This is a genomic window from Brevibacillus formosus (genome assembly GCF_003013405.1).
In the GTDB taxonomy this organism is placed as follows: Bacteria; Bacillota; Bacilli; order Brevibacillales; family Brevibacillaceae; genus Brevibacillus; species Brevibacillus formosus.
The window spans coordinates 1-115,343 of the sequence record NZ_PXZL01000004.1 but is presented as its reverse complement, the minus strand read 5'-3'; the positions used below and the strand labels follow the sequence as shown (position 1 = coordinate 115,343).

Sequence of the window (115,343 nt, the reverse complement as noted above, 5' to 3'; positions counted from 1 at the left end):
GGAGAATCCCTCTACAGTAACCAGCGTCCAGCCGCTGTCACCATCACGCGTGAGCGCTTCTCCTTTTAAGTACCGCAACAGTTCAGGATCGTCCGCGCCATACGAAGCGACACGGGCTGCCTCCGCAGGGGAGAGAGCGAGCGCCAAGGCGTGTGCAGGTTCAAATCTGTTCTTCTTTACGGTTCCCAGGTGCAGACCGACGCGCGCGACCTTGAGCTTGTCCCAATCAAGCTCGGAAGCAGGGGAGTAGTAGAGCTGCTCGCCAAATAAAAGAAAAGCAGATTCATCTTCGAATGGTTTGGAGAGCGCCGGGAGCGCTTCGGCTGCGAACGTACGCCAGGCTGCCAGGGCTTCTTTTCGACCTGCCGGAGCCGATTTTGCAGCACGCTTTTCTTTACGCTTCCCGGAAGGTTCGTGAACATCAGCGGTCTCACTCTTTTGCAGCTTGGCGAGGTAATGACCTTCTCCCTGTAGACGATGCGGCCATAATCTGGCTGTCAGGGTGAGCTGCTCGTTTTGCGGCGACGCCCACTCGGGTTGACCAGCAGAAAAGCAATCCGCATGTGGCAGCGAGACGATCTCAAATTCTGGGTGACGGCCCAGGAAGTTAACCAGGGATTGCTCATTTTCCAACGGAGCAAATGTGCAGGTGGAGTAGACCAACGTCCCGCCTGGCTTCAGCATAGCAGCGGCCGCTTCGAGAATATCACCTTGCATGACATGGCACTCCGTTACTTTTGCAGGGCTCCAGTCTTCGATTGCTTCGGGTAGCTTGCGGAACATTCCTTCGCCAGAGCATGGAGCATCTACTAAAATTCGGTCAAAAAATTGAGGGAATCGCTCTTGTAAGCGTTCAGGCGTTTCGTTGGTCACGACGGCATTGGTCACGCCGCAGCGCTCCAGATTTTCTGACAAGGCTTTTGCCCGAACAGGATGGATTTCGTTTGCCACAAGCATTCCTTGTCCACGCAAAAACGCTGCAAGCTGTGTCGATTTCCCCCCTGGCGCTGCACACAGGTCGAGGATTCGCTCGCCAGGCTGTGCACCGAGTGCTTCGGCAGCGGACATCGCGCTTGGCTCCTGCAAATAGTACAAGCCGGCGGAGTGAAAAGGATGCTTGCCAGGACGAGCTGGCTCTTTGTAGCGAAAACCGTTTTCACACCAAGGGACTGCTTCAAGAGCAAACGGTGAGATTTTTAAAAAATCGTCACGTCCCACCTTTAACGGATTGACCCGCAAGCCGTGTGTCACAGGCTGATCGTACGAGGAAACGAATGCCTCATAATCGTGTCCGAGCAAGGTTTGCATGCGCTCGGTAAAAGATGTTGGTAAATTTTTTGTCATAACAGCCTCCGATGTCAGATTTTGGCCCCATGTGAAAGGAAAAGATAGAATCATGGCGAATCATAGAGAATGAGGTGAGAGCATTATGGAAGGATCCCGTGCAAAACGCTACCGCTCCCGGCGGAGGAATGACTCTGAAGTAAGCCGGTTTTGGATCATGGGGTTGCTGTTCTCACTGCTGGTGCTCGCTTTTGAATTCTTTATCGAAATACCCGCCGATGCAGATTGGCTGATTGATATGGAGATGGCTTTGTTTTCTGCCAGCTTTACATTGCTTGCTTTTTATCTGCTCGGACTCACCTTTGCCTTTTCGCGCCACCAAAAGGCAGGGAAGATCAATCACCAAATCATCATCTATGTATGGTTGGGTGCGATCTTGTTTCACTTGTTCCTGCTCATCAGCAATTTGTCCAATCAGCATGTGTACAAGGCAGGGATCATTCTGTTTTTAGGACCATTGTTTTTAACTGTCTACCATTTTATCACGTACTTGGCAGCTTTGCGCGAGGAGCGTGAGGAGCAGGAGGCAGCTACGACAGCTACGCTCGAGCGTACGGCCTACCAGATGATTCTGGAGGGTGGGCGTGTATACAGCGAGCTTAGTCGCCTGAAAACAGAATATCCAGAAGTGGAGCAAATGCTTCGTGCCAACGATTTTCACGATAAACTGGAGCGCTATGCTTTGGAAATGCAGCAGTATTTGCAGGTGAAGCATTTTGAGCGTAAAGACGTGGAGCTCTTGGAGGGTCACTATTATTTCTTGGAAAACTTGCTGAGCTTGGCGAAACAACATCCGGGAATAATCGAGTCCCGCGTATATAGCCGCCGAGGTGACAATTGATGGGTACAAAGGAGCGGGAAGCGGATGTTTTGGAAAAAAGACAAAGGCCCAGCAGAAAAAGAGACAGCAGCGACGACAGTAGCAACTCCCACTAGCACGCTGGCAGGACAGCAAGACGCTTGGAAACATGAGCTTCGCGGTCTTTACGAACAGATGGGTGCGATCCTCGCTTCGAACCAAGTGATGAACGCCGAATCCGATCAAATGGTGCGATTGGTGACGAGGATGAAGCGTGTCGTAGAGAATATCCAGGCCATTAACGAGCGGGATGATGAATCTGCGAGCCAGTTGTCGGTTCGAGGAGAGCGCCTGACAGACATCTGTAAACAATCGGTAGCGCGTGCAGATGAAGGCAAGAAGGCTATGACGGACGTTGTGGAAGTCATGAGCCTGCTCGACAAGGAATCGGTCCATACGTCTAAGTCCATGAGCCGCTTGGAAGAGCGTTCTTCGGAAATTACGAGTATCGTCAAGGTGATCAGCGACATTACGAATCAGACCAATCTTCTCGCTCTGAATGCAGCGATAGAAGCGGCGCGTGCAGGTGAACAAGGCCGGGGCTTTGCTGTCGTAGCGGATGAAGTACGGAAGCTGGCAGAGATGACAGCGAACTCGACCAAGACGATTGCTGAATTGATTGGTAAGATTCAGGAAGAAATAAAAGAAGCATTGTCCAACAGTGAAAAAAGCAGCAGTGCGATCAAAAATGGACTTTCCATCAGCAAGGATGCCGCACAGAAGACGGATCAGATCGTGAACGCTTTCCAGGTACTGAACGTCGAAGTGGCAGGTGTGTTGGAAATCATCGCGCATCAAAAGCGATTTGCTGACGATGTGTCCCAGCAGGTAAGTGATGCAAAGGGCTTGCTGGACGAGCTGAATGAAGGCATGACCAAGCACGTGAGAGACGCCAACGCGATCGAGCAAATGCTCGCGACCAGCGTAAAGGATGTCAAAAAGTTATTATGATCATGAGGAAGAATCAGGAGTCCGTATCCAAGCGATGCGGACTTTTTGATATTTATTCACTTCCTTTCACGAAATATTTACATGTTTTGGTTTGACTATTCGAAATGGAGTACTATAATCAAAGTAGGTTTCTCCATATCTTTCCTTTTTTCGACAAAATCTTATCAGCATTCGCTATGAATGGGCAAACCCATTGAAAAATGGGGACGCAAAGCCACGGGCCTAATGTACACGTTACGATGGCAGCCGGGTTGCCAACGAGCAGTGTATGTTGCTGTTTTAGTTTTACGGCTCCTTTCATACGAAAGGAGCCTATTTACTTAACAAAAGGGAGAGGTTGTAGCATGTCAATCCTGCAAACACTGGACAAGCAGTACATCAATGGGGAGTGGCGCGACGGACTTGGCGCGAAGACATTGCAAGATATCAATCCTTACAACGGGGAAGTCATCGCAGAATTCAAAATAGCAAATCTGGAGGATATCGACGCAGCTTACAAGGCGGCAGCCAACGCGAAAAAAGAGTGGGATGAAGTCAATGCGTATACCAAATCCCGAATGTTGGAGCGTGCTGTTCACTATATCGAAGAGCATGAAGAAGAAATCATTCAAATCATCATTCGTGAACTAGGTGGAACCAGACTGAAGGCGTTTTTTGAGATCGGGCTTGTGAAGGATATTATTCGCGAGGCAGCTACATTCCCAGTACGCATGGAAGGAAAAATCATTCCTTCTCCCGTAGACGGAAAGGAAAATCGCTTGTATCGGATTCCGGCAGGAGTTGTCGGCGTCATCAGTCCGTTCAACTTCCCGTTCTATCTGTCGATGAAGTCAGTAGCTCCAGCTCTTGGCGCGGGCAACGGTGTCGTCCTCAAACCGCATGAGCACACGCCAATCACAGGTGGGACTCTCATCGCGAAAATTTTTGAAGAAGTAGGTCTGCCAAAAGGCTTGATCAACGTCGTTGTGACGGATATTGCTGAAATTGGCGATGGCTTTGTCTCCCACCCGATCCCGCGTATCCTTTCGTTTACAGGCTCTAGCCAAGTAGGAAGCCATATCGCGCAAGTGGCAGCGAAGCATTTCAAAAAGGCGATTTTGGAGCTCGGCGGCAATAGTGCCCTGATCGTTTTGGAGGATGCGGATCTCCAGTATGCCGTCAATGCTGCGGTATTCAGCCGCTTTACCCACCAAGGTCAGATTTGCATGTCGGCTAACCGGGTTCTGGTTCACCAGGGTGTATACGATAAATTCCTCGAGCTGTATGTGGAAAAAGTATCTGGACTCAAGGTAGGCGACCCGAATGATCCTGACACGGTAATCGGTCCACTCATCAACCAACGACAAGTCGCCAACCTGATGGCAACAATCGATGAGGCGATACGCGAAGGAGCCGTTCCTGCACTGAAAGGGGAAGTAAAAGGAAATGTGGTCGAGCCGATCGTTTTGACAGGCGTGACCACAGACATGTCGATCGCATCTAAAGAGCTGTTTGGGCCGGCTGTTTGCATCATGTCGTTTGCTTCTGAGGAAGAAGCGATTCGCATGGCGAACGAGACCCCTTTTGGATTGTCCGGGGCGATTCATACACGCGATCTGGAGAGAGGTGCCCAGATGGCCAAACGCATTGAGACTGGCATGATTCACATCAACGATGGAACAATTAATGACGAGCCAATTGTGGCTTTTGGCGGTGAAAAGCATTCCGGGTTGGGACGTTTGAATGGTCAATGGAGCTTAGAGGAATTTACCACGCTGAAATGGATTTCGGTTCAACATAAAAAGCGCCAATTTCCGTACTAATGCCAGCAAATTATTGAGGTGAAGAAGTTATGAACGGATATGAAGAATGGAACGAAACAGAAGCTTCTGAAAAGGGGAAAAACCCAGAACTGCTCGAGGCTTTCATGAAGGTTGCACCATACTTGAATGATTTGCTCACCGATGACATTACCATTGGAGTCTACGACACGGAAAAGCTATTGCGCAATGTGCCTGCCAAAACATTTGCCCTGCAAGTCAAGCCTGGTGATCCACTCCAGGAAGGAGATGTGATCACCAACGCGATTCGAAAAAACACCAAGCAGGCGATGATGGTTCCTAAGGAATTATTCGGTTTTCCCCTCGTCGCACGTGCGATTCCCCTGCATGATCACACGGGAAAAGTCATTGGCGGTGTCGGCATTGGTTCGAGTATGGAGCGAGCCAATGAGCTGTATGAAATTGCGGCAAATCTCTCGAGTGTCGTCGAGCAGGTCAGTGCCACCACACAAGAGATGGCCATGCAGATCGGGAATTTGAACGAGCAAATGAAGGCGATCTCTGAGCAAGCCAATGATGTGAGCCAAAGTACGACTGAGATTGAGCAAATTACGCTCGCCGTGAAAAAAATCGCGGATCAAAGCAATATTTTGGGACTGAATGCGAGCATTGAAGCGGCGCGAGTAGGAGATGCAGGGCGTGGGTTCGCTGTCGTTGCGAATGAGGTTCGCAATATGGCGACAGATTCACGGGCGAATGCGGACAAAATCAAGCAAACCACGGATTCCATCCGGGATTTGATCACCCTGCTCCAAAATTCGATTGAATTAATCAATCAAACCATGGAGAGTCAGGCAGCCGCTACGGAGGAAATTTCTGCGACGATGGTCGAGGTGAGCGGCAATACGCAAAAGCTGGCAGGGCTTGCCCAAGAAGTGTTTGAAATAAAGTAAGTCCATACATGTAACGAAAATCCCCTCTCAGGAGTCTAACTTTAGAGAGGGGATTTTTTCCTTTAGTTCTATTGTGTGGTGGGTAGCGGTTGCTCCAGCATATAGCGATACACCGGGACTTCATCGCCCTTTTCAACGGGCAAGAAGTTAAACGTGACGTAGCTGTCCACTGATTCCGGTTCCAGAGCCAATGCAATGAAGTTCGCGTTTGGCTGGGCCATGCTGAACACGTAACTACCCGCAGGAAAGGTTTTCGTTGTTTCTGTTACATTTGCAGTCACTTGATTGGTGAAATGCCCATTCTCGTAAATCGTATTCACGTTGTTTTCCAAAATGGTGTAGCTCTCTACCGCTATCGTTGTTTCTTTGGATAGCTTGCTTACCGAAACACCGAGCAATTCCAGCTTGGCCGCAACGTCATGGTAGCCTGGAGGCATGAGGTAGGCAGTAGGGCGCTCGCGTTCGAGTATGGGATAGGCATCCGTGGAGCTTACCCAGTCAATGGGGGTAGACACTTTTTTTGCTGTGGCTAGATCGACCACCTCGAGAGACTGACCCGATACTCGCTTGTTCTCACTCAGGATGACGAGTTTGTCGTTGTCGTTTGCTTTTTTGCCTTTTTCCGTGATTTCTGAGCGTGCCTGGGTCACGGCGGACTTGATGGCTTTGGCGTTGGCCGCTGTTGATTGAATGACAGCAGCGTGAGTCATGGCCTGACTGTATACACGGCGCTCAAAATCGGCGCGTCCAATGCCGATGCCGCGTGTTTCCACCAAAAACGTCAACGTGTTTTTCAATCCTAAGGCATTGCGTCCGATTCTTGTCTCTGTGCTGCCTTCTGTTGCGGTCACCTTTCCGTCCTTGCCTTTTGCCAGCGTATAGTAAGCGTGATGAGAAAGCTGCTCCTTGTCGAGTGCTTTTTGAACGTCAGGCAAAAGCAGGTTGTCTGACATTTTGCGCAGGCCGGCGGGGATATTCAAGTTTTTCGCAGAGGAGATCAGAACATCGTAGGAAGAGATCGCGCCTTTTTCGCCAACATCGCGAAGCTGGCTGGAAGAGACGCCGTATTCGTGGGCGTCAAGCACCACATCAGGTTGATAGGCATTGATGGCTTGGTGAACCGCTTGCACCTCTGGATATTCTACCTTCATGTAATCGCGGTTGGCATCCAGCTCTGTCGCGATGTAGCGTTTGAACTGGTAGGAGCCATCCGGGTTGATGCGAGGAACAATCGCAACGTTTACTTTATCCAGGAGGTCGGCCCCAAGCTTTCCTTCTGCCAGCCATTTGGCGATCACAAGAGCAGATTCACCAGAGGCAGGTTCATTTCCGTGGATTTGTGCCTGTAGCCAGATGAGTGGCTTCTCTTTGTTTTGTTTGAGCTTGCCGTGGTCTTTGCTGAATAGCAGCAGGGGGATGTCCCGACCTTCCAATGACGTACCGATGGATAGCAGCTGGACGTCATTGTTGCCTACAACCAATTTGCTTATGTAAGCCATCATTTCTTCCTGGGACGTAAAAGCCTCTTTTCCTTCTTGGAAGCCGGGTGTCCCAAACTGGATAGTTGGCTTGGGAAACAAGCTCTCAATCTGTGCAGGCTGTACATAGGTTGGCCCTATTCCGTAATAAGGAATGTGGGTCTGTGGTTCAGCTTGGCTGGCATGGATGATTGAGGGGCTGGTGAACAGAGATATTACGAGTGCTGTAGAAACAACGTAGCGTACTTTCTTGTCCATAAATTCCCTCCTGCGAAATAGAAGTAGACACCTATGGTTAATTTATCAGACTATTGTAAAAATAATAATCACTACGAAATGTTCATTTTAAAGTAGGACTTTCGGTTCTCCTTTAATAGAATTGGGGGATGACATGGTCAGAAAAATCAGCAGAATGCTCCTTTTGATGACGGCCATCGCCGTATGTAGCTTCTTTCCGAGCGATATTTCTGCAAATGTATGGAAAAAACCGACAGAAACAGAGAATGTTGAGCAACTGAATGGCGCGATTCATCAAAAACAAGAATTTCGATTCCCAGATGGTGCCACGTATTGGGCCCATAAAATGACAGGTCAGCGCAATATGATGCCCTACATTTTCACCATTCCCATTCAGGGTAACAGTCAGAACATGATGTTCCGCTACCGAGCCTATGATGAGTCGAAGAAACCGTATTGGAAGGTTGTCACGCTTGATCAAGTCCAGACCCTTCCGCTTGCCTCTGGTTTTTTAGAGACGGAGGGCAGGTATATTTGGTTAGGCAAGCCCATTACCTACGTGGATAAAGGCAGAGCCACGATTGAAGAAAAGCCGGCATTGGCGTTGCCAGTCGAAGTAAAACAGACGCCTTCTGGTGTCGAACTCGTGATCAAGTTGCCGATGAAAGCAGGCTTTATCAGCGAAATGTGGGCGCTCGATTCGAGAGATCCGCTCGTTCCTTGGGGAGAAAAAATGTTTGACAGCATCTGGCTTAACTTGGACGTTACGGAAAAGGCAAAATGGCTGTACGATGGGTATTACTATCAAAGTCCTTCTACGTACGAGCCGACTTCGGAGTCCTCCTTTTGGCGGATTCCCGAGAATTATGTCCTTCGCTCTTTTTTATATACAGGTGGAAGCAAAGCTGCACGGGATATGGGCTATGTGATGCTGAAAGCGAGCTTGAAGCAGCAGGAGCCTGAGGGGTACTGGAAGACGCAGCCGCGCTCCTTGTGGCTAAGTGGCGATTACGGGATACCAGAGGGCTTTTACGATACGAGATTCAACACAGGAGCGGCTGATCTGATGCTGCGGGGCTGTGATCAGTATCAAGAAAAGGACTTTTGCCAATCAGCGAAAAAATATGCTTCTTACTTTCACAATCACGCAGCCAAGAACCGTTTTGTCATCAATGGTGTACAACAAGGATGGCTGGTTTCTGACTACGCGACAGCATCGAATCCGATGATTCAGACACATGTTTCTTTGAATCATCAGTTGGCGGAGATCAATTTTCTCTACAAAAGCTACATGCAATTTGGCGATCGGACTGACAAAGATTTAGCGGATACGATGCTCTACGGTGTCGTAAACCTCGGATCGCAGTGGATACTCGGAAATGGCGATTTGCATTACGCTTATTTTCCGGACGGGACATTCGGCAGGAAGGATTATCCGTTCTTGACCTACAATGACTTGGTCGAAACACAGCGTTTGTACCGTCAACTGCACGGGATGGATGAGATGACGCTTGCGATGTTGATTGACAGTAAATGGATGTGGATGCAGTTGAATAATGTTCAGTATCGGTAAGTAAAAGAGCTAAATGATAATGAATGTGACCCTCACTAAGATCAAGTTAAAGTGATTTTATTGAGGGTTTTTTGTTTTTGTATACTTTTTGCATTTTGTTGACAACAAAATCCCAAAAATGTGTAATGATGGTGGAGGTGTACGCAGCATGGCATATTCAATATTAATCGCTGAAGATGATCCATCCATATCCGAACTAATCAAAATGACATTAGGCGCCTCGGGCTATGTCTGTAAAGTTTCATCCGACGGTAACACGGCGTTGAACGATCTCGAAGAAAAGGAGTATCACTTGGCACTCCTTGACATCATGCTGCCTGGAGTTGACGGGTTCACACTGTTGGAATCCTTTAAGAAAAAGAATATCCCGGTCATTTTTGTAACAGCCAAGACAAGTGTTATGGACAAAGTACAAGGTTTGCGTCTTGGTGCTGAGGATTATATTACAAAACCTTTTGATTTGCTGGAGTTGTTGGCACGCGTGGAGGTCGCTCTGAGAAGAAGTCATCAGATTGTATTGGAAACATTGACCGTAGGCGATGTGACAGTGGATTACCATAGCCGCAAAGTGTACAAAAATAAGCAGCTCGTCACGTTAACCCCGAAGGAATATGAGCTGCTTGAATTTTTGTTGCATAATCCGAATATTGCTTTTTCTCGTGAAAGTTTGCTGAATCAGGTCTGGGGTTATGACTTTTATGGCAGCACCCGAACAATTGATACACACATCTTGAATCTGCGCACAAAATTAGGTTTGTCCGATCATATTCATACGGTGCACAAAATTGGTTATCGAATGGAGCTGTAAGATGCGTGAGAGGATGAAGAAAACTCCTCTGTGGATGCGAATCTATCTCATGGTGTTCGGATTGGTGACAGTGGTCATCGTCTTTGTTTCCTACCGGATCATCGAGGTTTCCATTGAGTACAATCTTCAAAGGGAAATCAGCAGTTCTCTTGAGAACCATAGCATGATCGGGAACTCACTGAAGATGTATGAAAGTACGATTGATGATTACTATCCGACGTTGCTGAAAGACATTTTGGCGAAATCTTTTCAAAATTATGGGCAGTATTTTACTGATAAGAGAAGCCATCTTGCCATAACGGGGGAATCTGGCGAGAAGCATTATAGCAGTATATCGAATGAAGAAGAGAAGGCAATGAGTCTTGTCCCACCCAAAGATGGCAGAAGAAGCTATGTGATTCGAAACATAGATGCGCGCACCGTGCTGTTTGTTTCGAGCTGGATGAAAATGGATGACCAACTGCTTCGATTGGATTACGCCCATGACATAACGAGTCTGATCGATGACCAGAAGTCACTCTCCTTACAGATCTCTTCTTGGGTATTGGGTGGGTTGACGGTCTTTGCGGTTGGCTTGTTTGTCCTGATCAGACAAGCCTTGCGTCCACTCGGCCTGTTAAGCAAACAGGCTCAAGGGATTGCAAAAGGAAGCTATCAGCATCGCATAACGGTTCAGCATGCCGATGAGATTGGCCAGCTCGCGGTTGACTTCAATTATATGGCGGAGGCGATCCAATCCAACATGGAGCTTCTGCAGAGGGGCGTAACGGAAAGAGAGGCGTTTATCGCAAGTCTCGCCCATGAATTCAAAACACCGCTTACATCCATCATGGGCTATGCCAGTTTGCTTCAGAATTATCACCTGGAAGAAAAAGACGTCGAGCAGGCCCTGCGTTTCATTCACTCGGAGAGCAAGCGGCTTGACGGTATGTCCAAAAAGCTGTTGGAGCTTTTCCGCCTTGGAAATGGGGAGCCACCGAACAAGCAGCAAGTCGATGTTTCTTCCCTCATGCAGCAGTTGAAAATCATTTCCCAGTTTACGTTAGACAGAAGGGGGCAAACGTTGGAAATAGCGTATTCTGTCTCTACCGTTACTGTCGATCCGGAGCTTTTTTTGGTGTTGTTAAGCAATTTGGTGGAAAATGCCTCCAAAGCGTCTGAAAACGATACAGTCATACGACTTGCTGTTTATGCAGAAGACTCTTTTGTTGTTTTTTGCGTGGAGGACCATGGCTATGGGGTGCCGGAAGAGCATTTGGCGAATGTGTTTCAACCATTTTTTATGCTGGATAGCTCGAGGGATCGAAAAAAGAACGGACACGGTTTAGGGCTGTCTCTGTGCAAAGCGATTGCCACGGCACACCATGGAAGTATTTATATGAAAAGCCGATTAAACGGGGGAACATCGGTTTATACAAAGGTTCCAGTACAAACTTCGACGTAACGGTGGAGGCATCTATTGCGAAATTTCAAGAAAATAAAGATAAAGTCCCATGGCTTCATGCTTAGTCTTGTTGTTATCGGCATACTAGGTGCGGCTGCCTTCTTTTCTCCGGCTGCTTTCGGCCCGGCTGTTCTGGATAGCAAAAAGGATGTCATCATGACGGAAGCTTCTCCACCAGCAAACGTGGAAAACGAAGAAACCACTCTGAAGCAAAATGATGAGAAGAATAAAAACTTCTATGATCCGTTGACAAAGGAACAGGCGGCTCCCTTTATTCGGATAGCAAGAGAAGCGTTCGTAGCGCAAGGCATGGCCCCCCCTGAAACTGGTTATTGGATCAGCAGCACTGTGACGAAAGGTAGAAATCATGTTGAAATATCCTGGTATCCCAATGGCGTTGTTTTTGGCCAAGAGACTAAGATCAAGGAAAAGGTTTACTACGCACTGTTTTACAACGCTGATGTGGACAAAGGCGTAGGGAAAATGGTTGAACTTGGGGTAGTTTGGAATTACGGTGAATCTCATTGGTATGGCGAAAACGTAGAATAAGAAGCAGAGAGTGTAAGGAGATAGAATTGTGGAAAAACTGACACAAACAAAAATAAAGATGGGATTATGGCTAAGTATTGGAGTGTTGGGCGTGTTAGCCCTCGCTTTGAGCTACTCCCCGACGACATTTGGCTTGGCTGAAATCAATAAAAACAAGGATGTTATCCAAACGGAAACAACAGCGTCAAGCGCTTTACAACCGAAAGAGGATGAAGAGCAGCAGGAAAAGAAGAAAAACGATAATCCGAGACCCACCAAAGAAAGTTCAGTGAGTTTAAGTCTTAATGACTTTAGTAAAGAACAGCGAGAGCCCTTCGTCAAGTTGGCAACTGATGCATTTATCGCCAATCATATCGACCTTCCTGATAGTAATTACGAGCTTGATATTTTCGGTGACATAAGCGAGGAAACAACGACCGCTGAGATATGGTGGCATCCAAAAGTAAAGGCAGGAGCCGAACGACCTTTCAAAGGACTTCAGGAAAGCTATTTTGTCAATTTGACCGATGTGGATTTTGAAAAAGGGACAGGCACAATTAAAAAGATCGAGATTTGTATACGCAGGGACATCGCATCGTTCAAACCAAATACGATGTTCGCCCCATATATTGACCAAGCAAAAAAAGTTTGGAAAGACAAGAATATCAAAATTCCGCAAAGTGGCTACGATCTGGCAGGATGCTTGCTCATAAAGCCCATTACGGAGAAAGAGACGATAGCGCTTGTCGATCTTTACTGGTACCCAATATATACGAGAAGCAATAATGTTTATCAAGCTGTTCATGACAAGCTTTATTACGTGCAATTTTCAGATGTTGATTTAAAAAAAGGAACAGGTACAGTTGAGAACGTAGAAACAGACGAAGAAGAAACGAGAATCGTGCAAGAAAAAGCACCAGAGCCGATTATCAGGCGTGTAAAACTGACACCATCACAGGTAGCCCCTTATATCCAGATGGCAAAAGACGCTTTTCAAGCGAAGCAGGTAAAACTTCCTGAAAGTGGCTATTGGATTAGCAGCACGATTTCGTACTACGATGATCAACCGAAACGACCACCAGAGGTGGATATACGCTGGTATCCCGACGGCGTTGCTGAAGGGACTGATCATGCTTATATAAAGGAAAGGGTTTATATTGCTTCGTTTGATGACGTTGATTTGGACAAAGGAATAGGTGAATTAATGTACCTTGAAGTTAGGAGAAAAGATCCTTCGTAACAAGCTCCTCATAGCATGTGGACGAAGAACATGGAGAGTCGCGTATAGCGGCTCTTTTGTTTTGACAAAACCTTGACAACCTCCCGATTAAACCATGACAATCAGCAGCTATTCTATGGATGACGAGTAGAAACACTCGATCCAACGCAAAAACCTTGGAGGTAGTACGATGAAAAAGTCCAAAACGAAAAAAACGGCTGCATGGTTAAATCTCTCTGTTATGAGCGTATTGACAATGACAGCCATGTTCTCCCCTGTAGCTGCCAGCGCCGCACCCAACGATACGAAGAATAACGTTGCAGCCGAGGCAACAGAGGAGGAATTTGATCTCTTGAAATTGACAGATCAACAGGCGGCTCCGTTTCTTGCAAAAGCAAAAGAAGCATTTCAAGCGAAAAACGTTTCTCTCCCAGAAAGTGGTTACAAGGCTCGGAATTATGGTAGCAAAAAAGACAATACCTTGACCGTCGTATGGCGATCTGAAACCAACATGAAGGACAAGGCGTATGTCGCCGAATTTGAGGACATTGATGCAGTGAAAGGAACAGGGACTCTCAAAACGGTAAAGGTTATTAATCGTCCTGGTTCCTTCGAAGAGGAGCTGACAGAAAAACATGCTGCTCCGTTTATTGAACAAGCAAAAGAGGCTTTGAAAGCAAAAAATATAACTCTGCCAGCGAGCGGGTACAAGATGTTAAGCAGCAGCCGTACTTATGACGATGTGCTGGAAAGCGTTCAAATTACCTGGCGTCCTGATGCGGGGCAAAAGGAAGGAAAATATTACTCTGTGCAATTTGCAGATGTCGATCTGGAGAAAGGAACGGGGATTATCGATGATGTCTATGTAGAAAATTATGATGAGCTCATTGCTTTGGAAGAGGAGGATGAAAAGGATAAACAGGAGGACAGAGAACAAGAGAAGGACCTCTTGAAATTGACAGATCAACAGGCAGCTCCGTTTCTTGCCAAAGCAAAAGAGGCTTTGCAAGCAGAGAAGATTGAACTTCCGAAAAATGGATATAAGGTGACGCATTTCGGGAGCAAGAAAGACAAGACCTTACAGGTTCTATGGAGTGCGGAAGAACAATCGAAAGGGTATGTTGTCCATTTTGTTGATGTCGATGTCGAGAAAGGCACAGCGACAGTAAAAAATGCAAAAGTGATCAATGAGCTTGGCGTCGTTATGGGAGATCTTCCACAAGAACAAGCTGCCCCTTTTATTGAAAAAGCAAAAGAGGCTATGAAAGCGAAAAATTTCACCCCATCTGAAAGTGCATACGAAATTTCCGCTACGGGTGTGACAGTTGACGATGTTTTGCAATATATTGACGTTTACTGGTATCCAAATGGAAATCCGTCGGCGAAATATAAGGTGCACTTTACCGGCGTCAATTTGGAGAAAGGAACAGGCACAGTGGAAGATGTTGTTGAATATAAGCGCTAATTGAAGAACCCAGCCGTTTCCCTGTAAGCTTCAGGGAAGCGGCTTCTTAATCAGGTTGCGCTTTTCAAAGGAGAGCAGTCTTCTCGTTTTTTTCAAATGCGTCGATGCTCCCAATACAACGTCCCATTCTTTCGTACCACAGGCAGTGCATCGATACCGTTGACGCTTTACCGGTATCTCAATGACTTCATTATTGATGAGATCTTTGTATATTTGGTGTTTATTATCAGATTTGTGAAAGTTCCCATTCCCACAATGAAAGCAAATGATAGGGGCAACAATTGTAAAATTGCATTCGTTGATAATGATTTCTCACCTTCCGAGATGTGTCGCACAAAGTTGTAGTAGAGGTAATAAAAAAGAATAAAAATAAATAAATTTTGTTAGCACGACCATTTTAACAACGAAATATTGGTTAGTAAACTGCCCAGTTATGGAATAGCAATGTCTAGACTAGCGGGACACTGTTCGATGTGATTGAGCATAAAAAATTGCCGATTTTCCCTTTCATAAGGTGTGACCGGCATACTTATCTAAAATTGAGAGCATTCTGATCTATTTCCGCAAAGCAAATAAGGTCAAAAAGCTGACAGCCTCCTGCAGCTCTACGCTTAAGCGGCCCGCGATATCTGGCGTAATTCCCTCTTTGTATACCGGCTCTTCGCCCAGCAGTGTGAAGCCATTTTCGCTCGCCAACTGCTTGGCTTCCCAGGGCATCATCGTATTCTGGATCGTCGTCTCTTCATATAGTCTGCGATAGCTATGTGCGCGTGGGCCAGCTGTAGGACCGAGGATACCCAAGACGAGAATTCCTCCGGGTGCGAGCACGCGGTGAAGCTCCAAGAGTGCCTTGAGCGGAGATGGTGTGAATTCCACTACGTTAATCGAGAGCACACCGGAGAAAGAATCATTGGCAAAAGGAAGATTGCTGATGTCTCCTGTCTGAAAATGAACAGAGCCTGGGAAGGAAATGGCCCGGTCATGAGCAAGACGAATCATTTCCCCGGCAATGTCGATGCCCTCCACTTGATAGCCGTGCTCTGCAAGCTTGCAGCTGGCATAGCCGTCCCCACAGCCTGCATCGAGAACTGGGCCAGAGCCGACAGGTACATGCTTCATAAAATAGGGGAGGATGGTGCTTCGGCTCCCTTTTTCCCACATGTGCTCACTTCTTTTTCGCCAGTCTTCTGCAAATTGATCCCATTGCTTGGCTGCTTGTTCCGTCCATTGGCTCATCATTGTTCACGCCTTTCTCTTCGATTGAACGATACCGTTATGAAGAAAAACTCCGGTCGAGGCGGCCGGAGCTTTTCGTGGAAGTTGTTTTACGTCAAAGGATCATGGTTTAGGGATATGCGGGACCAAATCAGCAATTTTTTTATTCTTTAGCGTATGCATCATTTGCTGCTCGGCGTCAGCCACAACCTGTTGAATCAGACAGGCACTATCATGATGGAAGCTGCATTCAAACAAGGAGGTTGTCCCTTCAATGGCTTGGATAACATCTAGAAACGATATATCATCCTGATTGCGTTTGAGCTTGTATCCGCCATTTGCTCCAGAGACCGAGTGGATCAACCCAGCTTTGACCAGTTTGGTCAGCATTTTGGATAGGTACGTTTGTGAAACGCCCAGCTTTTCTGCCAAAAGCTGAACACTAACGGGTTTATCAGGGGCTTCTGCTACCAGATAGAGCATCGCATGGAGGGCATAGTCTGTTGCCTGTGAATACTTCATAAGACACCTCAATCATGGACTTAATACATCCATCATAAAGTGAATGGGGAGCATGAGCAAGGGGAAGAGTGATTCGCGCTGTCATCCTGCACTTTCGATGCCCATTTTTGGATGGTGCAACTTGACACAAAAATTCTTTAAGGGATATTATAGATACGATAAGTCTACGAATGAGTTATTTGAAATGATCAAAGTACAGGGAGTTATTTTTTGTCTCTATTAAGGATATTAGAGGTCTCTAATAGTCATTTCGATTAACTGTTCAACATAAAAAGGGAGGAAAGTACAAATGAGCATTTGCCACACGACAGATACTACGTTTCAACATGATGTAAAAAGCGAGGGCTATACTCTCGTCAATTTTTGGGCACCTTGGTGCGGGCCATGCCGCTTTTTTGGGCCGATACTCGAATCGTTTGACGGGGAGCATAGCAGCGAAGTGCGAGTCCTAAAGGTCAATGTCGATGAACAAACCGAGATTGCTAATCAATATGGCATTATGAGTTTGCCAACGACCATTTTGCTCAAAAACGGGGAATTGATCGACAAAGTCGTAGGAGCTGCTCCTCTAGCGGAACTGAAGCAATTTGTTTTCAAAAATAGGTAGTGGGAAAATGCTGGTAAGCCATCGGTCAACTTGATCGGTGGCTTTTTGGTATCCAGTGGTTACTCGTATGCGTACTTTAATAAATGAAAGCGTTTGAGCGTTTTCGCGTTGTTCCGTGTTCTTGCAAGGGGAAGCGCTTCCAATGTACTCTCAAGATAACGACAAAATAATCCCAATTCACAAAATAATGTCAATAATTGAACAAGAAAGCGGAGGGGTAGTTAATGAGCAATACCGATTTTTTCCCGATTCAGGACTGGGACTACCTGGAGTTTTATACAGGGAACGCCAAGCAAGCCATGCATTATTTCACAAAAGCGTTTGGATTTGAAGCAGTAGCCTATGCGGGCTTGGAGACAGGCTCTCGGGAAAAGGTTTCCTACGTTTTGAAGCAGAAGCATATGACGTTCGTGATCAGCGGGGCGCTTACGCCTGACAGCCCGATCGCGGATTTTGTGAAAAAGCATGGGGACGGCGTCAAAGACGTTGCCCTGCGCGTAGAGGATTGTGAACAGGCTTACCGGGAGGCCGTTTCTCGCGGAGCCATTCCGATCATGGAACCAACTGAGTATACCGATGAATTCGGGACGGTCAAAAAAGCGATTATCGGTACGTACGGCGAAAACATTCATTCCTTTATCGAACGAAAAAATTACAACGGACCATTCTTCCCGGGCTATAAAGCTTATCAATCTCCAGTCAAGGGAGAGAGTACGGGTATCATCGGCATCGACCACATCGTCGGTAACGTCGAGGTCATGGATGAGTGGGTAGAATATTACCAAAAGGTCATGGGCTTTACAGCTGTACAAAATTTCAGTGAGGACGACATCTCGACGGAGTATTCTGCGCTCATGTCCAAAGTGATGCAAAGTGGAACCGGACGCATCAAGTTCCCGATTAATGAGCCGGCAGAAGGACGCCGCAAGTCGCAGATTCAGGAGTTTTTGGAGTTCTACAAAGGGCCAGGCGTACAGCATATTGCCATCCTGACCAACGATATCATCGACACTGTATCGAAGCTGCGTAATAACGGTGTAGATTTCCTCATGGTGCCAGATGCGTACTACGAAGATTTGAAAGAGCGTGTAGGGGAAATTGATGAAGACATTGAGGCGCTGAGAAAGCTGGGGGTCTTGGTCGACAGAGACGACGAAGGCTATCTCTTGCAGTTGTTCAGCAAGCCGATTGTGGACCGTCCGACGCTGTTCATCGAGATTATCCAGCGCAAAGGAGCGCGTGGCTTCGGGAATGGCAACTTCAAGGCACTGTTCGAAGCGCTGGAGCGCGAGCAGGAGCGCAGAGGTAACCTGTAATTCATTGAGGGAACGAGTATGACAAGACCATCTCAGGCTGAAAACGCTGAAGGGATGGTCTTTTTTTGTTCGCGAAGCAGAAAAAATAAAATCTCATGAACTATTTCACCGCCTCTATCATCTATACTAATAGGAACCAAATATTGGAGATAAAAGGAGGCTTATACAATGTGAGCATCAAGAGGGAAGTTCAGCAAGACATTCAGCTAGCCCAGGACGGCAGTGCAGAAGCTTTTGCCAGAGTCATTCAATTGTACGAGCGTACCTTGTATGGCTTGGCACGAACCTATGTCGGGCGGGACGAGGATTGTGCCGATGTGGTGCAGGATACGGTAATGAAAGCATTCAGAGCCATTCGAACGCTGCGAGAGCCTGCTTATTTCAAAACATGGATGATCCAAATTCTCATAAACGAATGCAGACAGTGGCAGCGAAAAAAGAAACGAAGTCCAACCGTAGAGCTGTCTCCGCTACAAATAGAGGAGAAAGCGGTACAGGCTCCCTACGAAGCCATTGAACTAGCAGAAGCAGTATGGAAGCTGGAGCATGAGCTGCGCATCGTCGTTTGGCTTCACTATTACGAGGATTTGCCGATCAAAGAGGTCGCCTTGCGGGCAGGTGTCCCGGAAGGCACAGTGAAATCCCGGCTGCACCGGGCTCGCGTGCTGCTTGCAGAAGAGCTGGAATCCTCCCAGGAAAGGAATGTGGACGATGACCCGACTTTCATGCGGAAGCTGAGTCTGGATGACTTGGTTCCGCTATCAGCCGCATAAGTACACAGATGTCCAAAAGAGAGAGAAAGGGCCGAAATTGCGATGATTCATCGATTGGAACCAAAAGATTATGCAAAAATCAGGACGTTGCTGTCACCTGATAACGTGAACAATTTGACCATCCATGCGATTATCAATGGAACAAATCGAGGAGCGATTTACGTAGATGATGTGGAGCAGCCCCGGACAGCATTGGTCGATCAAACCGGCGTGATCAGTATTTTCGTAGGGGATGCTGCCAATGAAGCGTTTACAGCGGATCTGGGTGCCTTTATCGAGGGGGAATTGCGCTCATATACGACCGAATCATGCGGGGGCACTCATTTTCTGGCAGTTGTGCCAGATGAAGCGTGGGAAGAGGTAGTGACCAAAGCTATTTCGCATCGAGAGATCGAAACGGATTGGGAGCATTACTACCAGTTCAATCCCGAGCAATTCCACGCGCGAAAGATCAGCTATCGCCCTCTGCCTGAAGGATACACGTTGAAAAGAATCGATGCAGGTGTCATCGAGAACGATCCTGACAACATCTTGATCGAGGTTGTGGAGGAATTCTATCATTCGGTGGATGATTTTTTGCAGTGGGGCGTAGGTTTTTGCGTATGTAAAGGAAATGCGGTTGTGAGTGCTTGCCTGTCATGCTGTGTCCATGAACGTGACCATGAAATTAGCGTGGAAACATATGAGGAAGCCGACATGAACAAAGGCTTTGCTACACATGCTTGCGCAGCGTACCTGGAGCATTGCATGGAACATGGACTGACACCCCATTGGACCACGCTGGAAACGAATGACGAGTCAGTACGTCTGGGGACAAAGCTAGGATTTGAGCCGAAGAAAAAATGTAAAATAATAGAATTTGAATATTAAAACGATACGGGTATCCATGGGTTGTCGAAATCACTTCGGCAACCTTTTTTACTGCGAAAGGAAGAAAAGCAAAAGGGAAATACGGTATGAAGAGTGAATATTTTGATTAGTTATAGAAGCGAGATTGAACCATCGGGCAGCGATTGAGAGGGATAAAACAATGAATTTGGCATTAATGGTTCCGTTGACGGAGCGGACAGCTGTTTTGATTGTGGCGGCCTTGTTGTTTACGCGTGTACGTGCATTCCGCAGCATATTGAACCAGCAAGCAACGTGGCGGGAAAAAGCACTGATGGTCGTCATTTTTTCTGCTATTTCCATACTGGGTACATACAATGGCATCTGGTATCAGGATGCGATTGCGAATTCACGCGTGATCGGGACTGTCGTGGCAGGCTTGCTTGCTGGTCCATGGGTAGGCTTGATGACAGGACTGATTGCGGGAATCCATCGCTATTCTTTGGGGGGCTTTACAGACTTGGCATGTGCCATCTCGACCATAAGCGAGGGCTTGTTTGCGGGATTAATCTATCAGTTCCTCCGTAACCGCAGCAAAAAAATCGGGTGGACGACAGCACTCTTCGTTGGTTTCTTGGCGGAGTGGCTGCAAATGGGAATTGTTCTGCTCATCGCACGTCCTTACGCTGACGCTTTGGCATTGGTTCAGGCCATTAGTGTACCGATGTCAGTCGTCAACTCGGTTGGAATTGCTATTTTAATCATTATTATTGATTTAGCCAAAAAGGAAGAGGATCGGATTGGGGCGCTCCAAGCCCAGCGAACGCTGCAAGTAGCGGACAAAACACTATCTTACTTGCGTCAAGGGCTGACCTATGATTCTGCCCAAAAGGTAGCGGAGGAAATATTGCGGACGACGCGTGTAGCAGCGGTAGCGATTACCGATACGCGCTCTGTACTTGCGCATGTTGGCGCAGGCTCGTCCCATCATGTAGTAGGAGAAGGCATAACGACCAAGGCGACCCGTGAAGTTTTATCGACCAAAGAAGTAAAGATTGCCCAGACCAAGGAAGAGATTGGATGCAGGGAGACGAATTGTTCCTTGCGCTATGCGATCCTTGTCCCCCTGATGCGAAGACGTGAAGTGGCGGGCGTGCTCAAGCTGTATCAGGATCGCTCTCGCAAACTGTCGGCTGTGGACCTGGAACTCGTACGCGGATTGGGGAACCTGATATCGAGTCAGCTCGAACTGGCTGAGCTCGAGAAGCAGTCCCGTCTGTTGGCAGATGCAGAAATCAAAGCCTTGCATGCCCAGATCAACCCGCATTTCTTGTTTAATGCGCTCAATACGATCGTTTCGTTTATTCGCTTCCGTCCCGAACAGGCCCGTGAGCTGCTGATTCATTTGGGGGAGTACTTCCGTCGTAATTTGCATGACTCTGGCGGATATGTCAGTCTGGCGCGTGAGCTGGAGCATATCGAAGCGTATTTGGCCATCGAACGTGCGAGGTTCGGTGACAAGCTCCATGTAGAGTACGACATCGAGGATGGTGTAGAGCGGTTTACCGTACCAGGTCTGATTTTGCAGCCGCTGGTAGAGAATGCGGTCAAGCACGGGCTGCTGCCCAAGCGCGAAGGGGGAACCGTAGTGATTCGTGCGCGCCGCAAAGAAAAGCAAATCGTCGAATTGACAGTGGCAGATAATGGAGTCGGAATGAATGTGGACCCATTCGAGCCAGCCCTAGATGAGAAGAGTGCAGGGCGGCAATTATCTGGAATCGGTCTTGCCAATGTAAAAAGCCGTCTCCAGTCGATCTACGGAGAACCGTATGGAATCGTGATCGAAAGCAAAAGCGGGAGCGGGACAACATGCACCATACAATTACCGATAGGGGTGAACGTCAGTGCTCAAAGTGTTCATCGTCGATGATGAGACGCCTGCCAGAGAAGAACTGCGGTACTTGCTGGAGCAGTTTTCGGAAGTGTCCGTAGTCGGAGAGGCAGGCAGTGGGGAAGAGGCGTTGGAAGCGGTGCTTCAGACAGAGCCGGATGCGGTCTTTTTGGACATCCATTTGCAGGACAGGGATGGCGTAGACGTGGGGCAGGAGCTTCTGGAATCCATGGTCAATCCACCTGTCATCATCTTTGCAAGTGCGTATGAATTTCATGCGGTTCGAGCATTTGAGGCCGAAGCCGTTGATTATATCGTCAAGCCGTTCAGCGAAGTGCGTCTGGAAAAGACGATGAACCGGGTACGAAAGATGAGGCGGAAAAGTGAGCCTGCATTGGAAGCGTCACCGCTACTGGAGGAAAGGCTACAATCCCTTCTGCAAAATGTGCTGGTCGATACTCAGCCGCGTCGTGTCCCGGTAGAAAAAAACGGCAAGATCATGCTGATTGATCCAAACGAAATCGTCTATGCCACCTTGGAAGGAAGGTATGCGAGCATCTACACAGCCGGTGAGCAATATGCGACCACGTTTACGTTGCAGGAGCTGGAGAGCAGGCTGTCACGCCAGCAGTTCTTTCGGACGCATCGCGCTTTTATCGTCAATTTATCTAAAACGGCTGAGCTCGTCCCTTGGTTCAAAGGCTCAATTCATCTAGTCATGCAAGATCACCGCAAAACAGAAGTGCCTGTTAGCCGCAATGTCGTGAAGGAATTGAAGAAACGATTGGGGTTTTAAAGCAAACAGACCAATCCTGTGCCCCGTTTGGGGGGAGGATTGGTCTGTTTTTTTCCGACAGCTTACATGGGATATTCATCGTTTTTCTTACGTGTCACCATGATCCCGCCCAATACGATCAGGATCAAGCCGAGGATGCCGCCTACTTGGGTAGAAGCTAGATTAGCGATCAAAAATACGATAGCAAGAACGGTGAGGATGCCAATGGGGATCAAGAGAGCGGGTTTGCGATTGCCGAATATGTACAGCTCGGTAAGCCCCACGGCAGGACCGATCAGGAAGAAGGGCCACGTCGTGCTCATATCCCCCTGAAAAAATAGCTGGCTGAAAAAGAAGAGTGGGGCATAAACGAGCAAGATCCCGCCTGGTACGAGCAATCCAGCGCGATTCGGCTTTGGGTTCATAAAAAAGAAAATATGAAACCCGATTCCTGGGATGAGAAGGAAGACTGGCCATAGCAAGTCCATTGCGAGCGGTACGTTCAGGTAGGTAGCCAGAACAAAAATCGCTCCGATTCCGATAATGATGTAACCCGCGATACTTCGCATGTGCGTATTCTCCTTTTTGATTTCCATACCAATTTATGTATAACTTTAACATATTGTGGCGGAGATTGGATCAGACTCGGGGCGGAGACTTCCTACGTCCCAAAATTGAACGCGCTTACACTCAAACGAGGATGGTGCAGCTTGTGCATGTTTTTGTACGGTTCAACCATTTTTTATGTTGGCAAGTTGTCCGATATGATACGTTTTTCTAAGGTTCATTGCCTGAATATTTGATAAATAGAAGGAGGCGACTCGGATGAAGAAATGGTTTCTGTCCCTCTTGATTTGGGGCGGGATAGCCGCATTGGGTACTGTCGGATTCGGGATGATAGCGCTCTGGCAAGGGGAATCAGTCAACTCGTTCTGGCTACTGACAGCCGCATTTTGCACTTATGCTGTAGCTTATCGTTTTTACAGCAAATTCATAGCCAAAAAACTAATGGCGCTGGATGACAATCGCGCTACTCCGGCAGAAGTGAACAACGACGGCAAAGACTTCGTGCCAACGAACAAATGGGTGTTGTTTGGGCACCATTTCGCTGCGATTGCAGGAGCAGGCCCGCTCGTAGGTCCTACGCTGGCTGCGCAAATGGGATATTTGCCGGGAACGATCTGGATTATCGTCGGGGTCGTGATCGGTGGGGCGGTACAGGACTTTATCATTCTGTTCGGATCGATGCGTCGCAATGGAAAGTCTCTCGGTCAGATTGCCAAGGAAGAGATCGGACCTGTTGGCGGAGCACTCGCTTTGATTGGGATTATTGCCATTATGATTATCCTGATTGCTGTTTTGGCCATGGTTGTAGTTAACGCTCTTGCTGAATCACCGTGGGCTACCTTCACGATATTCATGACGCTGCCTATCGCGATATTGATGGGATTGTATATGCGGTATATACGACCCGGGCAGGTATTGGAAGGCTCGATTATCGGGCTTGCTCTTCTGTTCTTCTCCCTCTGGCTCGGTCAAATCGTTGCTGCATCGCCAATATGGGGACCAGCCTTTACGTTCTCCAAGGTACAGCTTGCTTGGATGATTATTGTGTACGGCTTTATTGCCTCGGTTTTGCCTGTGTGGCTGCTATTGGCACCGCGTGATTACCTCAGCTCGTTTTTGAAAGTAGGGACGATTGCGGTATTGGCGGTGGGAATCGTGCTGACACTGCCGCCGCTGCAAATGCCAGCACTAACCAAGTTTATTGATGGAACTGGCCCTGTTTTTGCAGGAAATCTGTTCCCCTTCTTGTTTATTACCATCGCATGCGGAGCTGTATCGGGGTTCCATTCTCTCGTATCATCCGGAACGACGCCGAAGATGATCGCGAAGGAATCGCATGCGCCATTGATCGGTTATGGCGGGATGCTGATGGAGTCTGGCGTTGCGGTTATGGCCATGATTGCAGCATGCGTGTTGACTCCCGGAGTCTATTTTGCGATCAACTCACCTGCCGCAGCAATTGGCGTGGATGTAGTCCAGGTTGCGACGACGATAACGGGCTGGGGCTATACCGTAACCCCTGACCACTTAACAACGCTCGCCAACGACATTCAAGAAAAGACGATCCTTTCCCGAACGGGCGGAGCGCCGTCACTTGCAATCGGGATGGCGACAATTTTCTCCGGTGTATTGGGTGGCAAGGCATTAATGGCATTCTGGTATCACTTTGCGATCTTGTTTGAGGCCGTCTTTATTTTGACGACGATCGATGCGGGAACGCGTGTCGGACGATTTATGGTACAAGACATGCTCGGCAACGTCATTCCGAAAATGAAGGAAGTCAACTGGCTGCCAGGTAATCTGATTGGTTCTGGGATCATTACCATCGGATGGGGATACTTCCTGCTCCAAGGTGTCATGGACCCGTTAGGAGGCATTTACACACTGTGGCCGCTCTTCGGTATCGCCAACCAGATGCTCGCCGCGATTGCGTTTACGGTGGGAACGACGATTATTTTCAAAATGGGCAAAGCGGCCTACTCATGGATCACGCTTGTACCAATGGCTTGGCTGACAACAGCTACGCTGACAGCGGGGTGGCAAAAGCTGTTCCATCCTGATCCCAAAATCGGGTTCCTCTCGCATGCAGAAGCATTCCAAAAGGCACTGGATGCCGGTACGCTGCCAAACGGAGTAAAAACAGTGGAAGCTGCACAAAAAATGATCTTCAACGACCAGATCGATGCTGTGGTATGTGCAATCTTCATGGTCATTACGATTGGGATCATTCTCGACGGTGCGCGGGTATGGATCAATATTCTCCGCGGCAAGCACTATCCGTTGCAGGAGTCGCCGTACATCAAGTCTAAAGGAAATGTATTTGACGGGAAAGGACATCACGTAGCATGAGGCGCAAGCTAAGAACCATGCGAAAGGCAATGCGCAAAGTGAGCTCCGCTATTAAAACGATTTTCGGAATGCCCGACTATGATCGCTATCTCGCCCATTGGTACGAGACGCATGGGGCACCGGGTATCTTTCCGATGACAGAGCGTGAGTACTACATGTACGCATTGACCGAACGATTTGAAAAAGGCGGCGTAACGCGCTGCTGCTAAAGTGGTCATGTATAAAAGGGTGTCTCCCGGTCAGAAAATGACGAGGGAGACACCCTTTTTCGAGCTGGGTACAGCAACGACATTTCAGGCACACTCCCCATGGCTAACGTGTGGTGTAACAGCAGGTAAAGTATGGTACACTAAATCATATAGCATGGCCGTTTTTTAACACGAGCTGTCTCATCATAGTCAAATAAAGCGTCGAAGCCTCTCTTTCTAGAAGAAAAGGGCTGCTTTGCGAAAAAATAAGTCAAGTTTTAGGTGGCGATACGTGTGCAAGCATCAACACTGGCGGCTCTCAAGGAGCTCGCTTTGCAATGCGCCCGTTCAGCGGGTGAGCTGAGTCTGAAGCGAATGAAGGAGCCTTTTACCGTCGAGTATAAAACATCAGCCTCCGATCTTGTTACAGCCGTAGATAAAGAAGTGGAGAATCACGTCATTCAGATGATTCTTGCACGCTTCCCTGATCACGGCATTCTTGGAGAAGAGAGTGCACATGCGGAGGATTACAAGCAGTATGACACGCTTTGGGTCATCGACCCGATTGATGGCACGACCAATTTTGTTCATCAGCAAATCAATTTTTCCGTTTCCATTGCCGTCTACCATAAGGGAGAGGGAATGGTCGGAGCGGTTTACGATCCTTCCAGAGACGAGTTGTTTTATGCGGTAAAAGGGGAAGGGGCTTTTCTCAATGATCGTCCCTTGCAGGTGAATCGAGCAGTGAGCCTGGAACAGGCTTTGTTATGCACGAGTGTATTTTGGAACAAGCGTGCTGAGCAGATCGGCGTCGACTTGATCGTGAAAAAGCTTGCCGGGAAGGTTCGCGGAATGCGTCTCTTAGGAAGCGCCGCTTTGGAGATGGCGTATGTGGCTGCTGGAAGACTGGATGGCTACGTCAGTATGCAGCTCAATGCGTGGGATTTCGGGGCAGCTCGCATTATTGTAGAAGAAGCGGGCGGCCGGGTGACAACCATGATGGGGACACCGCTACCATACGACCAAAAAAGCAGCGTAATGGCTTGCAACCCGACATTTTATGAGGAGCTTCAGCATTACCTGAAATCCGAACAGACCGATACCGATGTACCTTCACAAAATTAAGTGTCACCAGAACCCGCTGGACGTGCGCATCCAGTGGGTTTTCTTTTGCTGTGCAGATTGGGTTTTCGTTTGGACGTCGGTTGCATATGCTATAAAAGCATAGCCGGAAGACGAGCAGCGACTGTATTTGTTGCGAAGTCGGCTTGTCCGAATAAGGGGGGATAACCATGACCCTGATTGAGGAAAGTGTAAAGTTGATCCTACAACATCAAGCGAGTACCGGGGCGTATCTCGCTTCACCGGCATTTGTCCACTATCAGTATGCGTGGCTCCGCGATGGCACATTTACGGCCTACGCGATGAACCGTACCGGCAACCATGAGAGCGCCCGCAAGTTTTACCAATGGTGCGATGATGTGATCCGAAAGCATGAGGCAAAGGCTAGAGCAGCCATTACGGCAGTAAAAACAGGATTAGACAACGATAAGGCGGGAAACGACCGCTTTTTGCATACGCGCTATACAGCGGACGGAGAAGAAGTGGCAGGCGAATGGGGCAGCTTTCAACTCGATGGCTACGGGACATGGCTGTGGGGACTGGCTGAGCATGTGCGGATGAGTGGGGAGTATGACTTGATTCATGAGCTGAAGCCATCTATTGAACTGACGATTGACTATGTAGTGGCGTGCTGGCAGCTCCCTAACTTTGATTGCTGGGAAGAGGGAGGAGACCGAATCCACCCGGTGACGCTAGGGGCCATTTATGCCGGGATTAAGGCGATGGAGCCTTATTTGCCCGACCGAGCTTTCGAACTCGCTCAAGAAGGAGAGGCCATTCGCCAATTCATACGGGAGCATGGCACAGCCAACGGACGATTGATAAAATCCGTGGGGGATCATTCTGTAGATGCAAGTCTGCTCTGGCTGGCACTCCCGTATGGGGTCGTCGACGTGGATGATCCGCTTATGATCCGAACCGTGCAGGCCATAGGAGAGGAGCTGCTAGCAGGATACGGCGTGCATCGCTACCCGGCCGATACGTATTACGGCGGGGGACAGTGGCTGCTGTTATCCGCGTGGTTGGGCTGGTATTACGTGAAAACGGGCAGGCGTGAGGAAGCCGAAAAGATAGCAGCGTGGATTGTTTCCCAGCGGCAAGCGAGCGGATTGCCTGAACAAGTACAAGAGCATTTGCTTTCTTTCGCTCATTATGAGAGGTGGGTGGAGAGGGCAGGCTATCCAGCTGTACCGCTCCTTTGGTCGCATGCGATGTTTCTCGTGTTGGCGGCAGAGCTCGGTATGCAGTACTAGCCAGGAAGAGGGTCTTCCTGGCTTTTCTTATTGCTGACATCAATTGACACCATTTGATGCTATGCTCATCTCAGGACCGAACAGAGTGGCGTTCAACCGGGATAAAAATGACACAGAGCATGAAGCTCTTTACGCAGCCAGTCGATTAGTTCAGCAGGCTCCTCTACTGTCGCTTCTCTTCCCAGACCAAGTACAAACCGGGCTACCCAGTTTATTTCGGAGAGAGCGACGGTGTCGGTAATGAAACCGGAGCCATCTGCCAGAAGCGTAATCTGATTGCCGAATTGATGGTGGCTTTCGGCTAGTTTGCAGCCTTTTCTCGTCAAACGAATTCGCAGGGGAAGCTGCTCTGGTTCTTCATACTGCGAGACATGCGGATTAGGGACGACAGAAGGGGCATCGACAATCATCATGGCTTGGATGCGGTCAACACGCAGCTTGACTGTGCATCGCCTGAGAAAGCAGAAGCATTTGCAGTACCAGTAGCCATCGAAGGCATACAAATAATCGGGCTGAATGATTCTGGTGCTTTGTCGGTTGAGAGAGTCGTACGCAATTTCCACAGCTTGTTGTGACAAAGCAGCATCCAAGAGCGGTCGCAAAAAGGGAGCTTCCACACTTCTGCTCGGGTTCGTCACCCGCAGTTTTTTGCGAAGCTGCTCTACTCTAGTCAAAGCGTCTGTTGGAAGACTCGCAAGCAGCTTGGCGATCACAGACAGGGTTTCTTTTGCAAATGGCTTGTCCGTGTAGGAGAGAAGAGCTTCATACGACAAAATCAGAGCAACGGCTTCCTCTGTCGTGAGGGCAAGGGGCGCCAGTTGATGAGATCGAATCAGTCTGTATCCACCGCCAGGACCGGGGGAAGCTTGCAAGGGCGCACCTGCCTCGCTGAGCAAGTGCAAGTCACGCAGCATGGTTCGTTTGGACACGGACAACGTATCGGCCAAGTCACCCACGGTAAAGGTTTTTCCTGTGTGGAAAAGCGCAAGCAGTTCAAGTAAACGACCTGTTCGGTTCATACGTATTCCTCGCTTTAGCTAAAACGAATGAAAGGATGAGTCAAAGTGAAGTCACTGACAGTTTATCAGCAGGGGACAAGGTTGCATGTGTTGGAAGGTGCGCGAAATGGTGAAACGATTTTGTTCTTGCACCCCCAAGGTGGGACCTCGTCCATCTGGAACGACATGTTACCTTATTTTTCAGAGGATTTCCACATCATTTGTATGGATCTGCGTGGGCATGGCCAATCTGAGCATGCGGCTACTGGCTACGATATCGGTACGCAATGTGAGGATATACGGGCAGTTCTCGATCTTACAGGAGTAGAAAGAGCGCATCTGATTGGCAATTCTCTCGGTGGAGATTTCGCCACCTTTTTTGCAGCGACGTACCCTGACCGCGTGCGATCACTGATCAATCTGGATTCAGGCATGATTGATTTTGTGGGCCCAAATGGCGAGCGTGAAGGATCAAAAGCTGATATTTTGGAGCAGTATCGCAAGCGTCCAGTGCCTGCGTTCCAGCATCGAGAGGAGTTTGCTCCGTACGCGAGGCAGCATTGGTATCCGTGGGACCCGTATTACGAAAAATGGTTTCATCATGTGACGATCTACCCTCTGTCTGATGGGCTGATCACGTATCAGATACCCACTGCGATTAACCTTCAAATCATGGAAACAGTCTGTGATTTGCACTATGAAGATGCCTACGCACAAATGAGATGCCCGGTTCTGTTTCTCCCGGCGGAGACAGAGCCAAAGCTCGATGTGAAGCTCTCTCTCATCCAAAAGGTTACGAGGCATCCGCAAAGCAAAACGGTAGTTATTCCAAATTCCAAGCACTTGATGCCAATCGATACGCCGCTAGCGACAAGCATGGAAATATTGGCGTTTCTAAAAGGCTTGGTGCTTGACAGTCCTTCTGGATAACCGAGGCTTCATCGTGGAGAGCAGGACACCGATAAGCGTCACAACGCCACCAGCCATCGTCACAAGCGTAGGACCTTCACCCAGCCACACCCAAGCAATCAGAAAAGCGAGCACTGGCGTCATGTAAAGGGAGGTAGTAGCCTCCGATGTACCAACGACAGAAGTCACATAGGCGAGGGACAAATAAGCAACAACACTAGGGAAAATGCCCAAATACACAATACTGAGTGTCACATCCCAAGGAGCTTGGGCTATCGCTGTGCCAAGCCCGGGCAGAAAGAAGAGCATACATAAGGTACCTGCCCATAAGGTGTAGGCGGTAAACGCGAAAACGCCGTATTTTTCTACGAATGGCTTCTGAAACGCAAAGTAAATGCTTTCGCTAATGGCTGCCAATAAAATCAAGAATATTCCGTCTGTTAATAGAAGAGTCTCCCCTGTGCCAATCGAGCAGATGGCGACTCCGAGAAAACTGATCAGTGCACCTACCCAGCCTCTCACTCCGAAATGCTCCCGGAAAAATAGGAGAGCGAGGAGAGCCGAAAAGATCGGCGTCGTCGTGACCAAAAGGCTGGCTACACCTGCACTTACAGTCATCTCCCCGTAGTTGAGCGCTGTATGGTAAACGGCGAAACCCAAGCCCCCAAGCATAAGGATAGCTGGGACATCCTTTAACTCCGGCAGACGGATACGGAAAAAGAGTGCGAGTATCCCAAGAAAAAGAGAGCCGATAAGAAAGCGAAGCAGCGAGAGATGCTCCGGCGAGTAGGCTTGCAGCCCAACGCGAATACCGGCAAAGGCCGAGGCCCATAACAAGATGCTGATGGCATGTGCAGCGAAAATACGACTTCTGACATGATGAAACAAGATAACTTCCCTCCTTTGTATGAAAAACCAACCAGCTATTCACTGCTTCTTCTTTCTTTTTCATGGTAATCAAGAAGTGGTAAAATATCTGCAACCACTTGGCTATCAAAAAAACCAACCACTTTTACCTATAAAGATGAGGAAGACGAAGGGGATCGATCAGGTTGCACAGAGAGAAGCGGTTGCCGAAATATCGGAAAATTATTGATTTTATCAAAGGAAAAATTTCGACAGGAGAATGGCCGATTGGCAGCAAAATCCCCAGCCAACGCGACTTGGCACAATCGTTCGAAGTCAATCGGAGCACGGTCATTGCGGCATTGGAGGAGTTGACCGCAGACGGGTTGATCGAGGGAAAGCTGGGGATGGGCACTGTCGTCGTCAATAACACCTGGACGCTGTTGGCTACGACACCACCTCCGGATTGGAGTGAGTATGTCCGATCTGGATTGCACAAGCCAAGCATGACGGCGGTTCAAGAAATCAATAAGCGTGAATTCCAGGCAGACCTGATTCAGCTGAGCAAAGGAGAGCTCTCCCCAGACATGTTTCCAGTCGATGCGATGAAGCAAGTCATGGAGCAGGTAACGAGGAACCTTAGCGGATTTGGATATGAAGAGCCGAGAGGGTACCTTCCCCTGCGCCAAGCGGTCAGTGATTATGTCGGACGACAAGGAATTACAGCTTCGCCGTCTTCTGTCTTAATCGTGTCTGGTGCCTTGCAGGCGCTCCAGCTCATTTCGGTCGGGTTATTGCATCGAGGTTCAACTGTGTTTTTGGAACAGCCTTCGTATCTCAATTCCTTGCATGTGTTCCAGTCGGCGGGGATGGAGCTTGCGGGATTGCCGATGGATCGTCAGGGGATGATTGCACAGGCGATCTATGCGAGGCGAAAACAGGAGCATGGTGCGATTCTATACACCAATCCTTGCTTCCATAATCCAACAGGCATCCTGATGACAGAAAAACGCCGGCTGGAGCTGCTGCGGGTATGTGAAGAAGAGCGTCTGCCGATTATCGAGGATGACATTTACCGTGAGCTGTGGACGAAAGAGCCTCCGCCGCTGCCGCTCAAAGCAAGAGATAAACACGGACATGTCCTGTACATCGGGAGCCTGTCCAAGACACTGACCCCCGGCTTGCGGATTGGATGGGTAGTGGGGCCTGAGCCAGTTATCGAACGCCTGGCCGATATCAAGATGCAGACGGACTACGGTGTCAGCTCTCTATCGCAACGTGTGGCGGAGGAGTGGCTGGCGAGTGGCTTGTATGAGGAGCATATGCACAAGGTCAGAGAGCAGCTAGTAACGAGACGAGCGTCTGCCATCCGGGCACTGACGAAGCACATGAGTGAGCTCGCGACGTGGGAAGTGCCTGCCGGAGGATTTTTCATCTGGCTGAAAATGAACGGAAAGCTCTCGATGATGGAGCTCTTTACAGCAGCCAAACGCCAGGGCATTCTGCTGAATCCGGGCAATATTTACGGGGAGACGCAAGAAGGGTATGTGCGGCTGTCGTATGGGTACTCGTCGATCGCCGATTTGGAATCCGGCATCGAAAGACTGGGTCAAATCGTCCGCGATTTGAGATAAAAGCAGAGGAAAGGTGGAGGCGGTACAAAATGGGGTATATAGAAATCACGAAAAAGAATATAGAAACGGAGCACATATGCTGTGCATTAGGTGCAATACAATACGAGAATGCAGTAGCCGAGAAGAAGAAGTGGCTGACAGAGCGCATGGATGAAGGATTGGTTTTTTATCGCTTAAATGAGCGGGCAAAAGTGTTTATTGAATACTTGCCTGCGGAAATGGCATGGGTGCCTATTGAAGCACCCAATTATATGTATATCAACTGCTTGTGGGTGTCTGGTAGATATAAAGAGAACGGGCATGCGAAACAATTGTTGCATTATTGCAAGGAAGATGCCGTCAAACGTGGCATGGACGGAATCGTTCATATCGTAGGGAAGAACAAGTACCCATATTTGAGTGAGAGACGCTTTTTTGAACATATGGGATTTGAGTTGGCAGACCAAGCAGAACCGTATTTTCAATTAGTGGCATGGAAATGGAATGAACAAGCTGCTACGCCGTCCTTTAAGAAAACAGAAACGACTTCTTCAAAGGAGAAGGGCGTCACCATTTATTACACCGCGCAGTGTCCATTTGCTGTTGGTATTTTGGAAGAGTTGAGAAAAGTAGCGGAAGCGAAAGGTGTCCCCTTTCATGCGTACAGGCTGACAACGAGGGAAGAGGCACAGAACGCGCCTGTCATATGGACGACCTTTGGCTTGTTTTATCATGGTGAATTTATTACCCATGAAATCATGAGCGCCAACAAATTTGAAAAATGGCTAACAGAGCTGCTCGCACGCCAAAAGCCCCGCCAATCCCAATAGGCGAGGGCTTTGTTTATATGGCTACTTGCTCGTGGGCGTGAAATCTATGCCTTTTACATATTGCTGGCTGTGAACGGCGAACTCTGCCGTGAGTGGGGAGATCGACTGCCAGTTGCGCACTGCGAGCACCACTTCCCTTGTAATCGGGGGAGACAGAGGGATCGCTACGACTTTGGGGATGACAGGTGGCATGTACAGCTCAGGCATGATGGTGACGCCGATATACTCCTGCACCATGGTCAAAATCGTATACACCTCACGCACTTCAAACGTAACCGTTGGGTTGATGTGATTCTCTTGCAGCATTTTTCGGATGCAGCCATCCTTTGGCATGATAAAACAGCGCTCTGCGATTTCGGAAAAACGAAGGGTCTGACTGTCCTTCAACGGATGGGTATCTGGCAAAATGACCATCATTTCGTCTTGCAAGAGCGGCAACGTTTGCATTTCCTTATCAGGCATAACGGTAAAAGCAATGTCGACAACCGAGCTGTGCAGCCAGTTGCTAATCTCATCACTATCGCCTTCCAAAAGCAGGATGTCCACGGCCGGAAACCGCTTGCGAAAGCTGCCCAAAAGTCCAGGCAAGAAGCGTGAAGCAACGCTGGGAATCGAGGCAATACGCAGGGTGCCGGACGTAATCCCGCGGGCCACGTTTGCTTCCTCCGTCATGCAGGATGTGATGTTCAATATGTCGCGAGCGTGCGCAAGCATTCGTTCTCCGATGCTCGTCGGAGTGATCCCGCTCCGACTTCGCTGAAAAAGGCTGACGCCTAGCTCTTTTTCCAGGGACTGAATCATCTGCGAGACGGCGGATTGCGTAAAGCCGATTTCTTCTGCTGCCCGGGTGAAGCTTCCAGCTTTTGCTGCGGCGACAAACACTTGCAGTTGGGTAAGCGTCATGTCTCCTCGTTCCTTTCATTAGCTTTATCTAATGAAAAATATTATAAATCATTGTTTTACTAATGGAAAAGAGCTTCGTATAGTAAAAGACATCACCACTAAGCACATACGAGGAGGAACATAGATGCATCCCGAATGGCAGCGAATTGCAAATGAATTTATCGAGGCGACCTCTTACCGGGTGGGCGAGCTGGAAAAAGGCTGGGCCTCTCGCTACGATTTTTCCAAAAGACCGGCGACGTATTTACAGTATGAAGAGGTGTTTGCCCGCATTGAATTGGGCAAGCCGCAGTTTCCAGCGTCCGTCGATTTGTGGGAGGTCCTCGCCAATCGAAGATCCAAGCGTAATTTCTTGAAGCAGCCCATGACGCTTAACGAATTGAATCTCTTGCTGTGGGGTACACAGGGTATCACAGATGATATGGGAGACTATCAGTTACGCACGACGCCGTCTGCCGGAGCCCTGTATCCGATTGAGACGTACCTGATGATCAACAACGTGGAGGGACTCGAGAAGGGCCTGTATCACCTGGATGTACAGAATTGGTGCTTGGAGGGATTGAAAAGAGAAGACACGTCTGAGATCGCCTATATGCTCACAGAAGAACAAGAGGTGACGAGACGGGCTGCTGTCAATTTCGTTTGGACAGCGATGGTGGATCGCACGAAAGACAAATACAAAGAACGTGCGTACCGCTATATATGGTGGGATTCCGGGCACGTGGCGCAGAACCTGCACTTGGTAGCAAACGGACTCGGGCTTGGGGTAACGACGATTGGTCACTGGATGGATCATGACATGAACGAATATTTAGGCATCGATGGCACGTCCCATTTGTCTGTCTTGATGGCATCAGTGGGCAAAATCGCAGGCGGACATTGGCTGACGGACCGTCGACCTGAATAAGCACGTAAAAAGGATGGGCATAAGTAGCCGCATCCTTTTTTTCATTTATGATGATGTGCCAAGTGAGATGTCATGTGCAGAAAGTGTATCGCGCAGAACGGTTGCCATGAGTTGGTAGCCGAGGACATGCGGATGAAGTCCGTCGTCAGCCAATTCCTTGCGCAGTGTGATGCCATCTGCGTCCGTCATGCGGGAGTGATAATCGACATAGAGACAGTTTGTTTGTTCAGCAATAGCTTGAAAACGTTTATTGATAATAATGACGAGCTCGTTTCGCTCACAGTTGCGTGCGTATCGGTCCATACATGTAGGCAAGAGGGAACAAAGAATGGGCTGAATGCCTTGCTCGAGAGCTGCTTGCACCATTACTTCTACATCGCTGGTCACCTGCTGGCATATCTCTTGGGGTGTCAGTCGGTCGGAAGGCAAGAATGTATCCAACGCCCATGTATTGTTAATCCCGATCATCATTACTACGTAACGTGGCTTCAATTGAAGGACATCCGCGGCAAAACGTCTGCGGGCCTGCTCGGTTGTGTCACCGCCGATTCCACGATTCACGATCGTCTGACCCGACCGGCCAAAAAAGGTAGCGAGATCCCACCAATGCGTGATGGAATCGCCGAAAAAAACAAAATCGACTGGCTGCTGGTGGAAAAGCAGCGCTTCATTATGAAAGTCAAACTCGTTGCGTCGCCTGTCTGCTGGCGCATCGATACTGAAAAATCCAGGCTTTATGAGAGCCGGGCGCTGTCCGTCCAAGCTACATTCCTCCTCGTCCAAAAGTTTACCATATCCCTGTAAGTGTGGTGTGCAGTTTCGTTTACTTCTTACTTGATTTTGCCGAGTGTACACGATAACATATGTTCTGAATAAGACTGATAACCATTATCAAGGTGTGGAAGTCTAAGAGAAGAGGGTGACCGTTGTGTCCATTGCCAAAATTATTCGAGAGCGCCGCTCTATTAAAAAAGACTATAAACCAGATGCTGTGTCCGAAGAACTTGTTCTGGAGCTGTTGAATGACGCAGTGTACGCGCCGAACCATGGGATTCGTGAGCCATGGAGATTTATGTTTGTACCTTCAGAGAAAAAAGAAGCGTTTGTAGAGAAGCTGATCACCTGCTATCCTCCTGAAGCCCATCAGGCGCGCAGAGACATGTACAACCAGCCAGCAGCCTATTTGGTCGTCATCATGAAGGAAGATCCGCGCCAAAAACAATGGGAAGAAGATTTCAGTGCGACGGCTGCTCTCATTCAAAACTTCCAGCTGCTCGCATGGGAGCGTGGTCTAGGCGTCGTCTGGAAAACAAACGCGCACAACTGGGACCCGAAGGCACACGCCATCCTGGGTGTTGCGCCAGGAGAGAAAATCGTCGGTTTCCTGCACCTCGGTTTTTTCGATCAGGAAAATGTCCCAGCAGCACGCACACGCACACCTGCCGAAGAAAAGTTCACTCGGTTCGAATAAACGAAAAAAACGAGACCATTCGAAGGTCTCGTTTTTTTTGCAATTACTTTGCGGCTGCTTCCTGGACTACGACTTTTACCATGCTCGAAATGATCCCCAGATGGATGGACTCGTGCATGACGGCAAAGTTAAAGACTTCTCCAACCGTCGTAAACTGGAAGGGACCCATTGTAATGGGGGCAGGCAAAGCTGCCTCTAACTCGTCAGGGGTGACGGAGGACAACAGTTCTAGCTGTACAGACAAATAGTGAATCAGCTCATCTTTCGAGGGAGGTGCGGTCGTCCAGTCAGAAGGCTTCGTTCCCGTCTGAAAAAGCGTAGCGTAAGAAGCGGGCAGGTCAGATTGGAAAGGCAAGCCGATGGACAGGAAATGCTGAAAACAAAAGACGATATGCCCGATATTCCAGCGAAGTGTATTTGAAAAAGCGGGGGATTGAACATCCAATAGCTCCTCAGGAATCAATGGAATCTGCTGCAGGCCAATTTGACGAACGGATGTGGCAGTAGTGATCATGCTTTGAGACATGAGACAAACCTCCCTATCATTTTCCTATGATTGACAGCGCTCTTACCGTCAACTAAAGTGTACGTCGTAGGGGAAAACGCAACAATCATGCTTTTCCGATTAGAATGATTAGTAAAAATGATAATGGGTGTATGGGGTGAAGCAATGGAGCTCAGGCAATTGGAGTATTTTATGGCAATATGTGAAGAAATGCATTTTTCCCGGGCCTCAGAAAAGCTGTGTACCTCGCAGTCCAATCTCAGCCAGCAAATCAAGTTTTTAGAGAGTGAGCTGGGTGTCCCGCTGTTTGATCGCTTGGGCAAGAGAATCACGCTGACAGAAGCAGGAAAGGTATTGCTGGAACAGAGTCGGCATGTTTTTTCCCATATCGACTACGCACGAGAAGCGATTGCAGCCATGAAAAACAACGAAGGAGGCACGCTCACAATCGGTGTCCTGCCCGGCGATGCCGATTTGTTGTTTAATGCTCTTCTTGTAGAATTCCATCGCTTGTATCCGAAAACATCCTTATCCGTCATTGAGTCTACAAGAATCGTGGAGCAAATCACATCCGGCGAGATTGATTTGGGCGTGACTGTGTTACCTGAACCGGATGAGAGAATCACTGTCATCCCGCTTTTTCACGAAGAGTTCGCGCTTGCGGTTCATAGCGCACATCCACTTGCCAAGGAAAAGGCAATCAAGTTTGGGCAGCTTCAAGATGTAAAAATGGTGATGTTTCCACCGGATCATCAAGCGAGACAGCTCATCAATCGCTATTGCATACAGGAAGGCTTTCGTTTGCAGCCTCATATCGAAACGACGACACTCCAGTCTCTCTTGACTCTTGTAAAAAAGGGGATCGGGGGGTGTATCCTGCCTAGCTTGTTGCTGCAAAACGTAAACGACGACGAGATTGCGATCATCACCCTCTTGCATCCGACACCAAGCCAAGATATCTGTCTGGTTTATCGCAGAGACAAATATATGGGGTTCGCCGCTCGTACCTTCATCGATACGCTACAAGCGTATATTCAATCGGCCATCGACAACGCCCAAGCCTTCGCTACGAACCAAAATCGCTCGTAGGATTTTCCTTTCTCTGGTAAAATGCATATCATGACGAACTTTATGATCTGGCCGATGGGAGGAAGTTCACATGCATCCAAAAAAAGTCCCCCGTTAATCCCGAGGTCCTCCATTCATGTATTTGTGTCAGCTCACCTCACAATATTTCAAGGGAGATGTACGTAAATGAACATGAATGGACCTGTAAAAATTTCTCGAAGTGAACGATTTCAAACCTGCCAAGAAATTGCTGCGAGATTGCACGAAGTGTACAAAGAAAAGGTTCTCGCCATTGGGGTGTATGGTTCCATTTCTCGCGGGACAGACGGCCCATATTCGGATATTGAGATGTTTTGTGTACTGGAAGAATCAGGGGAAGAAATAGAATTTAGCTACGAATGGTCGGCTGGACCTTGGAAGGCTGAAGTGAATGTGTGCAGTGCAGATGTTTTACTGAACACCGCCGCTACTGTCGAGGATGATTGGCCACTGACACATGGCCCATTCTTTTCTCCGCTGAGTCTATATGATCCGAAGGGCTTTTTTGAAAGGCTCAAAAAAGCAGCCGAATCACCATCGCAGGAAGATTTCACAGAGGGTATCAACGGTATTCTCGTAGGGGAAATGTACGAGTTTATTGGCAAATTGCGAAACGTAAATCTAAACGGCCCACATACCTATCTGCCCTACTTGGCCATGCAGTTTGCCCAATACGGTGCAATGTTGATCGGGCTGCATAACCGAAAGCTTTACTCGACAGGGGCCAAGGTTTTGCCAGAAGCGCTGGAATTGCCGCATCGTCCGGCAGGATTCGATCAGGTAGCCAGATTGGTAATGGCCGGGGATTTGACTGATCCGGCAAAAATCGTTACCGCTTGCGAAGCATTCTGGGATGGTCTCCAGGAGTGGGCTGCACAGCATCAGTATGTGATTCATTCAGAGCGAATCCCTTTTTAGTGGATAAAAAAACAAATGAGACCCCTTGCACGTAGGGGTCTCAAGTTACCAAGAAAGCCTTGCTTCCTAGCGAGGCTTTCATTTTTGGGCTTACTCAACTTTGCCGCTCAAATGCTCATGAATGAGCTTCCATTCATTTGTCTCTGTTTTCGTAAAAATATTCGTGGCTCTGCCACTTCCCGTGACGAATTCCCCGTTGTAATAGCCTTGATATTGATACGTATATACACAGCTAGCAGAATTTTGATCGACAGCAATCCACTGGACATTCGTAGCCGCGTAGACTTCATCCTTGATCAGATGCCATGCATTTTCAAAGTAGGCGCGGATCTCACTCATGGATGTACAAGTCTTGTCGGAAAACCAGTAAATGGCATTCTGATGAAGCACTTTTTCAACATTGGCAAAGTCATGTGTATTGGTAGCGTCAATATATTGCGCTAACGCCTGTTTATACCCTTCCACGAATATCCCTCTCTCCACTAAAATGGTCTATTTATCCATATTTTATAGGTTTGCGGCAAAGAAAAAAAGCCCGCCCGATGTAGAAGGGGGCTATTCGGGCGGAAATGGAGGACGTAATGTCCATCGTAGGGTCTGACACATTCATGATAGTTGTCTGATGTTAAGGAAGAGTAGAGAGAACATGAAACATTTGTTAATTTTAGGTTTTGTATAGAGGCGGAGGGCAAGCACCCGTTTTTTTCTTTTTAAACGTTGGGATAGACAGGCATCCATACAGGAGAGATGCGGCTGTCATAAGCTGAATGGAGTACCGATCCTTGCCAGCAGATCGGTGCTTCCATCTGATCCCAATGAGAGGAGAGGAAGATTATGGGTTGCAATCGCGGTGGCTTTTTTGGGGGCGGTTTCCTTTGGATTCTCATCATTATTTTTCTCGTAATTGCCTTCCTTGATGATTAAGGCTTCATAGTAGAGAAAAGACTCTGTGCTCTTATACAAGAGACAGAGTCTTTTTTCTGGTCACTACTTCAAATGCTGCAAAAACTGACGTGTGCGTTCCTCGCGCGGCTTTGCGAATAAATGGGAAGGTGTATCTCGTTCCACGATGACGCCTTGGTCCATGAAAATAACCTCGTCGGCAACTTCACGGGCGAACCCCATCTCGTGCGTGACCACGATCATCGTCATTCCTTCCTGCGCAAGCTCCTTCATCACCTTCAACACTTCGCCAACGAGCTCCGGGTCGAGAGCGGAGGTAGGCTCGTCAAATAGCATGACTTGCGGGTCCATCGCCAGTGCCCGAGCAATCCCTACACGCTGCTGCTGTCCGCCAGACAACTGTGCAGGGTAATGGTCCAGCTTGTCACCGAGCCCTACTTTTGTCAGGAGAGCAGCGGCTTTCGCACGTGCTTTTTCTTTGTCTTCTTTTTTGACAGTGACAGGCCCCTCCATCACATTTTCAACGGCTGTCATGTGCGGGAACAGATTGTAGTTTTGGAACACCATCCCGGTTTGCTTTCGCAGCTTCGGAATACTCGTTCTCTCTACCTTTTTGGAAAAATCCAGCTTGACGTCACCGATCTGGACGCTGCCGCTGGTCGGAACCTCAAGTGCATTCAGGCAGCGAAGCAAGGTTGTTTTCCCGGAGCCAGAAGGACCGATGATAACGACTACCTTTCCTTTTTCCACCGAGAGGGAAATGCCTTTGAGCACATGTAAGGAGTTAAATTGTTTATGCACATCCGTGATCGTAATCATACGTTTTCACCTGCTTTTTAGACATAACGGTCCAGCTTGTTTTCGATGCGATCCTGGATAATGGAGAGTACGAAGCAAATCACCCAGTAAATAAGGGCTGCTTCCACGTAAACGAGCAGCGGCTCATATGTCGCAGCGACGACTTCTTGGGCTTTGCGAAACATTTCCGGTACCAGGACGACCGAAGCCAGCGAAGTATCCTTGACCAAACTAATAAACGAGTTGGACAAAGGAGGAATGGAGACGCGAGCTGCCTGAGGGAGCACGACTCTGCGCAGTGCTTGCCAATAGGTCATCCCCAGAGAGTAGGCTGCTTCCCATTGCCCTTTGTGAATGGACAAGATTGCGGCACGTACGACCTCGGAGGAGTAGGCACCGACGCTGAGAGAAAAGCCGATGATTGCTGACGGTATCGGATCGATCATCAAGCCGATGCTCGGCAAGCCATAAAAAATGATGAACAATTGGACCAATAACGGAGTACCGCGAATGATCGATACATAAAAGCGGGCGATGGCAATCAGCGGCTTTATGCCGGATAGACGTGCCAGCGCAGTGAGAACCGAAATGATCAGACCAATGAAAAAGGCAGCGATGGCGATTGTTAAAGAATAGAGCAAGGCTCCTTTCAACAGAGGAAGAAAGGAGCTTTGCGCGATATCGATCCATCGGTTCAGGCGTTCTGGGTTTTCAAAGAAGCTATTTAGAGACATCTGCACCAAACCATTTCTCTGATATTTTTGCGAGGGTGCCATCTTTCGCCATGTCATCCAGTGCTTTGTTGAATGCATCAACCAGCTCTGTGCTGCCCTTGCGGAAGAGGAAGCCGTTTTTCGCTACGTTCGGATCTTTTGCGATGATTTTGATAGGAACATCAGGCTTTTGCTTCATGAAGTCCAACAGGGAAATCCCATCGTTGATCGTTATGTCTACACGCTTGGAAACAAGCAGGTCAATCGCTTGGTTAAAGCCTTCCACACCGACGATTTCCGCTCCGTTTTTCTTCGCGATATCGGTGAGGTTACTCGTCAATGTTTGCGCTGCTTTCAGTCCTTTAATATCCTCGAAGCCTTTTACGGTCGTGTTGTCTTTATGGGTGACAAGGACCGCTGTGGATACAGTATATGGATTGGAGAAATCGTATTTTTCCTGACGATCAGGGCGAATGCCGACCTGATTCGCTACGACATCAAAGCGCTTGGAGTCAAGTCCAGCGAACATCGCATCCCATTGTGTTTCTTGAAACACAGGCTCTACACCGATGCGCTTCGCTACCTCTGTCACGACCTCCACATCATAGCCCGTCAGCTTGCCAGACTGATCATGGAACGTAAACGGCGCGTATGTGCCCTCGGTTCCGATCAGAATTTTACCGTCAGCTTTTACTTTTTCCAACAAGTTTTGTTCTGTTTTCTCTTCTGTTGGGGCAGGAGCGGCATTATTTTGCGGCGGCTGTCCCGTTGAAGACGACCCGCAACCTGCCAATGCGACTAACAGAGTGGAAGCGAGAAGGGAAAATAATAGTTTTTTCATAAATTAACCCCCACTAAACCGATGTGAATTTGAATAGGAACATACTAAAAGGGACAGACAATTTTGTCAACGAGTTTTCCTCGATAAAGGTTTTCTTCATGAGTAAGTATTACTTCGTGATATCCTCGCCGAACCATTTGACGGAAATTTTGGAAAGGGTGCCGTCCTGCTGCATCTCATCGAGCACCTTGTTAATCGCGTCAGTCAATTCTGTGCTTCCTTTACGGAACATGAAAGCGGTTGGTTGACCCTCAGTATTTTTAGCCACGACTTTGATTGGCGTATCCGGCTTTTGCTTCAGGAAATCAAGCACCGACAAATTATCATTAATCACGACGTCCACGCGTTTTTGCGCGATCAGGTCAATCGCTTGATTGAAGTTGTCTACACCGACAATTTCTGCTTCATGGGAGCGTGCGAGATCAGCGTAGTTGCTGGTCATGGATTGTCCGGCTTTCAAGCCTTTAATATCCTTGAAATCTTTGACAGTTTCGTTGTCCTTGTGCGTGACCAAAACCGCGCGAGAAATCGTATATGGCTTGGAGAAATCGTACTTTTCCTGACGATCAGGACGGATTCCTACCTGATTGGCAATGACGTCAAAGCGCTTGGAGTCGAGTCCCGCAAACATGGCATCCCACTGGGTTTCTTGGAACACAGGCTCTACACCGAGTCGCTTGGCAACTTCCGTGACAACCTCCACATCATAGCCGGTCAATTTGCCCGACTGATCATGGTACGTAAACGGAGAGTATGTACCTTCCGTACCAACGACGAGTTTCTTCTCGGCTTTTACTTTTTCCAGCAAATTTTGCGAAGCTGCTTGATCAGCAGGCGGAGTCGTATTATTTGGCTGAGAAGGAGAACCGGAAGTGCTGCAGCCAACCATTCCCAGTAGCAGACAAGATAGTAAGGTAGACAGAATGACTTTTTTCATGTTGTAATCCCCTTTATGTTAATCGGATTTCATGGATTCATAGTAGTGGTCGTTCATGGCTTTGTCAATGTTTAAATTGTTAAATCCTATTTGATTACTTTGAATTGAGGTCTGTGCAGCTGCGGGGAAGAGAAGAATATTTCCAGTCTAGGCTCCAGGCTCCGTCCTGCTGAGGGGTGAGACTGTCCGCTCCGAAGNNCTGGAAATATTCTTCTCTGGCGTAACTGATCAGGTTCTTTAAATCTTTTAAGGCATTTAAGAACCGGTTAACACGGAAAGCTCGTAGAGGAAACAGGAGAAAACAGCGAAGATCTTTGGTACACCGACCGAGCCGGAATGCAAAAAGCGAAACACGCCTTTAAGCGTCCACCTCTGAAACACATCCTGATAGGACCACTTTGGACGCGGTTTCGCTTTTTGCATGGAGGCGGGCAGAGGGTCCCACACCGGGTGGGACAAGAAGCTGAGCGTTTTCTCCTGTTTCCTCCCCACCACTACAGTAACGTTTACACTTGTTATCTCTTTTAAGGATTCTCTATTCATCCGGTAGCTATGTGCATGAGACGAAAACTTGGCGCATAAGTAGTGGTTGAGGTTCCTCGTCAAGAAGCGTACAATTAGTACGAATTGAAAGGCCTACAAGCAATGACGTGCTTGTTCTTCATAGGAGAGCGCACCGACAAAAGGAGTCAATCAACATGTTAAACGACTGGCGTATGTATACAGATGGAAGTGGCATGGAACAAAAGCATGTAGCTTGGCATGAAGTGCTGAAGGAAATCGCTCAATTGGATGGGGTAACGCGGACGTTGGTTCACGCAGCGTATGGAGACCATGTCGATTTGGTCGTAGCAGGCGGGAACAACGGCAAAGTATTGGTGCAATGGAAAGAACACGAGCCGGCGGAGCAGCACTTTGTACTTGCGGCAGACAAGCAATCGGCGGTGATGTCCACGCTCGTCATCGAGGGTAGTGAGGTTGCCTTTCCCCTTTCCTGGTGTGTTCCCCTTGAGCAGGTTGTTCCTTTGTGCGGAGATTTGCTACGAACATGTGAAAAAGGGGAGCCGAGCGAACTCGAATGGCTTCCGGTAGAAATGTAGGCAGGAGGGCAGCATGGAACTACAAACGTTGCAGCAGTCCATCCTCATCATGGCCGTCATCATTGGGATCGGTAGCTTAATCGGCTACCGGCAACCCTTGACTGCGGACTCTCGCCAACTCGTCATCACGATTATTGTAAACGTTGCCATGCCGTGCATTATTTTAGACGGGATCTTTCAGACAACCATTGATCAACAAATTTTATACCAAATTTTTGCAATATTCTTCATTTCGATCATCCTAAACTGCCTGGGCATTTTCATCGGCTGGTTAGGTGCGCGCGCACTACCGCTTCCTGTGAAAAAACGTCGGGAAATTGCACTCCTGTCTGGCTTGGGGAATACAGGCTTCATCGGTTTGCCGCTTTGTGCGGCATTGTTTGGGCCAAAAGGGGCGCTCTTGGCGGCTATTTTCGACGCAGGTGTGGATGTTGTGCTATGGACAGTGGGCGTGATGATGCTCCAGGAAAAAGGAAGCTTCTCCTTGAAAGGACTCAAAACACTCATCAACATTCCGATGATTGCGATCGTATTTGGACTCGGTTCTGCTATCATCGGGTTTGTGCCGCCTGAGCCTGTGAAGCAGCTGTTTGGAACGCTGTCCAAGCTCGCCTCTCCATTAGCCATGATGTACATTGGTATGCTCTTGCCTATGTTTTTGCGCAACAAACCGCAAGTATCCTTGAAGCTTTTGAGTATGCCACTCGCGTTTAAATTAGTTGTTTTTCCGCTGATGACGGCGTTTCTTTTGTCCGTTTTTTCAATCGACAGCGATATCGTCAGCGTTTCCCTTGTGCAAGTAGCAATGCCCACCCTGACATTAGCCTCGATCCTGTTCGGGCGCTATGCGGCGGATGAGGAGATGGGTGCCATGACGACGGTTTGTTCCACCTTGCTGGCGCTCTTGTCCATCCCGGTTGTTCTGGTCATGGGAAATTGGCTTTTGCACTAATCTCTCGCCAATCTCAGTCATAGTGAAACGAATCAGAGGAAACCTATGTCTAACAAGTAATGAATGACGAAAATGATGATCAGGGATGGAGGAACAACAATGAAAGGCAAATCGATTCTGGCTGTTGCACTGACACTCCAAATGGTGGCGGCTTACCCAGTGCAGGCAGGGGCTAGCACAGCACAAACAGCGACAACTGCGATACTGGTAAACGGAGAACAATCTTCCTTGGCAAAAGCACCACTTCTCGTCCAACAGCGCACTTATGTATCTGCCGAGGATGCGAGCCGGATTTTAGAAGGCACTTGGAAACAAGATGCAACGAATGGAGAAATGAAGCTGGCAAAAGGGACGCTGAAGTTTGAACTCGCTACAGGAAAAGTAGCGTTGAATGGCAAGTGGCTGCAAGATGGGCAGGGCGCAATCGTGCGTGACAAGCAAGTGTATGTGCCGTTGAGATGGATGGCGGAGCAGGCCGGACATCAAATCACGTGGAATGCCGAGAAAAAGGCGGTGGAAATTGTGATGGCTGGGGAAGAGAGTGCTTTTACGCTAGTCGATGCCGATAAGCTGACAGAACAGGAACGTGCGTTTATTGACTCGGTAAAAGAGCAGCAAGGCATTCACAAGCAGGGGGATCTTTACGTCATCGCACGTGGGCCCTCACCGAATCCTGGCTACGGACTGCAAGTAACCAAAGTCGAGCAGAGCTTGGAGCAACTTTTTGTATATGTCAAACAAACACTGCCTGATCCAGGTAAAATGTACCCGCAAGTGATTTCCTATCCGTATTTGGCGGCAAAAGTAAAGCTGCCACCTTACACGACGATTTCCTTTCTGGATGCAGAGACGAAGAAGCCGCTGTTTGAAACAGAGGGCAACGGAAGTCGATAAGAAAATCGGGTAAACGACGTAGAGGGCCTGCTAGTGGGAGCATGTAGCAGGTCCTCTTGTTTTTGTGTGATTCCTGATGTAAGATATGGTTGTGATTTCCTATCCCTTGAGAAATGGAGGTGTGTGTACGTGTTCGGAACTCTGCAAGCATGGTTTGTGGTAGAAACTTCCAGTATGACGCATGGTTTTGCATTCAACGGGACCAGTCTGTCCTTTTTTGCGCATACAACTGAACGGAGTTTCCATAGGCGTACCATGCATCGATCAGGGGCGGTTTGTTCTTGTCTATAATGGGTAACTGACGTAAGGTCGGTCCCTTTCACGATGCCGCAGGTAATGGCCTGCGGCTTTTTTGCGTCCACTCGCACGTGCGGTGTGGTCTCAAAATTGTGCCGGGGCCACCAGGAAATCCATTATTTTGAACCGTTACCAACATTTCAAGGAGGAAACAATCATGATTATTGTCTCGACACAGCAATTGCAGAAATCGTACGGAGCAGATCCGGTATTACAAGATATCACATTGGAAATCAAGGCAGGAGAACGTGTCGGGATTGTCGGACCGAATGGAGCAGGCAAAACCACGTTGTTCAAGCTGCTGGCAGGTATCGAAAGCCCCGATTCTGGAGAGCTTTTTCGGGCAAAAGGAACGATATGGGCGTACCTGCCGCAAACGCCGCAGTATCCGGCTGAGTGGACGGGGGCGGATGTTGTAGCCAGTGCTTTTGCAGACGTTATCAAGATGCAGGAGCAGATGCGCGAGCTCGAGCAGCAGATGGGATTGCTTTACGAAAATGAACAAGAGTTAAACCGTCTCATGCTGCGCTATCAAAAGCTGCAGGATGAATTTGAACAACTGGATGGCTATCAGTGGGAGACGAAAATGACTCAGGTGACACAGGGCTTGGGAGTTAGTTCAGAGCTGTTAGCAACACCTTTTGCCCAGCTCAGTGGTGGGGAAAAGACGAAGGCTGGACTTGCAAAGCTACTCTGCCAACAAAGCGATGTTCTGCTTCTGGATGAGCCGACCAATCATTTGGATGTGGAGTCGATGGAGTGGCTAGAGGAGTTTTTGAAAAATTATCAGGGCACGATTCTGATCATCTCCCATGACCGTTATTTTTTGGATGCGGTCGTCACGTCTGTCTATCATGTGGACGGAGGAGAAGCCGAATTTTATATTGGCAATTACAGTGCGTTCGCTACGGAGCGTGAAGAGCGTTTGCTGCGCCAGTTTGCCGCTTATCAGGAACAGCAGAAGCAAATCAAGAAAATGAAAGAGACGATCAAACGGCTCAAGGAGTGGGGCAATCGCTCCAATCCGCCGAACGAGGCTTTTCACCGAAGGGCAAAAAGCATGGAAAAAGCGCTGGCGCGGATTGAGCGTATCGAGCGACCGAAAATGGAAGCGGATCGCATGGGCTTGCAGTTTATGAAAACCGACCGAAGCGGGCAAGATGTGCTGAAAGCGACGGGGGTACAGAAAACATTTGGCGGAAAACAGTTGTTTGCGGACGCCAGCTTTTTATTGCGCTACGGGGAGCGAAAAGCGCTGCTTGGACCAAATGGCTGCGGTAAATCTACGCTAATTCGCATGCTGCTGGGAGAGGTTGAACCAGATGCAGGTACTCTCAAAATTGGCAGCAGCGTAAAGGTAGGCTACTTGTCTCAGCAAGCTTTGGAAGGGGACCAAAACCAGCGGCTGATTGACGTTTTTCGTGAAGTAGCCAGAGTGACGGAGCCGGAAGCACGGCATTTGCTGGCTCGGTTTATGTTTTACGGCGAACAAGTTTTCAAGCGCATCGGGCAGTTGAGCGGCGGAGAGCGGATGCGACTGCGTTTGGCCCAAATGATGCATCAGGAAATCAACCTGCTCATTCTGGACGAACCGACCAACCATCTGGATATTGAAGCGCGAGAAACATTGGAGGAAGCATTGGCAGATTTTTACGGGTCGTTGTTCATCATCTCGCATGATCGCTATTTCCTGCAAAAGATGGTGGATGGTGTATTTTGGGTAGAAAATAAGCGGCTGGTTCACGATGTAGGTTCCTATGAGGAAGCAAGGGAAAAGCAAAAACAGCGGATCGCTGCTCGTGCCAGTAAGCCGGAGGAAATAAAGCAAAAGCAGCCAACAGTCAAGCAAGTACAAGAGACGGCCGCGACAAATGCGACAGCCAAACGTCCGAACCCTTACAAGCTGGCAGAGCTTGAACAAAAAATAGCATCATTGGAAGGGAAAAAAGGTGAACTGACGGCCTTGCTCCAAAGTGAAGGGTCCGATTACGAGCAGTTAGTAGCTTGGCAACAAGCGATCGATCAGGTGCAGCAGGAGATAGAGGTAACCTTTTCGGCTTGGATGGAGCTACAGGAACAGTAGGTTGCCATAAAAAGAGCACCGTCAGCAAAGTGTTGATGCTGGCGGTGCTTCCTTTTTATATGGCTTACGATTGCGCTTGTGTGCTTGGTTCTGGCAGACGGCGATAGCTGCTGACGAACCAGAGGAGGAGCAATACCATCAAGACTCCTCCAAGGAAGAACGGACCGCTGTGGGAGACTTGGTAAACCGCTCCACCAGCTAATGGACCCAAGATGCGTCCAAGGCTGTCCATCGAGCTGATTGCTCCACTCGTCACGCCTTGGCCTTGTGTTGTCCGTTGAGTGATCATTGCTGTGGCTGTCGCTCTGATCATTCCTTGTCCTGCTCCGAATAATGAAAGGATCAGCGCCAGCACCCAAAAGCTACCCGACAGCGGAATGGCGAAAAATCCAATGCCGTAAAGAATCATCCCAATAACGAGGACACTTGCTTCCCCTAGCTGCTTGACCATTCTTCCGATCAGCCCGCCTTGTACAGCGGCAGCGATCAAGCCCATGACGAGAAACATATAGCCGAGGTCTTTGGAGGTAAAACCGTACAAATCACTTATGTACAGGGCAAAGGTCGTTTCCAGTCCGGAAAAAGCAAAGGAGACGGTGAACAAAATACCGTACAGCAAGGACATGGAACCGAACAAAGAGACAAGCGGATTTTGTCGCTTTTCTTTTTGCAGATTCGCCCGTTTTTCTTTCGGCAAGCTCTCTGGCAAGGCAAACAGGATCAGGAAAAACGTAAGCAACGCCACGATACCCGAAGCGTAGAAGGGAACGGCAAAGCCGAATTCACTGAGCAGTCCACCAATTACCGGACCGAAGACAAAGCTAAGTCCAATCCCGGCGCCAATGACCCCCATCCCTTTTGCCCGTTCTTCTGAAGGGAAGAGATCCGCTACCATAGCCGTTACAGTTGGCAATGCGGCAGCCGAGACGATTCCACCCAAAATGCGATACAGGAGCATTTCTGTATAACTTTCGGCGAGTCCAAACAGGATAAAGGTGATGGAAAAGCCGAACAGCCCGAATGAGATGAGTGGCTTTCGCCCGATTCTGTCTGAAAGTGTTCCCCAAATCGGTGCAAACACCAGCTGCATAATATTGTAGCTGGCAAAAAGCATGCCGATTTGAAACGAAGTCGCACCCAATTTCTCCGCGAAAAAGGGAAGAATGGGGATGATGATGCCAAAACCGAGCATGATGAAAAAAGCAATAAAGAACAAGAGGGCAAGGTGCTTCTTATTCACTACAAGTCTACCTCTTTTCGCACAAAAATCTGTTCAAGCGAATTGTTTGCTTTTTCCACCTTACGTGAAGGAAAAGGCGAAGTCAAGCCAGCAACGTGGGCAGTTATAGCGAGACGTGCTATAATAGAAAAGAAATAAGAATGGCTACTTATATTGTCAAGTATATATCCATGAGGTGTTTGTTACATGTCTACTGCGATGCTTTACTACCTGGCCTGGCATGAAGATGATTGGCTGGATGAAGTGCTCGATCGTTTTCCTGAGATTAATGCTATTGTGCCTTCAGTCAAAACGTTTGAGCTACTGGCTAAACAAAGAGAGTCCGGAGAAGTTGAGCGAGCTGTCCTCGTTCTGAACGCGGCTGTCGAACAAGAGAGATGCAAGGAGTTTTTACGCCTGTGTCAAGAACATCCGCAGCTGTCCGCGGACCCTTTGTATATCGTCGGATTGAAACCGGAAGAGGAGGAGGCGTGGCAAGAAGCGTATCCACACGCGAAGATCATCGTCATTACCGGCTTTGCTGTCGAGTTTGATTACGATGCCGTCCTCGCAAGGATGGAAATCGATCTGGAGGGAGCTCATTGAAAATAAACCCGAATGAATTCGATTTGAAGGCGTTTCTGCACCGTTTCGGATTGGTTATTTATACAGGTGATCCTGAAGGGGATTTGCTGTTGATAGAAGATGAAATTCGGGAGCTATATGAGCTGAATGTCATTGACAAGGAAGAGTTCATTGAAGCCATGTCAGCGCTGCGCAGCAAGCGTAAGGCTGAGGGAAGAGAATAGAGAGAACGTGTTTGCCAAGCCGTGTGTATGCGGTTGTTGGTGAGCACGTTTTTTTGTTTTGGAATCTCGAATTCTATTTTGTAAGAAATTCTTCAGAAATACTTATCCTTTTCTTAAGGATTTCTGTCTTCTTTTGAAAGGTTTACCCGTTAGGATAGAGTACAGAGAGAAAGGAGGCGGCACAGGTGGAGTTTACAGGGTATTACGAGCTATTCTGGGAGATGGTTACAGGCATGCTGGGAAAATTCATTCCAGATGAGATTACAGTCATGACCATGGGGGCGCAGATTGCCAATACAGGAGCGGATTTTTTTACAGCATTTACTGTCATATACCCCGTTTTTTTTACCGTTTCTTGCGCGGGGTACTTGCTGGGCGCGAAGGCATTTGGCTCGATGACCCGGAAGTCGGGCTTGGGTGACTTGCTGTCGGCATTGCGCGGGCCAATGGGCTGGCTGCTTGCTTTTGGTATCTTTCTTCCGATTATTCGTCATATCGTGCCAATCCTCGCTGGTGCGAGCCGAATGCCGTTTCGGCAGTTCCTTCTATACTTTTTACCGAGCAGTATTGTTTGGACCTTGCACTACTTTGTGGCAGGCTATTGGTTCTCTGATCAACTGGAAATATTGGTTGCGGGCGTTTATCAATATAGCAAAATTACGTTGATGATTGTTTGTTTCGCAGTGTGTTCGTTCCTCTTGATTCGCCAGTTGCAGCGTTTTGGTGGAATGAAAGAACCTCGAACGAATAAGCAACCACCTGTTTCGTAATCGATATGAATGCCTGGACTTCGGCGTCTACTATCCGCGAGCTTTTCGGATGGCAGAGGCCCTTTTTGTTATGTTTGGATATTTTTAAAAGTTTGCAAAGGAGAAGTTTACATATGGTAATGATGGGGTAAATCACCAAATGCAGCGATGGGCATTGCATTTCTGTTTGGGGAAGAGTGCGGCTGGTGGTCGGCGAAAGACTTGGAAGCACGAACGAAGGTAGGGCGTCGCTTTGAACCGACACTTGATGAAGCGGTGAGGAAAAGACTGCGTGCTCGTTGGAACAAGGCAGTTCACCTTTTTGTTACAGCTAAGCGAAGGGGAATGTAAAAAAGCAACCAACTGCCAAAGCGAGCACAAGGCGTTTGGCGGATTGGTTGCTTTTATGATTTCTTCCACTCGAATGCAGGCTCCCAGCCAAAGCTGTCAAACCATTGCTTTCGTCTAAAGTTCGAGAGAGCTTGTCTCACATAAGGAATGACGTTCGGGGGTAATTTATCCATGTCCACCCATACGAGCTCATCGCATTTATTCGGCTCGGCATTGATAATTTCTCCGCGCCATTTTGTAGCAGCGACAAAAAAATCGATGCGCTCATCATTGGAGCGACGATGCATGACGCCTACCATCTCCAAGCTCGCTGGATCGATGTCAATTCCGCATTCTTCTTTGGCCTCGCGGATCGCAGCTGTCTTTACTTCTTCATTCCCATCCAGATGTCCAGCGGGAACACTGTAATTGCCGTCTTCGTATCCGGTATTGTAGCGGCGTAATAACAAGACTTGCTCACCCTTTACCAGAAAAAGGTGAACGGCTACCTGCATTGCGAAGCGCTCTTTCTGCATGCGAATTCTCCTCTATTTAATGATATTCTTCCGGGCGATGATTCTCGGCAGCCTGTCTCCGGCGTTCCAGTCTGTTCTTTTTCAAAATAGGCGAACTTGTCATGGCAAAGAGCAGCATGCCAATCCCAGCAACACCTAAAACGATCCCGATAGTAAGATACAGCCAATTCATTGAAAAAGACCTCCTTAATTCATGCAAAGCGAACATGATTATGAATGGGAACTATGCTATAATGGCACAGTGTGTTTTTACCTGATTCTCGGTAGTAATTTCTAGAAAACGCAGGGAGGATTTTGCGAGATGACTCAGCATACGTCTGTTGATCAGCTATCCATTAATACCATCCGCACGCTGGCGATTGATGCCATCGAGAAGGCGAATTCCGGTCACCCGGGAATGCCGATGGGTGCAGCTCCTATGGCACATGTACTGTGGAGCCGCTTTATGAAAGTAAATCCGAGCAATCCAAAATGGATTGACCGTGACCGTTTTGTCCTCTCAGCAGGACATGGCTCTATGCTATTATACTCGATGTTGCATCTGATGAAATACGATGTTTCACTGGAAGACCTACATAACTTCCGTCAATGGGGCAGCAAAACTCCTGGTCACCCTGAGTTTGGGCACACGGCGGGTGTTGACGCGACAACAGGTCCACTGGGACAAGGGATCGCGATGGCTGTCGGTATGGCAATGGCTGAAAAGCACATGGCAGCTGTTTACAACCGTGACAATTTTGACATCGTTGACCATTACACATACGTAATCTGCGGCGACGGTGACCTGATGGAGGGTGTATCCAGCGAGGCTTCTTCCCTGGCTGCTCACCTGAAACTGGGCAAAATGATCGTGCTCTACGATTCGAACGATATCTCTCTGGATGGCGAGCTTTCCCGTTCCTTCTCTGAAAACGTAGCGGGTCGCTACCAAGCGTATGGTTGGCAATACATTCGCGTAGAAGACGGCAATGATCTGGCTGCTATTGACGCGGCTATCGCAGAAGCGAAAAAAGACTTGGATCGTCCTACCTTGATCGAAGTAAAAACCGTCATTGGATACGGAAGCCCGAACAAAGGCGGCTCCAGCTCTTCTCACGGCGCTCCGCTTGGAAAAGACGAAGTGAAGCTGACAAAAGCAAACTACGAGTGGCACCATGAAAGCGAGTTCCACGTACCACAGGAAGTGACGGATTTCTATGCAGGCTTGGCTGATGCCGGTGAAAAAGCAGAAGCTGCTTGGCGCGATCTGTTTGCTGCTTACGCAAAAGCGTATCCGGAACTGGCGCTGCAATTTACGACTGCACAGGAAGGTCATCTTCCTACTGGTTGGGACAACCATATGCCGACGTATGAAGCTGGCGCAAAGCTAGCGACGCGCGTTGCTTCCGGTAATGCGATCAATGCATTGGCAAACAGCGTTCCATTCTTCCTGGGTGGCTCTGCTGACTTGGCACATTCCAACAACACGGTGATTAAAGAAGCGGGCAACTTCCTGCCAGGTTCTTACGATGGCCGCAACATTTGGTTTGGTGTTCGCGAATTCGCCATGGGTGCAGCCCTCAACGGTATGGCTCTCCACGGTGGCGTAAAAGTATACGGCGGTACGTTCTTCGTGTTCTCCGACTACTTGCGTCCGGCAATTCGCCTCTCTGCACTGATGAAGCAGCCAGTTGTCTATGTATTTACACATGACTCGATCGCAGTTGGTGAAGACGGACCGACGCATGAGCCGATTGAGCAGCTCGCTTCCTTGCGTGCGATGCCTGGCTTGACCATTCTTCGTCCGTCTGATGCAGTGGAGACGAACGAGGCTTGGAAATATGCTGTATCCCGTACAGATGAGCCAGTTGTACTGGTACTGACTCGTCAAAACCTGCCAGTCCTGCCAGAGACTATCGAGAAAGCGGCAGAAGGCGTGAGCAAAGGTGCGTATGTTCTCGCGGACGCGCCAAGCGGCAACCCGCAGCTCATCCTGCTCGCAACTGGATCTGAAGTATCCCTCGTGATGCAGGCGCGTGAGCAACTCCTCGCGAAAGGTATTGAAACACGCGTTGTTTCCATGCCGAGCTGGAACCTGTTCGAGCGTCAACCGAAAGAGTATCGCGACGCTGTGATTCCGCCGTCTGTAAAAGCACGTGTGGCGGTAGAAATGGGCTCTCCAATGGGCTGGGAGCGTTACGCTGGCGATAACGGTACGGTCATCGCAATCGATCAGTTTGGCGCATCTGCACCAGGTGAGCGAATCATGAAGGAATACGGATTCACGGTAGAAAATGTCGTGGCTGAAGCAGAAAAATTGCTGAAATAAAATCGTAAACCTTTAGGAAAAGCCTATCTTCTGTTTCAGGAGATAGGCTTTTCCAGTGACAAACGAGCTTCAATATGGAATGATAGACTACAATCCAAAACAGAAACTTTTTTGAAATCGTGCCGTCTATATAAGATGTGGGGGAGAGAGAAAACCAGGAGGTAAATAATGGCAGCAAAGGCCAAGAAGAAAGTCAAGAAGAAAAAGAACAACTTGCTGATGATTGCCGTATCGTTTGCAATTTTCCTTTTCCTTAGTGTGATTGGGGGCTACTTCGCCCTGTTGTATGCGGGAGACCGGATGATTGAGGAAAACGTACAGAAATTACAGGACTTGAAAGCAGAACCAACGGTCATATACGACAAAAACGGAGTAGAGATGACGAGCTTGATTCGTCAAAAGAACCGTGAATACAAGCCGATCAATGAAATGCCAAAAGTTTTGATTAATGCTTTCCTCGCGGTTGAGGATAAGCGTTTTTACGAACACAAGGGCGTCGATATGGTTCGGATCGGTGGCGCCATAGTCAATGACATCAAAAAAGGATCGCTGGCTGAAGGGGGAAGTACGATTACCCAACAGCTGGCAAGAAACGTCTTTCTCACCCTAGATCAAACATTCTGGCGCAAAACAAAAGAAATGAGTATTGCGATTGGCTTGGAGCGCAAGTATTCCAAGGATCAAATTTTGGAGATGTACTTGAATCGCGTGTATTTGGGCGAAGGGGAATTCGGGGTTGAGGATGCGTCCCAATTTTACTTCGGTAAGTCGGCGAGCGATGTTACCGTTGCGGAAGCAGCGATGCTGGCGGCGATTCCAAAAGCACCGAGCACCTATTCACCATTTAACAATCCGGAAAAAGCCAAGCTGCGTCGAGACACTGTTATACGTCTTATGTATGAGCAAGGCATTATTACCAATGAACAAAAGGAGGCAGCTCAAGCGGAGGCGCTGCCTACGAAAGCGCATGAAGTGGCTGGTGCGAGCTTGAAAAAAGGCTATCGCGCGTTTTTTGACAATATGTTGAGAGAGTCCGAAGCCAAGTTCGGCGTGACAGAAGAAGAACTGTACCGCGGAGGCTGGAACATTTACACGACCTTCGATCCGAAAGTACAGGATGCCATGGTAGAGGAATATGCCAATGCCAAAAACTTCCCGAAAGACGGCGCCAAGCGCGGTGTAGAATCATCGATGATTGTCATCGACGCGAAAACGGGCGGAATTGCCGGGATGATGGGCGGACGCAACTATGCGCCAAAAGGCTTTAACTATGCGACAGACATGAAGCGTCAGCCGGGCTCCAGCTTTAAGCCGATTGCCGTGTTCGCTCCAGCAATCAATAAAGATATCAACAAATGGAACTCGAATTCGCAGCTGAGCAACAAAAGGCAAAGCTTCAACGGCTATGAGCCGCGCAACTACAATAACCGCTACACTGAAACAGTAAGTATGGGCAGGGCGATGATCGACTCTGCAAACATCCCGCCTGTATGGCTGTTAAATGAAATTGGTGTATCAGAAAGCTTGGCATACCTGAAGAAAGTCGGCATTGAGCTGACTCCGAAGGACCGAAACCTGGCCATTGCCCTTGGGGGATTGGATGTAGGTATTTCTCCGATGGAAATGGCTCAGGCGTATACTCCATTTGTAAATGGAGGGGTAGTGTCCGAGGCGCACTCGATTACTAAGGTCGAGAACAAGGCAGAGGGTGTTGTACGCGAATATAAGGCGCAACAAACAGAGGCATTGAAGCCGGAAGCAGCTTGGGAAGTTCATACAATGCTGGAGAGAGCGGTTCAGGAAGGTACAGGGAAGGCGGCACGGATCTCTGGCCGTCACGTTGCTGGTAAAACAGGAACGACGCAATCGATTGCAGGAGATAGCAAAGCAAACAAGGATGCTTGGTTTGTAGGCTATACACCGGAATACGTCGGTGCAGTCTGGATGGGCTTCGATCCAGAGGATAAACAGCATTTGATGCACCAAGGAAGTAGCATGACGGCGCAAATGTTCTCCAAAGTGTTGGCAACAGCCTTAAAAGGAGTGCCGTCATCGGATTTCGTACGACCAGAAGGCGTCGTACAACATAAACAAGAGGAAGTTGAACCGGAAATCCAATTGGCTGCAGACATGACATTGGATACCAGTACCAATAAATTGATGGTCGTTCTTAGCTGGATCGGTGGAGCTGATGGCAATACGTACGATTTGTACCGCATTAGCGAAAACGGCGAGAGAAAACTCATCTCTGCGGGTATGAAGGAAACCTCTTATGTAGATGTGCTGGATAGTCCGAAACAGTATCAGTATCAAGTCGTTCCACGAAATGCACAAGGCGAGGAAGGCACACCTTCAAAAATAGTCCCAATCGATTCCAAGAAGCTGGAGAATCTGATTAATCAAGATCCAGGTCATAACGAGGAAGGCAACAATCAGGGACAAAATCCAAATGGTACTGAGAATGGCAATGGTGAAATTCCACCTGACCAAGGTACAGAAGGAACTGGTGAGCATACAAATAATGGAGATGGCGGTCAATCGCCAAATCCGGGAACAGGTGAGGTTCCACCGGACATCGGGAATCAAGTACCTGGTCAGACAAATGGTTCCTCCAATGAAATTCAATTACCGCCACCTCCACAAGAAGAGGGGCAGAACCAGTTCCCAGATGCTTCAAACGGCTAAAGATTAGCCCAGCAAGAACGATTCAAAACCGATTCGACTATTTGCACAACTTCTTTCACGTGGTACAATACCATTAAATCGGGAGACAGGGGGGACAGTCCATGTCTAGCTACGCACAAAGGGATCTACCCACATTTTTCAAAGAACAGTTACGCCAAACCAAGGTGAATTTTGAGCGAGCACTTGACTGTAAACACACCGATTTCGATGATCTTTACCCATACATGAACGAGCAGCCACAGTTCTTCTGGTACAAACGCTACGTGGCTTGGTCAGAACTGTTGACTATCGTACGTCTAGCTGAACAATTGGGTATTGAGTGGACAGAGGATTTCAGTGAGCAGCAGGTAGAATTCATTCAAGGCAAGGTTCTCCAAGGAAAAGTGCTCGATTATTGGAACTCAGAAGAAGAACAAGAAGAATCGATGAGGGAATTGGAAGAAGAAAAATAAATGTGATTGTAAAAACATGGCGCGTTCCCATTGGGGGACGCGCTTTTTTGCGTGCGTTAAGCAAGACTCATTTACGAAAGTAACCGTGTCTAATGTTTCATACATGTTTATGTATTAATGTAAATAAATGTATACATTTTTGGTCTTCTCTTTTGTTATATGTATTGGCACCATACTTGCATTTCTAATAGTGTGTACTTTATTTCATTCCAAATGGAGAGAAGGTGAAGCTGCACAAAACGAGATACGGCATCCTCGCAACAAACGAAAATACGGTTACCATTCAAAGGAGGTTTGCTCATTCATGAAGAAAAAGAGTCGCACGGTACACACAGGCCGCATGGTGGCTGGTGTCCTTCTCTCGACATCATTTCTATTGGGGACGGTTGGTAGTCCTGCCCAAGCCTTGGCAGCCAAGGATTATTCGAGTGCGTTCGGTAGGGATGGGAGTCAAAACGTTCCGCCTTCTGGAAAATATGTGGAGAGTAAGCTGGACCCAGTCACCTCGTTTCAGCATCAATCCATTGACGAAGCAGGAGAATATCCGCATCCGGTGGAGCCGACCTGGAGTGTAGAGGAGCAAGAGTCTTCTAACGAACAGCAGCGGAGCATGAAGGCAAATGCCGAAAAGTACACGATGTCCGATTTGAACAAGCTCAGCTACGACGAATTAGTCAATGTGTTGGTGACGGTCAACTGGGAGCAGATTCCTGAACTATTTGATTTTACCCCCGATTCTTATGCCTTTTACAACGATCGCCAGCGCGTTCAGGCCATCATTGACGCATTGCAGGTCAGAGGCACACAATACTCCAGCAGCGATTCTAAAGGAATTGACACCTTGGTTGAGGTTCTTCGCTCTGGATATTACCTCGGCTACTACCATCAGGAATTATCCTATCTCAATCAGAGAAGCGAGCATCAAAAAGTGTTCCCTGCTCTGCATGCCATTGCAGACAATCCGAATTTCAAATTAGGGACAGATGCTCAAAATGAGGTGGTAGGTGCATTTGGCGGACTTATCGGAAACACTTTTGTAAGCGCTTCCCTCGTGGAGAAAGCTGCCCCGATCATCCGTCAATACGAAGAACAAATGGATACTTTCATTACGCAGCGGAGTGCGGGAGATGCTGTTTTTCGTATCATGAGCCAGATTAGCTATATTCTGATGTGGAGAGTAGATGAACCAACCAAGCAACAGGAGTTTTACGGCAAAATCGATACGTATCTGAACGAGCTGGGAAATCTCGCCTTGCATGGCGATACGGATGAAGCGAAAGAATGGGTCCTCGACAATGGGTTTTATCACAGTGCGTATTTGGGAGAATACCATTCCAATCCGAATAAGGGCAACGAGGTCCTCACAGAAGCGTTGGAGCTTTATCCGTATGTGGGACTTCAGTATATGCAGGCAGCGAAGCTGATCCAGACGGTCTATGGCGGAAAAGATGCGCAGGGAAGAGACATCCAGTTCAACATGATTCGTGAGGATGCCATGAAAAAATATCTGCCCAAAGAATATACGTTTGATGACGGAAGCATTGTCATGAAAACAGGCGGAGATGTCACAGAAGAAAAAGTGAAACGGTTATATTGGGCGGCAAAAGAGGTAAAAGCTCAGTTTCATCGGATGGCAGGACGAGATGAACCGATGGAAGAAGGGAACCCCGACGATATTTTGACCATTGTCCTTTACAATAGTCCTTCAGAGTACAAGATGAATAATCCCCTGTACGGCTATGAAACGGACAACGGGGGCATGTATATCGAGGGGAAGGGAACTTTCTTCACCTACGAGCGAACACCGCAGCAGAGCACGTACACACTGGAAGAGCTGTTCCGCCATGAATTCACGCACTATTTGCAAGGGCGCTACGCTATACCTGGCTTGTGGAATGAAGGACCGATTTACAGAGACGAGAGACTATCGTGGTTTGAAGAAGGAGGAGCAGAACTCTTTGCAGGCTCCACGCGAACAACAGGTGTTCTGCCACGAAAATCCATGGTCGGCAATCTCATTCGTTTTGGACAGGACAATTGGTATACGGCGTCTCAAACTTTGCACGCACGCTACGGCACATGGGACTTTTATACGTATTCATACGCCTTGCAGTATCACATGATGAAAGAGGACTGGAACAAGCTGGACGATATCATGGATTACATAGAGGCCAATAACGTGGATGGTTATGACCAGTTAATCCGTACGCTCAGTAATGATTCCGAGCTAAATCGGGATTACCGCCGTACAATGGAATCGCTGGTAGACAGCTATCCGGATCTGACCGTGCCGCTGGTGTCGGATGATTATCTGGTCAAGCCAGACCCCAAAGCAAGTACAGAAATTTTCCGGGAAATTGAAGAGGTTACTGGATTGCAAAATGTGTCTACAAACAAGCACGATTCAGAGTTATTCCAAACCTTTACGTTAACAGGGACGTACACGGGTACGCAGGCACAAGGGGAGAAGCAAGATTGGGGAACGATGAGTCGCATGACAGACGAGTTTCTAACTACACTTTCTTCCCGCCCATGGAACGGCTACAAAACCGTAACCGCCTACTTCACCAACTACAGAGTTAATGCGTCCAATCAGTTTGAATATGATGTCACGTTCCATGGGGTTCTTCCAGAACAGGGAGATGGTGAGAACCAGCCGCCTGTTATTGTCATGAACGGACCGTCAAAAGCGGCTGTAAACGAGGAGGTTGCATTCAGCAGTAACGGAAGCTCCGATCCGGATGGCAGCATCGCATCCTATCTGTGGGAATTTGGAGATGGCACAAGCAGCAGCGATGCCAATCCTGCGCATGTCTACGAAAATCAGGGAGAATATACCGTGAAGCTGCGAGTAACGGATGACAAAGGAGCGGTTGCTGCGAAATCGATGACGATCACGATCGAGGAGCAGGGTGGAGAAATCGGGGAAAAGGAACAGGAGCCAAACAACAGCTTTTCAGAGGCTAATCCATTGAAAAGCAATGTGGTGTTGAATGGTCAAACAAGCAAACAAGACGACAAGGACATTTTTGCCTTGAACGTATTGGGGAAAGGAACAGTGAAAATCAACGTAACAAGTGAGCATGATACTGGTTTGAACTGGGTCGTCCACCACGAGGATGATCTGAATAATTATCTCGCTTACCCCAAAACCTCAGGAAAAACGCTTTCCGGTGAGTTTGAAGCAACTCCGGGCACCTATTATTTGTCCGTGTACAACTTTAACGGTGAAACCATTCCATACAAAGTAACCGCGGAATTGCCAGAAGAAGATACAGAAGCAACCGAAACGGAGCCGAACAATTCATTCGATGACGCTAATGCGCTACAGTTTGGCGAAGAGCTAAGTGGTCAAACCGATCGTACAGATGTCAAGGACACGTACATCATTCAGGTTGAAGAGGAAGGGATCGTTCAAGTTACGGTAAGTAGCGAGAAGGACGAAGGCTTAAACTGGGTGGTGTTTCATGAAGATGATCTCGAAACGTATTTCGCCTATCCCGAAAACGCAGGTAAGAAACTGACGGGAGAATTTGAGGCAAAACCAGGGAAATATTACTTGCTAGTCTACAATACTAACAACACAAAGATTCCGTACAAAGTTATCGTGAACGCAGAGTAATCCCCCATTCATAGGAAGAAAAGCCCTTTCTATCCCTTGTTTTTTTAGGGATAGAAGGGCTTTTTTTCGTTTGATAAGCGTCTGGTAAAAATCAGCACGTAACGGGATGGCGTTCCGCACGTCTTTTCTTTACGGAGCCTAAAAAATCAATGGAGCCAATTGTAAATGACTTTTGGCGTCTCTTCCTCAGGACCAGCCGGGAGAACGAATGGAGCTGGGTTGCTCCAAGGCTGGGCAGAGGACGGGGCATTCGAGATAATGAATTCTGTCCCCAATGAAACAAAGGTGTACAGTTCTTCTACAGCGGCATTGTACAAGCGAACACATCCGAGCGAAACAGATGAGCCGATGCTCTCTGGATGGTTTGTCCCGTGGAGGGCGTACCCGTTCTCCTGAAAGACCATGCCCCTCGTTCCATAAATATTGTCATGTCCACGGGGCTGATTGATTTTTTTCTGAATGGTATAGTAGCCTTCGGGTGTAGAACCGTTTTTACCTATGGCGACGGGATAGCTGCGTACCAGATGGGACCCGCTGATGAGCTTCATCGTATGTGTCGAGGTAGTCAAGTGAAGCTGTAACGGTTCGAAAGGCGCCACGGGCTCCGGATAGCCGGGAAGCGGCAGCACATTGCGCAAGCTGTCCCATGCGGACCCTGCCAAGAAGGCTTTGGGATGATACGGATAGCTTTTTAACAAAAGTCTCTTTGGCGGTACTGGAATTTGCGGCAAATAATTGCCTGGATAAGCGCCAGCCAGATCAGACAGCTGGGCAGGCAACGTACCCGTTTGCTGATAATAGCGATACAAGGCGTTTCGCAAGATCAGTACATGCTGGAGGGTTAGCTGCTCATCCGTGAGTTCTCCCTTACTTGTTGCAAGTGCCGGTTCTCGTTCGAATTGCACAGGTTTATCCCACCATTTTTCACTGAGAACAGTCCGACTTGTCGGATTGTAACGCACGATGCCTCGGACTTCACGCGGCTGATAAAACAGCAAAGGACGGAACAACGGCGAACCAGGTACTTCTGGGACAACCATCACCGTAAAAGGCTGCGTCAGAGCAGGACGCCGGGACTCTACATAGCGCCGGACCTGTTCAGATAGCTCACGCGCACTAAGTGTAGGAGGAACTGCAATGACCTCTACATGTGGCTGTGCTTGACCAGGTGTCGGTACGGGCTGTTTGGCAGCCTGCGGCATTGTCTTGGAGGACGCATCCCTCAACGGTCCGGGAGAAAAAGCGAATTGAAAATAGAGAAACAAAAGTGAAGCCAAGAGTAAACGCGTTCGATTGCCCAAGGAATTGCGTTGTCGCTCCCGCAGCAGTCGTTGATAAGCGTCACGCGTCTCGTTGTAATACGAGCCTTGCTTGGATACAAGGCCACGCCTGTACGCTTCGAGAGCCTGTTCCCGGTTTCCTTGTGCTTCTCGTTCTTGGCCAAGGTGAAACCAGCCGATGGCTTCGTTTGGATACTGCGTCGTATACCACCGGTAAAAGGCGAGGTCGCTCTGATCCGGATATTTCATATGAAATGTACTTTTTTCCTGAAGAAAGGAAACCTTGTCCACGGATACTTCTCCCCCAAATAAATGAGCGTTCAAAAAGGCGCCCTTATAAGGATGTATCGGCGGGAGTCGGGAAAATAATGAGAGTGGAGGTCAAAAATGGTTTATTTGCGAACGATCAAGCTGCTGAGAGAGGATTTTCCGAACACGAAAGAATATCCGTTTCACCTGCCCTCCTTGCGTAAGCTGGAAGCGATCGAGCTTGCGAGCAGCGTCACATTTTTTGTAGGAGAGAATGGCTCAGGTAAATCGACGTTGCTTGAGGCTGTTGCCTATCAATGTGGTTTCCATACGGCTGGCGGATCGCGGAATAATTTTTATGAAGTGCATCGCTCGGAGGCGAGTCTGGGTGACTACATACGTCTTTCCTGGCTGCCCAAAATAACGAATGGCTTTTTTTTGCGGGCTGAGAGCTTCTATCAGTTTGCCAGCCATATCGATCAGATGGGCTCTGAAAGCTATAAAAACTACGGCGGTCGCTCGCTGCATGAGCAGTCGCACGGAGAATCATTTTTCGCGCTGTTTGCCAATCGCTTCAACGGCAGGGGAATCTATCTGCTGGATGAGCCCGAGGCTGCTCTTTCACCGAAGCGTCAAATCGCTTTTTTGTACGTGATGCGCGATTTGGTAGAAGAAGGAGCACAATTTATCATTGCGACGCACTCGCCGATTCTATTGGGCTATCCCGGGGCGACTATCCTCAATTTTGATGAATCGCCGGTACAAGAGGTGAATTATCGAGATACGGAGCACTATCAATTGACGCGCCGTTTCCTGGAGAAGCCCGATCTATTTTTAGATGAAAAATAATTTTCATTCTTCCTGTCACAAAAATCGCCTTGGCGGTTTCTATTAGATGAACGAAGCAGTAGAGGCATTTGTCAATGGCGCACGCAGGAAGGAGGAATTCCAGTGGAGGTGCAAGCAAACCTGGTGATGAACCATGCTCGAGTAGAGGATCATACAGATTCCTTTCAACAATTGTTTACGACCTATTATCCGTTTGTGGTCCGACAGATCATGCGAATTGTGAAAGATCAACAAACGGCAGAAGATATTGCCCAGGATGTATTTCTCTCCTTTTACCATACGGATCGCTCGGTGATCGAACATATCCCGGCATGGCTGTCCAAGTCCGCACTCTACGCAGCGTACAATTATCTTCGTTCAGAAAAACGCCGGTACGCAAGACAAGAGCGAAGTGCATCCGAGCAAGAACACGTCAGTCCTTCTACAGAAGAGATGTGGCTTGCAAAAGAGTCCCAGAGTATCGTCCGCGATGTGCTAGAGGAGCTAGACGAGCGGGAACGGACCTTGCTGGTCATGAAATATTCCGGATTTCCTTATGCGGAGTTGGCGAAAGCGACTGGTACGCAGATTAGCTCGGTGGGAACACTCCTTGCGAGAGCGAAAAGTAAATTTCGTACCATCTATGGCCGGATGAGGGGGGAAGAAGAATGAAATGTGCCGATACAGGCTTTGTCCAGGCGTTCTTGGACGGTGAGTGCAGTTCAAAAGAAAGTAAGCAATTCCTGCTTCATCTGGAGTACTGTGAAACCTGCCGTACACAGCTGGATGAACTATCCGCGCTGGATAGCTGGACACGTGAGAAGATGGAGCATGCTTTTTCCGAGACACACGATGTGAGGGTCAATACGGAAGCAGCGTGGCAGCGATTTTCGCAATCCATCGAGAAAACGACTGACACATATGCACAAGAAAGACAAACGATAACAAAACGAGCAACAATCAGAAGGAGCTGGAATCAGATGAACAAGCAAACAAAAAGATGGGTGACAGGTGCTTCGGCAGCAGCAGTATTGGCTGTGTCCCTGTCTTTCCCCCAAGTACAAGCAGCAGCGAACGATTTTCTGTCCATTTTCCGCATGGATAAAGTTGAATTCGTCAAAGTGACGCAAGAAGATATGCAAGAGCTGGAGCAATGGATCGCAAACGGCAATTGGGGCGAGACGGAACTGCCTGGTATCGGAAAAATCTGGATGGATAAAAACGATAAAGAGAAACTTGAGCAAAGAAGCTACTATTACAACAACAAGGAATCCGCTGAAAAGGCTGGCGTGAAGCTGCCACAGCTGCCGCAGGACGTCACGGTGGATAGTGTAGACATCCAATCTCCTTTTACCATGCACATGGAGATCGATGCCGATCGTGCAAACAAGCTACTGGCGCAATTGCAAGTAGAGGCGCGCTTTGATGAAAAACTGAGTGGCAAACGCTTCTCCTTGAAGATTCCACAGATGCAGCAGGTCAGGATGCTTGTCGGAAAAGATAATATTAGCTACTTTGTCGTAGGCGCTCCTGAGCTAAGCGCACCAGAGGGAGTCGATCTGGCACAGCTTCGTGAGACACTCTTGGCCCTGCCGTTCATTCCGGATCAAGTGAAAAAGCAGATGATTAGCATCGAAGACTGGCAGCATACACTCCCGGTACCATACATGGCAGACGGCGAGAGCAAGATGAAGGAAGTAAAAGTGAATGGTCAAAACGGAATGCTGATCACAGGTAAATACAATGCGCATCTGATGTGGCAGCAGGATGGACAGATTCACATGCTGGAAGGCAGTGAAAAGAGCGCAGATGGGCTGTTGGATTTTGCAAATCGGCTGAAATAAGTAAACAAATAATGGGGTATTCGCAGAGTTTTCCTGAAGAAGGAGGGCTCTGCTTTGTCCCGTTTTGCAATGGGGAAAGTGAGGTAAGCGATGTCAGACTATGTGATAGAGACCTGGGAGTTGACTAAGCAATATAACGGTCAAGCCGGCTGCAAAAATATTACGCTACAAGTACCGCGCGGCTCCGTATTTGGTTTCCTCGGTCAAAATGGAGCGGGTAAAAGTACCTTTGTCAGGACGATGCTCGGGTTATTGCACCCAACGAATGGCAAAGCGGTCATGCTTGGGCAGCCGATTGGCAGTGTAGAATCGCGAAAAAAGGTAGGGTACTTGCCAGAGCTGTTCCGCTATCCGGATTGGTTGACGGGTCAGCAGCTCTTGGAGCATCATGCCGAGGTGTGTGGATTAACACATCGCGAGAGCAAATCCGTGATAAAAAATGTCGTTGAGCTGGTCGGAATGGCTGGACGCGAGCGTGAACGCATCCGGGGCTTTTCCAAAGGCATGCAGCAGCGTATCGGGATTGCCTGCGCCCTCTTAGCCGATCCAGAGCTGATCTTTCTCGATGAGCCGACCTCCGCACTGGACCCAATCGGGCGAAAAGAAGTGCGTGAGCTAATCGCGCGGCTGCGTGACCAAGGAAAGACGGTTTTTCTCAACAGTCATCTACTGAGTGAAATGGAGAGCGTGTGCAACTACGTCGGGATCATTCACCGCAGTGAGCTGGTCGTACAAGGCGACTGGCGCAAGCTGAGCACCGTCCAACCACAAATTGAATTGACAGTGGACAAGGATAGCGCAGGCTTTTCTAACGAGCTTCCTTCCTTCGTCACAGAGAGTCGTCTTGTCAGACAAGGGGAAAACCGTGATACTTGGTTAATGACGCTGGATCAGGACAATCGGGTACCGGCTCTGTTGCAACAGTTGATTGCTTCAGGGGCTGGAGTACATGAAGTCGTCCGCAAGCAGCACTCACTGGAAGAGGTATTCCTCTACTGGGTGCAGAAAAAGGAGGGGGAACGACATGTGGCCGATCATCAAAATCACGTATAGAGAAATGATCTCCAAGCGTATTTTCACGATTACGCTGATCATGTCGCTGGCCTTCCTGCTGCTATTTGGACTGGCAACAGGCTATGCGATTAAGGAAATGAAGGAATCGTCGTTCGGAAACGCAGGTCCAGATGCATTGCTGCAAAAAAACTTCTTTTCCACGCAGCTCTTGGGGATGGGCTTGTACTTTGGCTCCGTCATTACGGCACTCTTGGCGATTTTGAGCAGTGTTGGGAGCATCGCATCTGAAATCGAGAGCCACCAAATCGACACGTGGCTGGCCCGCGCACTGCCTCGATACAAATATGTATTGGGGAAATTTTTCGGGTTGGCAAGTATGTTGGGGCTGTACGGACTCCTGATGTTCTTCGGACTTTTGGCGATTAACCAATGGGTGGGCGGAGGTGCGCTGGCTGTTCAGGTAGGAGGAGACCAAATCCTGAAAGCAGCCGCTTTCTTCGTAGGTATGCCGATCATTCTTGTCTGTGTAGCCATGCTCTTGAGCAGTATGACTACAACAGTAACGGGCGGGATTATCCTGATCATTCTGTACGGGATCAGCTTCATTGGTGGCTTTATCGAGCAGCTTGGTGTTGCCTTTAGCAACAGCTCACTCACGAACATCGGGATTATTTCCAGTCTGGTATTTCCAACCGATTCGCTATTTAGGCAAATGACGATCTCGCTATTTGATACAGCTGACGATCCGCTGTCCTTTGCTTCGCAAGGAATTTTCGGTACGACTTCTCCTCCGAGCACTACCATGCTCATCTACTCCATTCTCTATGGTCTCGTGGCGTTGGGGCTGTCCATTCGGGTGTTTCAAAAGAGAGATGTATAAGAAAAACAAGAGAACGGCTGATTCGTGCCGTTCTTTTTCTTTTCTCCCTTGATTTTTATGATGTTAATAGAAGAAATGCGGTTAAAACAGTTTATGCGCATATTCTATTCGGATTTTTACGAACATTGTTATAATGGCAACACATTATGAAAGCGCATTCTTGCAAGGGGGAACTAGCGTATGCTGGCATTACTGGGATTTCTCATGGTAGCCGTTTTCATGTACTTGATTATGTCGAGACGGCTTTCAGCATTGGTTGCTTTGATTGTTGTTCCTGTTGTTTTTGCGTTGATTAGCGGATTTGGTTCAGAAATTGGCGATATGATGCTTGCAGGCATCAAGAAAATTGCACCTACGGGCATTATGCTGTTGTTCGCCATTCTGTACTTTGGAGTTATGATGGATGCAGGTCTGTTTGATCCATTAATTAAAAGAATCGTGAAAATGGTGAAGGGTGACCCACTAAAGGTGATTGTAGGTACAGCGATTCTCGCTACCTTGGTCGCACTGGATGGAGATGGAACAACGACTTATATGATTACCGTTACCGCGATGCTGCCTTTGTATCGCAAGCTGGGAATCAAACCGATGATTTTGGCAGTCATGCCGATGCTCGCACTCGGTGTCATGAACATGACGCCTTGGGGTGGACCGACAGCACGGGTCATGAGTGTACTCCATATGGATGTTTCCGAGATTTTTGTCCCTGTTATTCCTGCGATGATTGGCGGAATTGCTTGGGTGATGATCGTAGCCTGTATTTTGGGCAAACAAGAGCGTAAGCGTCTGGGGATTATTGAGATACCAGATCAAGATTTGAAATCGCTTGCAGGACAAGAAGTAGCGGCGACAGATGAGGCTGCTACGCTGAAACGTCCGCGCTTGATCTGGTTCAATCTGTTGTTGACCGCAGCCCTGATGGTAGGTCTGATTACGAGCTTTTTGCCGCTGCCGACGATGTTCATGCTCGCTTTTGCCATTGCCCTGTTTATGAACTACCCGAAAATGCAAGATCAGAAAGAACGGATTGCAGCCCACGCAGCTAACGCACTAGCTACCGTGTCCATGGTTTTCGCTGCGGGAATCTTTACAGGCATCCTGACTGAAACGAAAATGATCGATGCGATGGCGAGCACACTCGTTTCTTGGATTCCGGATTCACTTGGTTCCCATATGCCTCTACTCGTAGCGCTGACAAGCATGCCATTCACGTATTTCATGTCGAACGATGCGTATTACTTCGGGATCGTTCCAATCTTGGCGAATGCAGCAGCCGCTTACGGAATCGATCCGGCGGAAATTGGTCGCGCTTCCATCCTGGGTCAACCGCTGCACGTACTCAGCCCGTTGTTTGCAGCACAGTACCTGTTGATCGGAATGGTTGGGGTCGATTACGCGGAAACCCAAAAATTCGTCCTGAAATGGGCGTTTGGAACATCGATCGTAATGATTGCGCTTGCTCTTCTTACCGGAGTCATCTCATTCTAGTCAAACTATAAGAAGGAAGAAATTAAAAAAGAGGCCTGCGCATGGCCTCTTTTTCGTCATCGCGCGAAATGAGATACAATGAGAAGAAGAGGAGGGAACGATGTGCGTTTTCACAGCAAGCTGATGTTGATTATTTGCTCGCTCCTTTTTGGTGTGATTGTCATACTCGGTACGATGTTTGAACAGATGCTGGCGGGCGTTTTGGAGCATGAGATTGGGACGCGTGCACTGCATACTGCCAAGACCGTTGCGCAGATGTCTGAGATCAAACAGGCGTTTGACGCAGAAGATCCTGCCAAGATTATCAATCCAATCGTGGAAAAAATACGCTTGGACACGAATGCGGCTTTTATAACCGTAGGAAATTTGCAAAGCATCCGCTATTCCCATCCTGATCCAGAGCAGATTGGCAAAAAGATGGTGGGAGGCGACAATGAGGCAGTATTTGAGGGGCAATCCATCATCTCTGAGACAGTCGGTTCGCTTGGCCCCGGACTTAGAGGAAAAACACCGATCTATGATGAGGAAGGAAAGGTGATGGGGGTCGTTTCTGTCGGCTTTTTATTTGAGGATATTAATGAAACGATCGAATCGTATCGCAATCGAATCTTCGTTATCGGCATCGTCACCTTGCTTTTGGGTGTGGTGGCTACGCTCATTCTTTCACAGAATGTAAAGAAAGCCATATTTGGTTTGGAGCCTGAACAAATTGGGCGATTGTATCAGGAAAATCAAGCCGTGCTGGAATCGATTCGCGAAGGCATTGTGGCCGTCAATAAGGAAGGAGCGATCACGCTCGCGAATCAGACTGCTCTCCAGATGCTAGGGCAAGCGAAGGATAAAGACAGGATCATGGACAAACAGGACGAGCTGGTTCGTTCACTAGGCCTTCATGAGGTGATTGAGACTGGGAAAGCCGAATTTGACCGCGAAACGAATGTGGACGAGCATGTATTAGTCGTGAACCGGGTCCCGATTATGGATAAGGAGCGTCATGTTATGGGCGCGGTAGCGAGCTTTCGCAATCGGTCCGAGCTGTTCGAGGTCACACAGGAGCTGTCACGTGTGAAGGAGTATGCGGAAGTTCTTCGTTCTCAGACGCATGAGTATTCCAACAAACTGCATCTCATATCGGGACTCATCCAGCTTGAATCGTATCAGGAAGCTATTGAAACGATTTCTTCTGAGCTGAATGTGCATGTCCACAATACGACGTTTATTATGCAAGAAGTCCCCGACCCACTGATAGGTGGCTTGTTGCTCGGGAAGCTGAATCAAGCCAACGAACGCAAGGTGGAATTGAAAATAGATCCGGAAAGCAACTTCCGTGACATTCCTGCCTCGATTGATCGCTCACAGCTAATTGTCATTCTCGGCAATTTGATAGATAATGCGATGGACGCTGTAAAAGCTCCAGGTGCAATTGCACCAGAAATCACGATCTTTTTGCTCAATATGGAAGAGGTCTTACTCATAGAAGTGGAGGACCTGGGGCCAGGCATCTCCGAAGAAAATGCTGAACGCATCTTTGAGCTGGGCTTCTCTACCAAACAACAGCCGAATCATGGCTACGGTCTGCACTTAGTCAAGCAAGCTGTTTTACATGTACACGGCAATATTACGCATACGGGGAATCCGGTAGGCGGAACGATTTTTACTGTGACGATCCCAAAGGATGCACGCACGGCAGAACGGAAGGAGGCCGTACTAGATGATACGGGTACTCATTATTGAAGACGACCTGAGAATCGCAGAGGTAAACCGACGCTTCGTGGAAAAAGTAGAGGGATACGAGGTGATTGGCATTGCCACGAATGGGCAAGAGGCCAAGGACCAAATGGAAGTTTTGCAACCTGATCTCGTGTTGCTCGACATTTATTTTCCGGATATGGACGGCCTCGATTTTTTGTCGATCATAAAGGAGCAGTTCCCTACAACGGATGTCATCATGCTGACAGCGGCCAAAGAAGTAGATGCGGTTGTAGAGGCGATCCGCTATGGCGTATTCGATTTTATTACCAAGCCGCTTATCTTTGCACGCCTGCAACAAACGTTACGGAATTATCAGGAGTTCAGGCAAAAGGTGAGTGATTGGAAAAAAGACACTGATCAGATCAGCCAAGCCCAAATCGATGAGCTTATTTCCCGGACTGGCCAAAAAAAGACAACCGAGACAAGGGCAGTCAAAGGAATTGATCAAATCACGCTGGACAAAATTTCTGGCTTTCTCATGCAGACCCAGGAGGCTACGACGGATTTGGTCAGCAAAGAAACAGGCATTAGCCGTTCAACAGCAAGGCGATACCTCGAATATTTGGTAGCCAAAGGAGACGCCATCGCAGACCTTTCGTACGGTGTCGTCGGCCGTCCAGAACGCGTATACAAGAGCGTCGGGCGGCAAAAAGAATAAAAAACCTCCGCGTTCGCAAGTAAGGTACAGGCCTACTTGAGAGCGTGGAGGTTTTTTTGTACTTATGATTTGATAAGTATTTAGAAGGTTTCGATGAACCACTGAAAGCTGGTGAGAAGAAAAAGCGCAGGGCTCGCAGACCTTGACAACCCCCACCCAGTCGGAACTTCAAAAAGGGGACCACGCTTGTCGAACACTTCTTCCTTGAGAAACTTCCGCCCGTAGGGTGGCTTTGGCTCGACGGTCCCCTTTTTGAAATGGAGACGGACAGTGAATCCCCATTGCGGGGGTGTCAGAGTCGAAGAGAACTGTGCTTTTTCTTCTCCTCCCCTATGTTGACTCAAACCAAAAGGATTTTAAGCCTACTTAATCACACAGCTCGCTTCCACCCGATAAATGCGCTGCCCACGAGAAGAAAAGCGCTCCTCGTACTCCGTCATTACATTATCTGCCGCCAGCTTGGACTGGTGCAGGTCAAAGGTGATATTGCGCATCTGGAAGCGCTCCGCAGCGAATTGGTTGAGTGAAAACTCAAAAAGGTTTTCGTTGTCTGTCTTCATATGGATCTCACCGTCTGCCACAAGCACCTGGCGATAGGTGTTCAAGAAGCTTTTGTAAGTCAGACGACGTTTCGCATGACGGGTTTTTGGCCACGGATCACTAAAGTTCAGATAGATGCGAGAAATTTCGTGATCGGCAAACAAGTCGGTCAACTTGGAAGCATCGTACTGGACAAAAGCCAGATTCGGAACAGCTTTGTACTCCGTACGCTGAACAGCGCGCAGAACGACCTCCGCCTTCAGTTCAACCGCAATGAAATTGATGTCAGGATGACGCTCGGCCAATGTATTAATGAAACGTCCTTTTCCACAGCCGATCTCCACATGAATCGGATTGTTATTCCCGAAGCGTTCCTTCCAATTTCCTTTATAGGAAAGGGGATTGTCTACGAACGTCGGATATTCTCTCAGGGCCGCTTCGGCACCTGGAATGTTACGCAGTCGCATATGTGCCTCCTTCAAAACGAACTCCTATCTACTTTACGATGACTCCCTGCTAGTTGCAAGTAGAGAGAGAAGAAAGAGAAGCGAGATTCCAGCGGTAGAATACGTGAAAAAGGAGAGAAAAGGGGTTTTTTGTAAATGGGAGTAGGACGAAAGTCGCATGGGGCGAGGGTTTGAACGAATGGGGGCTGGTAAAAATTTGCCAATTTTGGAGGGACATTCTGGTAAGAAAATAGACTGAAAATTTGAGGAATGCCTGTTAAATCAAGCGCGAAGGCGTCAAGCGGTAATCGTATCCAGTGAAAAAATTAGTTTTTGGTAAGTTTTTGGTAATTTCACAGAGGGCGAGCTTTGGTAAAGTAGAGAACAAGTGAGAGGTCAGCCAAACTTTGCATAAAATGGTCCCTTGTTGAGGAGGGATCTTTTTTCAAAGAAAAGGGAGGATGAACAGCATGAAATTACATAAAACCCTCATCGGAATCGTAATGGGAGTAGCATTGGGAGTCACATCAATTGTCGCTCCATTGCCAGGGGAGCAAAATGTAGCTGAGGCTGCATGGACGCAATCCAAGGCAGACAAGGTCATTGCCACGGGAAGAAAATATATGGGTACTCCTTATAAATTCGGTGCGAGCAGTAATACCACAGCCGTATTTGATTGCTCTTCCTTTACACAGCGGGTATTTAAAGTCGCAGTCGGCAAGAGCTTGCCACGCTCTTCTCGCGATCAAGCCAAGAAAGGAACGAGTGTGTCCAAGGCCAACCTGAAAAAGGGAGACTTGGTGTTCTTCAAGGCGAGTACGACGACGACGTCCAAACGGATTACACACGTGGCGATTTATGCAGGCAACAATAAACTCTTACATACATATGGAAAACCAGGAGTGACGTATTCGACCTTTAAAGGCACGTCCTGGGAGAAGCGCTTCGTTTCGGCACGGCGAGTCTTGTAATCTACTCGTCTGGCTCTCTACTTACTAATACGTTTCGTAACGCAATTTGTTGCGAGAATCGAGGAATGCAAATCTTGTAAAAAAAAAGCGAAAGCCCTTGCCTTGTGGAGTCTCCCACAAAGACAAGGGCTTTGATCTGTTTGCTAGCAGCGTGCTAGATTTTCAAAATACCACCCATGCTCGCATTCGTTACCAGCTTGGAGTAACGAGCCAGATAGCCTGTTTTTACTTTCGGCTCGAATTCTTTCCAGCCTTCTTTGCGGCGAGCCAGCTCGGCTTCATCCACGTGCAGCTGGATCGTCCGCTCCTCGAGGTCAATCGAGATGATATCTCCGTCCTGTACGAAGGCAATTGGACCGCCTTCTGCGGCTTCAGGAGACACGTGACCGATACTGATCCCGCGAGAAGCACCGGAGAAGCGTCCGTCTGTAACGAGAGCGACTTCTTTACCGAGGCCCATACCCACGATTTGCGAGGTTGGAGCCAGCATTTCTGGCATGCCTGGGCCGCCCTTAGGACCTTCATAGCGGATAACTACAACATGACCAGATTTGATTTTACCAGCAGCGATTCCTGCCAGAGCCTCCTCTTGGGAGTCGAAGCAGATGGCTGGACCTTCGTGCTTTTTAATAGAAGGATCGACACCGCCTGTTTTGATGATCGAGCCTTGCTCTGCCAGGTTGCCGAACAGAACAGCGAGACCGCCGGAAGCGCTGTACGGGTTGTCCAGGCGACGAATGACTTGATCGTTTTTGATTTCAGCATCAGCGATGTTTTCGCCAAGGGTTTTGCCCGTGACAGTGATACGGTCTGGATGGATCGCGCCTGCTTTTTTCGCGATTTCTTTCAGAACAGCTGATACGCCGCCTGCCTCGTGGCAATCCTCGATATGATAGTCAGAGGACGGAGCCAGCTTGCAAATATGCGGAATGCGCTTCGCTACTACGTTGATGCGCTCAATCGGGTATTCGATGCCTGCTTCTTGTGCGATAGCCAGTGTATGGAGAACGGTATTGGTTGACCCACCCATCGCCATGTCGAGTGCGAATGCATCGTCGATAGCCTCAAGTGTCACGATATCGCGTGGCTTAATGTCGCGTTCAATCAGATTTTTCAGTTTTTCAGCAGAGGATTGTACCAGCTCGCGACGCTCAGGAGAGACAGCGAGTACGGTACCGTTGCCAGGCAGAGCCAAACCGATGGCTTCGAGCAGACAGTTCATCGAGTTCGCTGTAAACATACCGGAACAGGAACCGCAAGTCGGGCATCCATATTGCTCCAGCTCTTCGAGTTGCTCGTCGTTGATCAAGCCTGCTTGGTGAGCACCTACACCCTCGAATACGGAGGAAAGCGAGATGGAGCGGCCATCACTCGTTTTTCCGGCTTTCATAGGACCACCGGTTACAAATACGGTTGGAATGTTGACGCGAAGTGCACCCATGATCATCCCAGGCGTGATCTTGTCACAATTTGGAATACAGATCATGCCGTCAAACCAGTGAGCAGCGACAACGGTTTCCAAGCTGTCTGCGATGATCTCACGGCTCGGGAGGGAGTAGCGCATCCCGATATGTCCCATAGCAATTCCGTCGTCAACGCCAATGGTATTGAATTCAAATGGAACCATGCCAGCAGCACGAACGGCTTCTTTGACCAGTTTTCCAAATTCCTGCAAGTGTACATGACCCGGAATAATGTCGATGTACGAGTTGCAAATGGCGATAAACGGTTTATCGAAATCCTCATCCTTTACACCTGCTGCACGAAGCAAGCTGCGGTGTGGTGCGCGGTCGAATCCTTTTTTGATCATATCACTTCGTTGTCTGGCCAATTTGAAAAACTCCCTTCCAATACGGATCATGCCTGTCTTATGTTTTGAACTATCTTATCAATTTTTAATTACAGAAACAACCGCAAAAGTCTGAACATTCGCTCGGTCTCCAATGGTTCGAACAGCTGCTCTCGATTGGCATAGGCTTAGGAATCATAGCGAAATCAGCTTGTTTGGGATAAAATAGAAGAATCGAATCTATTTCGGTTGGAGTGAACAAAATGTTAAACGAGTTAAAAAACATCTGGTCGGACGGGAATGAAGAGGAGCGCCGCATTCTCGAGCTGGCTGTTGCTGCCATTCATCAAAAGCGGGAACGGAATAGCGCGTTTATCTCTGGTTTTCTTGGACTAAAGGGAGAGTTCATAGACGAAGAAAAACAGTCGTACCGCTTCGAATTACCTCTGACCCCTTTTATGCACAATTCAGGGGGAGTTGTTCATGGAGGAATTCTTGCGACCTTGATCGATTCAGCGATGGGCTCCTTGATCAATCGGTCCTTGCCCCCCAATCAGTATGCAGTGACGACAGAGCTGAAGCTCAATTATTTGCTTCCGGGAATAGGGGAGCGGTTGCGAGCAGAAGCGAGCTTTTTGCATCGCGGACACACATTGGTCGTCATGGAAGGCAGTGTTTACGATGATCGGGATAGGCGGATCGCCCACGGTACAGGATCGTTCATTGTGCTCTCGAGAAATGGTCGGAAATAAAAAAACCTCGCTCCACACCAAAAAGGTGAGAGCGAGAGGTGACGGTGTTATTTGATGACAACGAGACCGCTGTATTCCGAAATGTAAGTGAGCATTTTAGTGGAAAGCGGTACGATAAACTCCATGTCTTCTTTCTCGACGATACCGGATCGCGAAACAATCCGCGCCCACTTGGCGGTCAGCTTGTAGTAATCGGAACCAAATGAGGCATGAACCGTCTCACTCTGATGCCGAAACGTGACAGGGCTTGTGCCCAGCTTCACCGGGACCATGCTGATGATATCCTGCAAAAACAAATGGTAGGTCATATGTGGCTTGAAAAAAATAAGCTCCTTTGTGGTGACAGAGAAGCCGTAGCTATTGTTCATTTGGGTGAATTTGAGTTCACCTTCCATATTTTTCAGCCGAATGAAGTCGGTATTCATGTTTATCCCCCTCCTTCGGGTATCTCTCTATGATAGTAATCTTTCCTATGCAAGTGCAAGTGGAAGGTTGTTCAAAAAAGTTGTTCCAATCGTAATAAAGGAGCGAAATGTCATGATCGAAATTGCAAAAGAAGCAGCAAGCGTCGCGGGTGCGTTTTTGAAGGAGCGTTTTCTTGAACAGCTCGTGCCCGATGAGGAATTGCATAACGACGTGAAGCTGCCAGAGGATAAAGGCAGTGAACAGCGCATCATAGAGGTCCTGCATCGCCACTTCCCGACGCATACCATTTTTTCGGAAGAGGTCGGAATGGTTTCCCGCGAGGAAGAGTATTTGTGGATTATTGATCCTTTGGATGGAACGAATAACTATTTTATCGGCTATCCGTATTTCTCGATCTCGATTGCATTGCAGCACAAGGGCGAGCTGGTGCTGGGCGTCGTCTACAATCCGGTAGCGGGTCAAATGTTTTGGGCGGAAAAAGGAAAAGGAGCCTATTTGAACGGAAAACGATTGAACGTCAATAACCGTCAAGACCTTACACGTGCAGTCGGTACTTACATCCGAGGACGAGACACGGTAACGAAGGTAGAAGAGATGGCTTTTACAGAACCGTTTGTATTCCAGACCAAGCGTCTCATGCGAAATATTGCGCCCGCACTGGACTGGTGCTTGCTGGCAAACGGATGGCTCGATTATATCGTGATGCAACGATCCAATATTATGGATGTGGCTGCCGGAATTGTTATCGCCCAGGAGGCGGGTGCAACGATTACAGACTGGTTTGGAAAGCCGTACCAGCATGAACCATTCCAACAAGATCACACGCCTTCATTAGTGGCGAGCAACGGACATTTGCATGACACGATCCGCGGTATGATTCGACAGTAACGGGTACAAAAGAAGCGGGACTTATGTAGCGGTTTATGGCTCAGCTGGATTTCTTTTCATTTATTGGCAACCAAATGTTTCGGCGCACGTATAAAATTGTTGCGAATGATTTGCTATTCTGTAATAGGTAAAAGAGGTGAGAAAAATGGCACGAATGGAATATCGGCTGCTGGATGAGGCGAGGGGATACCCTGTTCAGTTTTACTACGACAATGTAAACAAAGATGAGGTCTCCTTGCGTTTCGCTTGCGATTATTTGGTGAAGGGGCATGTCGTTTATGAAAAGACGTCCTGTGCAATCGAAAACGGCACGTATGTCATTTACGTCAAGCGCTCAACAGAAGAGCAAGCTGTCGATTACGCGGAGGCTGTGTCTGCACGCTGGGGCAGCATCCAGATCGAAATGCGTGAATATCAAGAAAATGCAAGCGTTTATCCGCTTGTACACACGTTTTATTTCAAGGACGATGACGATGCTCTCTTGCATCTGCAAAGCGACTATTTGTACGTGAATGGACGCGAATGGGAGAAGACATCGGCCGAGGTGGATGAAGATCGGCAGGTTTATGTTTACTACGCGAAGCCAGTGTAGGAGGAAGAAAAATGGCACAAACGAAGTCGAAGAAAGTAGTCGGTCTGTTCGTCGCAGCTGCACTTGCGATCAGCGGTTGTTCTTCCGGGGACGACTATGATGATGATTGCTACGATAATGACAATGACGGCTATTGTGACGATAGCAGCAGCAGTGGGGGTTCGAGCTCTACCTACAGGTCTTACAAGAGCAAATCCGGAGTATCGAGTGGGATAAGCACGAGCAGCTCCAAGGGCGGTATCGGCAGCTCGGGCTATTCCAGCTCCGGGTGAGGTGATGGAAGTGGAAGACCATAACCGACGAGAACGAGAGGCGCTGTACGGCCCGATGCGGGAAGAGGGCGTATTTACCTGGGATTGGATGTATGGCGAGGAGTATGCGCTATATGATATCCACCTGATCCCTCGCTCCTTTCGAGAGGAAATCGCGATGGCAACCGAGCGGCTTGGGCAAATTTTTACCAAGGTCGTTCCGGTATTGCAGCGTGCAGAGGACTCCCTGTTGTTGGAACTAGGAGTGCCAAAGCAGGCATTGCAGGCAGTCAGGATTGTTGTTTCCCAAATGGTGCCGACTGTCATTGGACGCTTTGATTTTGCCCAGACGACAGAAGGATTGAAGATGCTCGAGTGCAACAGCGATACCCCTACAGGAATCGTCGAGGCTTTTTATGTGAACGGTCGTGCTTGTCGCCATTTCTTGCGCGAGGACCCGAATGAAGGGATGGAGCGGCAGTTGCGTTCGGCATTCAGCAAGGTGGTCGACGCGTATCGGGCGAAAGGCTATGATACGGATTCTATCTGGTTTAGCTCGCTCGACTGGCATGAGGAAGACAAGGGAACGACAATGTATTTATTGAACCAATCGGGTCTGTCTGCCCGGTTTGCCGCTTTGGAACATTTGCGTGTTTGGCAAGATCGGCTCTATGTAAAGGAGAACGAGGAGCTATTGCCAGTCGATGTGCTGTACCGCCTGCATGCTTTGGAAAAGCTGGCGGAAGAACAGGATGAAGATGGCTACCCGACTGGTGAGCATGTGCTATCGTTGATTGCCCGCAAAAAGCTGGCCATTATTAATCCTCCTTCTGCGTTTCTCATTCAGACGAAGGCTTTGCAGGCGCTCATCTGGAACTTGCATGAGGCAAATGAGTTTTTCACTGAAGAGGAGCACGCGATCATCGAAGCTTACATGCTGCCGACTTATTTTGAAAATCGGTTTGCAGGCAGGGAGGACTACGTCACGAAGCCGATTTTTGGGCGGGAAGGTGGCGGTGTCATGCTGTTTGCGTCAGATGGTACGCTGCAAGAAAAGGATCAGGAAGAGTTTTACTGGGAGCAGCCGATGATTTATCAGAAACGGGTGGAGCTTCCAGAAATAACGGTTCAGACGATGAAGGGAGCGTATGCTGGACGGCTGCTCTGGGGGTCCTTTTGGATCGGCACAGAGGCATCGGCAATTGTAGCCCGTGTCGGGGGACCGATTACAAACAACCTATCATATTATTTGCCGGTCGGCATAGACAAGTAGCGAAAGGAGAGGACAACTTACATGTTGGGACAATTGGATTACGTATTAAACTTTTTAGTGTATTTGGCAGTGACTATTCCGATATTGGCTGTGGGGATTTTTGTGTTTACGATTACGACTCCTTACAAGGAGTTTGATCTGATCAAGCAAGGAGCACAGACTGACGATCCGAAGAAAATGGCAGCGGCAAAAGCAGCCGCGCACGATTTGGGAGGCAAGATTATCGGTTTGGCAATCGTTCTTGCTTCGGCTGTATACCACTCTGTTAACTTGTGGGATTTGGTCATCTGGGGTATTGTAGGAATGGTATTTCAAGTCATCATTTTTTATTTGTTCGAATGGGTCACACCATTTAAAGTCGTGTCTGAAATTCCGAACGGAAACGTATCTGTCGGTATTTTCGCTTCGCGGTTGAGTATTGCAGCGGGCTTGTTGATGGCTGCGCTGATCAGCTACTAAGCATGGAAAGAGGCGTTCACCTTCGAAGTCTGGTGCTCGTGTAGGTTCTCTACATTTAGCTCCTCCCGCTTCAGGTTCCCGCCTCTTTTTCGATGCGGAACCGATCATATTTTGAACAGGCACTTATGGGCACAGGGAGGAGTTTTTTTGTTCTGGCGCGTCATGTATGAGATTTTTATCATTATGCTAGTGATTACGTATGCAATCCTGTTGTTCGCAGACTTCTCTAATCATCCTCTGTTGACTGATGAACTGATGAACAAGGTAGACAATGGGCTGATCATTTTGCTGATTGCCGAGTATTTGATCCGGCTATGGAGGGCGAAAGACAAACGAAAATTCGTTTTCGCCAACTGGTTCGATCTGATCGCAATGATTCCATTGGACTCTTATTTGTATTTGGCCAGAATCATGCGCGTGCTTCGGCTGGTGCGCATCGTGCGTGCTTCGCCGTTTTTATTGGGAATCATTCGTTCAGGTCCGATGCGTCAAGTATTTGGGGTCGTCACGATTATCATGCTGTGGAGCTCGACTGCTATTTATTTGCTCGAGTACGGTGTGAACGAAAACATCAAAAGCTTCCCGGATGCGTTGTGGTGGTCGATTGTGACAACTACGACAGTCGGCTACGGTGATATCTCGCCTGTGACGTCAGGTGGGAGGATCATGGCGGCGATCTTGATGGTAACGGGGATCGGAATGCTTGGAGCCTTGACGGCGAATTTTGCTACCCATTGGACAGAGACACATGAAAGCAAAAGCCGGGATGAGAAAGATCGCTTGACAGAAGAGATCAAAAAGCAGGCGATCACAAATATCCAACACATCGAAAACTTGACCGAGCGCGAGTATGAGACGCTCAAAGAAAGTATGGACTTGCTGTACCGTCGAACGAGGAAAAAGAGTGAGGAATAAGCGGAGAGCTGTCAGGTATTAGGCCTGGCAGTTTTTTTCTTTCCCATTTTGAATCACTTTCAAAATGTTTAAAAAGCTGCGTAGGAAGAAGTTCATTTCCAGTCCAAGTGCCTCTGGAGCCCGACTAAGCTTTGAAATGAATGGCGGGGAATTTCAGCTTCACCTATGGAATCCTTCTTCGAAAGGTCTACGTTTGAAGCGCTCCCGCCATTCATTTCAAAGTGGACAGTCAATCCCCCTAGCGGGGCGTAGGCCGAAGCGTAGACTGGAAATGAACTTCTTCCCCCACAACAGCCACGACAAAACCACTATGTTCAAGTGAAATACGATTTTGTTATTGACGACGCAATCCATCCCAATTATAATTCCGAGTAAACATATATGAATTACAAAATAAGTTTGGTTAAGGGGGTTATCCGATGGCGAAAACAGCGGCTTTGGTAATTGCTCACGGTTCACCCGATCCTGACTGGTTGGCGTTGGTGGAATCAGCCGTTTGGCAATGCCGCACTGATTTGCCTATTCGGGTAGCTTACTTGGGAGGAGTGGAAGGACGAAGCATCAGCGATGAAGTGAAACGTCTGGAAGCATCAGGAGCGACAACGATTGTCGTCGTTCCACTATTCGCCACGGCAGGAAGCAATCATGTTGGGGAAATCCGCGCGATGCTTGGACTAGACCCATGGCCGACAGGAGAGACAGGCCTGATTCGTGTTCCCGTTCAGGCAAGAATTCTCTGGTGTCCGCCATTGGAGGATCACCCAAACGTCGAGCAGATCGTGGCAGAGCGAATCGCAAATCTATCACGCTTGCCGAATCAGGAGGCGTTGTTGCTCGTCGGGCACGGCAGTGACTTGCCTGGATGTCATGAGCGCTGGGAAAAGCTGCTTTTGCGTCTGACATTCCGCTTGCAAAACCGCTACCAATTTGCCGCTGCCGGATATGCGACATTGAGGCCCGATACACTGTACGATCAAGCCTGTTTACTGGCAAAAATAGGAGATGTCCTCGTGCTTCCTCTGTTCGTCAGCCAAGGTTACTTTACGCGACAAGCAATCCCGAAACGGCTTGCAGGCTTGGCTTATCGCTATGAGGGCAGTGCGTACTTGCCCCATCCACTGATTGCGGACTGGATGAGTCAATCGATTCGAATGGCATTGGTAACTGACATCTTTACACAAAGGAGCATGTACGAGCATGGCAGAGAGAAAGCAGTGGAAGTGGGCTGCTGATCCATCCCTCAACAAAATGGAGTTTACGAAGCTGGAAAAAGACGGACTGGACGTCATCGAGACGATCGTAAACACCTATTCCAAAGAAGGATTTGCATCGATTGAATCTTCTGACATGGATCGATTTAAATGGGCAGGCGTCTATCAGCAGCGGCCAAAAGATGGACATTTCATGATGCGTGTGCGCATACCTGGAGGCATTTTGAGCAGTGAACAAGCTCGGGTGCTCGCCAACATCGCGAAAGATTATGGACGTAATCTGGTGGATGTGACCACGCGTCAGGCTGTGCAATTTCATTGGCTCACGGTTGAATCGCTCGCTGACATTTTTGATCGGCTCGCATCAGTCGGGCTTTCTTCTTTTGAAGCATGTGGAGACTGCCCACGGCAAATCATGGGGAACCCACTGGCAGGAATTGATCCACATGAAGTGCTGGATACGCGCCCCATCGTAGCGGAGTTAGAAAAATTCTTCTTGCTCAATCGCGACTTCTCTAATCTGCCACGCAAGTACAAAATATCGATTTCTGCCAATATTCATAACGCCGCGCATGCGCAAATCAACGACCTAGCTTTCACTCCGGCCCAAAAAGTCATAGCCGGCGAGGAAGTAATCGGCTTTCATGTGTGGGTAGGAGGCGGCTTGTCAGCGAAGCCATATTTGGCAAAGCGACTGGATGTGTTCGTGCGACCAGAGGATGTCGTCAAAGTAGCGGCGGGAGTTACGACTCTGTTCCGCGATTTCGGCTACCGTCAAAAACGTACGCATGCACGTCTTAAGTTCTTGGTCGCTGATTGGGGACCGGAAAAGTTCAAGGAGCAATTACTGGAGCTGGTTGGTGAGCTTGAGCCGGGTGGTATCGATTTAACCTCGGGCTGGAATGGCGGATATTTTTACGGTATTAATGAGCAGCGCCAAGCAGGATTGTACTACGCAGGTTTATCTGTTCCCGTTGGGCGGATGAGTGCAGCAGAACTAAATGAGCTTGCCCGTCTGGCGGACGAATATGGCGATGGGACGATTGGCACCTGTAACACGCAAAATGTCCTGATTCGCAACATTCCCGAAGCAAAGGTCGCAGCTTTCCGCAATGAGCCGCTTATTGTGAACCGTTTCAAATTGCGGCCCAATACGTTTGTCGGGTATGCCGTATCGTGCACGGGTACAGAATATTGCAATTTGGCGATCGTGGAGACCAAGGAGCGGATGCGTTCGCTGGCTCAATATTTGGATGATACAGTTGTGCTCGATACGCCACTGCGTATTCATATGATTGGTTGTCCGAATTCTTGCGGTCAGCGGCAAATTGCGGATATCGGCCTGCAAGGCGCATTGGTCAAGACATCAAACGGGATGGTAGAGGCGTTTGACATCTACGTAGGCGGGACACTGGAGGAGCCGCAATTCAACCGCAAGCTCAACGCGCGGATTACGGTGGATAGACTCGGGCCGTTCCTTGCCCAATTGATCACGCTGTACAAGGCGGATCGTCAGGAAGGCGAACCATACTGGCGCTACGTGGAGCGGGTAGGACTTTCCCATATCCAAGCGCAGGTTGACTCCATTCTGCAACCAGCGTAATGCCTGTGTGGTAAATAGCCAGGTTAGGAGGGGACATGTCATGAGAGAGGAACAAACAGAGAGCTATCTTTACAAGCTGGAAGCCGTGCTGGAGGAAGGGCGGTTACTGACGGTTGTGGTTATTGCGAAAACGGATGAGAGAGCCTTTTCTTCAGCCGAGAACAATCTCTTGCGACATACGATAGCCCCACCTCGTATCAAAGAGCTGAGCCTGGTGGAAAAGAAGCCGCTCGGACGCCAAGGAGTCGGGTACGTAGTGGAAACCTCTACGTTTGCTTCATACAACTAGGACTCTACCTGTGAAGGAACAGAGCAGCAAGGAGGACGGATTCGCAATGAACACAGGCAGAGTCGTTTTTGTCGGGGCAGGGCCTGGTGACCCCAAGCTGCTGACGATTCGCGGCATGGAGTCGCTTCGTCTCGCGGATGTGATTGTGTACGATCGTCTGGCAAGCCCACAGCTTCTCTCATACGCAAAAAAGGGCGCCAGCCTTATCTATTGCGGGAAAGAGGCTGATCATCATACATTGCCGCAAGAAGAGATCAACTTCCTGCTCATTCGGGAAGCCCGAAAAGGGAAGTATGTCGTTCGACTGAAAGGCGGGGACCCGAGCATGTTCGGGCGGGTAGGAGAGGAAGCGCAGATGTGCCGTGACCATTCTATTCCGTTTGAGATCGTCCCAGGGATTACGTCCGGGATGGCTGCCCCCCTCTATGCGGGTATTCCGCTGACGCATCGTGACTACAACTCTTCCGTCGCATTTGTCACCGGTCACTTGTGTGAAAAAAATGCCGGAAAGGAGCCGGACTGGGCTGCTCTCGCCTCGATGGAAACGTTGGTCATCTACATGGGTGTGAAAAATCTGCCTCGTATCAGGGAGCGCCTTCTTGCGCATGGAAAAGACGCCCATACGCCGGTAGCTCTCGTGCGCTGGGGGACGGTGCGCGAGCAGAAGACGGTGATCGGCAAGCTCGGGACGATAGATAAGGAAGTCGAGCAGGCTCGTTTTGCCGCACCTGCTATCATTATCGTGGGGGAGGTCGTCCGTCTGCGGGAATCGCTGAACTGGTACGAATCACGCCCTTTGTTCGGGCAACGGGTAGCCGTTGCAAAAAGAGCAAGCGATGAAGGAAATAGCGAGCTCGTAATTGCCTTGGAACAGTTGGGCGCCGAAGTCATGCCGATTTCTTTGATCGAACGCTGCACGCTTGATACACCACTGACAGCGCTTGCGACTTATCGTTGGCTCGTGTTCGCGAATGCGCAGCAAGTATCCTTTTTTACTTCTGCCCTGCGACAACAACGCTACGATGTGCGGCGCTTGACGAGCAAGCTGGCTGTTTGTGGACAACGGGCTTTTGAGGCTTTCGAGAAACAGGGGATATTTCCGGACTTGGTGCTGGATGAAAACACATCTCTGCTGGCATTCCCCGACCTGCTTGCCTTGGAAAAAGAAGAGCAGGTGCTTTACGCAGGGGAAGGGAAGCCACAAAAAATCACGCTGGACCACGGCAAGGTGATTCAAGTGATCCAAGCGGGGACGCTTGAATGGGATGGGAAGAACCCCAGTACAAAAAAGGCAGGCTGCTCATTTGACTGGCTAGCCACGGATGATGTCCATACGCTGTCAGCGCTGGCGCAATTTGCTGGCGATGCCTGGTCAAAGACACCGATCGTATGTGTCGGAAAGGAAACAGCAGATGCAGCGAGAGAAATGGGCTGGAAATTCGTGAGCAGCCATGCAGATAACGCAATCAATATAAACGATCTGAAGGAGTCGTACGCTAAATGATCAAGGAGGGGGCACATGAGCCAGCTGAATTATGCGTCAGCGACAGTGGAACAACTCGTTTCCATCAATAATAGTCTCGCAAAGGGCGACACCATAGACGTAATCAAATGGGCATACAAGACGTTTTCGGATGATTTGATTTATTCGTGTAGCTTTGGGGCCGAGGCCATGGTGCTGCTCGATATGATCAGCGATGTGAAAAAGGATGCCAAGGTTACATTTTTGGATACCAATCTCCACTTTTCCGAGACGTACAGCTTGATTGAGCAGGTGAGAGCGAGGTATCCTGCGCTGCGGCTAACGGTCAAGCAGCCGGATATCACGCTGGCACAGCAGGCAGACCTCCATGGCGATGAATTGTGGAGCAGGCAGCCGGATATGTGCTGCCATATCCGCAAGGTACAGCCGATGGAAAGTGTGCTGACCGGAGCGGTTGCCTGGATGTCAGGACTACGCAGAGAGCAGTCAGCCACGAGAGCGAATGTCGAGTTTATCAATCGCGATGAAAAATTCCAGTCACTAAAAATTTGTCCGCTCATCCATTGGAAGGCGGAAGAAGTGTGGCAGTACATCCGAGCATTTGAATTGCCGTACAATCCCCTTCACGATCAGAGCTATCCAAGCATCGGCTGCGCTCCTTGTACACGTCCTGTAAAAGAGGGCGAGGATTCGAGGGCAGGGCGCTGGGCGCAAGCAGGGAAAACGGAATGTGGTCTGCATCTCGCAAGGTAACGAGAAAGAGAACAAACCAAGGATAGGAGGGCTTTTGTATGAGTGGGAAACCTCACGGGGGAGAGTTGGTGAACCGTTTTGATCCACAGGCAGACCTGTCGGTGACTGCGCATGAAGTGGAGATAGATGCATTTGCACTCGCAGATCTGGAGTTAATCGGGATTGGAGGCTACAGCCCGCTTGAAGGGTTCTTGAATCGGGCGGATTATATTTCTGTCGTTGAGCAGATGCGGCTGGCAGATGGTACCGTTTGGAGCATCCCGATTACGCTTCCGGTCTCGACCACTGTCGCAGGAGCCTTGCAGATCGGAGACAAGGTGCGGTTGAGCCATCAGGGTACGATCTATGGCATTCTTGCAATCACCGATATATATTCACCTGACAAGGAGCGAGAAGCCCGGCTCGTCTATGGCACCGACGATACGAATCATCCCGGAGTGAAAAAGCTGCTGGAGCGTCCCGCCGTTTATTTGGCTGGCCCGATTACATTGGTAAAGCGCACTGAAAAAGGGCGTTTTGCCAGCTATCACTTCGATCCGGCACAAACGAGAGAAAGATTTGCCGAGAAGGGCTGGAAAACGATTGTCGGCTTTCAGACACGCAACCCAGTCCACCGCGCGCATGAATACATCCAGAAGTCAGCTCTCGAAATCGTCGATGGTCTCTTTTTGAACCCTCTCGTGGGCGAAACGAAGGCAGATGACATCCCTGCTGATGTGCGGATGAACAGCTATCAGGTATTGCTGGAAAAATACTATCCGGCTACCCGGGTAGAGTTGGCCGTGTTCCCGGCTGCCATGCGTTATGCAGGACCGCGGGAAGCGATTTTTCATGCATTGGTGAGGAAGAATTACGGCTGCACTCATTTTATTGTAGGCCGGGACCACGCTGGTGTTGGCAATTATTACGGGACTTACGATGCCCAGCATATTTTCCGCCAGTTCCAGCCAGAGGAGCTAGGGATTACGCCATTATTTTTCGAGAACAGCTTTTATTGCAAGACCTGCGGAAACATGGCCTCTGCCAAAACGTGCCCACATGATAGCGAGCATCATGTCGCGCTGTCCGGGATGAAGGTGAGGGAAATGCTGTCGCGCGGCGAGGCTCCGCCACCCGAATTTAGCCGTCCTGAAGTCGCGCGGGTATTGATCGAAGGGCTGCGACCGGTGTCCGTCTAATCCGCTGAAAAAATCGGTTGTAAGAGAGGGGAGAGACGATGAGTAGAGAGGGTACCGCGAATATCGTATGGCATCCGACGACAGTAACCAAGCAAGACCGTCAGAAGCGTGCGGGACACAAAAGCTGTGTCTTATGGTTTACAGGGCTGTCTGGTGCCGGCAAATCAACGTTGGCGAACGCAGTCGAACATGAGCTTCATCAAAGAGGGCTAGCCAGCTACGTACTGGATGGTGACAATATACGTCACGGCTTAAACCGGGGATTGGGGTTTGGGACAGAGGACAGACGGGAAAATATTCGCCGAATTGGCGAGGTCGCGAAGCTGTTCGTAGATGCAGGCTTGATTACCTTGACCGCGTTTATCTCTCCGTATCGGGAAGACCGGGAGCTTGCGCGCAATTTGGTAGAGGCAGGAGAATTCATCGAGGTATACGTAAAATGTTCATTGGAAGAGTGCGAACGCCGGGATGTGAAGGGACTATACGAAAAAGCAAGAAGTGGGGAGATTGGTCAGTTTACGGGGATATCAGCACCGTATGAAGAGCCTGTTCAAGCGGAGTTGGTCATTGAGAGCGACAAGCAGACGATTGAAGAAGCTGTCCAGACTGTCCTTACATACCTGGAAAAGCACAAGATTCTTTAGAGTTATGGATAGGGAAAAAAGCACGACGCGAGAGGCGCCGTGCTTTTTTCGTGAGGAAAAATATTACTTCGTAGTGGTCGCTGCTTCTTCAGCTTCCATATCCTCAGCCAATTCTTCCATCCATTTTTGTTCATCAACCATGCTTTGAGCGATTGGACGAACAAAGCCTTTGTCGCTAAAGCTGTTGATTGCTTTTTCATCTTTTACCAGCTGTTCTACAGTCAGACCAGCATCTTTTGCTGGCGCGCTGAACTTGGTTGCTTTTCCGAAGTTGTATGCATATTGATCAGCAGCCAGACCAATTGTTACAGCTTGCTTCATTTCAGGAGCTTGGAAAGTTACGCTCAGATCGCTTGTTTGTTTCACAGGCATTTTGTTGCTGTCGATGTAGAAGTCGAGATTCCAAGCGAGCTTGTGGAAGCCTTCTTTTTTCATTTCTTCTACGATTTTTTCAGGTGTGTATTCTTTACCTGTTTCATCCAACCATTTTTTCGCTTCAGCCATGCCTTCGTTTACCATTGCTTCCGCATTTGCGCGCTTCTCAGCTTCTGTGGTTTTCTTGCCCAGTTCCGGATACAGATCTTCTGTCATGGAAGTGGTCAGTACCATCATATCGATCGCGAAATCTTTTACTTCTTTGCTAGCTACTGCATCGTTAGCTGTGAAGAAGAACATTTTTACCAATTCTTTTGCGTCGATTTTTACAGTTACATGAGTTGCTTCTACTTTTTCACCGTTCGGCAATGTAACGGATTGTTTGCCATGGTTTTTCGCGTCTGCCAATGTATAGCCATATTTACTTACATACTTTTTCACAAAGTTAAAAGTAAGGTCGTTCATTTTGTCTTGGTATTCTTTCAGCTTCGCAGCGTTAGCAGCATCGGAGCCGCCAAACTCAGCCATGAAAGGATTGGATGCGTTCGAATCGATTACCAAGTATTTGCTGTCCAGCGGAGACTTCACGTATACTTTATCCTCGTCAATGATCGTTTCAACGGATGCTTTTTTGTCACCTGTCCAGAGCTTGTTGTCGCGCAGGAGCTTGTCGTCTTTTACTTCCACTTCAAACTTCATAGTGTCCAGATCCAGCTGGGAGCCTTTTACTGTTACACCTGCTTTCAAAGCAGACAACAACGCCTGGCCTTCTTTGTCAGTAGGTTCTCCGAATGCTTCAGGCAATTTCTCAACGTCGCCTGTCAGCTTCAAGGTGCCTTCAAAATCGTAGTTTGGCTTGTCAATTGTCGCTACGATAGAATCACGCACCAGGGATGCCTCGCCTGCACAACCGGTCAGCAGTACCGTACCTGCTACCAGAAGAGCGCTACCTTTTTTCCACATGATGTGTTCCTCCCCTATGTATATTATTTTTTTATTCCCCCTTTCTTCTACGCACAAGTAGAGAAAAGGTTTCGCAAAAACGGAAAAAAATCACAATCCAGCTAATTCTGCCTCATTTTCGTGGTAAAATGAAGGGGAGAAGATGGTTAGTGAAGAAAGGGCGTTGCAACATGTGGTCGTGGCTTCAAAAGCTGATGAACTTTTTTCAGGGAGAAAGAGAAGAAGAAATAGAGGAAGAAGGCCGTCCGGCAGGTACCGGTAACCCAGCAGGTAATCCCGCTCCCCGTCAGCCTCAGGCGAGAACAAAAAGCATATACCCAAAAGAACGGGTAGACAATCGAGATATAGAAGACAATGTGCGTCAAAGAAGAGAGCGTCAATTTCGTTTTCCAGTTGTCCCGGATGACTATTTGGAGAAGAAGCGCAATCGTAGCGAGAATCCTGCCGAATCGAATGAACGCAGTCGCCAGCAGGCACCTCGTGAGCGATTCGAGCCCAAACGTGAAACGATGCGGCCACCAAATGATCGCGTGTTGGAAACAAAGACAGAGCCCGTTTTCGAGAAAAAGAAGCCTGAGCTTGTCAAAAACAACATCGAGATACCGCAGCGTCCAATCCGTACGCCGCAAAAAGAAGCGGAAAAAGTAACGAGACCCGTTTTTTCTACGGAAGAAAAGCGTGCCTACCAGCCGTCTGAAATTGTCTCTCCTGTTTATGGGAAAATTACTCCGGCGACGCGCGAGGCAGAGCATCGGATCCATACAACTGCGGGAATCATTTACCCGCGTTTGGAGCAAGAAGAGCATTTGCAGCAGATGAAGCAGTGGGAACAAGAGATAAGCGAGCGGTATTTTCCAGAGGAGCAAGAGTCTGCTTCTTTTGAGCAAAATGAACCGAAGCATGCTTTTGTTGCGAATGATTCTGTACATAACGAAGAAGAAAATGCTTCTGCAAAGACGGCTGTGACCGAAGTGCTTGATTCAGAACGTGAGGTTGCTGTTTCCGTACAATTGGAGGAGAAGGTAGCAGAAGCAGAAGCAGAAGAAATGCTGCTGGATGCGGAGTTTCAAGCTACAGATAAGCAAGATTCTGATCCTGATGCATTCGAGCCAAAAGTCGAAGAGACTGTAGCTGAAGTGCATGAGGAAGAAGAGGCACAAATAGAAGTGAGCGAACTCGCAGAATCAATGGCGACTGTAAATCCCGAAGAGAAGGAAGCTGCGTTTATTGGGCAACCAGAACCTACAGTCTACTCTCAAACGATGGAAGAGCGCCAAGCACTTGAAGAAGCCGAGCATAGACTGATTACTACACGTAGTGCGGTAGTGCAGGTGGAGAATGAGAATGAAGGCGTCGAGGAGCCTGCCTATGCAGCTGCAATTAGCCGTTTGCTAGAGAGAGCAGAAGTAGATTCACCACAGGAGCTAAGCTCAGCAGGAGTGAGTTCGGGTTTCGAAGATACGCCAGAGCAAACCGAGCAAACCGAGCAAACAGAACCAACTGAGCCTGAATCCATTGCTCAACCAATCGTGGAATCAGTTGTGGAACCAATTGTAGAACCAGTTGAAGAAGCGGTTGCAGAAACCTTACCAGAAACCGTACCGATCCCTGCTTCATCCGCTGCACAGCCCGTGAACATCCCTCAGGCATCCATGGCGATGCAGCCTGCGTCAGCTCCGGTAAAAGACCCGTCCAATGAAGCGGACCAAGGAGCAGAGTCTGCACAGCCGCCATACGCCTTGCCGGATTTGGGACTGCTGAATCCGAGCCCGCCGGTCAGCGATGACGACGATGAGCATACCCAAATTCAAAAGCTGTTATTGGAGGAGACGCTCGCGAATTTCAATGTCAGCGCTCAGGTCGTAGGAATTGTCAAAGGCCCATCCGTGACACGCTTTGAGCTGCAACCGGCTCCCGGCGTAAAAGTGAACAAGATTACGGGGTTGATCGACGATATCAAGCTGAATTTGGCTGCCAAAGATATTCGCATCGAGGCGCCGATTCCAGGACGCAATGCCATCGGAATCGAAGTCCCGAATATGTCCAGCCAGCCTGTATTAATCGAGAAGATCATCAGCTCAGACAAGTTTCAGGAGCATTCATCTCCGCTGGCGGTCGCACTCGGTATGGACATCGGTGGAGAGCCGATTATTGCGGATATTAAAAAGATGCCGCACGGGTTGATTGCCGGCTCGACAGGCTCGGGTAAAAGCGTCTGCATCAACTCGATCATCGTCAGTCTGCTGTACAAGGCGACTCCTGAGCAGGTGCGATTGCTTTTGATCGACCCGAAAATGGTGGAGCTCGCGCCATACAATCATTTGCCGCATCTGATTACACCTGTCGTGACCGAGGCCAAGCAGGCAACAGCTTCTCTCAAGTGGGCCGTGGAAGAAATGGAGAAGCGCTATGCGCTGTTCGTAGATGCGGGTGTTCGCGATATTGACCGCTACAATCAGACGACAGATGATCAACTGCCTTATATCGTGATCGTCATTGATGAGTTGGCAGACCTGATGATGGTCTCGCCGCAGGATGTCGAGGATTGCATTATCCGAATCGCTCAGAAGGCACGTGCTTGCGGTATTCATTTGCTTCTGGCGACACAGCGCCCATCCGTAGATGTCATTACCGGAAACATCAAGGCAAACGTACCGACTCGTCTTGCTTTTGCCGTGTTCTCCCAAGTTGACTCGCGTACGATTCTCGATCAATCTGGGGCAGAACGACTGTTGGGTAGAGGGGACATGCTATTCCTTGAGAGCGGCACGACTCCCGTTCGTCTGCAAGGGAACTTCGTCTCGGATGACGAGATCGAGCGAATCACGCACATGATCAAAAAGCAAAGAAAGCCTGCGTACATTTTCAGCAAAGAAGATTTGGAGCAGCAGGTTGCATCGTTTGACAGCGGAGATGATCCGTTGTATCTGGAAGCACTCGTGTTCGTGGCTGAGCAGGGTCAAGCATCTGCATCTGGATTGCAACGCCGTTTCCGCGTCGGATATAACCGTGCTGCCCGTCTCATCGAAATGATGGAGGCAGATGGGTACGTCGGAGGCCAAAGCGGCGGTAAGGCTCGCGCTGTCCTTATTTCCAAGGAGGACGCACAAGCCGTAGTGGAGGGATCGTCACTCCTGTAAAAAACGAGGGTCTTGCAAGGAGCAAGGCCCTTTCTAAACGGACGAGTTGCCTAAATATTCAGTAAGGTAGTATGCTATAGGATAGATGTGAGATGGAAAGGATCGATGACGATGAATCCGCTGGCGAAAAAGTATCAGGAAATTGACGACAAAATTGTCTTGTTCAATGAAGAGTATTATTTGAGCGTGGAAAAAATCGACATTGCCGCAATGACGCTGGAAAAAAGGGAGTCGCTCTTTAACCAGCTGTACGATTTCGACAGTTCGGACATGGAACTGGAAATCGATGTATCCGAGGAAGAAAAGGGCGTTTGGTACCTGCAATTGCTCGTACCGCATGTATTGACACTGCCTGAGGCTGCCAAAAGACGCATCGAAAATGGTGTCAATCAACTCACCCAGCATTTGAGTGAGCGGGCAAATGAGCTAGTGAGAACGCAATTGCTTGGGGAAGAAATTTATACCTATTTGAAACGGTACAATCCCGATTTGGAGCGTATTGCCTAATAACAAACATCCATCTATCCCACAACGAGGGGCCAGATGGATGTTTTTCATTCCCCTTAGCTTTTGGCCGTTTTGGTCACTAGCCAGGTGCAGGCTGTTTTATTTGTCGTAGTGGCAATCCATTCACATGGTTGATTGTTTACAGGAGTGATCAAGCGCAGTGTATCGCCTTTGATACCGCCGTATTTGACGGAGGCGCTGGGGGCTGTTGCGACATACACAACACGTTCGTTGATGGAAACAGTTGGGATAAAGGAAGAGTTTTCGGATTTGTAGCCGCTAGTGAGGGAAACAGGAACAGGGAGGTTTTTCATGGAGAGGGTTATTTTATCCGAAGTCTTGTGATAAAACATTTTTCCGGTAACCTGAGTGAAGTCGCCACCATCCACGGTGACTACCAATGGGTACGTTCCGGTGCCGTAGAGCATGATCGCGTGGTCAGAGCCGGAATAACGGTTGTTGATGAGAGAGACGTTTCCGCAGCGGTTCAACGAAATGTTTTGGGTCAGCCGAGGGTCAAATGAACAGTTTCTCACGGTAACTTGTCTCTCGGCGAGCACATCCCATGGCTCCAAGCTCAATGCGTAGCCGCCAATGGAAGTCGCTGTATCATTGGCTTCGAAGCTACAGCCATCAAATACAAGTCCTACATCCGAATAATCCACGGTCAGACCTGTACCTACTGTCTTCGTGCTTCCTTGTGCAGTTGTATGCAATACCCAGCGACAATTGCTGAACGTCATGTTTTTCATAAAGTTCACCCGATTTTTCTCATTGGGTGCGGTATAAAAAACGGATGAGCTGATACAGCCTGTCATGCCAGTGAGACTGAAGCTGGCGAGGGAAACAAGCTGACTACCTTGAACGACCATCGGGGAGGACAGATCTCCCTCCAAGTCGAGCTGTTGACGGCAAGTGATATTACTCAGGTTTACGAACATGGGTGTGGCTCCGTCGTACCCTTGATTGAGCTCGACCTCAAAACGATCGCACGCTACATTCGTTGCATTCAGACGTTCTAGGCCACCCGTCACCGTAATGTCTGAGCGAGTACGCTTGCGGTTGTCGCTGTAAAAATCGGTAATTTGCACAGAGCGGACATAGCAGTTCGTTTCCCCGGCAAAGTAAAAATGGTCGGCAACTCCATCTGTACACCATACATGTTGTAGCGCTACGTAATTAATATAGCTGCTAGGACCCCCACCACGAATGTAAAAATCAGCGCTATGCTCGTAATCGTAAGGATCAGGTGGCAGCGGATTTGCTCTTGCATTGGAATCAATCTTCAGATTGGAGACCACAAAAGAATCAGCATCACCACCCGAGGACGTAATCGAGAACAGCCAGCGCCAATCTGCGGCAGATGAATTGGCTTTCCTTTTTAAGACGGAAAAAGGACCGATTCCCTGCATCACTAGGCTTTTTCCTGCTCCTAGGATGACCTCCAGTCTATTGGGTTCAATGATATAGGTACCAGCAGGGAAAAATAATGGAATTTGCAGGCTCAGCGCAGCAGTCAAGGCAGCCTGGATTGCTTGGGTATCGTCGGTCACTCCATCCCCCTTTGCTCCGTGCGTTTTTACATCAATCCACATAAAAGCATTCTCCTCCATAAAATTGGTAGACAAGATTGTCTTCTTTTCATTTCATTCAACCATTTCTCAAATGTTGACAACCATTTAGTAAAAAGGGCATGGAGTACATAAAAATGTGTTCCATAAACTTTGGGCAACCACTGGCATATTTGTCCTAGAACCTCCGTATGAATAAGCAAAGAGGTGGATAGTATGTCGATTTTGGTGACAGGTGCAGCTGGATTTATCGGTTTTCATGTAGCACGACAGCTTTTGGAACAAGGACAGATGGTGTGGGGGGTAGATAATTGCAATGAGTATTACGACCCGGTCTTAAAGAGCAAACGACTGGAAATCCTCCAAGCGTACCCATCTTTTCGTTTTATCAAAGCGGATATTGCGGATCAGAGTAAAATGGACGAGTTGTTCCGAAAAATGAAGCCGGAGCTTGTCATTCACTTGGCCGCTCAAGCGGGCGTCAGGTACAGTCTGGAAAACCCCCATGCCTATACGACTTCCAATATCACCGGGTTTCTGCACATTTTGGAAGGCTGCCGGCGGTCGAGAGTCAAGCATTTGCTCTACGCATCCTCAAGCTCCGTCTACGGAGGGAATACAAAGCTGCCATTTGCGGAGTACGATCCCGTAGATGAGCCGGTCAGCTTGTACGCAGCAACGAAAAAAGCCAATGAGCTGATGGCCTATACCTACAGTCATCTATACGGCTTGCCTGCGACGGGACTTCGCTTCTTTACGGTATATGGGCCGTGGGGTCGACCCGATATGGCGCTCTATACGTTTACCAAGGCGATTTTGTCGGGAGAGCCTGTCCGAATTTTCAACTACGGCAACATGACGAGGGACTTCACGTATGTGGACGATATCGTCGAAGGGATGCTGCGACTGATGAATCGAATTCCCCAAAGGGAAGGGGGGAAAGCGCCGCATGCGGTCTTTAACATTGGGAATCACCAGCCGATCGATTTACTTACGTTTCTCTCGATTCTGGAAGAGAAGCTGGGGAAAAAGGCTGTTCGCGACTATTTGCCCATCCAGCCGGGGGATGTTCCTGCTACCTATGCGTCAGTTGAAGCTTTATATGAAGCGACAGGCTTTCGCCCAAAAACACCAGTCGATGTGGGGATATCTCGCTTTGTAGACTGGTACGTCAGCTATTATGGTGTCGCTCATGCGTAAAAAAGTGGGAGTAGTAGGTCTTGGATATGTAGGACTGCCTGTCGCGATTGCTTTTGGCCAAGTGCTTCCAGCGGTTGGTTTTGACATAGACAAAAGACGCATACGCAGTCTGGAGAGCGGAATAGACGAAACCGGAGAGATGTCGACAGAAGAGCTGAAGCGAGCCAACATCACATACACAGATGACCCCGCAAGTCTAGCGGCGTGTGATTTTATTATCATAACGGTACCCACTCCTGTCGATTCTGCGAAACGGCCCGATATGCGGGCACTCATTCTCGCGTCTGAGAGCGTTGGGCAACATCTGACTACAGGGACCATCGTCGTCTATGAATCGACAGTTTATCCAGGAGCAACAGAAGAGATTTGTATTCCTGTACTGGAACAAGCTTCTGGAAAGCTGGCGGGGATTGATTTTTATGTCGGCTACTCACCTGAACGGATTAATCCGGGGGATCGAGAACGGAGATTGTCCCAGATCGTCAAGGTCGTTTCAGGGCAGGATCGCCAGACGTGTGAAACGATTGCCGAGATGTATGGGCTGATTGTAGAGGCAGGTATTCACAAAGCGCCCTCGATTCAGGTGGCTGAGGCAGCCAAGGTGATTGAGAATACGCAACGCGACATCAACATCGCCTTAATCAATGAGCTCTCGATTATTTTTGATCGTTTGGGCATTTCTACGGCAGATGTGCTCCAAGCCGCTCGGACCAAGTGGAATTTCCTTCCGTTTTCTCCAGGACTCGTCGGTGGTCATTGTATTGGCGTCGATCCGTACTATTTGACATACAAGGCGGAGAGTGTTGGTTATCATCCGCAGGTCATACTGGCTGGACGACGCATCAATGACGGAATGGGCAAGTTCGTCGCGACCTCGCTCGTGAAACAAATGATCTGGCAAAATATTGCGATTCAAGGCTCGCGGATCACGATTATGGGCATTACCTTTAAAGAAAACGTGTCGGACATTCGCAATAGTCGGGTCATCGACATTGTCCAGGAACTGAAGGAGTTCGGAGTAGAGGTCCAAGTGACAGATGAATTGGCTTGTCCAGAGCGGACGAGAGAGGAATACGGCATTCAATTGCGAGAGTGGGAAGATCTGCAGCCTGCCCACGGTATCGTATTGGCCGTACCTCATGAGCGATATCTGCACCTGGGATGGGAGGAGCTTGCCGGGCTCTTGTATCAGGGGCAAGGTGTCATCGCGGACGTGAAAAGCGTGTTAAATCGTGAAACATGCCCGGCAGAAATTAGCCTGTGGCGTTTATGATGACCATTCTTTGAATAACGATCACCTGGAGCGGATGAATATGAGCTACCGGAAGAGAAGGTTCTGGTTAAGCTTATCGGACGCAGGAATTATCAGCTTGGCTGTCTGGTTGGCCTGCCTGGTTCGATTTGATTTTTCTTTCACAGAAATAAGCGAATATCAACCTATGTATTTGATGATGGGCCACGTACTGTTCGTCGTGACAGGCATGCACTTTGCTCAACTCTATCGACCTGTTTTTCGCTATGTCAGTGTTCGCGAACTGGTCTCGATCATTTTTGCCACGAGCTTTTCCGTTTTCGCGCTCTATCTGGTACTAAAAATAACGTATCTGCTTGGTTGGTCCATCCGATTTCCCACCTCACTTTTTCTGATGACGTTAGCCTTTGTGTTGCTCGGCATCACAGGCTCCCGGTTCGTATGGAAGTGGTGGAATGAAGAGAGGGAGAAAAGAACGCAGGAGCGCAGGCGCACATTAATTATCGGGGCAGGCAACGCAGGTGTGCTCGTAGCCAGAGAGATGAAAACCTCGCCTTTGTCGGAGCTTCGTCCAGTGGCCTTTATCGATGATGAGCCCAGCAAACAAAATCTGCGCGTGTACGGCTTGCCGGTCGTAGGGAATCGGGCTGATATCGCCCGTGTCGTGCAACGACTTTCCATATCAGACATTGTGATTGCGATGCCATCCGCTTCCCGGCAGACGATTAAGGAGATTTTCGACATTTGCAAAACGACGAGAGCGAGTGTCAAAATTTTGCCGCACGTAGCAGACATCATCAGTGGAAAAATAACGATGAACATGATTCGGGATGTAGCGTTGGAGGATTTATTGGGAAGAGAGCCTGTTCAAGTCAATCTGGAAGAGATTACGGGGTACTTGCGACAGCAAGTCGTACTCGTGACAGGAGCGGGCGGCTCGATTGGGTCCGAGCTTTGCAGACAAATAGCTAGATTTGGCCCAAGGAAACTTCTTCTCTTGGGGAATGAAGAGAACGGGATTTTTGAAATGAGCCTGGAGCTCTCGCGTTTGTTTCCTGAGCAGGAGACCGTCAGCTTGATTGCGGATATTCGTGACAGACAAAGAATTGCTTCGATTATGCATGAATATCGTCCCGCCGTTGTTTTTCATGCGGCAGCCCACAAGCATGTGCCATTAATGGAGAACAACCCGTGCGAGGCATTAAAAAATAACATTCTGGGTACGAAAAACGTGGCGGAATGCGCGCTGGAAACCAGTGTTTCTCATTTCATCCTGATCTCGACGGACAAGGCAGTGAATCCAACCAGTGTGATGGGTGCCACGAAAAGGATCGCTGAGCTTCTGATCCAGGGTTATAACCATTTCGGACTTACCCGGTTTGCGGCTGTTCGTTTTGGAAATGTCCTGGGGAGCAGGGGGAGTGTCGTTCCTGTTTTTCTCAATCAAATCCGGGCAGGTGGACCGATTACTATTACACATCCCGATATGGAGAGATTTTTCATGACCATTCCTGAGGCTGCCCAGCTCGTCATCCAGGCGGGAGCACTCGCTCAGGGAGGGGAAATATTCATTCTCGATATGGGAAAACCGGTCAAAATTGTCGATATGGCTCTCGATCTGATTCGCTTGGCAGGCTTGGAGCCCGGGAAGGATATTCCGATCGTATTCACGGGAATTCGTTCGGGTGAGAAGCTGTACGAAGAAATTTTGACGGCGGAAGAAGGCCTGTCATCTACTTGCCATAATCGCATCTTCATTGGGAAGCCGCTCGATTTTTCATGGAATGAGCTCTTGGCAGGGATCGCCCGGTTGGAGCAAATTGCAGACAAGGGATCGACGATGGAGGACAAACAATCCATTATCGAGATTTTGCAAGGGATCGTTCCAGGCTATCAATCCGCTTCTTACGTGAAGGAAGAGTCTACGCCAGTCCCTTATCCAGTGGCGATCGGATGAGCGTCAGCAAATGGAAGGAAAAGATCGCCACGATCAAGTGGAAGCGGCTGCTCGTGTGGGGAGGATTGCTTTGTCTCATCAGCTTGAGTGGTTATAGTGTGTACGTCTATCTGTCGTTAAAAGAAACGGCCAGCAAAATGTACCTCCCTATCCGCACGCAGAAATCTGTCGAGATGCCTGTAGCGACTGAACCAGCATCTGTGAGACAAACACCGATCATGAATTCCCAAGAAGCAACGACACCGCCTGCGGTTGAAGTGGAGAACCCCGCTATCTTGCCCAAAGAACCGATCACCCTACTGCTTCTTGGCGTTGATGAACGAGAGAATGACAAGGGGCGCTCTGATGTCATCCTCGTGCTATCCGTCAACCCGAAAACGAAATCTGCGTTGCTCATCAGCATACCGCGTGATACGCGAACCGTTATCGCTCACAAACGTACCCAGGATAAGATCAATCACGCCTATGCATTCGGCGGAGTGCAGCAGGCAGTAGACACCGTCGAGCAGTTTCTCCAATTTCCCATTGATTACGTGGTGACCGCGAATATGGAAGGATTCGCAGGTGTGATCGATGCGCTGGGTGGAGTGGAGGTCAACAACAAGCTTGCCTTTACTTATGCCGATTACACCTTTCCGGTCGGTCCCATCCAGTTAGACGGGAAGCAAGCCTTGGTCTACGCTCGCATGCGCTACGAGGATCCGAGAGGCGACCTCGGGCGCAACGAAAGACAGCAGGAAATCATCAAGGCATTGCTGGACAAAGGGGTAACTCTTGCAGCGCCTACCCGATTGAATGATGTCCTTGCGACGATGGAGAAATACGTGAAAACGAACATGACTTTTGATGTGATGAAACAGCTTGCCTTAAGCTACAGCACGGCAGTTACCTCCGTCGAGACGATTCGTTTGGAAGGAAAGGGTCAAGTGATCAATGGAATCTACTACTATATCGTCAGCCCGCAAGAGCGCAAGAGGTTGACTGAGAGTCTTTCAACTTTTCAAAAACAAATCGAACCTCCCGTACAACTGCCGAAAGAAGGAAATGACAGCATGGCGGGGCAAAGGGGGAAGCAGGATGAATGAGGAGCTTAATCTTCGTGAAATACTCCTGATGCTGTTGAAGCGCTGGAAGCTGATCCTTTTGATTACCTCTTTATGTACTATCGGAACAGCGCTCGTGAGCTTCTATTTACTGACACCGATTTATCAGGCTAAGACGGAAATATTAGTGAATCGCTCGCTGGATTCAACCGTAGAGAGCGTGCTATCCGTCGCGGAAATTGATTCCAATCTGAAATTGATTGAGACCTATCGCGTGATTATTGAAAGTCCGCGTGTAATGGAACGCGTGCTCGAAGTGATCGGGGCAGGCGCTACGATGGAGGATCTGCTGCTGCATACGAAGGTAGAGCCAGTCAAGGACTCGCAGGTCATTTCCATTACGGTAGAGGACCCGGATCAGGGCAGAGCTGTGCTCATCGCCAATACAATCGCAAAGACCTTTCAGGAAGAAGTCGTCAAAATGCTCAGCATGAATAACGTGCATATTTTGGCGGAAGCCCGAAACAATCCGGCGGCCATTCCCGTGAGCCCAAAACCGATCCTCAATTCAGTGATCGCCTTTGTCCTCGGGTTGGCAACATCTATCGTCGTCGTCTTCTTGCTTGTGCAGATGGACACCCGCCTTCAATCGGAAAAAGAAGTGGAGGAGTATTTAGGCTTACCTGTACTGGCAACCATTGCGGTGATCGACAAAAAAACACGGAAGGCATTTCGCCAGCCCAAGGTGGAGGAAGTGAGGAATGAGTATGAGAAGGCAGAAGCCTGATGATCGTTACCAAAAGCTGATCGCCCATTGGGAGCCGCTGTCACCGCTGGTAGAGGGCTACCGTACTCTTCGCTTAAACATTCAGTTTTCCATGGGCGACAAGCTGATGCAAACGATTTTAGTCACCAGTCCAGGGGCTTCTGAGGGGAAAACGATCACCGCTGCCAACCTGTCCTTGATGATGGCAAAGGATCACAAGAAAACGGTGCTGCTTGATTTTGACTTGCGCAATCCGCGCGTACATTTCACCTTTGACATGCCCAATCTGTACGGGATCAGCTCTTATTTTTCGGATATGTGCGAGATAGCCGATATTATTCAACCATCTGGTGTGTCAGAGCTGTCAATCATTACGGCAGGGCCGATCCCGCATAATCCGGCGGAAATGCTCGGGACGCCACGGCTCCTGGAATTGATGGCATATCTGCGTCACAACTTTGATTTTGTGATTGTCGACAGTCCGCCTTTGATCGTAAGTGACGCAATGGTGCTGGCGAGAGAAATGGACGGCTGTGTCATGGTGGTGGATGCAAGCAAGACGAAGCGGGATTCTGCTGTCAAGGCGGTAGAGCAGTTAAAAGCGGCAGGAGCCAATCTGCTCGGTGTTGTCCTCAACAACAAAAAGGTAGGGAAGAGAGAAGGCTACTACGGATATGGGTACAACGCATAGCAGAAAGTGGGGCGTTTGTAGGCATGCATGCCCTCAAATTAGCTTGGCAACGACAATGGAGCCGTCTCAATAAAGATCGCGATGTTCACGAAGTGATTCGCGGCTCGGCCTTTACGTTTTTGTTTCGGCTCCTCGGCTTCGTACTGCTCTATCTCTTGCAGTTCTACATTGCCAGAGAGTATGGAGCCGAGAGTCTGGGCATCTATTCGCTGACGATCACCCTGATGAACATCGGAATGGTGCTGGCCGTTTTGGGGACGGATACAGCCATAATCCGCTTTCTCTCGGAATTTCGTGCGAAAGGCTCACTTTATCAGATTTCCGAAGTATTCAACAAGGTAGTACTGTGGGCGACGCTGATTTCGATTGTGCTTGGGGCACTTTTGCATGTGTTCTCAGAGCAGGTGTCCGACTGCGTATTTGCAGGGGAGCTGCCAGCAGAGGCACTGCGAGTCGTCGCGTGGATGCTTCCATTTGTGTCGCTCGCAAGGCTGTATGCATCTGCGTTTCGGGCACTGCATCGGGTTGTCATCTCGATCACTGTCGATATCGTCGGTATGCGTTTTCTGCACTTGGCGTTTCTCTTCATCGCCATACCTATTTTCGAACCCAGTACGATGCTCTTGATTCAACTGCTCGCAGCTGCTGTTATCTTGAATGCTGTCTATGGGATGGGGCAGTGGTATGCGACGAGCCGAGGTTTCTGTAACGGTGCACAGCCGACTGCGGGAGAGCCTGGTGTTGGGTTGAGGGAAATTATGGCAGTCGCACTCCCGATGTATCTCAGTGCGTCAATGGAATTGATTATGACGTGGACAGATATGATTATGCTGGGCATTTTTACGGATGCAAAAACTGTCGGAGTATACAGTGTGGTCATTCGTCTGGCAATGGTGACGGGCTTTGCGCTGATTTCCATCAATACGATCCTCTCTCCCAAGTTCTCTGAGCTGTACGCACGTAATGATATGGACGGCTTGAAAAAGATGATTGCGTTTGCCAATCGGCTCATTTTCTTCACCTCTGCTCCTCTCAATCTGCTGGTGGCGATATTCGCTGTTCCGTTGCTCACTTTTTTTGGCGAAGAGTTTGCGAAGGAGAGCCTCGTCCTTGTGATTTTGTGCATGGGGCAGTTTGTCAATTTTTGCACAGGCAGTGTCATCCCCTTATTGACGATGACCGGGCATCAAAACACGGCCCGCAATATTCTTGTCTGTTCAGCTGCACTAAACATAATCGGAAACGCTTGTCTCATTCCGCTGTATGGAATTATCGGGGCAGCCATTGCTACTTCAATCAGCCTGATCTGCCGAGATCTTTGTGCTTCGTATTGGGCATCTAAATATTTTGGCTTTCGTACGTGGTACATCCCGTTTTTGTCCGAAAAATATTCCGTCTCACTATCGGAGACGAGGTCATGAAGAAGGTGGCTTACCGTGAAGGATGAGCTGTATCCGTCTATGTTTTGGGATAGTGAAGAGACGCGCCATTGCCGTGTGCAGGTGCAGAAGCCGTGGAGCAGGGAGGAATTTTGGTCGTATTACTTCACCCGTCGTATCTCTATCTACGTGAGCTTATTGCTGGCCCGAAAAACACAAATATCCCCCAACGCAATTACAATGGGGGGAATTGTCGCCGGACTTGTTAGCGCTGCAGCATTTATGTACGGAACGGCGGCATCCTTTCTGCTCGGCTGCTTCTTCTGTCAGGTGTGCTACTTGGCGGATTGCGTCGACGGGGAAGTGGCCCGCATGCGCAACCAGAAGAGCAAGGGCGGAGAATGGCTGGACATCGGGCTCAACTATGCACTCTACCTGGTGTCATTCGGTGTGATATACGGGATTATCAATCATCACGCGTTGTTGGGGCCGTGGCTGCTCTATTTGATTCTGCTCACGATTTTTGCAGAGATCTTGGCGACCAATGGCTCTGATCTCGTCTTTAGTCAAGGGAAGATCTCTCACGAAACGGTCTCCATGAGAAAGCGCAGCAAATGGCTCGATGCTTTTGTCTTCCTTTTTCTTACCCAAACGGGCTATCAGTTGGGCGTGCTCGTTACCGCGTTTCTGTGGGCAATCAGCGGTCAGAAGCTATTTTTGCTCCTATGGACCTTCTACCACCTGTTCGTCGGACTGGCCAGATCGGTGTACAAGCTGAAGCTGAACATCAAATACGTCATGCCATCTCTGAAAGAAGGAGGGGAGTCGGATGAAGGCACTGCTCATGGCAGCAGGTCTCGGGTCACGAATCAACGAGCAAATTGACGGTATTCCCAAGTGTACAGTGGATATCGGGAACCAAGCGCTCATTGAAAATACGATAGCGGAGCTAAGGCGCCACAGAATTGAAGAGATCGCAATGGTGGTGGGCTATCAAGCCAACGTGATTACCAAGCTGCTCAGAGATGAATCGATTCGTTTCTATCACAATCCTTTTTATGATCGGACGAATAGTATGGTGTCTCTCTGGTTCGCCCGCGAGTTTTTGCAAGGGGATGACTGCTTGCTGCTGAACGCCGACGTTTACTTTGAATCAAGGGTGCTGGAAGTCGTGCTGCAAGAGACCGCATGTCCTGTCATGTATGCTGATCCAGTCCGTCGCTATGAGGGAGATTATAAATTTGGCTATGAAAACGGACTGTTGCTCCGCCATGGAAAGGAGCTCTCGCTGGAAGAGACAACTGGCGAATACGTTGGAATTGCCAAGGTTCAAGAGAGCTTTCTGCCAATATTTTTGCGGCGATTACAAAGGTTGATTCAGGAGAAGCAGTATGATTTGTGGTGGGAAAATGTCCTGTATTCTTTTTTGGGCGAAAGGAATGTGTATGTCACACAAATACCACCGGGATTGTTTTGGGCAGAGGTTGATACGTGGGAGGATTATCGGCGAATCCTGCAATTCACCAACCATCTGGCGCACAGGTAAATGATGATCAAGGAAAAGCTCTCAGCGGATAAGGTTCTTCTTTTGCTATACGTGGTGCTAAAGCCCTTCTACTTCTTCCCCAGTGGCAATCCGCAAATCGCCGATTTTATTATGCTGGTCTTGATCACCTACAGCTTCTTGTTTCGCCTGGGGCGGATCAACCGCAGACTCGGATTTTTTCTCTTCCTTACCCTTCTATTTTTGTACGACATTATGATGGTGAATGGTATATGGGCGATTGCACTCGGCGGGGAAATGGATGTATTCAGCTCGACCAAGTGGTATTTGTACAACGGAGCCGTGATGCTTGCCCTGGTTATTTTGTTCAGGCGCAACCCTCAAGAGTACGTCAAATGGGTCTTCCTGGCTACGGCCACTTCCTTGCTCGTTCAGGCATTCATTCTCGTGTCAGGACTGTCACCGGATAGTGACGAGTTCAGGCAATCCTTGTTCTTTAACAATCCGAACCAGCTCGGCTATTTTGGGCTTTTGTGCATGGGGATATGCCTGCTGTGTGCTCGCTTCGTATCCGTGAAGACCATTCCTCTCTTTATTGCGATCGGTACGGCGTTTAGCATCATTGCAGCGTCCCTGTCGAAAGCAGCGATCATTAGTGCCGTAGGGATGTACCTCGTTTTTTTGCTCCTCTCCATCAAAGAGAGAACGGGCCTGTTTTGGATGAATCTGCTTTGCGTGCTCGTCTCGTCCTTCACTGTTTTCTTCATCTATTTGTACACCAACGAAAACGTGCTGAGCGACGCATCTATTTACACACAAATTGAAGAACGGATGGTATCGCTCGGGGAAGATTCGGATGACAATTTGGCAGCGCGGGGCTATGACCGGATTGCCAACCATCCGGAGTACATTTTGTTCGGAGCAGGGGAAGGGATGTACGAGCGATTTAACAGCAGCATTTCATTGGAGCTCCATTCTACCTTAGCCAATCTGTTCTTCTCCTACGGCGTAATGGGCACGGTGTTGTTCATTCTTGTGATGTATGGAGCGGTCCGTGGGCATCGATTGGTTGCGTGGTATCCGCTCGCATTCCAAATTTTGTATGGACTTACACATAATGGAATTCGCGAAACGTTTTTCTGGATCATGCTCGCGCTGTATTTCGTGACAGCCGAAATCAATACGCGTCAGATCAAAAATGGCGGTGATCTGCTTGAAAAAAATCTTACAAATATGCGCAATTGACCGCTCTGTAGAAAGCTTGCTGTTTCCCTTGATTGAAAAGCTGATGGATGAAGGCTACGAGGTGCATACTGCGTGTTCGGATACAGGGCGATTTGATGTGCTAACAGCGAAGGGATTGACGCTCAGAAGTATCCCCATTAAGCGAAAGATCGACCCGATTTCCAATTTGGTGACCATTGGGGCCTTGTATCGGCTGATGAAAAGGGAGAAGTATGATGTCGTGCATGTTCATACGCCGATTGCGGCTGTTCTCGGACGCGTGGCAGCAAGGCTGGCAGGAGTGCCACATGTCATTTACACAGCGCATGGCTACTTTTTTCATGAGGGCATGAGCAAAAGCACGTATCAGATGTACTACACACTGGAAAAGTGGTTTGCCCGGCATATGACTGACTATCTTTTGCTTCAAAGTCGAGAGGATTACGAATTGAGCGTGCAGGATGGCTTCTCCTCTCTGGCGGAGCGAATTCTGCATATTGGCAACGGCGTTGATCTCACAGAACGCTTTCACCCCCGACACGTTACGAGAGAAAAGGTCCAGTCTATCAAGTCCTCACTGGGGCTGCGGGATGATCATTTGGTGATCACCTATGTAGGACGCATGGTGTCGGAGAAAGGGATTTTTGAGCTGTTGGAGGCCTTTCGCAAGCTGGCGGGCGAATTTCCGCGTCTGCGCCTCTTATTGGTGGGGGACGTGTCTTCCAGTGAACGCGATCAGCGGGGTCAAAACTTCGTGGAGCTTTGCCGACAGCATCCGCAAATCATTTTAGCTGGATTCCGCACAGACATCCCGGAGTTGATGGCCACAAGCGATATTTTTGTTCTTCCCTCTCATCGCGAAGGACTGCCTCGATCCATCATTGAGGCGATGGCGATGGCAAAACCGATCGTCGCCACGAATATCCGTGGATGTCGGGAAGAAGTCAGGGACGGGGTCAACGGATTTTTAGTAGAACCAAAACAAGTATGTCCCTTGTATGCAGCCTTAAAAAAGCTCGTAGTGGATTCAAGACTCAGAGAAGCATTTGGGCAGAACAGCCGCAGCATCGCGCTTGAGCACTTCGATGAGCGTACGGTCCTTGCGAAGCAGGCGGCGTTATTTGCCCGGCTGACTGGTCAGCTGCGAGAAGAAAGAGAGCAGGAGAAAGGAGGCAGCGGAGAAGATTGGACAAGACGGGAGCATTCGTCATTTCCCTAGACTTTGAACTTTACTGGGGCGTCCGAGACAAGAGAACCATTCAGTCCTATGAGCAAAATTTGTTAGGCGTTCGTCAAGTGATCCCCGCGATTTTGGAGCTGTTTGCCAAATATGAAATGCACGTCACCTGGGCTACTGTCGGTTTTTTGTTTTGCGAGTCTCGCAAGGAGCTGGCAAGTGTCGTCCCACGGCATCTCCCGGCGTATTCCGATGAAAAGCTGTCACCTTATCCCTATATGGACACAGATGCGATTGGAGAGCATGAGCAGGTCGATCCGTACCATTTTGCTCCTTCCTTAATCAAGCTGATATCCTCTTACCCGCATCAATTCATCGGAAGCCACACCCTTTCCCACTATTATTGTCAAGAGCCGGGACAGACTCCCGAAGCTTTTGCTGCTGACCTTGCTTCTTTTCATAGATTAACTCGCAAAAAAGGATATTCCCCTTCCAGCATCGTTTTTCCGCGAAATCAGGTGCAGCCTGCTTATTTATCTTTGTGCAAGAAAAAGGGGTTTCGTTCCTATCGCGGCAACGAGAAGTCATGGATGTACCACACAAGAGGGGCTGCCGAGGAGACATTGTTCAAACGAGCGATGCGACTGATGGATGCGTATGTGAATCTCTCCGGTCATAACAACTATGTTTCATTACAGCGGAGTCCAGAGGGAATGGTCGATGTACCATCCAGCCGTTTTTTGCGTCCTTATTCTCCACGACTGCAGAGGTTGGAGAAATGGCGCATGAAAAGAATCAAATGCGACCTGACTCATACGGCAGAGCACAAGCGTTTGTACCATCTATGGTGGCATCCGGAAAACTTTGGGAACCACATCAAAGAGAATCTGTCCTTTTTAGAGGAAATACTCCAGCATTACTCCATGTTACGCGAGAAGTACGGCATGCAGAGCCTCAGTATGGAGGAAGCGGCAGCGAAGTGGAATCAACAGGAGGTGCGGCATGAAGTCTTTGTTTGATCGTTGCGTATCCTTCCTGATGCTCGTCATGCTGTCCCCATTGATTTTGCTAGTGAGTCTGCTCATCCGCTGGAAGCTGGGGTCTCCGGTTTTGTTTGTACAGGAGCGACCAGGTTTGCATGGAAAACCTTTTTTCATCTACAAATTTCGCACAATGACCAATGAGTGCGATGAGAGTGGAGTGCTTCTTTCTGATGAGCAGCGACTGGGATCATTCGGAGCGCTTTTGCGCAAGTATAGCTTGGATGAACTGCCGCAATTATGGAATGTGCTTCGTGGTGAAATGAGCATCGTAGGGCCGAGACCGCTGCTGATGGAGTACCTGCCTCTGTACACGCCGCGGCAATTAAAGCGACACGATGTAAAGCCAGGGATTACAGGCTGGGCGCAGGTCAATGGGAGAAATGCGATTAACTGGGAGCAAAAGTTCGAGCTGGACGTCTGGTATGTAGAAAATGGCAGCTTTTTTCTGGATATGCGGATTATCGGTCTGACGATCAAGCGTGTTTTTCAATCGACAGGCATAAATCAGCAGGGCAGCGTCACGGTAGAAGACTTCAGAGGGAGTGATAACACAGAGCACGCTGGGAGGGAAGCATGTGAGCCTGATCGTACTGTCGGAGCAGGATGATTGGACCGAATATTTGCGACGTTTTTTACATTTGGACGTGTCCTACACGAAAGAATTTGTGCAGCTATACGCCAAAATGGAGCAGGGTACGCCAGAAGCTGTTTTTTTCAAGAGTGGGGAGAACGAGGTTTTCTATCCGTATTTGGTCAGACGTCTGGATGGGTGGATTTCCGGCTATGCCGATTTGGTTTCGATTGGATACGGAGGGCCATTTGTCGTGGGAGGGCAGACGGCTGCCCGATTGTTCCAGGAGCAATTCCACGTCTACTGTCGGTACAAAAACTATCTGACAGAAACGGTTCGCTTTCATCCGTTGCTGGGGAATGCGGAGCTGTTCGCGGGTCAAATGCGGCTGGATCTGGTGAGGATGGTAACAGCGGTCGATTTGCGCCCCACACTTGCCTACATTCGTGCCCACTATACGCAAAACGTCGGACGAAATATGAGGAAGGCTACGGCAAACGACGTCCGGGTTACATTGGGTGGGACCGATCGGCTGCATTCTTTTATCCAGATGCATCGGGAGACGATGGACCGCAATCGAGCCGCGGCGCACTACTACTATGCTCCGGAATTTTTTGCGGGGCTCATGAAAAAAACAGCATTGTGCAAGCCCCGCCTTCTGCTTGCTATACATGAGGATCGGCCGGTGGCGGGAGTGCTTTTGCTCAGTGGAAATCAATTCGCCCACTATCAGCTAGGGGCATCCCATACGGAGGACATGGCACTTGGCGTCAACCACCTCCTCTTCGACGCCATGATCCAGCAGGCAAAGCAGGATGGAGCACAGCTCCTTCTCCTTGGAGGCGGAAATCTGGATGGAGATGGCTTGTTCCGTTTCAAGTCCTCGTTTGCAAACGGCAATCATTTTCCTTACTGGATGGGCAAGAAAGTTCACGATGAGGAAGTGTATCTGGCTTTGTGTCAAAAACTACAGGTCGATCAGGCTGGCGAGCAAGATTTTTTTCCTGCCTATCGCAATGGGGGGACGTCAAAATGAGTGCGCAGCAGCGGATCTTTTTATCACCGCCACATATGGGGGCGGATGAGCGGGACTTGGTGGCAGACGCCTTTGCCTCCAATTGGATCGCACCGTTGGGGGAACACGTGGATGCTTTTGAACGAGAGATTGCCCAGTATGTGGGCGTAAAAGCTGCACTGGCTGTGTCCTCTGGTACGGCTGCTATCCATCTCGGGCTAAGGCTAGCGGGCGTCGCTCCGGGTGATACGGTGTTTTGCTCCAGTCTCACCTTCGTCGCCAGTGCCAATCCGATTCTGTACCAGGGAGCGACTCCTGTATTCATTGATTCCGAGGAAGGGTCTTGGAATATGTCTCCGCAGGCATTAGAGCGAGCCTTGAGGGAAGCGGCAGCAGCGGACAGGTTGCCCAAGGCGGTCGTCATCGTCAATTTATATGGGCAGAGCGCAGATATGGGGCCGTTGATTGGGCTTTGTGAGCAGTATGGGGTGTGCGTGGTGGAGGATGCAGCAGAATCGTTAGGGGCTGTATACAAAGGGAGAATGAGCGGTGCCTTTGGTCATGTTGGGACCTTTTCATTTAATGGCAATAAAATCATGACGACTTCAGGGGGTGGAATGCTCGTCTCCGATGACGTTGAGGCGATCGAAAAGGCGCGCTTCTGGTCGACGCAGGCGAAGGAGCCAGCCAGGCATTACCAGCATGAAGAGATGGGCTACAACTATCGGTTGAGCAACGTACTGGCGGCGATTGGCCGGGGGCAGCTGCGCGTATTGGAGGAGCGCATCGAGGCAAGGCGAGGGATTTACAAGCGTTATGAACAAGCCCTCGGACAATTGCCTGGTATTTCGTTCATGCCCGAGCCGGCGACAGGGCGATCCACACGATGGCTGACCGTGATGACACTGAATCCAGCGGACACAACCCTCTCTGCTGCACAACTGATCGATGCACTGGGCAAAGAAAATATCGAAGCGCGTCCCGTGTGGAAGCCAATGCATCTTCAACCGTTGTTCGAACAGTGCCAATACTATCCACACCAACCTGATGAGAGTGTATCAGATCGCTTATTTGCCCAAGGGGTTTGCCTGCCGTCCGGTTCCAGTTTGACCGCTGAACAGCAAGAGCGAGTCGTCGATGTGATCACGAACTGCCTCCTGAACCAGGAACAGGGGGTGCGCCATGTATAGTTATGAGCAGGTAGAAAAATGGCGCAGTCTCTGCTCGTCTTCTTTTTACGTGCTGGATACAGTGAAGCTTTCCGAGAACTATCGCCGTTTCCAACGGGCTTTTACTCGACGCTATGAGCATGTAGTCGTCGCGTATTCCTATAAGACCAATTATTTGCCGTTTTTATGCCAAAAGCTGCATCAGTTAGGGGCGCATGCAGAAGTTGTCTCTCGACTGGAATACGAATTGGCACTAAAACTCGGCGTCGATCCTGCCTCCATTATTTTTAACGGCCCGCTCAAAACGGAAGAGGACATTCACCTTGCCTTAGAGCAGGGGAGCCTGATCAATCTGGATTCCTTTTCGGAAATACCGTGGGTGGTGGCCTATGCCAAGCAGTACCCCGAGCAGACGATTCGGATCGGGCTGCGGATTAATGTGGATTTGGCCAGGGGTGGAGTGAGCCCTCTGCAAAATGGGTACGAGGTCAGCCGATTTGGTTTTTGCGTCGAAAACGGTAATTTGGAAAAAGCCCTGAGCCAATTGACTGTCGCCCCGAATGTGCATGTAGTCGGGTTGCATGGACACTTTTCCACGAATCGCAGTGTGGGTGTATATCGTCAAATAACGCGTCATCTATGCCGTTTGGGGAAACAGCATTTGGGAGAGCGGCTTGCTTTTATCGATATTGGAGGCGGATTCTATGGCGAGCTCCCGGCCTCGTTCGGGATGACAGCTGCACCAACCTTTGAGGAGTACGCCGAAGCGATTACATCTGTCGTGAGGGAGGAGCTGGCGGAGCTGGATCATGCGCCGTTGCTGATTCTGGAGCCGGGTATTTCACTTGTGGCAGATACCGTTGATTTCGTTTGCCAAGTCATCGATGTAAAGGAAAACAGAGGAGAGCGGTTTGTTCTCGTGGATGGCAGCATTCACAATGTCAAGCCGACGATGCACGCGCACCTCTTGCCTGCCCGACATGTATGCAACCGTAAGTCAGTTCCCGAAGCGAGCTATCATGTTGTCGGGTATACGTGTATGGAAAAAGATTATTTGCTTCAAGATTACACGGGGCCTTTGCCTGATAGCGGGGATTATTTTGTCTTCGGTCACGTGGGAGCTTATACGCTCGTCTTTAATCCGCCATTTATTCGGGAGAGGCCGCCGGTTCTCGCCATCGACGGAAATGAAGCGATCATTGTCAGGGGAAAAGAGACTCTCCAACAATTCATTCCCGAATCGGTTTATCGTTTTCACGTTGACAAGCAGGAGGTCGTGAACTGAATGAACGTACTTGTGACCAGTGTAGGCAGACGAGTCAAGCTGCTCCACTATTTTGTACGGGAATGGGGTGACACTGGCAAAATCATAGCAGTCGACTGCGATCCGACGGCCCCGGCCCTGTACGCTGCCCATCATCACGAGCAGGTGCCGCGCATCGACGATCCTGGTTATCTAGATGCCCTGCTGCAAATTTGCCAACGGTACGAGATCAAGGCAATCCTCTCTTTAATAGACCCTGAGCTGACACTGTTGGCTGCGCATGCAGATCATTTCTACATGCAGGGCATCGAGGTGATCGTGTCCAATCGGGATGTCATCCAGATGTGCTTGGATAAGATGGCAACGTATGACTTTTTGTCCGCACACGAGATTCCTGTCATTCCCACCTTTACAAAAATGGACGAGGTACAAGCAGCGCTTTTTTCAGGGCAGATTACGTATCCATTGATCGTTAAGCCGCGGTATGGGAGTGCCAGTTTGGGCATCACACGTGTAGAGAATGATCAAGAATGGTCCGTGCTCATGGAAAAAACGGAGGATGTCGTCATTCAACCGTTCTTGCAGGCGGAGGAGTATGGAATGGATGGCTATGTGGATCTGATCTCGGGGGAGCTGGTGACACTTTTCGCCCGCAAAAAGCTGCGGATGCGAGCAGGGGAGACGGATCGCTCCCTGGCGGTAAAAGATCCGCGGCTGCTTTCACTAGCGAAGGAACTCATTCGTGTCCTAGAGTTGCGTGGGCCCATTGACATCGATTGTTTCTTGGTGGGAGATCAGTACGTTGTGTCGGAGATCAATCCCCGTTTTGGCGGGGGGTATCCGCATGCTCACGAAAGCGGAGTGAACAGCGTCCGTGCGCTTCTCCAAAACATAAAGGGGCTGGTGAATGTGTCAAAAGTGGGGGAGTACAAGGAAGGAAGCATCATGATCAAATATGATGAGGTCATGCTTCTGGAGTGAAGGCAACCACCATCTTTCATGAGCCGGCATGGGCAGGAAGCAAAACGGAGCTCCTGCCCTCTCAGCATTCCGGTACCCCAATTTTCATCGTACTGGTATATCTCTGTACTGTGCTATAATCATAGTTGGGCGTCCATTATAATCGCTCGCTTGATTGAAGGTTAGGAGTGTTACTCGTCTTGGTTATGATCCAGTTCGTTCGTTATCGGTAATGTGAGGTACAGATCAACGTAATCCCGCATTTTTTTGAAAATGCTTGGGGTTTATTTGACTGTGCCTTTTTTCATTCACCGAAATACGAATGAATGGGGTGCTTTTTTTGATTTCTACAGCTATCTCCCAACATGTGGAGATTTTTCGTTGTCCAATTTGCATGGCGGCTATGCGCAACGTACCTGCAACCAGCTTGATATGCAGCAATCATCATTGCTTTGATTTATCCAAGCACGGCTATGTTCACTTGGCTTCGCGAACCTACAAAACAAAGTATGACAAGCAAATGTTTGCAGCGAGAAGGGCGATAATGGAACAGGGCTTTTTTCATCCATTGTATGACGTCTTGAGTGAAGTCATCCTGCAAACGAAAGAACCTGAGGAAAGCCAGATGTACGTGCTCGATGCAGGATGCGGCGAAGGCTATCATCTGACGCAGGTTCGGCAGAGAGTAATGCAAACAAGCGAAGTCCCCTTTATCGGAGTGGGTGTCGATCTCGCCAAAGAGGGAGTTATGCTCGCTGCGAAGAGCGATCCAGAAGTAGTTTGGTGCGTCGGCGATTTGACGAAGGCGCCGTTTGCGGACAAACAGTTTCCGTACATTTTCAATCTGTTATCTCCATCCAATACGGATGAGTTTCATAGACTCCTGGCTGATGAAGGAAGGATAATCAAAGTCATTCCAGAGGCCAACTATTTGCGAGAGCTACGAGAAGTCTTGTATCAAGACACACCCAAAACAAAATATGCGAATCATCGTACGATCGAGCACTTCAAAGCCAGCTTCCAGCTAATCGGCAAGGAACGGGTTCAGTATCAGTTCCGATTGGATGAAGGGAGTCTTTCTTCTCTGCTCCAAATGACTCCGTTGGCATGGGGGACGACACCTGAGCAGTTGGACCGGGTGTCTGACTTGGCAGGAGTGGACATGACGATAGACTTGGTTGTGCTGATTGGCAGGAAATAAAGCAGCGACTGTCTGGAGCGGGAAAATCCGTTCCGGACGGTCGCTTTCCTATTTTTACATGGGTCTTTGTTGACAGCGTTCTTTATTTTTCTGAAAATGAGTATGAATAGTCGGAAAGTTTCGGAGGGATCGTATGGAGGCTGATCAGGATAAGGCTTCCTTTTTGCGCGTAAAACCTTTTCTTGCAGATATTCAAAAGCATTGCTTGTCCCTCACGAAAAACGAGTGGGATGCGCAGGATCTCCTGCAAGAAACATTGACGAAGGTGTATCGTTCCTTGCAGAAGGCTCCAGAGAGAGAACTAACCAAGGCATTTTTGAGGCAAATTGCCACGAATGCTTGGATCGATCTTTGCCGGAAAGAAAAGGCGAATGAGCATCCCGCCCTGTTTGATGAAGCGATCTATCTGCACCAGTCGAGTGTATCCGATGCGTTTGTGCAGAGAGAGGTGTTCGAGCAACTGGCGGATCGTCTAAATGCCAGACAGATGGTGCTGATTCTCATGATGGACATTTTTTCGTTTACGGCACAGGAAACAGCCGCATTGCTGCATACGACCGTAGGGGCAGTGAAGGAAGGGGTGAAGAGGGCACGCCAGCGCTTGTTCGTGTTGGCTGAGCAATCCCGACAGGATGAAAGTTCGCCCACCAAAAAGAATATCGACAAAGCTGGACGTCGTGATTCGTCCGGTTTTGTATCAAAAGAAGGATTCGAGCAATTTTTGGCTGCCTTTCGTGCGGGGGATGCCTATGCGATTTGTCAAACGTACCTGTGCCTCGCTGAACAGGGCGTGAGCGTGGAAAAGGTTTCAGTAGCAGGTGATCGCCTTTTCTTTGCTGTTCGTGACCCGGATGGACATTTGCTGCATTTTTTTCAGAAATGGTAGAAGTGCCCGTTTCTTTTTCTTCTGTTCTTTCGTTTATGAGGATGAAAGTACATATTTAAAAAAAGGAGCGAACACAATTGAGCATTCATGTGCGTAATTTTGCGGTTGTACAGCTGCCAGTCAAAAACTTGGAGGTATCCATAAAATGGTACCGCGATGTCCTCGGCATTCCATTCACGTTTGAATATACACCTGGAGACAATGAGGCGTGGTTGAACGTAGGCGGAGTAGGTCTCGGACTGATTCGTTGCCCAGAAGTTCCGCGTTTGGACTTTACCGATATGGCCGGACAAGCCCAGCCGATCATCTCCTTGCAGGTAGACCAAATTCATGAGGTTTATGAGGAGTTGAAAAGCAAAGGAATCGAAGTTAGTGAAATGACGTATAAGCGGGGCGGAGGCTACAGCTTTAGTTTTCGTGATCCGGATGGGCATTTGAACCACCTATGGGGTGGCTGGCCTTCTGCTGAGGATGAAGAGAGAAACGCATAGAGTTTACTTCTAGCGCCAAAGATGCCACCTGTGAGAGTTATGCAGGTGGTTATTCTTCTTATCAACGGGGCCGCAGTGGAGAGAAGAATATTTCCAGTCTACGCTCCGGGCTACGTCCTGCTAGGAAGTGGGGACTGTCCGCTTCGCAGCGATTTGCGGGGAAACGCAAAAGTGGTGGCCGCTTCGTAGCGTGGGCACGTTGCATTTCTTTTGCCCGCAAATCACTGCGAAGCTAGGCTGGACTTCGAAAGTCGCTAGGACTGGAAATATTCTTCTCT

Annotated in this window: 107 protein-coding genes and 1 riboswitch (1 of these 108 running past the window's edge); of the genes, 83 read left to right on the top strand and 24 right to left on the bottom strand. The window is 48.9% G+C overall.

Going from position 1 to position 115,343, the window contains the following annotated elements:
- Positions 1-1,344, bottom strand: partial view of an RsmB/NOP family class I SAM-dependent RNA methyltransferase gene (locus C7R91_RS05160; protein WP_047071640.1) — the 5' portion only. It extends 69 nt beyond the left edge of the window; the window shows 1,344 of its 1,413 coding nt (coding positions 1-1,344); the start codon lies at positions 1,342-1,344; the stop codon falls past the left edge of the window.
- An 85-nt stretch (positions 1,345-1,429) separates the two neighbouring features.
- Here C7R91_RS05160 and C7R91_RS05155 point away from each other — a divergent pair, with 85 nt between their 5' ends.
- The 4 genes from C7R91_RS05155 to C7R91_RS05140 all read left to right on the top strand — a co-directional run bounded on the left by C7R91_RS05155 (position 1,430) and on the right by C7R91_RS05140 (position 5,867).
- Complete coding sequence (locus C7R91_RS05155) at positions 1,430-2,185, top strand: hypothetical protein (RefSeq protein WP_047071642.1); 756 nt, start codon at positions 1,430-1,432, stop codon at positions 2,183-2,185.
- A 24-nt stretch (positions 2,186-2,209) separates the two neighbouring features.
- Positions 2,210-3,154, top strand: a complete 945-nt coding sequence (locus C7R91_RS05150; RefSeq protein WP_047071644.1) for a methyl-accepting chemotaxis protein — start codon at positions 2,210-2,212, stop codon at positions 3,152-3,154.
- A 173-nt stretch (positions 3,155-3,327) separates the two neighbouring features.
- Positions 3,328-3,413, top strand: a riboswitch (cyclic di-GMP riboswitch).
- Between the two features lie 85 nt (positions 3,414-3,498).
- Entirely contained in the window at positions 3,499-4,956 is a 1,458-nt protein-coding gene (gene yfmT, locus C7R91_RS05145; RefSeq protein WP_047071647.1) for a benzaldehyde dehydrogenase, read from the top strand.
- A 29-nt stretch (positions 4,957-4,985) separates the two neighbouring features.
- Positions 4,986-5,867: a methyl-accepting chemotaxis protein gene (locus C7R91_RS05140; RefSeq protein ID WP_047071648.1), complete on the top strand. Its 882-nt coding sequence runs from the start codon at positions 4,986-4,988 to the stop codon at positions 5,865-5,867.
- A gap of 68 nt (positions 5,868-5,935) precedes the next feature.
- On the opposite strand, the gene C7R91_RS05135 is transcribed toward C7R91_RS05140, so the two are convergent.
- On the bottom strand, positions 5,936-7,603 hold the full coding sequence (locus C7R91_RS05135; protein WP_047071650.1) for a M14 family metallopeptidase: 1,668 nt from the start codon (positions 7,601-7,603) through the stop codon (positions 5,936-5,938).
- Between the two features lie 133 nt (positions 7,604-7,736).
- Here C7R91_RS05135 and C7R91_RS05130 point away from each other — a divergent pair, with 133 nt between their 5' ends.
- From C7R91_RS05130 to C7R91_RS05105, 6 genes are all read left to right on the top strand, one after another.
- Positions 7,737-9,155 carry a hypothetical protein gene (locus C7R91_RS05130; RefSeq protein ID WP_047071652.1) on the top strand — a complete coding sequence of 473 codons (1,419 nt, stop codon included), beginning with the start codon at positions 7,737-7,739 and terminating at the stop codon, positions 9,153-9,155.
- A gap of 148 nt (positions 9,156-9,303) precedes the next feature.
- On the top strand, positions 9,304-9,963 hold the full coding sequence (locus C7R91_RS05125; RefSeq protein ID WP_047071653.1) for a response regulator transcription factor: 660 nt from the start codon (positions 9,304-9,306) through the stop codon (positions 9,961-9,963).
- A gap of 13 nt (positions 9,964-9,976) precedes the next feature.
- Positions 9,977-11,407, top strand: coding sequence for a sensor histidine kinase (locus C7R91_RS05120; protein WP_236697918.1), 1,431 nt, complete (start codon positions 9,977-9,979; stop codon positions 11,405-11,407).
- Positions 11,408-11,422: 15 nt separating this feature from the next.
- Positions 11,423-11,956, top strand: a complete 534-nt coding sequence (locus tag C7R91_RS05115; protein WP_047071658.1) for a hypothetical protein — start codon at positions 11,423-11,425, stop codon at positions 11,954-11,956.
- 28 nt (positions 11,957-11,984) lie between these two features.
- Positions 11,985-13,175 (top strand): hypothetical protein, encoded by a 1,191-nt coding sequence (locus tag C7R91_RS05110; protein WP_047071660.1) that lies wholly within the window; start codon positions 11,985-11,987, stop codon positions 13,173-13,175.
- 169 nt (positions 13,176-13,344) lie between these two features.
- The gene (locus tag C7R91_RS05105; protein ID WP_047071662.1) at positions 13,345-14,619 is read left to right on the top strand and encodes a hypothetical protein; all 1,275 of its coding nucleotides are present in this window, start codon (positions 13,345-13,347) and stop codon (positions 14,617-14,619) included.
- A 555-nt stretch (positions 14,620-15,174) separates the two neighbouring features.
- Here the strand turns inward: C7R91_RS05105 and C7R91_RS05100 are convergent.
- Positions 15,175-15,855 carry a class I SAM-dependent methyltransferase gene (locus C7R91_RS05100; protein WP_174769364.1) on the bottom strand — a complete coding sequence of 227 codons (681 nt, stop codon included), beginning with the start codon at positions 15,853-15,855 and terminating at the stop codon, positions 15,175-15,177.
- A gap of 102 nt (positions 15,856-15,957) precedes the next feature.
- Positions 15,958-16,356, bottom strand: a complete 399-nt coding sequence (locus C7R91_RS05095) for an RrF2 family transcriptional regulator (protein ID WP_047071665.1) — start codon at positions 16,354-16,356, stop codon at positions 15,958-15,960.
- A 289-nt stretch (positions 16,357-16,645) separates the two neighbouring features.
- On the opposite strand from C7R91_RS05095, the gene trxA reads away from it, so the two are divergent.
- The 6 genes from trxA (at position 16,646) to C7R91_RS05065 (ending at position 22,567) form a co-directional block, all read left to right on the top strand.
- Positions 16,646-16,963 (top strand): thioredoxin, encoded by a 318-nt coding sequence (trxA, locus tag C7R91_RS05090; RefSeq protein WP_047071667.1) that lies wholly within the window; start codon positions 16,646-16,648, stop codon positions 16,961-16,963.
- Between the two features lie 224 nt (positions 16,964-17,187).
- Complete coding sequence (gene hppD, locus C7R91_RS05085; protein WP_047071669.1) at positions 17,188-18,279, top strand: 4-hydroxyphenylpyruvate dioxygenase; 1,092 nt, start codon at positions 17,188-17,190, stop codon at positions 18,277-18,279.
- Positions 18,280-18,449: 170 nt separating this feature from the next.
- Positions 18,450-19,052 (top strand): RNA polymerase sigma factor, encoded by a 603-nt coding sequence (locus C7R91_RS05080; protein ID WP_047071670.1) that lies wholly within the window; start codon positions 18,450-18,452, stop codon positions 19,050-19,052.
- A gap of 42 nt (positions 19,053-19,094) precedes the next feature.
- Complete coding sequence (locus C7R91_RS05075) at positions 19,095-19,922, top strand: GNAT family N-acetyltransferase (RefSeq protein ID WP_047071672.1); 828 nt, start codon at positions 19,095-19,097, stop codon at positions 19,920-19,922.
- A 160-nt stretch (positions 19,923-20,082) separates the two neighbouring features.
- Positions 20,083-21,810: a sensor histidine kinase gene (locus C7R91_RS05070; protein WP_047071674.1), complete on the top strand. Its 1,728-nt coding sequence runs from the start codon at positions 20,083-20,085 to the stop codon at positions 21,808-21,810.
- Complete coding sequence (locus tag C7R91_RS05065; protein WP_047071676.1) at positions 21,785-22,567, top strand: LytR/AlgR family response regulator transcription factor; 783 nt, start codon at positions 21,785-21,787, stop codon at positions 22,565-22,567. The genes C7R91_RS05070 and C7R91_RS05065 overlap by 26 nt, the downstream gene beginning before the upstream one ends.
- A gap of 62 nt (positions 22,568-22,629) precedes the next feature.
- Here the strand turns inward: C7R91_RS05065 and C7R91_RS05060 are convergent, their stop codons facing one another.
- On the bottom strand, positions 22,630-23,115 hold the full coding sequence (locus C7R91_RS05060; protein ID WP_047071677.1) for a hypothetical protein: 486 nt from the start codon (positions 23,113-23,115) through the stop codon (positions 22,630-22,632).
- A gap of 256 nt (positions 23,116-23,371) precedes the next feature.
- Between C7R91_RS05060 and C7R91_RS05055 the strand changes: the two genes are divergently transcribed.
- The 4 genes from C7R91_RS05055 (at position 23,372) to C7R91_RS05040 (ending at position 28,025) form a co-directional block, all read left to right on the top strand.
- Positions 23,372-25,462 (top strand): carbon starvation CstA family protein, encoded by a 2,091-nt coding sequence (locus C7R91_RS05055; protein ID WP_047071679.1) that lies wholly within the window; start codon positions 23,372-23,374, stop codon positions 25,460-25,462.
- A complete protein-coding gene (locus tag C7R91_RS05050) occupies positions 25,459-25,671 on the top strand; it encodes a CstA-like transporter-associated (seleno)protein (protein WP_047071681.1) in 213 nt (70 codons plus the stop codon). Before C7R91_RS05055 ends, C7R91_RS05050 begins: the two co-directional genes overlap by 4 nt.
- A 273-nt stretch (positions 25,672-25,944) precedes the next feature.
- The gene (locus C7R91_RS05045) at positions 25,945-26,775 is read left to right on the top strand and encodes an inositol monophosphatase family protein (RefSeq protein WP_047071682.1); all 831 of its coding nucleotides are present in this window, start codon (positions 25,945-25,947) and stop codon (positions 26,773-26,775) included.
- 167 nt (positions 26,776-26,942) lie between these two features.
- Positions 26,943-28,025 carry a glycoside hydrolase family 15 protein gene (locus C7R91_RS05040; protein ID WP_047071684.1) on the top strand — a complete coding sequence of 361 codons (1,083 nt, stop codon included), beginning with the start codon at positions 26,943-26,945 and terminating at the stop codon, positions 28,023-28,025.
- A gap of 92 nt (positions 28,026-28,117) precedes the next feature.
- On the opposite strand, the gene C7R91_RS05035 is transcribed toward C7R91_RS05040, so the two are convergent.
- Positions 28,118-29,044 carry a helix-turn-helix transcriptional regulator gene (locus tag C7R91_RS05035; protein WP_047071685.1) on the bottom strand — a complete coding sequence of 309 codons (927 nt, stop codon included), beginning with the start codon at positions 29,042-29,044 and terminating at the stop codon, positions 28,118-28,120.
- 45 nt (positions 29,045-29,089) lie between these two features.
- Between C7R91_RS05035 and C7R91_RS05030 the strand changes: the two genes are divergently transcribed.
- Positions 29,090-29,953: an alpha/beta fold hydrolase gene (locus C7R91_RS05030; RefSeq protein ID WP_052773421.1), complete on the top strand. Its 864-nt coding sequence runs from the start codon at positions 29,090-29,092 to the stop codon at positions 29,951-29,953.
- On the opposite strand, the gene C7R91_RS05025 is transcribed toward C7R91_RS05030, so the two are convergent.
- Positions 29,918-30,820, bottom strand: coding sequence for a DMT family transporter (locus tag C7R91_RS05025; protein ID WP_047071687.1), 903 nt, complete (start codon positions 30,818-30,820; stop codon positions 29,918-29,920). The genes C7R91_RS05030 and C7R91_RS05025 overlap by 36 nt on opposite strands.
- Positions 30,821-30,984: 164 nt before the next feature.
- Here C7R91_RS05025 and C7R91_RS05020 point away from each other — a divergent pair, with 164 nt between their 5' ends.
- Both C7R91_RS05020 and C7R91_RS05015 read left to right on the top strand, forming a co-directional pair.
- Complete coding sequence (locus C7R91_RS05020) at positions 30,985-32,412, top strand: aminotransferase-like domain-containing protein (protein WP_047071688.1); 1,428 nt, start codon at positions 30,985-30,987, stop codon at positions 32,410-32,412.
- Between the two features lie 29 nt (positions 32,413-32,441).
- Positions 32,442-33,221, top strand: a complete 780-nt coding sequence (locus C7R91_RS05015; protein ID WP_047071690.1) for a GNAT family N-acetyltransferase — start codon at positions 32,442-32,444, stop codon at positions 33,219-33,221.
- 21 nt (positions 33,222-33,242) lie between these two features.
- On the opposite strand, the gene C7R91_RS05010 is transcribed toward C7R91_RS05015, so the two are convergent.
- Positions 33,243-34,124, bottom strand: coding sequence for a LysR family transcriptional regulator (locus C7R91_RS05010; RefSeq protein ID WP_047071693.1), 882 nt, complete (start codon positions 34,122-34,124; stop codon positions 33,243-33,245).
- Between the two features lie 124 nt (positions 34,125-34,248).
- Here C7R91_RS05010 and C7R91_RS05005 point away from each other — a divergent pair, with 124 nt between their 5' ends.
- Positions 34,249-35,031 carry a SagB/ThcOx family dehydrogenase gene (locus C7R91_RS05005; RefSeq protein WP_047071695.1) on the top strand — a complete coding sequence of 261 codons (783 nt, stop codon included), beginning with the start codon at positions 34,249-34,251 and terminating at the stop codon, positions 35,029-35,031.
- A 45-nt stretch (positions 35,032-35,076) separates the two neighbouring features.
- Here C7R91_RS05005 and C7R91_RS05000 read toward each other — a convergent pair whose 3' ends face one another.
- Positions 35,077-35,793, bottom strand: a complete 717-nt coding sequence (locus C7R91_RS05000; RefSeq protein WP_047071697.1) for a GDSL-type esterase/lipase family protein — start codon at positions 35,791-35,793, stop codon at positions 35,077-35,079.
- A gap of 157 nt (positions 35,794-35,950) precedes the next feature.
- Between C7R91_RS05000 and C7R91_RS04995 the strand changes: the two genes are divergently transcribed.
- Complete coding sequence (locus C7R91_RS04995) at positions 35,951-36,502, top strand: nitroreductase family protein (RefSeq protein WP_174769363.1); 552 nt, start codon at positions 35,951-35,953, stop codon at positions 36,500-36,502.
- Positions 36,503-36,545: 43 nt separating this feature from the next.
- Here the strand turns inward: C7R91_RS04995 and C7R91_RS04990 are convergent, their stop codons facing one another.
- Positions 36,546-37,028: a DinB family protein gene (locus tag C7R91_RS04990; protein WP_047071701.1), complete on the bottom strand. Its 483-nt coding sequence runs from the start codon at positions 37,026-37,028 to the stop codon at positions 36,546-36,548.
- A gap of 144 nt (positions 37,029-37,172) precedes the next feature.
- On the opposite strand from C7R91_RS04990, the gene C7R91_RS04985 reads away from it, so the two are divergent.
- Positions 37,173-38,096 (top strand): LysR family transcriptional regulator, encoded by a 924-nt coding sequence (locus C7R91_RS04985; RefSeq protein ID WP_047071703.1) that lies wholly within the window; start codon positions 37,173-37,175, stop codon positions 38,094-38,096.
- A gap of 165 nt (positions 38,097-38,261) precedes the next feature.
- Positions 38,262-39,032, top strand: coding sequence for an ANT(4')-I family aminoglycoside nucleotidyltransferase (locus C7R91_RS04980; protein WP_047071704.1), 771 nt, complete (start codon positions 38,262-38,264; stop codon positions 39,030-39,032).
- A gap of 90 nt (positions 39,033-39,122) precedes the next feature.
- Here the strand turns inward: C7R91_RS04980 and C7R91_RS04975 are convergent, their stop codons facing one another.
- From C7R91_RS04975 to C7R91_RS04955, 5 genes are all read right to left on the bottom strand, one after another.
- Entirely contained in the window at positions 39,123-39,497 is a 375-nt protein-coding gene (locus C7R91_RS04975; protein ID WP_047071705.1) for a YybH family protein, read from the bottom strand.
- A gap of 522 nt (positions 39,498-40,019) precedes the next feature.
- Positions 40,020-40,754 carry an amino acid ABC transporter ATP-binding protein gene (locus C7R91_RS04970; protein WP_047071707.1) on the bottom strand — a complete coding sequence of 245 codons (735 nt, stop codon included), beginning with the start codon at positions 40,752-40,754 and terminating at the stop codon, positions 40,020-40,022.
- Positions 40,755-40,771: 17 nt separating this feature from the next.
- A complete protein-coding gene (locus C7R91_RS04965) occupies positions 40,772-41,467 on the bottom strand; it encodes an amino acid ABC transporter permease (protein ID WP_047072038.1) in 696 nt (231 codons plus the stop codon).
- Positions 41,454-42,287 carry an amino acid ABC transporter substrate-binding protein gene (locus C7R91_RS04960; RefSeq protein ID WP_047071708.1) on the bottom strand — a complete coding sequence of 278 codons (834 nt, stop codon included), beginning with the start codon at positions 42,285-42,287 and terminating at the stop codon, positions 41,454-41,456. Before C7R91_RS04960 ends, C7R91_RS04965 begins: the two co-directional genes overlap by 14 nt.
- A gap of 109 nt (positions 42,288-42,396) precedes the next feature.
- On the bottom strand, positions 42,397-43,224 hold the full coding sequence (locus tag C7R91_RS04955; RefSeq protein ID WP_047071710.1) for an amino acid ABC transporter substrate-binding protein: 828 nt from the start codon (positions 43,222-43,224) through the stop codon (positions 42,397-42,399).
- Positions 43,225-43,922: 698 nt separating this feature from the next.
- Here C7R91_RS04955 and C7R91_RS04945 point away from each other — a divergent pair.
- The 4 genes from C7R91_RS04945 (at position 43,923) to abc-f (ending at position 48,550) form a co-directional block, all read left to right on the top strand.
- Positions 43,923-44,324, top strand: a complete 402-nt coding sequence (locus tag C7R91_RS04945) for a hypothetical protein (RefSeq protein WP_047071713.1) — start codon at positions 43,923-43,925, stop codon at positions 44,322-44,324.
- A gap of 13 nt (positions 44,325-44,337) precedes the next feature.
- On the top strand, positions 44,338-45,276 hold the full coding sequence (locus tag C7R91_RS04940; protein WP_047071715.1) for an AEC family transporter: 939 nt from the start codon (positions 44,338-44,340) through the stop codon (positions 45,274-45,276).
- A gap of 99 nt (positions 45,277-45,375) precedes the next feature.
- On the top strand, positions 45,376-46,170 hold the full coding sequence (locus tag C7R91_RS04935) for a stalk domain-containing protein (RefSeq protein ID WP_047071716.1): 795 nt from the start codon (positions 45,376-45,378) through the stop codon (positions 46,168-46,170).
- 454 nt (positions 46,171-46,624) lie between these two features.
- Complete coding sequence (gene abc-f, locus C7R91_RS04930; RefSeq protein ID WP_047071718.1) at positions 46,625-48,550, top strand: ribosomal protection-like ABC-F family protein; 1,926 nt, start codon at positions 46,625-46,627, stop codon at positions 48,548-48,550.
- Between the two features lie 64 nt (positions 48,551-48,614).
- Here the strand turns inward: abc-f and C7R91_RS04925 are convergent, their stop codons facing one another.
- A complete protein-coding gene (locus C7R91_RS04925) occupies positions 48,615-49,790 on the bottom strand; it encodes an MFS transporter (RefSeq protein WP_047071720.1) in 1,176 nt (391 codons plus the stop codon).
- A 186-nt stretch (positions 49,791-49,976) separates the two neighbouring features.
- On the opposite strand from C7R91_RS04925, the gene C7R91_RS04920 reads away from it, so the two are divergent.
- From C7R91_RS04920 to C7R91_RS04910, 3 genes are all read left to right on the top strand, one after another.
- The gene (locus tag C7R91_RS04920; protein WP_016743052.1) at positions 49,977-50,375 is read left to right on the top strand and encodes a hypothetical protein; all 399 of its coding nucleotides are present in this window, start codon (positions 49,977-49,979) and stop codon (positions 50,373-50,375) included.
- Complete coding sequence (locus tag C7R91_RS04915) at positions 50,372-50,578, top strand: YqgQ family protein (RefSeq protein WP_015892550.1); 207 nt, start codon at positions 50,372-50,374, stop codon at positions 50,576-50,578. The genes C7R91_RS04920 and C7R91_RS04915 overlap by 4 nt, the downstream gene beginning before the upstream one ends.
- Positions 50,579-50,763: 185 nt before the next feature.
- Positions 50,764-51,348: a DedA family protein gene (locus tag C7R91_RS04910; protein ID WP_047071723.1), complete on the top strand. Its 585-nt coding sequence runs from the start codon at positions 50,764-50,766 to the stop codon at positions 51,346-51,348.
- 383 nt (positions 51,349-51,731) lie between these two features.
- Here the strand turns inward: C7R91_RS04910 and C7R91_RS04900 are convergent, their stop codons facing one another.
- Together C7R91_RS04900 and C7R91_RS04895 are read right to left on the bottom strand one after the other, a co-directional pair.
- Positions 51,732-52,193, bottom strand: coding sequence for an NUDIX hydrolase (locus C7R91_RS04900; protein ID WP_047071727.1), 462 nt, complete (start codon positions 52,191-52,193; stop codon positions 51,732-51,734).
- A 16-nt stretch (positions 52,194-52,209) separates the two neighbouring features.
- Positions 52,210-52,365, bottom strand: a complete 156-nt coding sequence (locus C7R91_RS04895; protein WP_236697919.1) for a hypothetical protein — start codon at positions 52,363-52,365, stop codon at positions 52,210-52,212.
- A gap of 129 nt (positions 52,366-52,494) precedes the next feature.
- On the opposite strand from C7R91_RS04895, the gene tkt reads away from it, so the two are divergent.
- The 4 genes from tkt to C7R91_RS04875 all read left to right on the top strand — a co-directional run bounded on the left by tkt (position 52,495) and on the right by C7R91_RS04875 (position 61,260).
- Positions 52,495-54,501 (top strand): transketolase, encoded by a 2,007-nt coding sequence (gene tkt, locus C7R91_RS04890; RefSeq protein WP_047071731.1) that lies wholly within the window; start codon positions 52,495-52,497, stop codon positions 54,499-54,501.
- A gap of 168 nt (positions 54,502-54,669) precedes the next feature.
- Entirely contained in the window at positions 54,670-57,186 is a 2,517-nt protein-coding gene (locus C7R91_RS04885) for a transglycosylase domain-containing protein (RefSeq protein ID WP_047071732.1), read from the top strand.
- Between the two features lie 101 nt (positions 57,187-57,287).
- The gene (locus C7R91_RS04880) at positions 57,288-57,638 is read left to right on the top strand and encodes a hypothetical protein (protein ID WP_047071733.1); all 351 of its coding nucleotides are present in this window, start codon (positions 57,288-57,290) and stop codon (positions 57,636-57,638) included.
- A 304-nt stretch (positions 57,639-57,942) separates the two neighbouring features.
- Complete coding sequence (locus C7R91_RS04875; protein ID WP_047071735.1) at positions 57,943-61,260, top strand: collagenase; 3,318 nt, start codon at positions 57,943-57,945, stop codon at positions 61,258-61,260.
- A gap of 146 nt (positions 61,261-61,406) precedes the next feature.
- On the opposite strand, the gene C7R91_RS04870 is transcribed toward C7R91_RS04875, so the two are convergent.
- Complete coding sequence (locus C7R91_RS04870; RefSeq protein WP_047071737.1) at positions 61,407-62,831, bottom strand: L,D-transpeptidase family protein; 1,425 nt, start codon at positions 62,829-62,831, stop codon at positions 61,407-61,409.
- Positions 62,832-62,927: 96 nt separating this feature from the next.
- On the opposite strand from C7R91_RS04870, the gene C7R91_RS04865 reads away from it, so the two are divergent.
- The 8 genes from C7R91_RS04865 (at position 62,928) to C7R91_RS04830 (ending at position 71,253) form a co-directional block, all read left to right on the top strand.
- Entirely contained in the window at positions 62,928-63,638 is a 711-nt protein-coding gene (locus C7R91_RS04865) for an AAA family ATPase (protein WP_047071738.1), read from the top strand.
- 102 nt (positions 63,639-63,740) lie between these two features.
- On the top strand, positions 63,741-64,289 hold the full coding sequence (locus C7R91_RS04860; protein ID WP_083995126.1) for an RNA polymerase sigma factor SigX: 549 nt from the start codon (positions 63,741-63,743) through the stop codon (positions 64,287-64,289).
- Entirely contained in the window at positions 64,286-65,461 is a 1,176-nt protein-coding gene (locus C7R91_RS04855) for an anti-sigma factor family protein (RefSeq protein WP_047071739.1), read from the top strand. The genes C7R91_RS04860 and C7R91_RS04855 overlap by 4 nt, the downstream gene beginning before the upstream one ends.
- Positions 65,462-65,551: 90 nt before the next feature.
- On the top strand, positions 65,552-66,514 hold the full coding sequence (locus C7R91_RS04850; RefSeq protein WP_047071740.1) for an ABC transporter ATP-binding protein: 963 nt from the start codon (positions 65,552-65,554) through the stop codon (positions 66,512-66,514).
- A complete protein-coding gene (locus tag C7R91_RS04845) occupies positions 66,486-67,355 on the top strand; it encodes an ABC transporter permease subunit (protein ID WP_047071741.1) in 870 nt (289 codons plus the stop codon). Before C7R91_RS04850 ends, C7R91_RS04845 begins: the two co-directional genes overlap by 29 nt.
- A 180-nt stretch (positions 67,356-67,535) precedes the next feature.
- Positions 67,536-68,843, top strand: coding sequence for a CitMHS family transporter (locus C7R91_RS04840; RefSeq protein ID WP_047071742.1), 1,308 nt, complete (start codon positions 67,536-67,538; stop codon positions 68,841-68,843).
- Between the two features lie 102 nt (positions 68,844-68,945).
- The gene (locus C7R91_RS04835) at positions 68,946-70,577 is read left to right on the top strand and encodes an ATP-binding protein (RefSeq protein ID WP_047071743.1); all 1,632 of its coding nucleotides are present in this window, start codon (positions 68,946-68,948) and stop codon (positions 70,575-70,577) included.
- Complete coding sequence (locus C7R91_RS04830; RefSeq protein ID WP_047071744.1) at positions 70,555-71,253, top strand: response regulator; 699 nt, start codon at positions 70,555-70,557, stop codon at positions 71,251-71,253. The genes C7R91_RS04835 and C7R91_RS04830 overlap by 23 nt, the downstream gene beginning before the upstream one ends.
- Positions 71,254-71,615: 362 nt before the next feature.
- Here the strand turns inward: C7R91_RS04830 and trmB are convergent, their stop codons facing one another.
- Complete coding sequence (gene trmB, locus C7R91_RS04820; protein WP_047071745.1) at positions 71,616-72,260, bottom strand: tRNA (guanosine(46)-N7)-methyltransferase TrmB; 645 nt, start codon at positions 72,258-72,260, stop codon at positions 71,616-71,618.
- Between the two features lie 449 nt (positions 72,261-72,709).
- Here trmB and C7R91_RS04810 point away from each other — a divergent pair, with 449 nt between their 5' ends.
- The gene (locus C7R91_RS04810) at positions 72,710-73,210 is read left to right on the top strand and encodes a C40 family peptidase (RefSeq protein ID WP_047071746.1); all 501 of its coding nucleotides are present in this window, start codon (positions 72,710-72,712) and stop codon (positions 73,208-73,210) included.
- 154 nt (positions 73,211-73,364) lie between these two features.
- On the opposite strand, the gene ilvD is transcribed toward C7R91_RS04810, so the two are convergent.
- On the bottom strand, positions 73,365-75,041 hold the full coding sequence (gene ilvD, locus C7R91_RS04805) for a dihydroxy-acid dehydratase (RefSeq protein WP_047071747.1): 1,677 nt from the start codon (positions 75,039-75,041) through the stop codon (positions 73,365-73,367).
- A gap of 221 nt (positions 75,042-75,262) precedes the next feature.
- Between ilvD and C7R91_RS04800 the strand changes: the two genes are divergently transcribed.
- Positions 75,263-75,751 carry a PaaI family thioesterase gene (locus C7R91_RS04800; protein WP_047071748.1) on the top strand — a complete coding sequence of 163 codons (489 nt, stop codon included), beginning with the start codon at positions 75,263-75,265 and terminating at the stop codon, positions 75,749-75,751.
- Between the two features lie 47 nt (positions 75,752-75,798).
- Here the strand turns inward: C7R91_RS04800 and C7R91_RS04795 are convergent, their stop codons facing one another.
- Positions 75,799-76,176 carry a hypothetical protein gene (locus C7R91_RS04795; protein ID WP_047071749.1) on the bottom strand — a complete coding sequence of 126 codons (378 nt, stop codon included), beginning with the start codon at positions 76,174-76,176 and terminating at the stop codon, positions 75,799-75,801.
- Between the two features lie 112 nt (positions 76,177-76,288).
- Between C7R91_RS04795 and C7R91_RS04790 the strand changes: the two genes are divergently transcribed.
- From C7R91_RS04790 to cysC, 13 genes are all read left to right on the top strand, one after another.
- Entirely contained in the window at positions 76,289-77,065 is a 777-nt protein-coding gene (locus C7R91_RS04790; protein WP_047071750.1) for an inositol monophosphatase family protein, read from the top strand.
- A 145-nt stretch (positions 77,066-77,210) separates the two neighbouring features.
- Positions 77,211-77,657: a hypothetical protein gene (locus tag C7R91_RS04785; RefSeq protein ID WP_047071751.1), complete on the top strand. Its 447-nt coding sequence runs from the start codon at positions 77,211-77,213 to the stop codon at positions 77,655-77,657.
- A gap of 11 nt (positions 77,658-77,668) precedes the next feature.
- Entirely contained in the window at positions 77,669-77,929 is a 261-nt protein-coding gene (locus C7R91_RS04780) for a hypothetical protein (RefSeq protein WP_047071752.1), read from the top strand.
- A gap of 4 nt (positions 77,930-77,933) precedes the next feature.
- The gene (locus C7R91_RS04775) at positions 77,934-79,181 is read left to right on the top strand and encodes a glutathionylspermidine synthase family protein (RefSeq protein ID WP_047071753.1); all 1,248 of its coding nucleotides are present in this window, start codon (positions 77,934-77,936) and stop codon (positions 79,179-79,181) included.
- Positions 79,182-79,202: 21 nt separating this feature from the next.
- Positions 79,203-79,640, top strand: a complete 438-nt coding sequence (locus tag C7R91_RS04770; RefSeq protein WP_047071754.1) for a DUF350 domain-containing protein — start codon at positions 79,203-79,205, stop codon at positions 79,638-79,640.
- A 147-nt stretch (positions 79,641-79,787) separates the two neighbouring features.
- Entirely contained in the window at positions 79,788-80,555 is a 768-nt protein-coding gene (locus C7R91_RS04765; RefSeq protein ID WP_047071755.1) for a potassium channel family protein, read from the top strand.
- 419 nt (positions 80,556-80,974) lie between these two features.
- Positions 80,975-81,787: a sirohydrochlorin chelatase gene (locus C7R91_RS04755; protein WP_047071757.1), complete on the top strand. Its 813-nt coding sequence runs from the start codon at positions 80,975-80,977 to the stop codon at positions 81,785-81,787.
- Entirely contained in the window at positions 81,753-83,369 is a 1,617-nt protein-coding gene (locus tag C7R91_RS04750; RefSeq protein ID WP_047071759.1) for a nitrite/sulfite reductase, read from the top strand. Before C7R91_RS04755 ends, C7R91_RS04750 begins: the two co-directional genes overlap by 35 nt.
- Before the next feature lie 40 nt (positions 83,370-83,409).
- Positions 83,410-83,658, top strand: a complete 249-nt coding sequence (locus tag C7R91_RS04745) for a DUF3906 family protein (RefSeq protein ID WP_047071761.1) — start codon at positions 83,410-83,412, stop codon at positions 83,656-83,658.
- Between the two features lie 46 nt (positions 83,659-83,704).
- Positions 83,705-85,162, top strand: a complete 1,458-nt coding sequence (cobA, locus tag C7R91_RS04740) for a uroporphyrinogen-III C-methyltransferase (protein WP_047071763.1) — start codon at positions 83,705-83,707, stop codon at positions 85,160-85,162.
- Positions 85,163-85,177: 15 nt separating this feature from the next.
- Positions 85,178-85,894 carry a phosphoadenylyl-sulfate reductase gene (locus C7R91_RS04735; protein WP_047071765.1) on the top strand — a complete coding sequence of 239 codons (717 nt, stop codon included), beginning with the start codon at positions 85,178-85,180 and terminating at the stop codon, positions 85,892-85,894.
- Between the two features lie 38 nt (positions 85,895-85,932).
- Positions 85,933-87,072 carry a sulfate adenylyltransferase gene (sat, locus tag C7R91_RS04730; RefSeq protein ID WP_047071767.1) on the top strand — a complete coding sequence of 380 codons (1,140 nt, stop codon included), beginning with the start codon at positions 85,933-85,935 and terminating at the stop codon, positions 87,070-87,072.
- Between the two features lie 38 nt (positions 87,073-87,110).
- Positions 87,111-87,716, top strand: coding sequence for an adenylyl-sulfate kinase (gene cysC, locus C7R91_RS04725; RefSeq protein ID WP_047071768.1), 606 nt, complete (start codon positions 87,111-87,113; stop codon positions 87,714-87,716).
- Positions 87,717-87,779: 63 nt separating this feature from the next.
- On the opposite strand, the gene C7R91_RS04720 is transcribed toward cysC, so the two are convergent.
- Positions 87,780-89,054 carry a hypothetical protein gene (locus C7R91_RS04720; protein ID WP_047071769.1) on the bottom strand — a complete coding sequence of 425 codons (1,275 nt, stop codon included), beginning with the start codon at positions 89,052-89,054 and terminating at the stop codon, positions 87,780-87,782.
- A gap of 170 nt (positions 89,055-89,224) precedes the next feature.
- Between C7R91_RS04720 and C7R91_RS04715 the strand changes: the two genes are divergently transcribed.
- Together C7R91_RS04715 and C7R91_RS04710 are read left to right on the top strand one after the other, a co-directional pair.
- On the top strand, positions 89,225-92,194 hold the full coding sequence (locus C7R91_RS04715; RefSeq protein WP_047072042.1) for a DNA translocase FtsK: 2,970 nt from the start codon (positions 89,225-89,227) through the stop codon (positions 92,192-92,194).
- 105 nt (positions 92,195-92,299) lie between these two features.
- Entirely contained in the window at positions 92,300-92,701 is a 402-nt protein-coding gene (locus C7R91_RS04710) for a hypothetical protein (RefSeq protein ID WP_236697921.1), read from the top strand.
- Positions 92,702-92,757: 56 nt separating this feature from the next.
- Here the strand turns inward: C7R91_RS04710 and C7R91_RS04705 are convergent, their stop codons facing one another.
- Complete coding sequence (locus C7R91_RS04705) at positions 92,758-94,296, bottom strand: glycosyl hydrolase family 28-related protein (protein ID WP_047071770.1); 1,539 nt, start codon at positions 94,294-94,296, stop codon at positions 92,758-92,760.
- 192 nt (positions 94,297-94,488) lie between these two features.
- Here C7R91_RS04705 and C7R91_RS04700 point away from each other — a divergent pair, with 192 nt between their 5' ends.
- The 20 genes from C7R91_RS04700 (at position 94,489) to C7R91_RS04605 (ending at position 115,065) form a co-directional block, all read left to right on the top strand.
- Complete coding sequence (locus C7R91_RS04700; RefSeq protein WP_047071771.1) at positions 94,489-95,472, top strand: NAD-dependent epimerase; 984 nt, start codon at positions 94,489-94,491, stop codon at positions 95,470-95,472.
- Entirely contained in the window at positions 95,465-96,745 is a 1,281-nt protein-coding gene (locus C7R91_RS04695; RefSeq protein WP_236697922.1) for a nucleotide sugar dehydrogenase, read from the top strand. Before C7R91_RS04700 ends, C7R91_RS04695 begins: the two co-directional genes overlap by 8 nt.
- Before the next feature lie 40 nt (positions 96,746-96,785).
- Positions 96,786-98,681 carry a polysaccharide biosynthesis protein gene (locus C7R91_RS04690; RefSeq protein ID WP_047071773.1) on the top strand — a complete coding sequence of 632 codons (1,896 nt, stop codon included), beginning with the start codon at positions 96,786-96,788 and terminating at the stop codon, positions 98,679-98,681.
- Positions 98,678-99,766: an LCP family glycopolymer transferase gene (locus tag C7R91_RS04685; protein ID WP_047071774.1), complete on the top strand. Its 1,089-nt coding sequence runs from the start codon at positions 98,678-98,680 to the stop codon at positions 99,764-99,766. The genes C7R91_RS04690 and C7R91_RS04685 overlap by 4 nt, the downstream gene beginning before the upstream one ends.
- Complete coding sequence (locus C7R91_RS04680) at positions 99,759-100,511, top strand: YveK family protein (protein WP_047071775.1); 753 nt, start codon at positions 99,759-99,761, stop codon at positions 100,509-100,511. Before C7R91_RS04685 ends, C7R91_RS04680 begins: the two co-directional genes overlap by 8 nt.
- Positions 100,486-101,181, top strand: a complete 696-nt coding sequence (locus C7R91_RS04675; RefSeq protein ID WP_047071776.1) for a CpsD/CapB family tyrosine-protein kinase — start codon at positions 100,486-100,488, stop codon at positions 101,179-101,181. Before C7R91_RS04680 ends, C7R91_RS04675 begins: the two co-directional genes overlap by 26 nt.
- A 23-nt stretch (positions 101,182-101,204) precedes the next feature.
- Entirely contained in the window at positions 101,205-102,602 is a 1,398-nt protein-coding gene (locus tag C7R91_RS04670) for a flippase (RefSeq protein ID WP_047071777.1), read from the top strand.
- 15 nt (positions 102,603-102,617) lie between these two features.
- Positions 102,618-103,445, top strand: coding sequence for a CDP-alcohol phosphatidyltransferase family protein (locus C7R91_RS04665; RefSeq protein ID WP_047071778.1), 828 nt, complete (start codon positions 102,618-102,620; stop codon positions 103,443-103,445).
- Entirely contained in the window at positions 103,390-104,106 is a 717-nt protein-coding gene (locus C7R91_RS04660) for a phosphocholine cytidylyltransferase family protein (protein WP_047071779.1), read from the top strand. Before C7R91_RS04665 ends, C7R91_RS04660 begins: the two co-directional genes overlap by 56 nt.
- Positions 104,107-105,309, top strand: coding sequence for an O-antigen ligase family protein (locus C7R91_RS04655; protein WP_047071780.1), 1,203 nt, complete (start codon positions 104,107-104,109; stop codon positions 105,307-105,309).
- The gene (locus C7R91_RS04650) at positions 105,269-106,507 is read left to right on the top strand and encodes a glycosyltransferase family 4 protein (RefSeq protein ID WP_236697928.1); all 1,239 of its coding nucleotides are present in this window, start codon (positions 105,269-105,271) and stop codon (positions 106,505-106,507) included. Before C7R91_RS04655 ends, C7R91_RS04650 begins: the two co-directional genes overlap by 41 nt.
- Positions 106,474-107,484 carry a polysaccharide deacetylase family protein gene (locus C7R91_RS04645; protein WP_047071782.1) on the top strand — a complete coding sequence of 337 codons (1,011 nt, stop codon included), beginning with the start codon at positions 106,474-106,476 and terminating at the stop codon, positions 107,482-107,484. Before C7R91_RS04650 ends, C7R91_RS04645 begins: the two co-directional genes overlap by 34 nt.
- Positions 107,468-108,115 (top strand): sugar transferase, encoded by a 648-nt coding sequence (locus tag C7R91_RS04640; RefSeq protein WP_047071784.1) that lies wholly within the window; start codon positions 107,468-107,470, stop codon positions 108,113-108,115. Before C7R91_RS04645 ends, C7R91_RS04640 begins: the two co-directional genes overlap by 17 nt.
- Positions 108,084-109,115: a GNAT family N-acetyltransferase gene (locus C7R91_RS04635; protein ID WP_047071786.1), complete on the top strand. Its 1,032-nt coding sequence runs from the start codon at positions 108,084-108,086 to the stop codon at positions 109,113-109,115. The genes C7R91_RS04640 and C7R91_RS04635 overlap by 32 nt, the downstream gene beginning before the upstream one ends.
- Positions 109,112-110,284 carry a DegT/DnrJ/EryC1/StrS family aminotransferase gene (locus C7R91_RS04630; protein WP_047071788.1) on the top strand — a complete coding sequence of 391 codons (1,173 nt, stop codon included), beginning with the start codon at positions 109,112-109,114 and terminating at the stop codon, positions 110,282-110,284. Before C7R91_RS04635 ends, C7R91_RS04630 begins: the two co-directional genes overlap by 4 nt.
- Positions 110,277-111,548: a type III PLP-dependent enzyme domain-containing protein gene (locus C7R91_RS04625; protein WP_047071790.1), complete on the top strand. Its 1,272-nt coding sequence runs from the start codon at positions 110,277-110,279 to the stop codon at positions 111,546-111,548. The genes C7R91_RS04630 and C7R91_RS04625 overlap by 8 nt, the downstream gene beginning before the upstream one ends.
- A complete protein-coding gene (locus tag C7R91_RS04620) occupies positions 111,549-112,508 on the top strand; it encodes an ATP-grasp domain-containing protein (RefSeq protein WP_047071792.1) in 960 nt (319 codons plus the stop codon).
- Positions 112,509-112,818: 310 nt separating this feature from the next.
- Positions 112,819-113,688 carry a putative RNA methyltransferase gene (locus tag C7R91_RS04615; protein WP_106786171.1) on the top strand — a complete coding sequence of 290 codons (870 nt, stop codon included), beginning with the start codon at positions 112,819-112,821 and terminating at the stop codon, positions 113,686-113,688.
- Positions 113,689-113,821: 133 nt separating this feature from the next.
- On the top strand, positions 113,822-114,574 hold the full coding sequence (locus C7R91_RS04610) for an RNA polymerase sigma factor (protein ID WP_047071796.1): 753 nt from the start codon (positions 113,822-113,824) through the stop codon (positions 114,572-114,574).
- 77 nt (positions 114,575-114,651) lie between these two features.
- Positions 114,652-115,065 carry a VOC family protein gene (locus tag C7R91_RS04605; protein WP_047071798.1) on the top strand — a complete coding sequence of 138 codons (414 nt, stop codon included), beginning with the start codon at positions 114,652-114,654 and terminating at the stop codon, positions 115,063-115,065.
- Positions 115,066-115,343: the final 278 nt, after the last annotated feature.

Bases quoted from the DNA above. Each gene is read 5' to 3' on its own strand.
- C7R91_RS05155 (WP_047071642.1), top strand. From the start codon at position 1,430: ATGGAAGGATCCCGTGCAAAACGCTACCGCTCCCGGCGGAGGAATGAC.
- C7R91_RS05150 (WP_047071644.1), top strand. From the start codon at position 2,210: ATGTTTTGGAAAAAAGACAAAGGCCCAGCAGAAAAAGAGACAGCAGCG.
- yfmT (WP_047071647.1), top strand. From the start codon at position 3,499: ATGTCAATCCTGCAAACACTGGACAAGCAGTACATCAATGGGGAGTGG.
- C7R91_RS05140 (WP_047071648.1), top strand. From the start codon at position 4,986: ATGAACGGATATGAAGAATGGAACGAAACAGAAGCTTCTGAAAAGGGG.
- C7R91_RS05135 (WP_047071650.1), bottom strand. From the start codon at position 7,603: ATGGACAAGAAAGTACGCTACGTTGTTTCTACAGCACTCGTAATATCT.
- C7R91_RS05130 (WP_047071652.1), top strand. From the start codon at position 7,737: ATGGTCAGAAAAATCAGCAGAATGCTCCTTTTGATGACGGCCATCGCC.
- C7R91_RS05125 (WP_047071653.1), top strand. From the start codon at position 9,304: ATGGCATATTCAATATTAATCGCTGAAGATGATCCATCCATATCCGAA.
- C7R91_RS05120 (WP_236697918.1), top strand. From the start codon at position 9,977: ATGAAGAAAACTCCTCTGTGGATGCGAATCTATCTCATGGTGTTCGGA.
- C7R91_RS05105 (WP_047071662.1), top strand. From the start codon at position 13,345: ATGAAAAAGTCCAAAACGAAAAAAACGGCTGCATGGTTAAATCTCTCT.
- C7R91_RS05100 (WP_174769364.1), bottom strand. From the start codon at position 15,855: ATGAGCCAATGGACGGAACAAGCAGCCAAGCAATGGGATCAATTTGCA.
- C7R91_RS05095 (WP_047071665.1), bottom strand. From the start codon at position 16,356: ATGAAGTATTCACAGGCAACAGACTATGCCCTCCATGCGATGCTCTAT.
- trxA (WP_047071667.1), top strand. From the start codon at position 16,646: ATGAGCATTTGCCACACGACAGATACTACGTTTCAACATGATGTAAAA.
- hppD (WP_047071669.1), top strand. From the start codon at position 17,188: ATGAGCAATACCGATTTTTTCCCGATTCAGGACTGGGACTACCTGGAG.
- C7R91_RS05075 (WP_047071672.1), top strand. From the start codon at position 19,095: ATGATTCATCGATTGGAACCAAAAGATTATGCAAAAATCAGGACGTTG.
- C7R91_RS05070 (WP_047071674.1), top strand. From the start codon at position 20,083: ATGAATTTGGCATTAATGGTTCCGTTGACGGAGCGGACAGCTGTTTTG.
- C7R91_RS05060 (WP_047071677.1), bottom strand. From the start codon at position 23,115: ATGCGAAGTATCGCGGGTTACATCATTATCGGAATCGGAGCGATTTTT.
- C7R91_RS05055 (WP_047071679.1), top strand. From the start codon at position 23,372: ATGAAGAAATGGTTTCTGTCCCTCTTGATTTGGGGCGGGATAGCCGCA.
- C7R91_RS05050 (WP_047071681.1), top strand. From the start codon at position 25,459: ATGAGGCGCAAGCTAAGAACCATGCGAAAGGCAATGCGCAAAGTGAGC.
- C7R91_RS05040 (WP_047071684.1), top strand. From the start codon at position 26,943: ATGACCCTGATTGAGGAAAGTGTAAAGTTGATCCTACAACATCAAGCG.
- C7R91_RS05035 (WP_047071685.1), bottom strand. From the start codon at position 29,044: ATGAACCGAACAGGTCGTTTACTTGAACTGCTTGCGCTTTTCCACACA.
- C7R91_RS05015 (WP_047071690.1), top strand. From the start codon at position 32,442: ATGGGGTATATAGAAATCACGAAAAAGAATATAGAAACGGAGCACATA.
- C7R91_RS05010 (WP_047071693.1), bottom strand. From the start codon at position 34,124: ATGACGCTTACCCAACTGCAAGTGTTTGTCGCCGCAGCAAAAGCTGGA.
- C7R91_RS05005 (WP_047071695.1), top strand. From the start codon at position 34,249: ATGCATCCCGAATGGCAGCGAATTGCAAATGAATTTATCGAGGCGACC.
- C7R91_RS04990 (WP_047071701.1), bottom strand. From the start codon at position 37,028: ATGTCTCAAAGCATGATCACTACTGCCACATCCGTTCGTCAAATTGGC.
- C7R91_RS04985 (WP_047071703.1), top strand. From the start codon at position 37,173: ATGGAGCTCAGGCAATTGGAGTATTTTATGGCAATATGTGAAGAAATG.
- C7R91_RS04980 (WP_047071704.1), top strand. From the start codon at position 38,262: ATGAACATGAATGGACCTGTAAAAATTTCTCGAAGTGAACGATTTCAA.
- C7R91_RS04970 (WP_047071707.1), bottom strand. From the start codon at position 40,754: ATGATTACGATCACGGATGTGCATAAACAATTTAACTCCTTACATGTG.
- C7R91_RS04965 (WP_047072038.1), bottom strand. From the start codon at position 41,467: ATGTCTCTAAATAGCTTCTTTGAAAACCCAGAACGCCTGAACCGATGG.
- C7R91_RS04960 (WP_047071708.1), bottom strand. From the start codon at position 42,287: ATGAAAAAACTATTATTTTCCCTTCTCGCTTCCACTCTGTTAGTCGCA.
- C7R91_RS04955 (WP_047071710.1), bottom strand. From the start codon at position 43,224: ATGAAAAAAGTCATTCTGTCTACCTTACTATCTTGTCTGCTACTGGGA.
- C7R91_RS04945 (WP_047071713.1), top strand. From the start codon at position 43,923: ATGTTAAACGACTGGCGTATGTATACAGATGGAAGTGGCATGGAACAA.
- C7R91_RS04940 (WP_047071715.1), top strand. From the start codon at position 44,338: ATGGAACTACAAACGTTGCAGCAGTCCATCCTCATCATGGCCGTCATC.
- C7R91_RS04935 (WP_047071716.1), top strand. From the start codon at position 45,376: ATGAAAGGCAAATCGATTCTGGCTGTTGCACTGACACTCCAAATGGTG.
- abc-f (WP_047071718.1), top strand. From the start codon at position 46,625: ATGATTATTGTCTCGACACAGCAATTGCAGAAATCGTACGGAGCAGAT.
- C7R91_RS04920 (WP_016743052.1), top strand. From the start codon at position 49,977: ATGTCTACTGCGATGCTTTACTACCTGGCCTGGCATGAAGATGATTGG.
- C7R91_RS04900 (WP_047071727.1), bottom strand. From the start codon at position 52,193: ATGCAGAAAGAGCGCTTCGCAATGCAGGTAGCCGTTCACCTTTTTCTG.
- C7R91_RS04895 (WP_236697919.1), bottom strand. From the start codon at position 52,365: ATGAATTGGCTGTATCTTACTATCGGGATCGTTTTAGGTGTTGCTGGG.
- tkt (WP_047071731.1), top strand. From the start codon at position 52,495: ATGACTCAGCATACGTCTGTTGATCAGCTATCCATTAATACCATCCGC.
- C7R91_RS04885 (WP_047071732.1), top strand. From the start codon at position 54,670: ATGGCAGCAAAGGCCAAGAAGAAAGTCAAGAAGAAAAAGAACAACTTG.
- C7R91_RS04880 (WP_047071733.1), top strand. From the start codon at position 57,288: ATGTCTAGCTACGCACAAAGGGATCTACCCACATTTTTCAAAGAACAG.
- C7R91_RS04875 (WP_047071735.1), top strand. From the start codon at position 57,943: ATGAAGAAAAAGAGTCGCACGGTACACACAGGCCGCATGGTGGCTGGT.
- C7R91_RS04865 (WP_047071738.1), top strand. From the start codon at position 62,928: ATGGTTTATTTGCGAACGATCAAGCTGCTGAGAGAGGATTTTCCGAAC.
- C7R91_RS04855 (WP_047071739.1), top strand. From the start codon at position 64,286: ATGAAATGTGCCGATACAGGCTTTGTCCAGGCGTTCTTGGACGGTGAG.
- C7R91_RS04850 (WP_047071740.1), top strand. From the start codon at position 65,552: ATGTCAGACTATGTGATAGAGACCTGGGAGTTGACTAAGCAATATAAC.
- C7R91_RS04845 (WP_047071741.1), top strand. From the start codon at position 66,486: ATGTGGCCGATCATCAAAATCACGTATAGAGAAATGATCTCCAAGCGT.
- C7R91_RS04840 (WP_047071742.1), top strand. From the start codon at position 67,536: ATGCTGGCATTACTGGGATTTCTCATGGTAGCCGTTTTCATGTACTTG.
- C7R91_RS04830 (WP_047071744.1), top strand. From the start codon at position 70,555: ATGATACGGGTACTCATTATTGAAGACGACCTGAGAATCGCAGAGGTA.
- trmB (WP_047071745.1), bottom strand. From the start codon at position 72,260: ATGCGACTGCGTAACATTCCAGGTGCCGAAGCGGCCCTGAGAGAATAT.
- C7R91_RS04810 (WP_047071746.1), top strand. From the start codon at position 72,710: ATGAAATTACATAAAACCCTCATCGGAATCGTAATGGGAGTAGCATTG.
- C7R91_RS04800 (WP_047071748.1), top strand. From the start codon at position 75,263: ATGTTAAACGAGTTAAAAAACATCTGGTCGGACGGGAATGAAGAGGAG.
- C7R91_RS04795 (WP_047071749.1), bottom strand. From the start codon at position 76,176: ATGAATACCGACTTCATTCGGCTGAAAAATATGGAAGGTGAACTCAAA.
- C7R91_RS04790 (WP_047071750.1), top strand. From the start codon at position 76,289: ATGATCGAAATTGCAAAAGAAGCAGCAAGCGTCGCGGGTGCGTTTTTG.
- C7R91_RS04785 (WP_047071751.1), top strand. From the start codon at position 77,211: ATGGCACGAATGGAATATCGGCTGCTGGATGAGGCGAGGGGATACCCT.
- C7R91_RS04780 (WP_047071752.1), top strand. From the start codon at position 77,669: ATGGCACAAACGAAGTCGAAGAAAGTAGTCGGTCTGTTCGTCGCAGCT.
- C7R91_RS04775 (WP_047071753.1), top strand. From the start codon at position 77,934: ATGGAAGTGGAAGACCATAACCGACGAGAACGAGAGGCGCTGTACGGC.
- C7R91_RS04770 (WP_047071754.1), top strand. From the start codon at position 79,203: ATGTTGGGACAATTGGATTACGTATTAAACTTTTTAGTGTATTTGGCA.
- C7R91_RS04755 (WP_047071757.1), top strand. From the start codon at position 80,975: ATGGCGAAAACAGCGGCTTTGGTAATTGCTCACGGTTCACCCGATCCT.
- C7R91_RS04750 (WP_047071759.1), top strand. From the start codon at position 81,753: ATGGCAGAGAGAAAGCAGTGGAAGTGGGCTGCTGATCCATCCCTCAAC.
- C7R91_RS04745 (WP_047071761.1), top strand. From the start codon at position 83,410: ATGAGAGAGGAACAAACAGAGAGCTATCTTTACAAGCTGGAAGCCGTG.
- cobA (WP_047071763.1), top strand. From the start codon at position 83,705: ATGAACACAGGCAGAGTCGTTTTTGTCGGGGCAGGGCCTGGTGACCCC.
- C7R91_RS04735 (WP_047071765.1), top strand. From the start codon at position 85,178: ATGAGCCAGCTGAATTATGCGTCAGCGACAGTGGAACAACTCGTTTCC.
- sat (WP_047071767.1), top strand. From the start codon at position 85,933: ATGAGTGGGAAACCTCACGGGGGAGAGTTGGTGAACCGTTTTGATCCA.
- cysC (WP_047071768.1), top strand. From the start codon at position 87,111: ATGAGTAGAGAGGGTACCGCGAATATCGTATGGCATCCGACGACAGTA.
- C7R91_RS04720 (WP_047071769.1), bottom strand. From the start codon at position 89,054: ATGTGGAAAAAAGGTAGCGCTCTTCTGGTAGCAGGTACGGTACTGCTG.
- C7R91_RS04715 (WP_047072042.1), top strand. From the start codon at position 89,225: ATGTGGTCGTGGCTTCAAAAGCTGATGAACTTTTTTCAGGGAGAAAGA.
- C7R91_RS04710 (WP_236697921.1), top strand. From the start codon at position 92,300: ATGACGATGAATCCGCTGGCGAAAAAGTATCAGGAAATTGACGACAAA.
- C7R91_RS04705 (WP_047071770.1), bottom strand. From the start codon at position 94,296: ATGTGGATTGATGTAAAAACGCACGGAGCAAAGGGGGATGGAGTGACC.
- C7R91_RS04700 (WP_047071771.1), top strand. From the start codon at position 94,489: ATGTCGATTTTGGTGACAGGTGCAGCTGGATTTATCGGTTTTCATGTA.
- C7R91_RS04695 (WP_236697922.1), top strand. From the start codon at position 95,465: ATGCGTAAAAAAGTGGGAGTAGTAGGTCTTGGATATGTAGGACTGCCT.
- C7R91_RS04690 (WP_047071773.1), top strand. From the start codon at position 96,786: ATGAGCTACCGGAAGAGAAGGTTCTGGTTAAGCTTATCGGACGCAGGA.
- C7R91_RS04685 (WP_047071774.1), top strand. From the start codon at position 98,678: ATGAGCGTCAGCAAATGGAAGGAAAAGATCGCCACGATCAAGTGGAAG.
- C7R91_RS04680 (WP_047071775.1), top strand. From the start codon at position 99,759: ATGAATGAGGAGCTTAATCTTCGTGAAATACTCCTGATGCTGTTGAAG.
- C7R91_RS04675 (WP_047071776.1), top strand. From the start codon at position 100,486: ATGAGTATGAGAAGGCAGAAGCCTGATGATCGTTACCAAAAGCTGATC.
- C7R91_RS04670 (WP_047071777.1), top strand. From the start codon at position 101,205: ATGCATGCCCTCAAATTAGCTTGGCAACGACAATGGAGCCGTCTCAAT.
- C7R91_RS04660 (WP_047071779.1), top strand. From the start codon at position 103,390: ATGAAGGCACTGCTCATGGCAGCAGGTCTCGGGTCACGAATCAACGAG.
- C7R91_RS04655 (WP_047071780.1), top strand. From the start codon at position 104,107: ATGATGATCAAGGAAAAGCTCTCAGCGGATAAGGTTCTTCTTTTGCTA.
- C7R91_RS04640 (WP_047071784.1), top strand. From the start codon at position 107,468: ATGAAGTCTTTGTTTGATCGTTGCGTATCCTTCCTGATGCTCGTCATG.
- C7R91_RS04630 (WP_047071788.1), top strand. From the start codon at position 109,112: ATGAGTGCGCAGCAGCGGATCTTTTTATCACCGCCACATATGGGGGCG.
- C7R91_RS04625 (WP_047071790.1), top strand. From the start codon at position 110,277: ATGTATAGTTATGAGCAGGTAGAAAAATGGCGCAGTCTCTGCTCGTCT.
- C7R91_RS04620 (WP_047071792.1), top strand. From the start codon at position 111,549: ATGAACGTACTTGTGACCAGTGTAGGCAGACGAGTCAAGCTGCTCCAC.
- C7R91_RS04610 (WP_047071796.1), top strand. From the start codon at position 113,822: ATGGAGGCTGATCAGGATAAGGCTTCCTTTTTGCGCGTAAAACCTTTT.